100 protein-coding genes and 1 riboswitch (2 of these 101 cut by a window edge) are annotated in these 115343 nt (G+C 43.6%); of the genes, 51 read left to right on the forward strand and 49 right to left on the reverse strand.

The window, feature by feature from the left end; translation table 11 throughout:
- A protein-coding gene (locus tag OW495_RS02660; RefSeq protein ID WP_102282261.1) for an anaerobic sulfatase maturase crosses the window boundary here: on the reverse strand, positions 1-957 show its 5' portion. The gene continues 363 nt to the left of window position 1, outside the view; only the first 957 of its 1320 coding nucleotides appear in the window; its start codon is at positions 955-957; its stop codon lies beyond the left edge, outside the window.
- Positions 958-1039: 82 nt separating this feature from the next.
- Entirely contained in the window at positions 1040-2557 is a 1518-nt protein-coding gene (locus OW495_RS02665; RefSeq protein ID WP_102512694.1) for an arylsulfatase, read from the reverse strand.
- 138 nt (positions 2558-2695) lie between these two features.
- Here OW495_RS02665 and OW495_RS02670 point away from each other — a divergent pair, with 138 nt between their 5' ends.
- Complete coding sequence (locus OW495_RS02670; RefSeq protein ID WP_102282259.1) at positions 2696-3553, forward strand: LysR family transcriptional regulator; 858 nt, start codon at positions 2696-2698, stop codon at positions 3551-3553.
- Here OW495_RS02670 and OW495_RS02675 read toward each other — a convergent pair.
- Positions 3543-5930, reverse strand: coding sequence for a tetratricopeptide repeat protein (locus tag OW495_RS02675; protein ID WP_102512695.1), 2388 nt, complete (start codon positions 5928-5930; stop codon positions 3543-3545). The two genes, OW495_RS02670 and OW495_RS02675, sit on opposite strands and share 11 nt — an antisense overlap.
- A gap of 191 nt (positions 5931-6121) precedes the next feature.
- Positions 6122-7669 carry an arylsulfatase gene (locus tag OW495_RS02680; RefSeq protein WP_029222847.1) on the reverse strand — a complete coding sequence of 516 codons (1548 nt, stop codon included), beginning with the start codon at positions 7667-7669 and terminating at the stop codon, positions 6122-6124.
- Positions 7670-8015: 346 nt separating this feature from the next.
- On the opposite strand from OW495_RS02680, the gene OW495_RS02685 reads away from it, so the two are divergent.
- The 4 genes from OW495_RS02685 to OW495_RS02700 all read left to right on the forward strand — a co-directional run bounded on the left by OW495_RS02685 (position 8016) and on the right by OW495_RS02700 (position 14227).
- On the forward strand, positions 8016-9578 hold the full coding sequence (locus tag OW495_RS02685; protein ID WP_099166670.1) for an arylsulfatase: 1563 nt from the start codon (positions 8016-8018) through the stop codon (positions 9576-9578).
- 307 nt (positions 9579-9885) lie between these two features.
- On the forward strand, positions 9886-10980 hold the full coding sequence (locus OW495_RS02690) for a cytochrome c peroxidase (RefSeq protein ID WP_102512696.1): 1095 nt from the start codon (positions 9886-9888) through the stop codon (positions 10978-10980).
- Complete coding sequence (locus OW495_RS02695) at positions 10973-13393, forward strand: ATP-binding protein (protein ID WP_102512697.1); 2421 nt, start codon at positions 10973-10975, stop codon at positions 13391-13393. Before OW495_RS02690 ends, OW495_RS02695 begins: the two co-directional genes overlap by 8 nt.
- Before the next feature lie 180 nt (positions 13394-13573).
- Positions 13574-14227, forward strand: a complete 654-nt coding sequence (locus OW495_RS02700; protein WP_020477300.1) for a DUF2057 family protein — start codon at positions 13574-13576, stop codon at positions 14225-14227.
- 94 nt (positions 14228-14321) lie between these two features.
- Here OW495_RS02700 and OW495_RS02705 read toward each other — a convergent pair whose 3' ends face one another.
- The 3 genes from OW495_RS02705 to OW495_RS02715 all read right to left on the reverse strand — a co-directional run bounded on the left by OW495_RS02705 (position 14322) and on the right by OW495_RS02715 (position 16725).
- Positions 14322-14474, reverse strand: coding sequence for a hypothetical protein (locus OW495_RS02705; protein WP_198599763.1), 153 nt, complete (start codon positions 14472-14474; stop codon positions 14322-14324).
- A 173-nt stretch (positions 14475-14647) separates the two neighbouring features.
- Positions 14648-15367, reverse strand: coding sequence for a Crp/Fnr family transcriptional regulator (locus OW495_RS02710; RefSeq protein ID WP_102512698.1), 720 nt, complete (start codon positions 15365-15367; stop codon positions 14648-14650).
- A gap of 338 nt (positions 15368-15705) precedes the next feature.
- Positions 15706-16725, reverse strand: coding sequence for an adenosine deaminase (locus OW495_RS02715; RefSeq protein WP_102512699.1), 1020 nt, complete (start codon positions 16723-16725; stop codon positions 15706-15708).
- Positions 16726-16813: 88 nt separating this feature from the next.
- Positions 16814-16913: riboswitch (purine riboswitch) on the reverse strand.
- A gap of 146 nt (positions 16914-17059) precedes the next feature.
- On the opposite strand from OW495_RS02715, the gene OW495_RS02720 reads away from it, so the two are divergent.
- The gene (locus OW495_RS02720; protein WP_102294549.1) at positions 17060-17842 is read left to right on the forward strand and encodes a LuxR C-terminal-related transcriptional regulator; all 783 of its coding nucleotides are present in this window, start codon (positions 17060-17062) and stop codon (positions 17840-17842) included.
- Positions 17843-17974: 132 nt separating this feature from the next.
- Here OW495_RS02720 and OW495_RS02725 read toward each other — a convergent pair whose 3' ends face one another.
- Together OW495_RS02725 and OW495_RS02730 are read right to left on the reverse strand one after the other, a co-directional pair.
- Positions 17975-18469: a GNAT family N-acetyltransferase gene (locus OW495_RS02725; protein WP_289884832.1), complete on the reverse strand. Its 495-nt coding sequence runs from the start codon at positions 18467-18469 to the stop codon at positions 17975-17977.
- Positions 18470-18633: 164 nt separating this feature from the next.
- The gene (locus OW495_RS02730) at positions 18634-19626 is read right to left on the reverse strand and encodes a DUF2860 family protein (RefSeq protein WP_289884833.1); all 993 of its coding nucleotides are present in this window, start codon (positions 19624-19626) and stop codon (positions 18634-18636) included.
- A 204-nt stretch (positions 19627-19830) separates the two neighbouring features.
- Here OW495_RS02730 and OW495_RS02735 point away from each other — a divergent pair, with 204 nt between their 5' ends.
- Complete coding sequence (locus OW495_RS02735; protein WP_289884834.1) at positions 19831-20328, forward strand: fasciclin domain-containing protein; 498 nt, start codon at positions 19831-19833, stop codon at positions 20326-20328.
- Between the two features lie 119 nt (positions 20329-20447).
- Here the strand turns inward: OW495_RS02735 and OW495_RS02740 are convergent, their stop codons facing one another.
- The 7 genes from OW495_RS02740 to OW495_RS02770 form a co-directional block, all read right to left on the reverse strand.
- Positions 20448-20744, reverse strand: coding sequence for a hypothetical protein (locus tag OW495_RS02740; RefSeq protein WP_289885193.1), 297 nt, complete (start codon positions 20742-20744; stop codon positions 20448-20450).
- A 128-nt stretch (positions 20745-20872) separates the two neighbouring features.
- Positions 20873-21130: a hypothetical protein gene (locus OW495_RS02745; protein ID WP_065112907.1), complete on the reverse strand. Its 258-nt coding sequence runs from the start codon at positions 21128-21130 to the stop codon at positions 20873-20875.
- A gap of 161 nt (positions 21131-21291) precedes the next feature.
- The gene (locus OW495_RS02750; RefSeq protein ID WP_102276793.1) at positions 21292-21759 is read right to left on the reverse strand and encodes a GNAT family N-acetyltransferase; all 468 of its coding nucleotides are present in this window, start codon (positions 21757-21759) and stop codon (positions 21292-21294) included.
- Positions 21760-21812: 53 nt separating this feature from the next.
- A complete protein-coding gene (locus OW495_RS02755; protein WP_289884835.1) occupies positions 21813-22127 on the reverse strand; it encodes a cupin domain-containing protein in 315 nt (104 codons plus the stop codon).
- 107 nt (positions 22128-22234) lie between these two features.
- A complete protein-coding gene (locus tag OW495_RS02760) occupies positions 22235-22738 on the reverse strand; it encodes a YgjV family protein (RefSeq protein WP_289884836.1) in 504 nt (167 codons plus the stop codon).
- A gap of 91 nt (positions 22739-22829) precedes the next feature.
- Complete coding sequence (locus OW495_RS02765; protein WP_289884837.1) at positions 22830-23630, reverse strand: PhzF family phenazine biosynthesis protein; 801 nt, start codon at positions 23628-23630, stop codon at positions 22830-22832.
- A gap of 341 nt (positions 23631-23971) precedes the next feature.
- Positions 23972-24622, reverse strand: coding sequence for a LysE family transporter (locus tag OW495_RS02770; protein WP_017111930.1), 651 nt, complete (start codon positions 24620-24622; stop codon positions 23972-23974).
- 388 nt (positions 24623-25010) lie between these two features.
- On the opposite strand from OW495_RS02770, the gene OW495_RS02775 reads away from it, so the two are divergent.
- Both OW495_RS02775 and OW495_RS02780 read left to right on the forward strand, forming a co-directional pair.
- Positions 25011-26042, forward strand: a complete 1032-nt coding sequence (locus OW495_RS02775; RefSeq protein ID WP_289884838.1) for a spermidine/putrescine ABC transporter substrate-binding protein — start codon at positions 25011-25013, stop codon at positions 26040-26042.
- A gap of 3 nt (positions 26043-26045) precedes the next feature.
- The gene (locus OW495_RS02780) at positions 26046-28478 is read left to right on the forward strand and encodes a bifunctional diguanylate cyclase/phosphodiesterase (RefSeq protein ID WP_102361059.1); all 2433 of its coding nucleotides are present in this window, start codon (positions 26046-26048) and stop codon (positions 28476-28478) included.
- 341 nt (positions 28479-28819) lie between these two features.
- Here OW495_RS02780 and OW495_RS02785 read toward each other — a convergent pair whose 3' ends face one another.
- Positions 28820-29845: a diguanylate cyclase gene (locus OW495_RS02785; RefSeq protein ID WP_102282245.1), complete on the reverse strand. Its 1026-nt coding sequence runs from the start codon at positions 29843-29845 to the stop codon at positions 28820-28822.
- 9 nt (positions 29846-29854) lie between these two features.
- Positions 29855-30310 carry a hypothetical protein gene (locus OW495_RS02790; RefSeq protein ID WP_102361058.1) on the reverse strand — a complete coding sequence of 152 codons (456 nt, stop codon included), beginning with the start codon at positions 30308-30310 and terminating at the stop codon, positions 29855-29857.
- 356 nt (positions 30311-30666) lie between these two features.
- Between OW495_RS02790 and OW495_RS02795 the strand changes: the two genes are divergently transcribed.
- The 6 genes from OW495_RS02795 to OW495_RS02820 all read left to right on the forward strand — a co-directional run bounded on the left by OW495_RS02795 (position 30667) and on the right by OW495_RS02820 (position 36271).
- Positions 30667-31062, forward strand: a complete 396-nt coding sequence (locus OW495_RS02795; RefSeq protein WP_065679409.1) for a cytochrome c — start codon at positions 30667-30669, stop codon at positions 31060-31062.
- A 15-nt stretch (positions 31063-31077) separates the two neighbouring features.
- A complete protein-coding gene (ccoN, locus tag OW495_RS02800) occupies positions 31078-32502 on the forward strand; it encodes a cytochrome-c oxidase, cbb3-type subunit I (RefSeq protein ID WP_099166663.1) in 1425 nt (474 codons plus the stop codon).
- Positions 32503-33117, forward strand: coding sequence for a cbb3-type cytochrome c oxidase subunit II (locus tag OW495_RS02805; protein ID WP_017098968.1), 615 nt, complete (start codon positions 32503-32505; stop codon positions 33115-33117). It abuts the gene before it with no gap.
- Positions 33114-35270: a cytochrome c gene (locus tag OW495_RS02810; RefSeq protein WP_102512709.1), complete on the forward strand. Its 2157-nt coding sequence runs from the start codon at positions 33114-33116 to the stop codon at positions 35268-35270. The genes OW495_RS02805 and OW495_RS02810 overlap by 4 nt, the downstream gene beginning before the upstream one ends.
- Positions 35271-35566: 296 nt before the next feature.
- Positions 35567-35791: a PAS factor family protein gene (locus tag OW495_RS02815; RefSeq protein WP_017111922.1), complete on the forward strand. Its 225-nt coding sequence runs from the start codon at positions 35567-35569 to the stop codon at positions 35789-35791.
- 297 nt (positions 35792-36088) lie between these two features.
- Positions 36089-36271 carry a hypothetical protein gene (locus OW495_RS02820; protein ID WP_004730424.1) on the forward strand — a complete coding sequence of 61 codons (183 nt, stop codon included), beginning with the start codon at positions 36089-36091 and terminating at the stop codon, positions 36269-36271.
- Positions 36272-36473: 202 nt separating this feature from the next.
- Here the strand turns inward: OW495_RS02820 and OW495_RS02825 are convergent, their stop codons facing one another.
- The 7 genes from OW495_RS02825 to OW495_RS02855 form a co-directional block, all read right to left on the reverse strand.
- A complete protein-coding gene (locus OW495_RS02825) occupies positions 36474-37766 on the reverse strand; it encodes an alpha/beta fold hydrolase (protein WP_289884860.1) in 1293 nt (430 codons plus the stop codon).
- Positions 37767-38153: 387 nt separating this feature from the next.
- Positions 38154-38891 (reverse strand): DUF3726 domain-containing protein, encoded by a 738-nt coding sequence (locus tag OW495_RS02830; RefSeq protein ID WP_065105497.1) that lies wholly within the window; start codon positions 38889-38891, stop codon positions 38154-38156.
- Positions 38888-40690 carry a hypothetical protein gene (locus OW495_RS02835; protein ID WP_289884864.1) on the reverse strand — a complete coding sequence of 601 codons (1803 nt, stop codon included), beginning with the start codon at positions 40688-40690 and terminating at the stop codon, positions 38888-38890. The genes OW495_RS02830 and OW495_RS02835 overlap by 4 nt, the downstream gene beginning before the upstream one ends.
- Positions 40691-40961: 271 nt before the next feature.
- Entirely contained in the window at positions 40962-42557 is a 1596-nt protein-coding gene (locus tag OW495_RS02840) for a BCCT family transporter (RefSeq protein ID WP_017111918.1), read from the reverse strand.
- 231 nt (positions 42558-42788) lie between these two features.
- The gene (locus OW495_RS02845) at positions 42789-43784 is read right to left on the reverse strand and encodes a membrane dipeptidase (protein ID WP_029222845.1); all 996 of its coding nucleotides are present in this window, start codon (positions 43782-43784) and stop codon (positions 42789-42791) included.
- Between the two features lie 210 nt (positions 43785-43994).
- Positions 43995-45455, reverse strand: coding sequence for an aldehyde dehydrogenase family protein (locus tag OW495_RS02850; protein WP_004730413.1), 1461 nt, complete (start codon positions 45453-45455; stop codon positions 43995-43997).
- A gap of 189 nt (positions 45456-45644) precedes the next feature.
- Complete coding sequence (locus OW495_RS02855; protein WP_004730412.1) at positions 45645-46043, reverse strand: RidA family protein; 399 nt, start codon at positions 46041-46043, stop codon at positions 45645-45647.
- Between the two features lie 157 nt (positions 46044-46200).
- On the opposite strand from OW495_RS02855, the gene OW495_RS02860 reads away from it, so the two are divergent.
- The 10 genes from OW495_RS02860 to OW495_RS02905 all read left to right on the forward strand — a co-directional run bounded on the left by OW495_RS02860 (position 46201) and on the right by OW495_RS02905 (position 54791).
- The gene (locus tag OW495_RS02860) at positions 46201-47082 is read left to right on the forward strand and encodes a LysR family transcriptional regulator (RefSeq protein WP_017099346.1); all 882 of its coding nucleotides are present in this window, start codon (positions 46201-46203) and stop codon (positions 47080-47082) included.
- Between the two features lie 811 nt (positions 47083-47893).
- Positions 47894-48295, forward strand: a complete 402-nt coding sequence (locus OW495_RS02865) for a hypothetical protein (RefSeq protein WP_004730409.1) — start codon at positions 47894-47896, stop codon at positions 48293-48295.
- Between the two features lies 1 nt (position 48296).
- Positions 48297-49067 (forward strand): F0F1 ATP synthase subunit A, encoded by a 771-nt coding sequence (gene atpB / locus OW495_RS02870; protein WP_076670020.1) that lies wholly within the window; start codon positions 48297-48299, stop codon positions 49065-49067.
- A gap of 45 nt (positions 49068-49112) precedes the next feature.
- The gene (gene atpE / locus OW495_RS02875; protein WP_004730405.1) at positions 49113-49349 is read left to right on the forward strand and encodes a F0F1 ATP synthase subunit C; all 237 of its coding nucleotides are present in this window, start codon (positions 49113-49115) and stop codon (positions 49347-49349) included.
- 54 nt (positions 49350-49403) lie between these two features.
- Complete coding sequence (locus OW495_RS02880) at positions 49404-49874, forward strand: F0F1 ATP synthase subunit B (RefSeq protein ID WP_004730401.1); 471 nt, start codon at positions 49404-49406, stop codon at positions 49872-49874.
- An 11-nt stretch (positions 49875-49885) separates the two neighbouring features.
- Positions 49886-50437 (forward strand): F0F1 ATP synthase subunit delta, encoded by a 552-nt coding sequence (locus OW495_RS02885; RefSeq protein ID WP_009844933.1) that lies wholly within the window; start codon positions 49886-49888, stop codon positions 50435-50437.
- A 9-nt stretch (positions 50438-50446) separates the two neighbouring features.
- Positions 50447-51988, forward strand: a complete 1542-nt coding sequence (atpA, locus tag OW495_RS02890; RefSeq protein WP_289884874.1) for a F0F1 ATP synthase subunit alpha — start codon at positions 50447-50449, stop codon at positions 51986-51988.
- Between the two features lie 45 nt (positions 51989-52033).
- Positions 52034-52903 (forward strand): F0F1 ATP synthase subunit gamma, encoded by an 870-nt coding sequence (atpG, locus tag OW495_RS02895; protein ID WP_289884875.1) that lies wholly within the window; start codon positions 52034-52036, stop codon positions 52901-52903.
- A 44-nt stretch (positions 52904-52947) separates the two neighbouring features.
- Entirely contained in the window at positions 52948-54333 is a 1386-nt protein-coding gene (gene atpD, locus OW495_RS02900; RefSeq protein ID WP_019820615.1) for a F0F1 ATP synthase subunit beta, read from the forward strand.
- A gap of 14 nt (positions 54334-54347) precedes the next feature.
- On the forward strand, positions 54348-54791 hold the full coding sequence (locus tag OW495_RS02905) for a F0F1 ATP synthase subunit epsilon (RefSeq protein WP_289884877.1): 444 nt from the start codon (positions 54348-54350) through the stop codon (positions 54789-54791).
- A 172-nt stretch (positions 54792-54963) separates the two neighbouring features.
- Here OW495_RS02905 and OW495_RS02910 read toward each other — a convergent pair whose 3' ends face one another.
- Positions 54964-55926 carry a nitrilase family protein gene (locus OW495_RS02910; RefSeq protein WP_289884878.1) on the reverse strand — a complete coding sequence of 321 codons (963 nt, stop codon included), beginning with the start codon at positions 55924-55926 and terminating at the stop codon, positions 54964-54966.
- Between the two features lie 106 nt (positions 55927-56032).
- On the opposite strand from OW495_RS02910, the gene OW495_RS02915 reads away from it, so the two are divergent.
- On the forward strand, positions 56033-56920 hold the full coding sequence (locus OW495_RS02915) for a LysR family transcriptional regulator (RefSeq protein WP_289884880.1): 888 nt from the start codon (positions 56033-56035) through the stop codon (positions 56918-56920).
- Positions 56921-57018: 98 nt separating this feature from the next.
- Here OW495_RS02915 and OW495_RS02920 read toward each other — a convergent pair whose 3' ends face one another.
- The 4 genes from OW495_RS02920 to hisD form a co-directional block, all read right to left on the reverse strand.
- Entirely contained in the window at positions 57019-57735 is a 717-nt protein-coding gene (locus tag OW495_RS02920; RefSeq protein WP_289884882.1) for an alpha/beta hydrolase, read from the reverse strand.
- An 8-nt stretch (positions 57736-57743) separates the two neighbouring features.
- Complete coding sequence (locus OW495_RS02925; RefSeq protein WP_289884884.1) at positions 57744-58739, reverse strand: cupin domain-containing protein; 996 nt, start codon at positions 58737-58739, stop codon at positions 57744-57746.
- A gap of 90 nt (positions 58740-58829) precedes the next feature.
- Entirely contained in the window at positions 58830-59564 is a 735-nt protein-coding gene (locus OW495_RS02930; RefSeq protein ID WP_289884886.1) for an SDR family oxidoreductase, read from the reverse strand.
- 1 nt (position 59565) lies between these two features.
- Complete coding sequence (gene hisD, locus OW495_RS02935; protein WP_289884887.1) at positions 59566-60858, reverse strand: histidinol dehydrogenase; 1293 nt, start codon at positions 60856-60858, stop codon at positions 59566-59568.
- 324 nt (positions 60859-61182) lie between these two features.
- Here hisD and OW495_RS02940 point away from each other — a divergent pair, with 324 nt between their 5' ends.
- The 6 genes from OW495_RS02940 to OW495_RS02965 all read left to right on the forward strand — a co-directional run bounded on the left by OW495_RS02940 (position 61183) and on the right by OW495_RS02965 (position 67576).
- On the forward strand, positions 61183-61932 hold the full coding sequence (locus OW495_RS02940) for an aldolase/citrate lyase family protein (protein WP_076670002.1): 750 nt from the start codon (positions 61183-61185) through the stop codon (positions 61930-61932).
- 139 nt (positions 61933-62071) lie between these two features.
- Positions 62072-63037: a substrate-binding domain-containing protein gene (locus OW495_RS02945; protein WP_065105487.1), complete on the forward strand. Its 966-nt coding sequence runs from the start codon at positions 62072-62074 to the stop codon at positions 63035-63037.
- 110 nt (positions 63038-63147) lie between these two features.
- Positions 63148-63339 (forward strand): TRAP transporter large permease subunit, encoded by a 192-nt coding sequence (locus OW495_RS02950; RefSeq protein ID WP_241902028.1) that lies wholly within the window; start codon positions 63148-63150, stop codon positions 63337-63339.
- 523 nt (positions 63340-63862) lie between these two features.
- Positions 63863-64837 carry an ester cyclase gene (locus OW495_RS02955; protein WP_104211148.1) on the forward strand — a complete coding sequence of 325 codons (975 nt, stop codon included), beginning with the start codon at positions 63863-63865 and terminating at the stop codon, positions 64835-64837.
- Between the two features lie 17 nt (positions 64838-64854).
- Positions 64855-65850, forward strand: coding sequence for an ester cyclase (locus OW495_RS02960; protein ID WP_102311695.1), 996 nt, complete (start codon positions 64855-64857; stop codon positions 65848-65850).
- Positions 65843-67576, forward strand: a complete 1734-nt coding sequence (locus OW495_RS02965; RefSeq protein ID WP_289884896.1) for a sodium/solute symporter — start codon at positions 65843-65845, stop codon at positions 67574-67576. Before OW495_RS02960 ends, OW495_RS02965 begins: the two co-directional genes overlap by 8 nt.
- A 157-nt stretch (positions 67577-67733) precedes the next feature.
- Here the strand turns inward: OW495_RS02965 and OW495_RS02970 are convergent, their stop codons facing one another.
- From OW495_RS02970 to OW495_RS02985, 4 genes are all read right to left on the reverse strand, one after another.
- A complete protein-coding gene (locus tag OW495_RS02970) occupies positions 67734-68282 on the reverse strand; it encodes an RNA-binding S4 domain-containing protein (RefSeq protein WP_286301303.1) in 549 nt (182 codons plus the stop codon).
- 213 nt (positions 68283-68495) lie between these two features.
- Entirely contained in the window at positions 68496-69170 is a 675-nt protein-coding gene (locus tag OW495_RS02975) for a DUF1868 domain-containing protein (protein ID WP_289884897.1), read from the reverse strand.
- Positions 69171-69191: 21 nt separating this feature from the next.
- Positions 69192-70316, reverse strand: a complete 1125-nt coding sequence (locus OW495_RS02980) for an ROK family protein (protein WP_065112877.1) — start codon at positions 70314-70316, stop codon at positions 69192-69194.
- Between the two features lie 62 nt (positions 70317-70378).
- Positions 70379-71206: a glycerophosphodiester phosphodiesterase family protein gene (locus OW495_RS02985; protein WP_248384070.1), complete on the reverse strand. Its 828-nt coding sequence runs from the start codon at positions 71204-71206 to the stop codon at positions 70379-70381.
- 241 nt (positions 71207-71447) lie between these two features.
- Here OW495_RS02985 and OW495_RS02990 point away from each other — a divergent pair, with 241 nt between their 5' ends.
- From OW495_RS02990 to OW495_RS03005, 4 genes are read left to right on the forward strand one after another with little or no spacing between them, the layout of a single operon-like run.
- Positions 71448-72518: an ABC transporter ATP-binding protein gene (locus tag OW495_RS02990; RefSeq protein ID WP_289884907.1), complete on the forward strand. Its 1071-nt coding sequence runs from the start codon at positions 71448-71450 to the stop codon at positions 72516-72518.
- Positions 72515-73384 carry an ABC transporter permease gene (locus OW495_RS02995; RefSeq protein ID WP_172379162.1) on the forward strand — a complete coding sequence of 290 codons (870 nt, stop codon included), beginning with the start codon at positions 72515-72517 and terminating at the stop codon, positions 73382-73384. The genes OW495_RS02990 and OW495_RS02995 overlap by 4 nt, the downstream gene beginning before the upstream one ends.
- Complete coding sequence (locus OW495_RS03000; protein ID WP_172379163.1) at positions 73381-74226, forward strand: ABC transporter permease; 846 nt, start codon at positions 73381-73383, stop codon at positions 74224-74226. The genes OW495_RS02995 and OW495_RS03000 overlap by 4 nt, the downstream gene beginning before the upstream one ends.
- A gap of 15 nt (positions 74227-74241) precedes the next feature.
- Positions 74242-75339 carry an extracellular solute-binding protein gene (locus OW495_RS03005; protein WP_102282224.1) on the forward strand — a complete coding sequence of 366 codons (1098 nt, stop codon included), beginning with the start codon at positions 74242-74244 and terminating at the stop codon, positions 75337-75339.
- Positions 75340-75451: 112 nt separating this feature from the next.
- On the opposite strand, the gene yejF is transcribed toward OW495_RS03005, so the two are convergent.
- From yejF to OW495_RS03025, 4 genes are read right to left on the reverse strand one after another with little or no spacing between them, the layout of a single operon-like run.
- Positions 75452-77065 carry a microcin C ABC transporter ATP-binding protein YejF gene (gene yejF, locus OW495_RS03010; protein WP_289884913.1) on the reverse strand — a complete coding sequence of 538 codons (1614 nt, stop codon included), beginning with the start codon at positions 77063-77065 and terminating at the stop codon, positions 75452-75454.
- Positions 77066-77074: 9 nt separating this feature from the next.
- Positions 77075-78097, reverse strand: a complete 1023-nt coding sequence (locus tag OW495_RS03015; RefSeq protein WP_004730360.1) for an ABC transporter permease — start codon at positions 78095-78097, stop codon at positions 77075-77077.
- A gap of 31 nt (positions 78098-78128) precedes the next feature.
- The gene (locus tag OW495_RS03020; RefSeq protein ID WP_004730359.1) at positions 78129-79217 is read right to left on the reverse strand and encodes a microcin C ABC transporter permease YejB; all 1089 of its coding nucleotides are present in this window, start codon (positions 79215-79217) and stop codon (positions 78129-78131) included.
- A gap of 12 nt (positions 79218-79229) precedes the next feature.
- A complete protein-coding gene (locus tag OW495_RS03025; protein WP_050649352.1) occupies positions 79230-81125 on the reverse strand; it encodes an extracellular solute-binding protein in 1896 nt (631 codons plus the stop codon).
- A gap of 403 nt (positions 81126-81528) precedes the next feature.
- Between OW495_RS03025 and OW495_RS03030 the strand changes: the two genes are divergently transcribed.
- A complete protein-coding gene (locus OW495_RS03030) occupies positions 81529-82572 on the forward strand; it encodes an endonuclease/exonuclease/phosphatase family protein (RefSeq protein WP_289884916.1) in 1044 nt (347 codons plus the stop codon).
- 164 nt (positions 82573-82736) lie between these two features.
- Here the strand turns inward: OW495_RS03030 and OW495_RS03035 are convergent, their stop codons facing one another.
- Entirely contained in the window at positions 82737-84182 is a 1446-nt protein-coding gene (locus tag OW495_RS03035) for a hypothetical protein (protein ID WP_289884917.1), read from the reverse strand.
- A gap of 282 nt (positions 84183-84464) precedes the next feature.
- Positions 84465-85094 carry a porin family protein gene (locus OW495_RS03040; protein WP_289884918.1) on the reverse strand — a complete coding sequence of 210 codons (630 nt, stop codon included), beginning with the start codon at positions 85092-85094 and terminating at the stop codon, positions 84465-84467.
- A 409-nt stretch (positions 85095-85503) separates the two neighbouring features.
- Here OW495_RS03040 and OW495_RS03045 point away from each other — a divergent pair, with 409 nt between their 5' ends.
- From OW495_RS03045 to OW495_RS03075, 7 genes are all read left to right on the forward strand, one after another.
- Positions 85504-85842, forward strand: a complete 339-nt coding sequence (locus OW495_RS03045; protein WP_289884919.1) for a winged helix-turn-helix domain-containing protein — start codon at positions 85504-85506, stop codon at positions 85840-85842.
- A 290-nt stretch (positions 85843-86132) separates the two neighbouring features.
- Positions 86133-86552, forward strand: a complete 420-nt coding sequence (gene rbsD, locus OW495_RS03050; protein WP_017060853.1) for a D-ribose pyranase — start codon at positions 86133-86135, stop codon at positions 86550-86552.
- A gap of 89 nt (positions 86553-86641) precedes the next feature.
- Positions 86642-88147, forward strand: coding sequence for a ribose ABC transporter ATP-binding protein RbsA (gene rbsA / locus OW495_RS03055; RefSeq protein WP_102257613.1), 1506 nt, complete (start codon positions 86642-86644; stop codon positions 88145-88147).
- Entirely contained in the window at positions 88144-89130 is a 987-nt protein-coding gene (gene rbsC, locus OW495_RS03060; RefSeq protein WP_017082395.1) for a ribose ABC transporter permease, read from the forward strand. The genes rbsA and rbsC overlap by 4 nt, the downstream gene beginning before the upstream one ends.
- Before the next feature lie 127 nt (positions 89131-89257).
- Complete coding sequence (gene rbsB / locus OW495_RS03065) at positions 89258-90136, forward strand: ribose ABC transporter substrate-binding protein RbsB (RefSeq protein ID WP_289884929.1); 879 nt, start codon at positions 89258-89260, stop codon at positions 90134-90136.
- A 213-nt stretch (positions 90137-90349) separates the two neighbouring features.
- The gene (rbsK, locus tag OW495_RS03070; RefSeq protein WP_017064747.1) at positions 90350-91294 is read left to right on the forward strand and encodes a ribokinase; all 945 of its coding nucleotides are present in this window, start codon (positions 90350-90352) and stop codon (positions 91292-91294) included.
- 152 nt (positions 91295-91446) lie between these two features.
- Positions 91447-92448: a substrate-binding domain-containing protein gene (locus tag OW495_RS03075; RefSeq protein WP_289884930.1), complete on the forward strand. Its 1002-nt coding sequence runs from the start codon at positions 91447-91449 to the stop codon at positions 92446-92448.
- 122 nt (positions 92449-92570) lie between these two features.
- Here the strand turns inward: OW495_RS03075 and OW495_RS03080 are convergent, their stop codons facing one another.
- The 3 genes from OW495_RS03080 to OW495_RS03090 form a co-directional block, all read right to left on the reverse strand.
- Complete coding sequence (locus OW495_RS03080) at positions 92571-93362, reverse strand: carbon-nitrogen hydrolase family protein (protein WP_289885194.1); 792 nt, start codon at positions 93360-93362, stop codon at positions 92571-92573.
- Between the two features lie 131 nt (positions 93363-93493).
- Positions 93494-93916: a lysozyme inhibitor LprI family protein gene (locus tag OW495_RS03085; RefSeq protein ID WP_289884931.1), complete on the reverse strand. Its 423-nt coding sequence runs from the start codon at positions 93914-93916 to the stop codon at positions 93494-93496.
- 38 nt (positions 93917-93954) lie between these two features.
- Positions 93955-94617 (reverse strand): hypothetical protein, encoded by a 663-nt coding sequence (locus tag OW495_RS03090; protein ID WP_198593845.1) that lies wholly within the window; start codon positions 94615-94617, stop codon positions 93955-93957.
- Positions 94618-94913: 296 nt separating this feature from the next.
- Here OW495_RS03090 and OW495_RS03095 point away from each other — a divergent pair, with 296 nt between their 5' ends.
- The 3 genes from OW495_RS03095 to OW495_RS03105 all read left to right on the forward strand — a co-directional run bounded on the left by OW495_RS03095 (position 94914) and on the right by OW495_RS03105 (position 99740).
- The gene (locus OW495_RS03095) at positions 94914-96491 is read left to right on the forward strand and encodes an EAL domain-containing protein (protein ID WP_289884935.1); all 1578 of its coding nucleotides are present in this window, start codon (positions 94914-94916) and stop codon (positions 96489-96491) included.
- A gap of 191 nt (positions 96492-96682) precedes the next feature.
- A complete protein-coding gene (locus tag OW495_RS03100; RefSeq protein ID WP_289884938.1) occupies positions 96683-99136 on the forward strand; it encodes a CHASE3 domain-containing protein in 2454 nt (817 codons plus the stop codon).
- Positions 99137-99341: 205 nt separating this feature from the next.
- Positions 99342-99740 carry a hypothetical protein gene (locus tag OW495_RS03105; RefSeq protein ID WP_289884939.1) on the forward strand — a complete coding sequence of 133 codons (399 nt, stop codon included), beginning with the start codon at positions 99342-99344 and terminating at the stop codon, positions 99738-99740.
- Between the two features lie 59 nt (positions 99741-99799).
- On the opposite strand, the gene OW495_RS03110 is transcribed toward OW495_RS03105, so the two are convergent.
- From OW495_RS03110 to OW495_RS03135, 6 genes are all read right to left on the reverse strand, one after another.
- A complete protein-coding gene (locus OW495_RS03110) occupies positions 99800-100966 on the reverse strand; it encodes a PD-(D/E)XK nuclease family protein (protein ID WP_289884948.1) in 1167 nt (388 codons plus the stop codon).
- A 158-nt stretch (positions 100967-101124) separates the two neighbouring features.
- On the reverse strand, positions 101125-102501 hold the full coding sequence (locus tag OW495_RS03115) for a hypothetical protein (protein ID WP_229634669.1): 1377 nt from the start codon (positions 102499-102501) through the stop codon (positions 101125-101127).
- A gap of 154 nt (positions 102502-102655) precedes the next feature.
- Positions 102656-104026 (reverse strand): hypothetical protein, encoded by a 1371-nt coding sequence (locus OW495_RS03120; RefSeq protein ID WP_229634670.1) that lies wholly within the window; start codon positions 104024-104026, stop codon positions 102656-102658.
- 139 nt (positions 104027-104165) lie between these two features.
- On the reverse strand, positions 104166-104858 hold the full coding sequence (locus OW495_RS03125) for a hypothetical protein (protein WP_229634671.1): 693 nt from the start codon (positions 104856-104858) through the stop codon (positions 104166-104168).
- Between the two features lie 139 nt (positions 104859-104997).
- Positions 104998-105609: a hypothetical protein gene (locus OW495_RS03130; RefSeq protein ID WP_289884951.1), complete on the reverse strand. Its 612-nt coding sequence runs from the start codon at positions 105607-105609 to the stop codon at positions 104998-105000.
- A gap of 346 nt (positions 105610-105955) precedes the next feature.
- A complete protein-coding gene (locus tag OW495_RS03135) occupies positions 105956-108553 on the reverse strand; it encodes a nitrate reductase (RefSeq protein ID WP_289884952.1) in 2598 nt (865 codons plus the stop codon).
- Positions 108554-109025: 472 nt separating this feature from the next.
- On the opposite strand from OW495_RS03135, the gene nirB reads away from it, so the two are divergent.
- The 4 genes from nirB to OW495_RS03155 all read left to right on the forward strand — a co-directional run.
- A complete protein-coding gene (nirB, locus tag OW495_RS03140) occupies positions 109026-111608 on the forward strand; it encodes a nitrite reductase large subunit NirB (protein WP_289884953.1) in 2583 nt (860 codons plus the stop codon).
- 139 nt (positions 111609-111747) lie between these two features.
- A complete protein-coding gene (nirD, locus tag OW495_RS03145; RefSeq protein ID WP_289884955.1) occupies positions 111748-112092 on the forward strand; it encodes a nitrite reductase small subunit NirD in 345 nt (114 codons plus the stop codon).
- Positions 112093-112234: 142 nt separating this feature from the next.
- The gene (locus tag OW495_RS03150; protein WP_289884957.1) at positions 112235-113704 is read left to right on the forward strand and encodes a NarK family nitrate/nitrite MFS transporter; all 1470 of its coding nucleotides are present in this window, start codon (positions 112235-112237) and stop codon (positions 113702-113704) included.
- Positions 113705-113848: 144 nt separating this feature from the next.
- Positions 113849-115343, forward strand: partial view of a bifunctional protein-serine/threonine kinase/phosphatase gene (locus tag OW495_RS03155; protein ID WP_289884960.1) — the 5' portion only. The gene runs 296 nt beyond the window's last position; 1495 of the gene's 1791 nt are visible here — the first part of the coding sequence; its start codon is at positions 113849-113851; the stop codon falls past the right edge of the window.

Here is a 115343-nt window from a genome sequence, read left to right on the forward strand (position 1 = left end):
ACCTTTTCCGCAGAATTCAGCCGTAACACATAGTTGCGCAGGCATTCCCATGACTTGCGCCACTGCGGTTTCAAACAAGTTAACTAACACTCGGCCAAAATCGTTATTTACCCATTCATTGAAAACTACGACAAGGAATTTCCCCCATTCTGATGCATCAACCGACCAATCGGTAACAACCGACATTAGGTTTCCTGGTTTAGCGAGTTCTGAACCAACGCCAGGTTGCATGTTCTCTTTCCAAAAGTGCGGCGCGATTTTCTCAAAAGAACGAGGCTCAACACACGGAGAAAACTGTATATACGTTACGCCAAGTTCTCGTGTGAGAAACCGGTAAACTTCTAATGGATATTGCGAATTAAAACGGTTCACTGTGACTAACGCGTTAAAAGGCACCTTATATTCTTTCATCAAATTAACTGCTTGTATCACACGTTTAAATGTGGGTTTTCCACTTCGTGTCTTGCGGTATTTATCATGAATAAATTCGGGGCCATCAATCGAAAGACCAACTAGAAAGCTATGTTCGACCAAAAACTCACACCAATCTTTATTCAACAATAACCCATTGGTTTGTAAATCGTTCTCGATCCTCATTCCCGTTATCGCGTGCTTTCTTTGAAGTTCAACGATCTTTTTAAAGTAATCCAAGCCCAATAACGTTGGTTCTCCACCTTGCCATGAAAACACCACTTCTTCACCATCGTGGCTTTCGATATAACTCTTTATAAATGCCTCAAGTGTCGCATCATCCATCTTTGGCTGTTTGCTTTGGTTGAGCAATTCGTCCTTGTGCAAATAGAAGCAGTATTGGCAATCGATGTTGCATTTTGCTCCACCCGGTTTAGCCATAACGTGAAAACGTCTATCGACATGGTTATTGCCGTCGTTTGGAAATGCGGTTTTTAATGGCGTTAGATCCATTTGAGTCGTGTGGATGTGAGTTTGTTTTTTCATAGAGAACTATCTCGAAAGCAGATAAAGAAGCAGCGCCCTAATAATCTTATTTGAACGAATTAAGGCACTGTTAATAAATGAATTATTTAGGGACGAACGAGCCTGGAGCCATTCGTGGTGGGTAATCTTCAAATGTATCCATGACCTGTTTCACTTTTTCTACCGCAGGCATCATCAAGAAACTACGTTCGTACATCCAACGATCGTAGCCCATTCCCGTGTCACCACGTTCAAATGGGTCAATACTCAAATCGTAAAATTGAGGAACACGAAGCTTAGTGAACGGTTTTTTCCAAATATCTAATCCAGTTTCATTTTCTTGAATAGCGAAGTGGTATTTGTACTTACCATAACGAAGTGCGAGTAAATCACCATCGTCGCTCCAATAGACAAATTCGTTACGTGCAGACTCATCTGTTTTTCCTGTTAAATAAGGGAGTTGGTTATATCCATCAAGGTGAACGTTGTAGGTTATACCTCCGACTTTCTTACCTTCAAGCAACTCTTCTTTCACATTGCTGTTGCCCGCGGCAGCAACTAACGTTGGTAGAAAATCTTCTAGAGAAACGATGCCATTAAACGTACTGCCTTTTTCGATCTGTTCTGGCCACTTTATCAATGCAGGAACACGGAATCCGCCTTCCCAACCAGTATTTTTCTCACTTCGGAATGGAGTCATGCCAGCATCTGGCCATAGATTGATCATCGGTCCGTTATCGGTGGTGTAAACAACAATCGTATTATCGTCGACTCCAAGCTCTTTGATTTTATCTAACAGATGGCCAATTTGGTCATCGTGTTGCTTCACTCCGTCTGCATAAAAACCCGCGCCAGTTTTACCTTTGTACTCTTCAGGAACATGAGTGAAGTTGTGCATACGAGTGGTATTGAACCAAGTGAAGAACGGTTTATCAGATTTAACTTGCTTCTCGATAAACTGCTCTGTTGCTTCTAAAAATTCATCGTCTATGGTTTCCATGCGCTTACGAGTCAAAGGTCCAGTATCTTCTACCTTGCCGTCTGCATAAGAATGAATTACTCCACGAGGCCCAAACTTTTTCTTGAATTCAGGGTCTTGCGGATAATCATCATTCTCAGGCTCCTCCTCTGCATTTAAGTGATAGAGGTTTCCAAAGAACTCTTCAAAACCATGTTTTGTAGGCAAGTGAGCGTCTCGGTCGCCTAGGTGGTTTTTGCCAAACTGGCCTGTCGCATAACCTAGATCTCGCAATAACGTCGCAATAGTAGGATCTTTCTCTGAAATCCCTTCTTTGGCTCCCGGTAACCCAACTTTAGTAAGGCCTGTTCGTTTCGGCATTTGACCAGTGATAAATGCAGAACGTCCAGCAGTAGAGCTTTGTTGTGCATAAAAATTGGTAAATTTGGCTCCGTCTTTTGCGATGCTATCGATATTAGGAGTGCTGTAAGCCAACATTCCACCATTGTAAGTACTTAAATTCCAATACCCTACATCATCACCAAATATGACGAGGATATTGGGCTGTTCTGCAGAATAGGCCGTGCCAGAAGCTGCACCAAGTGCGAGCGTACAAGCGTTTAAAATAAGTTTCTTGTGAGTTTTTTTATCGTTTTTTTGCATTATAAGCTCCATAAAAACGTCGGGCTAAAGTTCGGTTTGGGTCAAAATACCAAGACTCAATTACGATAAACCTTGCTCAATAACGGATAAATAGAGTTAAAATACGTTGAAGTATAAATTTAGTTTATGGGTTAAAGAATGGATCTAAATCTAATTCAAACATTTTTAGTCGTGGCGGAATATCACTCTTACACCAAAGCAGCCGATTATTTAGGACTGACGCAACCCGCCGTCAGCGCCTCGATAAAACGGTTAGAACAAGTAGTAGGAAAACAGCTATTCATTAAACAAGGACGCGGAATTCAACCAACTTCAACTGCGTACCAGTTAATGCCTCAATTTCGTCAAGCTGTAAGCATTATCGATAACGCAATCAGTGAACGTACCTCCTTTCAAGTCGGATGTTCAGAGACTTTGCTTCATAGCTTGAGTCCCATAAGCAACGTGACATTTCATGAATCGCCACCAGAAAAATATGTGCTTTTTGAACAAATTCGCCAACAAAAAATGGACCTTATTATTGACACAATTATTACTAAAGATTCAGCTTTTGTTATCGAAGATGCATACGACGAGCCAGCCATGATTATTTGTCGTCAAGAGCACCCTCGAATCCAAGGTTCGTTGAATAAAGATGAGTTTTACAAAGAGAGTCACTGTATTTTTTCAGGTAAATGGAATAACACCACAGGTTTCGAGCAGCTGGCAAAAGAGCCATTACGAGAACGGCATGTAGAGCTGGTTACCTCTTCTCTTGCCGGAATGGCAATGTATGTAGCACAAAGGGATTGTTTGGGGGTAGTGGCTCGCTCGTTTGCGATGAAGTGGAGTAAAGCACTCAAGTTGCAAGTTCTTGAGTGCCCTGTTGCTGTTGATCGCATCCCATATAAGTTTGTTTACCATAAGCGAGATGAGAAAAATCCAGCCCACCAGCAATTACGAGAGCAAATCAAGAATCAACTTGAATTTGCTCACGCCACACCTATCAATTTATAGAAGATTTTAATTGCGCTATTGCCTCCGGTGGTGCCACTTTGCTCAATGACGAAACACATTGATCAAACGCTTTGGGTACGCCGGGTTGTTGGTAATTTCGCGCTAAGATTTCACACTGGGCATACAGGTGCTGTGGGTTACGGCTAAATTGGTAAGCCTTGTGCAGTGATTTACTTGCCGCAAGCACATCGGATTTCTCCAAAGCCAATCCGTACACATACCAATATTGTGGGTCGGTTTGCGCAGTTTCAGCGGCTTGTTTAAGGTAATCGGTTGCTTGGTCGTAATCTTTCACACGAAGCAGAGATAACCCTGCGCTGTACGGCAATACACTCGATTTCGGCTGAGCTTTAATACCTTGCTTCAATGTCGACAGCGCTTTTGCTTCGTTACCTTGCGCTCGATACAAATCAGCTAAGTTGGCATAGCTGTTCTCGAAGTAAGGCTCAATGTCGATAGCACCTAGATAAAACTCAATCGCTTTGTCGTGCTGACCTAAATCGCGGTAAACATTACCTAGGTTCGTACGTCCAAACCCTCTGTCGGCATTAAATTGTTGTATCTCAATGTACCCTTGCAATGCAGGTTTGATTTGATCTTTCTGTAGAGGGTTCATTTCTCCCCAGTTACGCACCAACGCACCTGCGGTTTCTGAGCGAATCGACAATACAGGGTCTTTCAATAGTGGCTCTAGAATCTGCCAACGATCAGTAAACGGAAAACCTGAGGAACCTTGCACAACGCCTAAACGGATCATCTCATCGTCGTGTTTCACTGCTCTTGCCAATGAAATAAGCGTGTTCTTACCCGTGTTGCCACCCAAGCGTTCTAAGCTTGATGCTCGAATGATGTTGCTTAAACTTGAATCCTGAGCTGAATATGCCAGTGCATCTTCTGCTCCTCTGTGCCCTATTGAATCCGCGTAAAAGGCGACAGCAAAATGTTGTTGGTTGCGATACTTAGAATCTGGGAACCATTTACCGATTTGTTTATCAGCCCACTGATCTGTTTGATCTTCGTGACAACTGCTACAGACGTTCGGTGTTTTAATATGTTGGCTGATATCAGGGCGTGGGATATGCCAACTGTGGTCACGCCTTGGGTCAACTTCCATGTACGTCGTTTCTGGCATGTGACAAGTGGTACATTGTGAAGCCTCAGTATTCGCTTCATGGAATGTGTGCTTTTCAGGCGTGTATTCAGAGGCCATGTGACATTGACTACACACAGCTTCTTCCGCAATTTTTAGTTCAGCGGTATGGGGATCGTGACAGTTAGTACAAGTAACGCCTTTCTCTGCCATCACCGATTGTAAGAAAGAGCCGTAAACGTAGTCTTCATCGTAGATTTGACCATCATTGTGATAAAGCTCAGGGGTTATCAAGCTTAGGCGATATTTATCAAAGAATGACCCGTTAACATGGTCGCCTGTTTCATTTAGCTGAGTGCGTCGGCTGTGGCACTGAGCACAGGTTTGAACTTGATTGGTATGGATGATGTCTTTTGGTTGTAGGGTTGAGTTGCCCTCTTGATAGATCCACTCTTTTACTGACTTCGACAAGTCGCGATCAAACCCATAATGCGCCGAGACTGGAGCATCCTTACCACCGTTAGCTTTTGCTAGCTGGGCTTGTTCAACGTGCTCGCTTGCAGGGCCATGACACGCTTCACAACCAACATTAATCTCGGACCAAGTGGTGTTGTAAGTATTGCTTGCACTGTCGTAGTTCTTTTCTAGGTTTGTTGAATGGCAGTCTGCACACATGAAGTTCCAGTTCTGGCCACTGTTGGTCCAGTAAAACTCATCGGTGTTGGTGGTATCAGGGTAAAGGTGAAACCAGCGTTGGCCACCTTCGTCCTCGGTGCGAGAGTCCCAAGCGAAAGGAATCAACTGTACGCGTCCGTCTTCAAACTCAACCATGTACTGTTGCAGAGGTTCAAAGGCGAAGGTATAGCTGATTTTGTAATCTTTGAATTGGCCGTCCGGCCCTTCGATGTTGACCCAAAACTCTTCTCCCTTACGAAAAAAACGGTTGGGCTTTCCTTTATGAGTCACGGTTTGATCGTTGAAATCACCCAAAACGGACTCATCAGTCGCGTGTTTCATCGCCATATCATGATGAGAGCCTTGCCACGCTTCCACTTCTTCGCTGTGACAGTCAACGCATGCTTCAGAACCGACATACGTAGCCTTGGGAGAGCTGGCATCTAAAGTTCCTGAACCAATAAGCGTAGCTTCAGTGGTCGTTGGAGCTTGTTCATTCGCATACACATTGACACTGAGTGTCGACAACATAGGTAAAGACAACATTGCGGATAATACTGCAACTCGCTGGTGTTTCAATCCGTTCACTAGTGAGCACAACCATGCAGACATAACATTCCTTGTTTTTATACATCCTTATGCTTAATAAGGTAGACGTAAAAACAATGAAATTACAATTATTTAGTGGCAGTGGGCTCGATAGTTGTGATTCATATTCACGACTGATATCTACTCATCGATATGCTCATAAAAAAAGAGCTCCTAGGAGCTCTTTCGTGTTATCAGTTTAGCTAAGCAATAGTTTACTTATTATGGTTCTCTTGAAGTTTCTCCATAACCTGATCCAAGCTAAAGCTCGCTGCTTTTTGACGTGGTGGATATTCAGCAAAGGTTTCTAAGAACTTGCCAACATACGCTTGTGCAGGTACGAACATATAAGCATGGTCTAACAACCAGTCATAGTAAGTATTCGATGTGATATCTGCGTTTTCGTATGGGTCCATACGGAGGTTAAACAGCTTAGGAAGACGTAAAGTTACAAACGGTTCTGCCCAGATTTGCATGGTACCCGTTGCACGCTGCTCCATGAACACCGCTTTCCATTGATTGTAACGAAGTGCCGCAAGGTCACCGTCATCGGTAAAGTAGAAGATCTCCGAACGACGGCCTTTCTCTTCTTCACCGGTTAGGTAAGGAAGGAAGTTGTAACCATCTAGGTGCACTTTAAACGTTTTATCACCCGCAGTATGGCCTTTCAGTAGTTTCTCTTTGATCTGATCATCACCAGCAGCTGCAACGAAGGTTGGCATCCAGTCCATGTGGTGCATGATTTCATTTGAAACACTGCCCGGTTCAATCTTTCCTGGCCAACGAACCATTGCTGGTACACGGTATGCGCCTTCCCAGTTGGTGTTTTTCTCACCACGGAACGGCGTTGTACCGGCATCAGGCCAAGAGTTCATGTGTGGACCGTTGTCCGTTGAGTAGAAAACAATCGTGTTGTCTTTGATTCCCAACTCATCCACTTGCTTCAATAGTTGGCCAACGTGTCGATCGTGCTCAACCATACCATCGGCGTAGTTACTGATGCCGGTTACGCCTTTGCTATCTGGCTGCACGTGCGTTCTAAAGTGCATTCTTGTCGCGTTCCACCAAACGAAGAATGGTTTGTCCGCTTTCACTGCGCGATCCATGAAATCAAGTGCCGCGTCTAGTGTTTCTTCATCAACCGTTTCCATACGCTTACGCGTTAGTGGGCCGGTATCTTCAATCTTGCCATCGGCGAATGATTTGATCACACCACGAGGGCCAAATTTCTTACGAAACTCTGGATCAGTTGGGTAATCTTCATTCTCCGGTTCTTCTTCAGCATTCAGGTGGTAAAGGTTGCCAAAAAATTCGTCAAACCCGTGAGCTGTTGGTAGGAATTCATCTTTATCGCCAAGGTGGTTTTTACCAAATTGACCTGTCATGTAACCCATAGGTTTAAGCATTTCTGCAATCGTTGCATCCTCCGCTTGCAAACCAATGTCTGCTCCTGGAAGGCCTACTTTACTTAAACCCGTTCTAAGAACACTTTGACCCGTGATGAACGTTGAGCGACCTGCGGTACAAGACTGCTCAGCGTAATAATCGGTAAACATCATGCCTTCTTTGGCGATGCTATCAATATTTGGAGTGCGATAGCCCATTAAGCCAAATGTGTACGCACTCACATTGGATTGACCAATATCGTCTCCCCAAATGACCAATATATTTGGCTTTTCTGCTGCAAAAGTGGCGCTAGACGCGGCCATCATTGCTGTACCCAAAATCGCTAATCGACGTTTAGCGCCATACTTCGCTGTCATAGAAACCTCTTCGTAAGTTATTTGCATCCTGCCCTACAACGTATAGTTCATTTTTTGCGCATACGCGAGATTACCTAAGCTATTAATCTTTTTGTCATTTTTATTGAGATATGGATACAGAAGTCATCGATAAGATTTACGGCATCAAACATGATAAGGATCACACATGCAAACTAAGGGGTTATTCTAGTAACACACTGGAACTGATATGAATCAATAGGTTAACTAGACATCATAACGATTGGTTATAAGCACTATAAAAGGACGGAACGGAATTTTGGGAATAACATTTGCTCATCGATGCGTTGCTCTAACGCATTAATCTTAAAAGTGAATCGGAGTCCTTATGGGTACTAAAATTAATAAACTAGCATTAGGTGTTGGCTTATTAGCAGCTTCTTCAGCGGCAACAGCAGCAGAAAAACCAAACATTCTTGCTATCTGGGGTGATGACATTGGTGTATTCAACATCAGTGCATACAACAACGGTATGATGGGTTACGAAACACCTAACATCGACCGTATTGCTAACGAAGGCGCACTATTTACTGACCACTACGGTCAACAATCGTGTACTGCTGGCCGTGCTGCATTCCTAACCGGTCAAGAACCTTTCCGTACAGGTCTACTGACTATCGGTATGCCGGGCTCTGACCACGGTATCCCTGATTGGGCTCCAACTATCGCAGACCTTCTTAAAGAACAGGGCTACATGACAGCTCAGTTCGGTAAAAACCACATGGGTGATCAAGATAAGCATCTTCCAACGAACCACGGTTTCGACCAGTTCTTTGGTAACCTTTATCACCTAAATGCGGAAGAAGAGCCGGAAACATACTACTACCCTAAAGACCCAGAGTTCCGTAAGAACTTTGGCCCTCGTGGTGTAATCAAGTCGACTTCGGACGGTAAGATTGAAGATACAGGCCCTATGACGCGTAAGCGTATGGAGCACGCGGATGAAGAGTTCCTAGAAGAATCTTTAGCATTCATGGAAAAAGCGGTGAAAGCTGACAAACCATTCTTCATCTGGCACAACACGACTCGTATGCACGTGTGGACTCGTCTACAAGAGAAGTATCAAGGTAAATCTGGTATCAGCATCTACGCAGACGGCATGCTAGAGCACGATGACCAAGTCGGTATCCTTCTAGACAAGCTTGATGAGCTTAAGATCGCAGACAACACCATCGTAATCTACTCTACCGATAACGGTGCAGAGACAGTATCTTGGCCTGATGGTGGTGCAACTTACTTCCACGGTGAAAAAGGTACAACTTACGAAGGCGGTATGCGCGTTCCTCAGTTAGTTCGCTGGCCTGGCACTATCAAACCGGGAACTAAGATCAACGACATCATGAGCCACCAAGACTGGATCCCGACTCTTCTAGCAGCCGCTGGTGATGATAAAGTGGTTGAGAAACTGGCTTCTGATAAAGGGGCGACTTACAACGGCAAAAATTGGCGTGTGCACCTAGATGGTTACAACTTCCTACCTTACTTCGAAGGTAAAGAAGAAAAAGGCCCTCGTGACAGCATGCTTTACTTCTCTGCAAACGCTGAGTTAAACGCGGTACGTTGGAATGACTTCAAGATCTCATTCGCAGTTATGGACGGTAACATCACAAACGCCGTGCGTTTCCAACCAAACTGGCCTCAAGTTGTACACCTACGTGCTGACCCATTCGAAAAAGCACCACATGAATCTGGCATGTACCTACGTTGGATGGCAGACAATATGTGGCTATTCGTACCAGTAGGCGGCAAAGTACAAGAGTTCATGAACACGCTACCTGACTACCCAATGCAGAACAGCCAAGTACTGAACCCTGGTAACTTCAACCAGAATGCTTACATGCTTCAAGGTAAACTTAAGCAACTAGAAGCAGCCGCTGCACAAGCTAAATAATTATTAGCTAGCGCTGATAAAAGTAAGACAAAGCCGTGATAGCTCAACCGCTACCACGGCTTTTCTGTCTTTTGTCCTTCAAGCAATTGGAGCAGCCAAGTACTTGTAACGATCAACTTACCTAACAACCCTAAGTACCAAGCCTTAGGCTCCTCTTTTAAAACCCTTTCTAGCAAACGAAGTTCTATTTCTTGGGCTTGCAACATTTCCATTGTGAAACTAGGTTTATATTAAGAACGCGTAATATGAGTAGGCTCAGACGGATTTTGAGTCAATAAATGATCGGAATTGAGATGGAACTTACGTTATGAGAACGCCATATTTTGCAGGAATAAGTATAACTGTCCTTTGCGTTTTAATCGCCATACTGGTCTATAACGCCTCCCCTTCAGACATGCACGCTTTATTTGAACCCATTGAGAATCAACGTCATGAAAGCGACCACAATGACGCACATTCTTCAGCCCACATCTCCACTTCAGATGCACAAGACACGAAACCGGCGGTATTTTCAGACCAAAAAATATTCCCTATTCCTCACTCGCCCGAAATAGATCATGAATTGGCTAAAATAGGTTGGGCACTATTTAAAGACCCGAATTTGTCGTCCAATCGCAGTGTCAGCTGTGAAAGCTGTCATAGTTTACAAACTAACGGTGCTGAAGTGATTCCTGTGTCTATCGGCGTCAATGGAGCGGGGATGCGAAATTCACTCACCGTTTTTAACACTGTCTTTAACTATCGATTCTTTTGGGATGGTCGGGTGAACAACCTTGCTGACCAAATCGACGGCCCTGTACACAACGTCGATGAAATGGATTCCAATTGGGAACTCATTACCAATTACGTATCCCAATCGGACGACTACATCAATATGTTCCAAGCAGAACAGCTAGCTATTGAAACTGCATCAATAAAGTTAGCGTTGATTGAATTCATGCAGGGGTTAACCACCCCAGATGCGCCATTTGACCAATATTTACGGGGGGATATAAATGCCCTTTCCGACTCCGCACAACGGGGGTGGGAAACCTTTCAAAATGAGGGCTGTATCCGTTGTCATCAAGGCACCAATATTGGCGGGGGTATGGTGATGCGATTTGGATATTTTGGATTATCAAAAACAGGTTCCGAACGAAGTGAAGATCAAGGTCGCTTTATGTTTACCGCTCAACCACAAGACAAGCACTTATTCCGTGTTGCTAGCCTTAGAAACGTCGCAATCACAGCACCCTACTTTCACGATGGACAAACCGCTACGCTAGAAGAAGCGATTAAGATTATGGGAGAGAGCCAGTTAGGAAAAACATTTGAAGACCAAACCATTAGCGACATCAAAACCTTTCTAGAAACCCTCACCGGTGACCGCCCTCAAATACTAGTGGAGTTTGAAAATGAATAAAATCAGACTCATCTTTTTACTGTTTATCTCGCTATTTGTGGGCTTAGTCAGCTTTATCATGCTGACCTATTTTGAGCATGAGAAAGTCACTAAATATGGTGAATCTGTCCGTGAGCTCGGACATGAAGTACTAGAAATGCGCGATCAGATAACCAATGCGGCTCTCGCGGGGATCTCGAACCCTTATCAAATAACGGCAAATTTAGTCGCCCTAGAAAAAGAACTGCAATTGCTCAAAGGTAGCTATCAAGGTACTAATATCCACTCAGTGTTCTTTCGAGACTTACAAACCCCGGAATTACTTGAGCGTTTCCACACCGCTTCTATAGCTAACGTGGATACGCTAGACAACCTCGTCGGATTGAGTGTTGCCCGTCAATTCATTCTGCAATCCCTAACTCTACAACTCACAGAAACTGGCTCAAGAAATGGCTCACACAATATTGACGCGATCTCATCATCAAACATAAATATTCAAAGTGAGCTACTCGCTAGCGTGCTGTTTGCAGGCACACAGATTCAACATCAGGGCATAAACTCAGACTTGGCCAACCTGTCGAAAACGTTTACTGAGCTTAATGAGCAACAGAGCCAACTGCTATCACGAGTGCTTTCGGTCCATAGCATGGAATACCTTGAGCAGATTGAACATCAATTTACCGATGTTCAAGACCAGCTTAAAAGCATCATCGTTAAACTCATCATCACATTGGCGCTACTCACCTTTGCCTTCTCATTCACCCTCTTTATCCTGCGCGTCTTTGAATTAAAGCGAAACAACCTCTCTTATCAAGAAGCCGCAGACAAAGCGGAAAAAGCCAACGAAGCCAAGTCATTATTCCTTGCCACCATGAGCCATGAATTACGAACGCCAATGAATGGCGTGTTAGGTATCGCCCAGATCATCAAAGAAGATTCACAAAGCGCCGACACTCGCCAACAAGCACAAATCATCATCGATTCAGGTCAACACCTCGTTACCATATTGAATGACATTCTCGATTTTTCTAAGGTTGAACAAGGAAAAATGGAGCTTGAATACAGCCCATTCTCAGTCAAAGACGTGGTTACACACCTTGATAAAACATTGACACCACTTGCCACTGACAAAGGCCTCGATTTTGTCATCAAGGACAGCATCCCTGCCAATGTTCAGTTGGTGGGAGACCCTGCACGTACCCGTCAGATTTTATTTAATTTGGCAGGTAATGCAGTCAAATTTACTGAGTCAGGCAAGGTCGAAGTGGAGTTTTTGATTGCACCGACAACCCCGCCAAGCGTGAATATATTGGTGACTGACACTGGTATTGGCATTGCAGAAGACAAGATCGACCATATATTCACAGCCTTTGAACAAGCCGAGCTTTCAACGACACGTAAATTTGGCGGAACAGGGTTAGGACTGTCGATTGTGAAACAATTAGTCGAACTGATGGGCGGAAGCATTGTAGTCACTAGCCAACTGAATGCCGGTACTCAATTCGCTATCTCTTTGCCGTTAGAAATGCACGAACTAGAAGAGAAAATCGTTGTTCAAACACCAATCCGAACCCATCAGACTCTCGATAACTTCTCAGTGTTATTAGTCGAAGACAACAAGATTAACGCGATGGTGATCAGAAAGTTCTGTGAATCTATCAACTTAACGGTTGAGAACGCTTACGATGGTTTACAGGCTTTAGACAAACTAGCCTCAAACCAATATGACTTAATCATCATGGACAACCACATGCCGAACATGAGCGGTATTGAGGCGATTCAAAAAATCCGCAACGAGCTCAAGCTAACTACCGTGGTTTTCGCCTGTACAGCCGATGTATTTAAAGAAGCGCACGATGAATTTATTCTGTCAGGGGCTGATTTCGTACTCACCAAACCATTGCAGAAAAACAGCTTACAAAACGCCATTAATGAGTTTCATCACCAATTTGAGGTTAACCGACATAACTCGGCTAATGTACACAACCGTCCAAACAAAGATGAAAGCAATATCACCATATTGACACGTCTGCCGAAGAACAAGTTACCACTCACAGAAGAAGAGGTTTCGCGCAGTCTATTGCTGACTAGCGGTAAGATGGAAACAGGTGAGAAACTCGAATGCTTGACCTCTCTCGTCGAGGAGTTAGAGAACGAAATTGACGAATTGATAGAGTTATTTTCTAGCGCCAGACCGGATGATCTCTGCAGAACCTTAAATGCAGTCAGAGCGATTGCATCAAGGTTTGAGATGACAGAGGTACTTGAGCTTGCAGTTTCCGCAGAACAGGTAACCGAGCATCACACAATGCCTGAGGCCGAATTACTTCAGCAACTGATCAATCGATTGATGGTTAACAGCCACCAAGCCACACGCTTAATACAAAAACTCAATCAGCAAGCTAATACAACGGGAAATGAGGCATCGAAATAATACGGGGGGCGATAACGATTAGCGACATTGTATATCGCGTTATTAAGCACGGTTTATGCTTTCAAGTTTTATCCTTACGTTAAGTTTCGGTGAATTTTACCAAATAGAGACTCGGTAACTTGAAATACTTCGTCCTGCGTGAGATCGTGACTTACTCTAACCATAAACAACTGTATGATTATGAAGACAATCCAAAGCATTGCCCTACTTACTGCTATTGTTGCTGCACCAGCAGTATTAGCTGACGTTGAAATCCAAGTTCCATCAAGTGTTGATATCCTAGCGGTAAACGAAGCTAAGCCTGACCTAGATGGCAGCTTATTTTCTTCTCATAAAACGCTAACCGTTCCTGATGGTCAAAACCAAATCGTATTCCAATATCAACTTGCTTTTGATAAAGGTAACGACCGTGAGTTTGTTGATAGCGACGCTATTATTGCGACTTTTAGCGCTGCTGACGCCGCATTAACATTCGACATGCCTAAATACCGCAATACCGCTGAAGCGAAGAAAGGCTTTGATAACCTAGATTGGAAATTGGTTGATGAAAACCAAAATGCAATCAGTGTTAAGCAAGACAAACTAATGAAAGATGGGATGCAGATTGGTCGCAAGTTCCCTCAAGAAGCGAAAGAATACAACCAAAAAGGTGGCATTGCTGCGTTAGCTATGGGTACAGCAGCTGGCGCAACGGCAGCGGTTGTTCAACCTGTAACACTACCAGCAAAGATTGATGCCAACGCTGCTAACACGGCCGAAGAAATGCTCTACTTCTGGTACGACAAAGCAGACGCTGAAACTAAGCAAAAATTCAAAGATTACGTGAACAAGTAACCTTACTTGTGTCACTTAAAAAGAAAAGAAGCTGGCATATTGCCAGCTTCTTTTTTATCTCAACATTCATTATTAATCTAAAGCAAACGCAAGACTAATCGATTGATATTGCTTCACCATTTACTCTAGCAGGCCAACCCAACTGTTTGTATTCGACAGCCAACACATACGCACAACGACTTGAGATCGTTGTCTTAATCCAGTCACCTATCCCACACACTTTGTATTCCAATACGGCCATTTTCATAACTACATTACTCACTAAATTTAAATTTTATAAATATCAGGCGTAAGTTATCGATATTAGTGAGCTATGTATGTTCCCAAAAGAACACAAGACCATGATTTACTCATAAAGAGGGACTTAGAACGCCAAAACATCTCGATAACGAAATGTTGTTAATCAAATGAAAATCAACACTATTGTGGCTTCATTTTCGCCATAGGGTCACGAATCATCAAATTCATTGGAGAAATACGCTCATATAAGCCCTCAACATCCGAGATAAACACCTTGCCCCGCTGAATTTTCACCATGCCTAATTGCTCAATTCCCTTTAATACTTCGTTTAATCTAGGCCTGGATATACCAGTTATGGTGCTCAGTTGGCTTTGTGAAATATTGATACTGAGTGTTGCACCTGCAATATTGGTTTGGCGAGCCGCCAATTCTAACAATACATAAATCGTTTTTTGTTCTTTCTCATGAATAGACGATAAGAAAGCTTGAATCCAAATAGATTGGGCTTTAGCGCCACTATGAAGAAGCCATTTAAATACCATGCACTTTTTTTCAGCGAGCTCTAATATCTTGTCTGAAGGGAAAAGTACCATTGTGATGGGCTCAACCTCTTCAGCTATAGCAAAAAGGTTATAGTCAACATGAACCGACAGCGCACCGATCCAATCGCCTTTACCTACGACCCCACCCGACAGACTTTTCAAATTCTCAGTTGAAAAGCAGATACCAGCCGAACCGGTAAGAATATAAAAAACCCCCGGGAGATTTTGGAATTTTTTCGTAATCTCAAGGCTATGTATACCCGTTTTTAAAACGGCTATTTCGAGCAGACTGTCTATAAAGTCTTGCGGCAAATCACAAGGCCACTGAATTTGTTCACCGATTATTGGGTCTAACAACGATTTATACCTCCTTCGAAAATATCTATACAACGTTAACGCTATACATCTACATCTACATCTACATCTACATCTACATCTACATCTACATCTTCTTTAAATGTAGTACATCATTACGAAGGCAATATGATTTATATCTAAATAAAATCATATATCTTAGTAGCTTAACTCATAGACTTAGTTCGCGAGTGGTGCGCAACCCGAAATAAAAACGACCAACAGTGGCTGGTCGTTTGGTGGTTCTAAATGACGGGATCACTAAAAGCTATAAGCTATAAGCTATAAGCCATAAGCTACCTTTTAGTGATCTACCTGTTAGTAAACGAGTCTATTCAGTATTAACGACACAGTTCACCGGCTTGCTCAAGATACGCTTGAACCGCATCTCGGTACTGCTGCTTCAACGACTCTTCGATAAAGCTCGCTTCGATAGCATTCAAAGTAAACTGCGCCAACTCTTGCTCCGTCGTCTCATGAGCTTGGCTCACTGCATTAAAGTTATCCGACATGTAGCCACCAAAGTACGCTGGATCATCTGAGTTAATTGTAACGGCAACACCTTTTCTCAACAGATCAACAATGTTGTGGTCCTCCATTACAGCGAATACTCGCAGTTTGATGTTAGACAATGGACACACGGTCAGCGGCATTTTGGTCTCAATCAATTCGGCAATCAAAGCGTCATCAGTCATACACTGCACACCATGATCAACACGACTCACACTGAGCATCTCAATCGCATCGACGATGTTTTGAGCTGGCCCTTCTTCCCCTGCATGAGCCACAGTCAAAAAGCCCGCCTGTTTGGCTTGCTGGAATACGCGCTGAAACTTCTCTGGTGGGTGTCCTAACTCTGAAGAATCTAGTCCAACACCAATAATTTTATCTTGGTGCTTTAGCACGTCGGCGAACGTTTGAATCGAGCTCTCTTCAGACAGATGACGCAAGAAACAGGCAATAATTTGCGAGGTAATACCCAGCTCTTTTTGACCTTGTTCGAGCGCACGATGAATACCGTTAATTACCGTGTCGAATGCAATACCACGATCAGTATGTGTCTGAGGATCAAAGAAGATTTCGGTGTGAATGACATTATCGGCTTTACAGCGCTCTAAGTACGCCCATGTTAGGTCATAGAAGTCTTGTTCAGTGCGCAGCGCATCAGCACCTTGATAATAGATATCGAGAAATGACTGCAAATCATCAAATTCGTATGCGCGTCTTAATTGCTCTGGGGATGAATAAGGCAGGTCGATGCCGTTACGTTGAGCGAGTCGGAAAAGCAACTCAGGTTCGAGTGAGCCTTCAATGTGTAAATGCAGCTCTACTTTTGGAAGCCCTTCAATAAATGCGTTCATATTTCACCTACTATGGATTTTAGGTGTGCACTTACTCTGAATAATAGACAAGATGTTTTTGAACGCCATTACAAAGAGTAAGAACACAATTGTGATCTAAACCCTTCGTAATCAGCACTTTGCGGGAGCTGGTAGAGACCCCCAAACCATATCATTGGGGTTATACGAAGCAAACGGTTGCTACTATACACAGTTAAATCGTAATTTCACTAACCAATTACTCAATAAATTCGAGGCGCAGGACCTAGTTTATTCAGAACAACATTCGACTCTTTGGTTGACACGCTTTGGTTATTACCGCTATTTTTGTCTTAAACAACCAATGACGGTCAATATGAAAGATAACCAATTCGATAGCTTTGAAGATCTGCTTTCCCACCAAACCAACATTTTGACCGCTTGCCAACCCAAAGATTTCGATAGCACTTTTGCCTTGCTGGCAAGAGAAGCGTTAACTTGGTTTAAACTCGACAGGCTTACCCTCTTTCCAAACTCTATGATTCTTTTGGACACAGGCAAGAGTATCTCTGTATCCAAATCAGATACTCCACCGCTTGAAATGGAACGCTTTCTAAAAGGTAATTATCTTGATTATCTTAAGCTTTTGCGTTCAAAAAAGTGTTGGCAGTTATTCCCTGAAGAAACCCTCAAAAGCCACAAGGTCGACCCATTACGTGTACTTTATGAAGAAGGTGCAAATTGGCATGGGATTGTGAGCCTTTCGTTATTTGGACAACAATGGGGCGCTATCGGTTTCTCACGCTTCAACCGTTACGACACACCGATTGAAACGACGGACATGACACGAATCAAGCTGCTCAGTGACATTTGGCTCTGCTTTTGGCAGCACTCTAAAATGACGCGCAGTGTCACCAGCGACGAAGCCGACAACATCAACGAAAGTGAAAAGCTACTGTTGCTGACCAAAAAGCAATGTACGGTTCTGACTCAATTAGCACAGGGTTATACTGCTAAGCAATGTGCGGAGATCCTGTTTCTAAGCCCACGAACAATTGAATCCCACAAATACCGCATGCTAGATATTCTCGAACTCGAGAATCACACTGAACTGATTCAATTTGCGCTGCGTAACGGTTTTGGGATCGACAACAATTAGTGCTCTCATTATAAAAAAGCCCCAAACAACGAACTGTTTAGGGCTTTGTTCAACCGATATTACCGATATTACCGATATTACCGATATTACCGATATTATTTTGCCTGTTAAATCCAGACGAGTCGCTCACGATCAAAGGCAGTCTGGTCGAATTCGGGACATCAACAACATATCGATGTATTTCCCGTTTTTGAACGTGCTCAGCCTTTTGGTGCCTTCTAGTTCAAAACCCACGCCTTTATACAAAGCAATCGCACCGTGATTATCGGCATGAACCTCTAACTCAAGGCGAACGAGGTTTAGCCAGTTATCAGCTTGATTGATCGCTTCTTGCATTAATGCCTTACCGACCCCTTTGCCATGCATATCTGGATTAATCGCTATCGCAAGTCCAGCGCAATGTCTGTCTCTCACCTTAATGGTCATGAATAAAGTAATGTGGCCGACGACCTTGCCAGAAACCTCCGCAACTAAAGTGAAATGGTCTGAGTGACCAAACAGTCGCTCCACTTGATCAGAGCTAAGAAAAGGCTTTTGTGAGGTATTCTCTAATACTGACGAGTGTCGATAAATATCAAAAATATCTTGGTTATCGGTGGGTTCAAGATGTCTAATTTGTATTTCCAAAGCGCTTCCTTATTATCTGATCTTAGATGTAAACTATTTTTCATATTACGGATAGCAACGAGCACCTACAACCTTAAAGGCGGTAAGTGCTCAAAATAACTAAACAAATAATAAAGCGAAAACAGAACCCAAGTTCTAGCGAGTGCTTCGGCTATGTGTAACCGTTAAAATTTATAGTCGACACCAACGCTCGCGAGTACTTGTTCGGAGTTATAGAAGTCGATATTGGAATCAATCGTTCTTAGGCCAAGTAAGGTGATAAACGACCAATCTTCATAGCCCATCAAGCCACCAAATTCATACGCTAAAAAGGCGCCGTATTCGTTCTCTTCACGCGCTTTGCCATAAATCGGATTTGCTTCATCGTACTGACGATCACTAGCATCTAACGTGACAACAAAACCATGACGACCGATTCTCTTCGCGTAATTCAGTTCAATACCGTAACTGTCAAAGCTGAGTGCACCGCCCTCTGCATCTGAATTGAAATACACCATAGATGGGACGAATACGCCAGCTTGGTTAGGTAAGATGAAGGGGTACCCTGCTTTGGCGTACACATAGGTTCTTTCCCTATCCAATAGCCTCACTTCTTCGTCAGTCAAACCTAATTTATCTTGAGTACCAGATAGCTCATCATCAACGTCAGATTGACCAATTGCGAAATCCGTTCGGAAGGCGGTTCCGCCGATGTTGGTCAGTTGGAGTCGCCCAACATTACCTTTTACATCCGTTTCATTTCGATTAACGCCTACTGCATAAGGATCCGCCCAAGCCTTACCAGAGATAAGTGTTGGCAAGACAGAAACGTCTAATATGGTGCCGCCTGAGAGTTGATGTCGATAACCAATCTCAAAGGCGATGGTACCCGTCGCAATATCCTCTCGCGTCGTACCTGCGTAAACTTGATGAGTCAGGGATTCACCAAAGGTGTATTGAACGGTTCCAAGAAAGCCGAGTAACCCCTGATTTTCACTATTCCCTTCCATAGTAAGACTTGCTTGATTCGAATCTTGTTCAGTACTCAAATTACTGCTATCCGAGTAAAAACCGGCCAAAACACTGAAGTTACCGCTGAAGCCTTCACTTGGAGCAAGGCCACTATAAGCAGGCATTGAAGCAAATGCCGAAAACACAACTGGTAAAACGAACCTCATATTCACATCCATGATTTGAATAATCACTCGCTAACTATAACTACATAAATGGAATTATAACAAGTATTTAACTATGAGGATGAGTTTCGTCTGGTGACTTCGACAACCGTAGCAAGTGGCTTAAGACTACAATAAGTTGATCTATCGCTTTTAAGCTTTCGTAATACATCTCGGAAATAACAGACAAACTCAAAGGACTACAATATGTTAAATCATTTAAGTAAGACTCTGTCAGTACTAATTGCAACGTTGCTTTTTACAGCTTTTGCTCACGCTAACCACCACGAAATGAAGAAAGACATCGTTGATGTCGCTGCGGAAAATGGCTCTTTCACAACTTTAGTGGCGGCGATAAAAGCGGCAGGCTTGGTAGACACGCTGAAAGGTGATGGTCCGTTCACTGTATTTGCGCCCACTGATGAAGCTTTCGCTGCATTGCCAGAGGGAACGGTCGAAATGTTGTTGAAGCCGGAAAACAAAGACAAGCTAGTCGCTATACTCACCTACCATGTGGTTCCAGGGAAAATAATGGCGGCTGAAGTAATGAAGCTGAGCAGTGCAGAAACAGTGCAAGGTGAGGCTGTAATGGTAGCAATTGACGACGGAAATGTAATAATCAATACGGCTAAGGTCGTGATCCCAGACGTTAAAGCGAGCAACGGTGTAATTCATGTCATTGATGCGGTTTTACTACCTAAGTAATCAAGCCATTTGACAGAAAATCAAAATTCTTCAAGGGTGTGACAAGTTCACACCCTTCTTATATTTCTCTACCTAGTCAATATCAGCATCAAACGCTACTGTTAGGACTTCATCTGTTGCTACAAAAATAAGCGTCCAAACACCAGAAACGCCGCCATAGACACCACCTTGGTGAAAACCACTACCCAGATACAATCACCAATGCTGGAATGCGTCGCCTTTCCGAGCAAGAATACAAACAGAATAAGCCCTAGAACCCAGCCCACTGTTGGAATCAATGACACCAAAGCAACGATAACAGCAATACTAAGCAGGGATTTAAAGTCAGCCACGACGAAAGACATTTTTGACGCGATATACATGCAACATGCTGTGATTAATGCGTCCATCACAAATGCTAAAGCTTCTATTCCCACTTCATTTCCTCTAACCAAACAATCGAGGTCAATATTATCGGTCACGCTATGAATTTTCATTGTAGAAAGACAATTACCGAAGCAATAACTGTAACAAAATTGAGACTTTCGTTGTTTTAGATAGAGACCTATTTTTCTTTGCTGTCGAACCCTTTAACTAACGCACCAGCGCGCGCTTTGTTGGCTTCTTGATAGGTACTGAACGCGTCATCGTACTTTCCTCCGAACAAACAAAGAAAAGAATTAATGACGAATGAAAAGAATGAGATGACGACGACAAAGAGAGGAAACAGACCCGAGACCCCGGCATCTAAGGCTAGAACCCCAACACCAAAGGACAACATCGACACTAATGTATATAGTTTAGACCGACTCACATGACTCATGAACAACACTCCTTGTATTCACTCAATGTTTAGATTAGACAAATTACCTTGCACACAATTTGAACTCATCGACAATATCAATAGATCGGAAAAAGTTATCCTTAAAAAGGTTTATTAATATTTCAAAGTAGGTCTCGATCTTCTAAAGAACGCTCGCCCACTTATTCGACCACCTTCTCCATCACGTAGTTGGTGAGTTTTACGCCACGCATCTCAACTTCCTGCTCATTGACGACCGTAAAGCCAAGGTGCTCATAGAAAGGTCTGGCGGTAATGCTCACCTCTGAAAAGTATCGAGAGACACCACGCACGGAACCGATTTGGAATACATGCTCCATCAAAGCTCTCCCAACCCCCTTCCCTTGATATTCATGATGACAGAAGAAGTGATCAATCAAGCCGTTTGGTTGTAGGTCAGTATAACCAACAACGCGGCCGTCCAACTCCGCTACAAAGGGTTGTATGCGATGCAGGCACTTTTGCCAAAGCTCAGAGTCAAAATCACTTGGCGCCCAAGCCTCAACTTGTTCTTGAGAATAGTCACGAACGTTAATATTTCGGACGGTATGGAAATAGATCTCCCATAACGCTTTGTTATCATTAGGTTGGTAATTTCGAATTCTAACCACCACGTACCCCTTTCATGTATTGCTGATTGCCTATCCACGACTTGATAGCAATACTAACGATAAAACACAGCTAGCCAAATAGTCACGACGTCTCTATCCGTTCCAACAACCTTGTGCTTTTCTCTCGCGGCAATATTGATGTAATCCCCTTTAGACAAGGTAACGACACGTCCGTCTTCGAACTCAATAACACCTTGTCCCTCTAGAATCATAACCCATTCGTTTTCATCTTGGTCATACCAACCTTGTTCTGGAGAACTGTGCCCATGAGATAATATTCTTTCAATTCGCACATTCTCAGTAGTAATGATGTCGTTGAAGATTTCGTTGGGTATTGACGAAGGCACATCCGAGTAGATATTTGACATCGCTCTCTCCTAATCCTTGTTAGATGAATATGGTGCATTGCTTTATCGTTTTATCGTTTTATCGTTTTATCTAAAGCCTAGCTTCCTAAGAGCCTACGCTATAAGCCCTAAGCCACAGCACTCTTTCTAAAATAGAATCGGTAGTAGCCCACTAAGTTACTGCAGATAAACAGCGCTTCCATCAGAACCGCTGTTGGCGAGCCAACTAAGTAATTGTGAACCAACCAAAAGCTAGTCCCTATGATCATCAGTTCTCTTAATCGACGGTCATCTTTATTAAACGCCGCAAACGTTTGAAACATCGAAGCACAACAACTTAAGACACTGATCAGCCCTGAGTAAGTAAAGGCTGTCGCAACCAGCGACATGGAACAGAACAAATATTTAAATTTGGGTGACGTAGAAAACACGCTCGCCAAATATCGAATGGTCGCGATGATCATCAAACTTGCCGCCGTCCATTGCTCGAGCAAAATGAAATGGCTAGAGATAAGAACACCCGCAAAAAACAAGCATGTGACGATTTTCTTCCTTTCCTTAAATTGGAATGACAACAAATCGAAACAAATAGCGATCGCGACGAGTACTTGAGACAGATAAAAGGCTGACACGATTATTCCTTAAGTAGTGACCTAGCAGATTTAAATTATGACGTTTCCGTTCTAAATAACGACATTACTGTTTTATGAATGATATTGAAGTTTAGACTTTTAAGGTACCACTGATTACGGTGGTTGCAGACCCTATTAATTTTATACGACCGTTCGGCAATAGTTCTGTCGATACATACCCACCGCGGCGCGACGCTTGGTAAGCATTGAAATGCGCTTTATTTAGTTTCTCTGACCAGTATTGTGTGAGAGCGCAATGCGCAGAACCCGTAACGGGATCTTCGTTGACACCCACCCACGGCGCAAAATAGCGCGAAATAAAATCAAGTTCAGAGTTCGACGATAATGCCGTCACAACGACGCCTCGACCTTTAATATGCTTTAAAGCATCAAAGTTTGGTGCTAAATCTAATAAAACTTGTTCGCTGACAACCTCAATAAACTGCTTGGTATCGAACTCACTGTATGACACGACTTGGTCTTCACACAGCCCTAAATATTCCAGCAAATCTTTATTAGCATCCAATCCAAGATCAAGCACAGTACTTGGGAAGTCGAGCTCGATTGTGGAGTCACAAACCGTGGCAGATAGCTCCCCAGAAAGTGTATCAAACGTCACAATCTCACCCACATTGACTAACCCTCTTTCCTTCATCACATGTACTGTTGCCAACGTACCGTGACCGCATAATTTGACTTCAACTTCTGGTGTGAACCATTTCAACGTCATCGTATTGAGGGCTAAGAATGCCGTTTCTGATACTGCCATCTCTTCAGCAATCGAATACATCAACGACTCTTCTAAAGGTTCTTGTGAAATACAAACCCCAGCAGGGTTTCCTTTAAAAGCTTGTGTTGTAAACGAGTCCACTTGATATATATCTAAAACCACAACGGCTCCTAATGCTGAAACATATAATCTTGACTGCCACAATAAGTACAAATGCTCCGTGCTACAAGGAGTTAGCCGCAGCTTATCCGAGATATCACGTAACGATCAGAAAAAGGGAACTACAGATGATAAGAACCTTAGATACGAATATGTTGAAATTGCCAAAATTGTAATGGTTTAGACACGAGGAAAGGTTCTAGCCGTGAAGACTAGTAGATACTGAAAATTAAGAGGAGAAGCGATATGCATAAACATTATCGTGGCGGATACGCTGGGCATCGCGCCACTGGCTTAATCGATAGACCATTACATCTAAATCAGAACTTAGCCTGTTAACAAGGTTACTGACGCACCAATGCCGACTTAACAATCGTTAACCCTAAAAGACCAAGCATTACCCCTGTCACCTTATCAATGTAATAGGCAGCGCGCGTAAACTCTCGTCGAACTTTAGGTGCAGATAAAAGGAAGATAATCGCGGCATCCCACACAAACACAACCACTGTCATCCAAATGCCTAACCCTAATTTAAACATGAAACCCACCTCATTATTCAGTACAACCGTGAATAAGCTCAAATAGAACAACAGGTTTTTAGGATTAAGGATTCCCGATAGAAAACCCGTAACAAATTCTTTAAGAAAAGTGGTTTGAATGGAGACACCTTCTTCGACAACATCGATATTACTGTAATTACATTTTTTCGCTCTTATCGCTTGAACAGCAAGGTACACCAGAAACAAACCGCCAATAATTTTTAAAGCGATCATCACTGAAACCGAAGCTGCCAAAATAGAACCGACCCCAATAAGACACAAACCAATATAAACCGCATTCGCACTGGCAATACCAAATGCAACACCCAACGCTTTTTTGCCTTTATTTCGAACCGCACTCTTCACCACGATGACAAAATCTGGACCGGGGCTTAACAACGCTAAAAAATGAGCAATCGCCACGGTAACAAAAATTCCGACTAAACCGGCATCCATAAACCAACGTCCTTATTGTAAAATTTAATGCATTATTATTGCATAAATACAATAAAAATGTTCGAGTGGTTAAACGTTAATATACCCATACCAAAACAATCAGACCGACTACTCATTTTCATCCATACAGACTCAAATGAAATCAACCTTAGGGCTTTGAGTCCTTCGATAAATGTTTATATGTTTCGATAACGAAAGCTAAGTACTCCGCTGATTTTTGCTTAGTGATCTTGTGCACAGAACTGATTTGTCGTTCCAATTGGTTTGCAAAAAGTTGGTATTTGCATGCAATGCATGAAGTTGAAGTAAAATTAGAGGCCTAAATTTGAACTATGTCGCAAAATTTAGGCTACGATTTAGTTAGTCACGGTACGAAAGGAATCGGTCAGTGAAGACATTCAATGTTTTAGTTGTTGCGTCATCATCCTTTTTAACTGGCACAGTGTTTAGCCAACAAAACGATATTTATATCTACAATTGGGATGAATTTTTATCCGACAGTGTGATTACCCAATTAAGCGATACCTATGATATTTCGTTGAAACAACAATATTTCTCTGATGAGTCTATTAGGGATGAAGTGTTACTGAGCGAACGTCGAGGCGCATTTGAGCTAGTGATTATAGAAAGTGTAAAGCTCAATGCGTTAGCCAAGCAGAACCTATTTCATAATCTAAGTGAAATACAACAATCCATTGCAGGTAACATTGATTCAAGATGGGTTGATGGATGTGGCGAATATGGCATCCCCTACGCTTGGGGTACATCGGGCATTTTATACCGCAGTGATAAAGTCAACACGCCAACTTCTTGGACAACCATTCTCGAACCTGATTCAAAGAATAGTGGCCGCATAAGTATGTACTACGAACCAACGGATTTGGTGAGTACCGCATTACTCGCTAATCAATTTGATCCCTTCACCAACAACGAGCAAGAACTTCGCGTCGCCTACAAAACTCTACAAGCTCAAAAGCCTCATCTTGAAAGCAGTGAATACGTCATCGATTATATTCACCAACCCGAACGTCTCGCTAACATCGACCTCGCCTACGGGTATTCCGGAGACAGTTATGCGTTGAATGATGCCGACCCTGATGCATCTTGGGCTTACATCGTTCCTCAAGAAGGCACTACGTTATGGTTAGAGTGCATTGCTGCTATCAATAATGGAGAATTATCTCCACAAGCAAAAACCATTCTCTCATTCCTATCACAACCCGATATCGCCGCTCAAAATGCGATGGACTCATGGTTTGCGACACCAAGCTCAAAAGCAAAAGCGCTGACTTCTCAAGAGTATCAAAATGATCCTGAGCTTTTCCCTAGCAAAGAGGTATTAGAACGCAGTTATCTGTATCAGCAACTCGAACCCAATAGCATTCAAATTCGTAACCGTATTGTCGACAGTTTGAGATAATTAATGCCTGTATTAAAGAAGCTTTATTTTGTGCTCATTCCCACGCTATTGTTCGTTTTTACAATTGGTGGGATGGTTACCTATAACTTAGCCTCTAACCACGCTAAACACATGTACTTAGATGAAGTGCAATCCGACGTAAATACTGCGCTAGTGGCGGCTGAGTACGAACAACTTGGTTTATCTTTGTTAGTAAAAGATATTGGTTCGTCACTACAGTTCTTGCGATATATTCAAACCCCAGGTGACTACACCACCCTATCTCTATTAGAGAAAAGAGTGCTTCGAGTCTTAAATCAAAGTCACGTTAATCAATTTGGTCAACGTAATATTTATGTCGTTGACCCCAAGTTCACTCTCACACTCTCGACATTACGAGCTGACCCTTTCGAAGGCTTAAAGATCCCTGACAACATCTACGAGAAAGTCTTCGATATCTATACCTCTCTGATTAATAAGAACGACTTATCCCAAGAAGGTTTCTCTTATATCTCAGTGAGTGGTGAGCTCAGATACGCCTACGTCGCAGCCATCGATCCTTACTTACTCCCCCAAGACAAACGCGCAAACGAAAGCTTAAACCGATACATATTGATTGCAGATGGTCCGTTGAAACAACTGTCTAACTTGCTTATAAAATACAACGATGATGACAATATGCAGCTTCTGATTGAACCTTCATCAGATACTGAACACATCGAAAACACTCAGTTCGTTATCAAGTCGTTTGAACAAACCAAAGACAGCATTAAAGTTGAGATGAACAGTCGTCACTTCCTCGCTCAAGTTAATATTCGCGAAAAGAAATTCAATCAGGAAAAATCCATTATCGCTCAGCAGACCTTGCTTGGTGGCTTGACGACACTATTCACTATTATGCTCATCGTACACATGGTCGTACGGTATCAATTAGTGCGTCCACTCAAAGACTTGTTGCACGAAATCTCCATTGGCGGACTCAAACTCAGATATTTTAAACGCTCATCCGGACAAAGTGAGATCGACGGACTTAAGAACGCCTACATTGACTCACTAACGGAATTGAAATTCGAAGCCGAATTCGATCAATTAACCAAATTAGCGAACCGACGCTCATTTATTCGACACCTCGATGTACGTATAAAAAGCTCAATGAGCCCACACTGTTACTTGGTTTGCTGGGACATTATCGACTTTCGTAAAATCAATGATTTATACGGTGCAAAGGTGGGTGACAATGTACTCGTTAGTCTAGCCAAAACACTAAGAGAAACCTTGCAGAATCAACAATCCTCTTTCGGCTTTAGTTGCAGCGACTATTCAATCGCAAGGCTGGGAGGAAACCAATTCATTGCCATATTGGAAATGGGTGAACACCAATCAATAAACGATGAAATTGAGAACATTAACAACACCCTAACGGGGACAACATTCCTTGATTACTACGGTTTCAGGCTCTCGATTGCCACTGGTGTTTTGCCGGTCGACACTCCGAAATTTCAAGAAATATGGCACCGATGTATTGATGAGATGTTGATTAATGCTAAGGATCATAGCGACGGAGATAGCCGGATTGTTTACGGCGAAGAACTACTTCATTCACTTGAAAGGCATGATGTTATCGAGAAAAGGCTATTAGAGTGCTGCGCAAGTGATAACTTTGAACTTCGCTTTATGCCTATTTTCAATGCTAAGACACTTCAGATTGACGGAGCAGAATGTCTGATTCGCTGCCCTGCTCTATTTGATATAAAGGCTGGGCCGGATGAGTTCATTCCAGCCGCAGAGAAAAGTAATTTAATATCCAAACTCGACATGTGGGTGATTAGTACCGCAATCAAAAGCTATAAAGAGCTCTCAGAGATTCACCAATACAAAGGCACCTTGTCCATTAACATCTCAGCGATGGAGCTCTACAACCGTAACTTTGCCGATAATATTAGAAAGGTACTCGAACGTTATCAAGTTCCTCCTGGCAACATCATTATAGAAATTACCGAAACCAGTTACGTTAAAAGCAGCAAACTTACCGTGCAGACCATTGAGAGTATCCGAGGCCTAGGTTTAAAAGTGTCTCTCGACGACTTCGGTACGGGTTACACGGCGTTTAACCAACTTCTTCATTACCCCGTCGATGAACTTAAAATTGATAAGAGCTTTATCGATAATATCGTCGACGACAAAGCTGACCGCAAGATGGTCGAGTCTATGGTTAACTTAGGGCACTCTTGTGACACCTTCGTTGTTGGCGAAGGTGTCGAATCTCTCGAACAGTATCATCACCTTCGAAAAGCCAACTGCGACCTGATACAAGGGTATTTCTTTAGCCAACCACTGACTTATATTGAGTTCATTGAATTTGTCCGTGACCATAATCCACAAGCCATCCTAGACCAGCAATCGCTGTTAGAACCAAGCTCTAACGAAAGGATTGTGGCACTTAATCAGAAACAGTAGTCGTATTTCGAAAAGCATGACTACTGAATAACCACAACCAAACTGCCTCTCTTTAATCATCTAAATAAACCTCGGCAATGAGCACAGACTCACCCAGAAAGATTCAAATAACAATACCTACAGACAAACCCAAATAAACAAAGGAAGCCCCCCTCTGATCATAAGGCAACATATTAACGAGGGTAACAAGCTAGTAAGTTAGTTGATAAGCTAGTGGACTTAGCTTGGCCAGTTTTACTTGACCACTACACAGCTTCATTAAAGCGTCTAACGTAGAAATAGGCCAGTAAGATGAGGTATCAGTAAGGAGGGATAGAAACGAGACTAAACCTTATAGAAGCTTAGCCTTGCATCGAAGTCAGTAGCTCCATCATGTCTTTGGAACTTATGTTTTTCTTATGTCTCACTACGGCGTCTATCATCAACTCTAAGTTACCTGCCGAAATGTAATCACTGAGCACATCGTTGAATTTTTCCTGAATTTCATCACTCGCGTACAAATGATCTGGAATGAAGAATAAGAACTGGCTTCCACTGCTGCGGAATGAAATGGTGCTTTCAGGGATCTTGGCGGTGAGGGATTTGGCAGCCGAACTCACCACGAGATCACCATATTCAAGTCCATATTTTTGGTTAATTTCACTCAAGTTTCTGATGCGTACGAAGTAAAGGTCAAAGTTGTTGTCTTTCGGATAGTTGTTTTTGACGAACTTCATCAATGACACTCGATTTCGAAAGCCTGTGATGAAATCAGTTGAGTAGAGCTTTCTTTTAACAGAGAAATCCACATAGAAAATAGCCCCCGTCATCAGCAAAATCACAGCTAGGAATAGACTACTGATTTGATGCACCATGACTAACTTATCAACCATCGAGGTGTTTTCTTCAATTACCGGGCTTTGTAAGCGAAACTTGTCGTTAATGAAGTCTACAAGTGTGTGATAACAAATATCGACCTTTTTTTGCAGCGATTCTTTAGGTAGTACACCTTGGTTAACTAATTTAATGGAGGATTCCAAGCTCTTAAACTTATCAAATTCTGTGGTGAAATAAGGTTTAAAGTTCGCTGATTTAATGAAATTAGAAGACTCAGTGCTGTTAATCAATATATCAAAACGACTCCAAGTAATATCGTACGCTAACCATAATTCATCATAATCGATGGTGTCAGAGCGACTGACCATCAAGAAGTTAGCGTATTCTTTTACTAACTGAAAAACGAACCACGTGGCTTCATTTTGTCGGTTCGAAAAACTCTTATTGATGTCGTTAATGCGCGTGACGCTGTAGATATTTACGGTAAGCACCACCGCCGCTAAAGATAACACGACAATTTTAATGGCAGCCAATGACAGCAGCTTTTTCATAGTAATCCCTTACAAATGAATATCTCGTATCTGCCAAATCATCTTGGCATGGAAGTCTGTGTTATCAATGTCTGGAGTCGAAGAAAGCGGATAGATCAACCAATATGGACCTTTGTCCCTAACCGACATAAATTGGCCATTTTGTTTAATCGCAATGATCGGTTGGTAGTCGTAGAAGTCTTCTTTGGGAACTGCGATTTTGTAGTCGTTCAATGCAACAAAAGTGACTTGCGATGAGATAGGCAAGTCCATGGTTTCGAGTATAGTTTGCAAGGTTACACCGCTATAAACCAACTCTCCATCAACCCACGGTAACGTCGTCGTTATTTCTTTTTGAGGAAGCAATAACAGCTGTTCTCTACTTAATTGATGTTTTTGCCCTAAGTGGTCGAATACGGTGAGTTCTGATGCCGCGAAAATAGAAAATGAACACAATGAAAGTACAAACAGAAGTGCAGTTCTCATTTTAAACTCCATTTTAAAAGGTCACTAAATTGAGTCTAGTTCATATTCGTCATTTAATTGGTGTAAGTCGTTCGCTAATTTTAGTCCCCCTTCCACGTTTCTCCTATATTCCATGAAATCCCGTAACCCTCGGTTTACCGTGCTATTAGCGCTGCTCGATTTAAATAAAAACAGCTTTTTTGTGGTTGATAAGTAATCCAATTCCCGTGATGAATACGTAGTGACCGATAAAATTGACAATAAAAATGAGTAACTGAGTAGCGAGAACGCTTATGCATGCATAACCTTTACACCAAGGTGAGTGTTTTCTGAGGTTCATCAAGCACTCGCTCTTTTCTTCAATAAGGGAATACGTAATGAGATTAAATAAGCAAAAGTTTAACCCCATAACCGCACTTTCCATTCTGCTAATGACGGCTGTCATGAATCCAGTTTACGCGGAATCTAACGACGAGCAGTTCGAGTTAGGAAAACAAAAAGCCAAGGTGTGTATGACTTGTCATGGCGTTGATGGTATCTCAACTCAAGATCCCTACCCGAACCTTCGTGGTCAAAAAGTGGGTTATCTCATCTCTTCATTGAAAGATTACCAGACTCGAGAAAGAACCAGTGGTTTGGCGATTCTCATGCAGCAACAAGCCGACACACTTTCAGATCAAGACATCCGAGATATCTCCTACTTCTATTCAATGCTCGGCAAGGAATCAAGTTCAGTTAGCGACTCAAAAACAGACAGCAATTCAAAACTGTAGGCAAGGAGCCTTGTTATGGAACAAGTGACAACGCAGTACAGCATCAAGGTCGTGAGATACTTTATCATCGCCTCTTTAATCTGGGCGATTGTGGGTATGATCATCGGCGTGATCCTCGCTGCTCAATTGTATTGGCCTGTGCTCAATTTCGATTCTCAATATTTCCAATTTGGTCGTCTTCGCCCTCTGCATACCTCAGGCGTTATTTATGGGTTTGTAGTGAACATTTTAATGGGGACTTCACTCTATATTGCCCAACGAACTGGCCATTGTGAGTTGTTCAATAAAAGCCTGTCGTGGATGGTCTTTTGGGGATGGCAATTTATTCTACTGCTCGCGGTCATCTCCTTGCCTGGGGGCCACACCAGCTCAAAAGAGTATGCGGAGCTTGAATGGCCAATCGACTTAATGATTGTACTGGTGTGGGTGCTCTATGCAGTGTTGTTCTTTGGCACCCTTGCTAAGCGGAAAGTGAGCCATATCTTCGTGGCTAACTGGTTTTTTGCTGCTTTCATTATCGTTGTTGCCATGATTTTCATTGTGAACAATCTTGCGATGCCGGTCTCGGCCATGAAGTCCTACTCTGTATTCGCAGGTGCTCAAGATGCGATTGTTCAATGGTGGTGGGGACATAATGCCGTTGGTTTCTTACTGACCGCTGGTGTGATCGGTATGAATTACTATTTCATACCCAAAGCAGCGGACCGACCAATCTACTCGTACCGCTTGTCTGTCATCCATTTCTGGGGCTTGGTCGGCTTTTACACGTGGGCCGGAACGCACCACCTAGTCTACTCTTCCGTTCCCATCTGGATTCAGAACATCGGAATCGTGATGTCATTGATCCTGTGGCTCCCTTCCTGGGCTGGTGCTTTCAATAGCGCAATGACCCTTCTACAAAACAAAGAAAAGCTGAAGTCCGACTACATTCTTTTATTCTTTTTCTCAGCGATTCTTTACTACTGCTTGGCAACATTCGAAGGCCCGCTACTTGCTATTCGCTGGTTCAACATGGTGGCACACAACACCGAATGGATAATCGGCCACGTACATTCCGCAGCACTCGGGTGGGTGGGAATGTCAGGGATAGCGGTTTTTTACTATTTCATTCCGCGCTTATGGGGCCAAACCGATCTTTGGTCACGACGACTGATTAAGTGGCACTTCTGGCTTGCTCATGCTGGCGTCGCCATTTATGCGATTGCGCTTTGGGTCGCGGGTATAGGTGAAGGTTATATGTGGCTCGCTCAAAATGAAAATGGCGAACTGATATATAGCTTTGTAGAGGCTATGGACTTTAAAGCACCTTGGTTGTTCTTACGATTCTTTGGTGGTGCACTGTTTGTTCTGGGTTTATTCCTAATGGCATTTAACTTATTTAAAACCGTTCGTATGCCAGTAGTACATAACGCTAAACACGCCGTTAATGAGGGAGCTTAAATGATGAGTAAAGACTTTACACATTCAATCGTCATTTTAATTTTGACCACTGTTGTCGTCGCTTCCTTCTCTCTGTTGGTTTGGGTCGTGCCTAGTATTGTCCGTGGAGACGACATTGCCAAAGGCAGCTTAGCGATGCCGCTCACACCTCTTGAGTTAGCAGGACGAGACATCTACATCAGTGAAGGCTGTCATGTGTGTCACACACAAATGGTTCGTCCTCTAGAGCCTGAAGTGAAACGTAATGGTCGTCCGAACAAAGAAGCAGACGACATCTATGAGTTTCCTAACTTGTGGGGCTCCAAGCGTACGGGTCCGGACCTCACTAACTTAGGAAGAAAATATTCTGACCAGTGGCATGCTATTCACTTAATTGACCCTCGAAAAGTCGTACCGACATCCATCATGCCCGCCTACCCTTGGTTATTTGAACAGACTCTGTCAGGCGACGACATAAGCGACAAAATGGAAACCCTCCGCATACTTGGCGTTCCTTATACTGACCAAGAAATAGGTGACGCCCGATTACAAGTAAGAGGAAAAACCAAAGGTGAAGCTCTGATCCGCTATCTACAAAGCCTTGGTAAAGATACGTCACAGGAGGTATCACAATGAGTGCATTTTGGAATCTATGGGCGGTAATTTTAACCTTAATCTTCTTCGTTCTTATGGTGTCTGTTGTTGTTAAATATTGGCGTAGCAATCATCAAGCCGATCAAGACCACACCCTTGGCACTTTTGATGGGATTGAAGAAAAGGATGCGCCACCGCCAAAACTACTCTTTGTTAGCTATGCTATTGCCTTTCTATTGTCTGCTGGTTATTTGGTGCTCTACCCCGGGCTTGGTGAATGGGAAGGGTTAGTCGATTGGAAGCAAAGTGACGACAAACTCAGCTCACCCAGCACAACGTTAAACGAGCAATTCTCTCAAACAACGGAGACAACCCTCGAAGGATTGTCTGGCATACCCGAAATAGTGAACAGCGGACAAATCTTGTTCCAAACTCACTGCGCGGCTTGTCATCGTGACAACGCTCAAGGTCAGAAACACTTCCCTAACCTTATTGACCAAGAATGGCTATATGGTGGTAGTGATGAAGCGATCATTCATTCGATCGCCCAAGGTCGAAATGGCGCGATGCCGGGTTGGAGCGAGATAATGCGCCCCGATGAAGTGGCTAAGGTTTCTTACTACTTAGCTTCGCTCAACCAACGCCATACTGATGTTCCAGAAGTAAAAGTTAAAGTCGGCAAAGAGCTCTTTGCAAAATATTGTTCATCTTGTCACGCCGATGGTTCTATCGCGAACCCGGCGATCGGCGTCCCTGATCTTTCAGATGATATCTGGCTGCACGGAGGGAGTATTGAAGAGATACAACACACTATCAACAAAGGCTTGAACAACCTGATGCCTGCGTTTGATAAACAGCTTTCGGAAAACGAGATACTTGCACTGGGTGCTTACATTCGACATGCGGGCTCAGAGCAACAGCAAAGACTCGCGAACCTAGAAGCTCAGTCTGTTGAACGTGGTGAATACCTCGCTTATGCCGGTGACTGTGTCGCTTGTCATAGTGCAGAAGGTGGCGAACCTTTTGCTGGTGGGCTTCCTTTTGTGACCCCTTTCGGCACCGTCTATTCAACCAATATTACGCCGCACACAACGGAAGGTATTGGTACTTATGACTTTGATGATTTCCGAGCCGCGTTAGTTGCAGGTAAAGGTAAGAACGGTTACCTGTACCCTGCAATGCCTTACACTTCTTATCAACACCTCACCGACCAAGACATGGTCGATTTGTGGGAATACATGCAGTCAATCACCGCGGTGCCTCGCCGCAATGACGACAACAGCATGATGTTTCCATCGAATATACGTCTAGGTCTGCTCGGGTGGAACATTGTGTTCATGGATACCGACCCAATTGACTATCAAGTGCCTGAAGAACTTAAATCGGAAGTCGAAAACGTTGAGAAATGGCAACAAGGGAAATATTGGGTTGCTGGTCTTGGACACTGCTCTGAGTGCCATACCCCGCGAAACATTGCTCAAGCTCTGATACCTGAACGTATTTTCCAAGGTAACTTGATTGACGGCTGGAATGCGCCCGATATCACGGCCAACGAGCTGTATGTCGATGGTTGGGATGAAGCGACACTGACCGATTTCTTACACACGGGTCACTCAGACAAAGGGACTGCCTTTGCCGGCATGGCTGACGTAGTGAAAAACAGCCTAAGCTTGATGACACGTGAAGATATCGAGTCGATGTCCTATTACCTACTCAGTGGTGACATCAACAACACCATCAGTAGTGACGCGGTTCCGTTGCAGCCTAAAGGGTTTGATGAAGACTCTTACGCGACTGACATTTACACCACGTATCGCCAGACATGTGGAGCCTGTCATGGTGACGATGGTAAGGGACGTGACCCTATCGCCCCTACTCTGTTGAACAACGGTATCATCATGCACAGCGATCCATTCAACACCATCGCGGTAACCGTGCGTGGCCTACAACCCACCTATCTCGACAAAGACAGAAACTTCATGCCAATGGCAAGCTTTGAAGATGTGCTGTCGGATCAAAGGTTGGCTGAGTTGATCACCTTCGTGCGATTGCACCTTGGAGATAGAGAGGAACCAGTAACGGCAGAGCACGTTCGAGAGGTAAGAGAAACGCTTGAAGCTGCAGGTTACGCAGGAGGGTTACACACCACACCTGAAATGTACGAAAGTCGAGATAAGAACATCAACATTCGTTAGTCGACAAACAGACCATGCAGGAGGTCAAATTCAGGCCTCCTGCTTTTTATTAATAGAGCAGTTTTTAATAGAACGGTCTCCAATACAACTTTGCTTGAGTACAGACGAGCTTTGATACAACCGTGTTTTTGATATTCTAACCACACCCAATCTCGACACTTTGCCCACCAAACATTTTAACTAACTGATTACATAATAAAGTCAATTCACACATAATGAGATCGATATCCCAGAACAAAGATGTGACTAAGTGCATAATCTTCATTATTTTATAAAGATGTACTAAGGGACCGTCTATGGATACAACAACTCTCATCTACGATACATTGGAAGGGTTATCGAGCGCAGAGCCTCAACAGCACGCTCAAATTCGCCAAAATCTATACAACCAATTAGATTTATCATTTGAGAAGCAGTTAGCCTTGTATTCAAATGTCCTAGGACCAGCCAGTGCAGGCCGTTTAACCGACCTTGAAAGTGCGGTCACTTCCGCATGTAAGATTGTTGGTTTGAAGAAATAACCAGCCTTGATACTCAGTATCTCTTTCTAAAAAAATAAAACGCTGCGAATCCGCAGCGTTTTTTGTTTTCCCACCGCAAGTACTTCCATACATAGACCTAACTCCCAGCTTCTAATTTTTGCTTCCTAGCAGCCAAACCGTATTGATAACGGTTCTCGATAAGTCCAATTCGCTCTGTTTTTCAAGTTACACGCATTCTCATTTGGTTAATCTTATGTTCCATTTTTAACAGGTGTGCAACCTCAACAATAGCGCTAATGTTAGTAGCACGTTAACCACACACCGGATGGAAGAATCATGAGAGTACTTATTGAATATACACAAACAGGCAAATATCGTGATCATGCGTGGGAAGCACTAACTATTCGTTCGAAAGGCGAAATTCAAGCTGTGACTCCCTCTTATGCGGCTCAACTTATCGAACAGAACCGCGCCAGCTTATCGACTACTGAAAATCAAGATATCGTCATCCAACCATAATGAGTTTAGGAACTATCCCTCCCGGTTCTTAAACTCTCTGTTTTACTCGCTTTAGTAATCAATACGATACTGAGTAAAACAGAGTTTGATGACATAAAAAAAACGCTGCACGGATGCAGCGTTTTCTTGTTTCTAGCGTATCTTATTTCTAACGTAGATATAGATAGCCTCTAGCGTACATAGCTTTACGTAGACAGTTTGACTATTTTGGCAGGTTCTCTAACGCTTCGACCATCGTCATTAATTTATCTACAATTCGTTCGCCATCGACTCTCAAGCCATTGTGTTCATACTCGTTAGTGATCCACGCCTTTGAGTTTGGAATGTTCGCCAGCGTTTCACGGCTGTAATCCAGCTCTACGTACATGTCATCCGCGTAAACTGCGCATGCCATTGGAACCGCATTCTTACTCAGCTGCTCTGCGTTGTACAAAGTGCCCCAGTCCGACTTCTCGGCCAACATGTTTGCCGCTTCACGTAATGGCTTCAGCGTTTCTAGTTGGTCGAACATCCATGGGTACACCATTTCTCCGGTAAACCAGAACTCGCTACCCGATTGGTAGTTAAAGTGTGGGTACTGCTCGCGTACTCGGTGTGCAGACCAGTTAGACGCTGCACCTTGGCAGTAAATCGATTCATGCAAAATCGCGTAAATTGGGTTCGTTAGGTAGCCCTGCTCTTGCTGCATTTGATTCAGGAAGCTGTAGCTCAACTGCTTGTTACCGTTCACTTCAACAAACGCACTCTCCAGTGTGAAGTACATAGGAAGGTTTGCTTCACCGCCGCCAAGGTTAATACCAATCAACTGGAACTGTTCAACAGTAAATACCTGACCGTTTGGCAGTCTCACATCATTGTTAAGCAGGTAATCAGAGATCTCACGACACATAGCTTGTGCTTGTGGGAACTGAGCAAAAAAGGCTCTGTTTTTGTCTTCTACACGCTTGTAAGTCGCACGATAAACATCGTCAGCTTCTCGCTCAATAGAAGGAATGCCGCCCGTCACATAACAACGCTGCAAGCTCTGTGGGAACAGCGACAAATAGCTCAGTGTACAGAAGCCACCAAAGCTTTGGCCAATCGTCGACCATTGTTTAACACCGAACTGCTCACGAATCGCTTCCGCGTCACGAACGATGTTATCTGCTCTGAAATGCGTTAAGTACTCGACTTGTTGCTCTGGAGACAGATGGGCCAACGTTTCATGGCTGATCACCGTACTGTTGCCTGTCCCACGTTGGTCTAGAAGCAGAACACGATAGTTTTGTAATGCACGCTTTAGCCAACCTGATTGACCGCTTACTCGTGGAGATGGAAAGCCTGGGCCGCCCTGAAAGTAGATAAGCCACGGCAGTTCTTGCGCATCTTTAGCAAGATCAACCAGCTCACGTGCGAAGACTTGGATCTGTTGTCCATCTTTGGCTTGATAGTCGAGTGGCAACTCAAAAGAGTGCTGACGATACAGGGTGGTTCCATCAATAAAGTTAGCTTGCACGCTTCATTCCTTTTTATCTGATTCTAAAGTCATCGGTACGAATAAAAACGGCGCCCTTTGGCACCTTTCAGTTAGCAAGATACGCATAGTAGCTTGTAAATGAAACCGTTTGTTTAACATGAATGTGAAAGTGCTTCGTTTAATTGTTCAATTACCTCTCAACGGGTAACAACGTGTGTCAAAACAGTCAGTTTAGAATAGGTAGATCCAGCGAGAGATCAAAAGAATGAGGTAAAGCAAACCCAAAGCGTGAGGCAAATAAAAAGAGCTTAACGAGGTGAGGATTCGTTAAGCTCTTTGGTTTTATCTGTGTTGATAAACTAACCGGCTTACTCGCTGTTAATCTATCGAACCTGTTAGTTCTAATGAACCTAATAAATCTAACGACTACGAAGCCGTTAATTCACCTGCACCTTGAGTCGAGCGTTCGCTACTCTGGACTAGGATTGCGGTAGCGGTCTCTTTCAGTGCCGCCCACTCCCCATCATCAACCTCAATGCCATCGTTCCACGCTTTCTCTTGAGTTTTAAAAAGCGCTTCTGATTCAATGTGCGTTTGGTAGCCATCTGACAAACGTTCGATATCGAAATCCTGGACGGAAAGTTCGATGGTCATATTGTGGATATGTTCGTACGATGCCAGTGGCAAATCTGATAAAAACAGTTCTGGAGCAACGCAACCACGATTAAGAACATACAAAGTGCTCTTAGGGTTAGAGCCGTTATCCCAACGTGCCATGCACGCAATACCTTTCGCTGCCAGTTTTACAAGCTCGCTGTACGCCAACCAACGGTTGTGGCAGTTATTTAGCTCAATTCTCAGCGTCTTTTTACCGACCATTTTTTCAATGGCGTAATCCATAACCACAGGAAGGTGACACGCTAAGCTCGCCTTGTGCAAGTCGACTTCAACTGTGTTATCGCTGCGCACTTGAATGTCTACAGGGCAATCGTCTTCTAGCCCCATAAAGTTGCTCGCATTGTTAAAATGACGAACACCATCCAAACCCACCATTTGTAAATCTGCCACCATGTTCGCTATCACATCAGCTTCACCACATGTACGACGCATACCCAAAAAGGCTTTATTGACGGCCGCTACCAGTTCATTGTGAGAAACGATCATAACGATTTACCTCCATGTTGAGCGTTGATATGTGTAGTAGCTTTTTGTGAGTCAGCGAGCTCTGCTTCACTTGGTAATATTGGGAACACCCATTCGTCCTGATGAATTTCATCAAGCAGTGGCGCTCCTTGGAAAAACGTCACTCGTACCCAGCGATCTGAGCGAGGATCAAACTTAGTCGCACCAAACATCGCTAGCTTGCAACGCAGTAAGTGCATTGGCGGCGAATCTTGGTGCAGCACATTCATTTGAATGTCGCCCATTGCTTTATTGCCTAGCGTCCATACACGGCGTGCAATTGCACGATGCTGTGGCTGCTTAACAAGGAACTCAGCTAATGAAAGCTCCGGCGCGAATTGCAATAAAGCATGGTACAAACGATAAGCTTGACGGCCGATATCCAACGGCAGTTCACGCTCTTCACCCAACTCTTCGCCTCGAACTCCGAGCCTTGGCTCTTCTTTGTCTTGAGAGCGATACCAGAACCAGTAGTTGTTTTCTGCTTTAGTAAAGTCGGTCGTGATCGCCCAACGGTACTTTTCTTCTAGTACAACCAGAAGGTCTTGAATCTTTTTGCCGCTAGGAAGCGACAGTGTTTCGCTGCAATTCATTTGCTCTTGATGGGCGTCCACTAATTCTGGGTACAATTCCATCAAGCATGAGATAAGGATTTCTTGGGCTTCCATACTCATTTGCTTAGATTGCTCGACTAACTGCGCCCATGTATCACACTGGCTGACAGACGTTTCTAGCGATTGCTCTGTTGCTTTCAAATCATCAACAGCGGCTTTGTTCAGCTCTTGCTGTGTTTCATTGATGGTAACGACTTGTTCTAAATGACAAATCGCTTTTTTAACTAATGTACGTAGTGGCTCGATCAACGCCGTGTCAGTCTGACTCGCTAACACTTCAGCTAATGCATGCTCACGGGTCGTCATCCACTGATCGACAATACTTGGGTGGTTAATCAGGTATGGCGCCATGCCTAAACCTGTCGCATTACCAACACCTAAGTAGCGTTGTAATCCACGATGTAAAGAAATCGCTTGTTCGCCGCCCTGTTGCTCGGCTAGGTAATGAACCCAATCTAGGCTGAACTCACGCAGCATATAAACCGCACACATTTGCGCGCTAAACGACTGATTGAAATCTTCATTTTTCTCTAAGATTTTAAAGTCAGCGATGCCAAATTTGCCATTACCATAAACGGCAGTGGTTCGCAGGATGTAACCTACTTCAGCCAGTTCTTTGGGTGTTGGTTGAACACCTTTAGCCAAGTGACTAACGATATGTTCAAACACACGTACACTTTTGTTTGCACGCGCTAAAACAAGCACATTGTTAGGATTACGGCCAGCTTCTTGAAGCGGTACATTCGCGCGAAGTCTTTCAAGTAGGGTGACATCAACATCACCAAGAACAAGCGCAAACGTTACGTCCCACTTTTCAGCTATTACACGGTCATTTCGTTCGTCATCTGCAATTTCATCGCAAAAAACAACCAAATGATAAACATGGTTTGGCGTCGCTAGCTTATAGATAACATGACCAAAACCCTGAGCGTCTAATTGCCACTCATGTTTCGTCACTTTCCACTCTTGCTGCGCCATTTTACGAATCAGAGTTCTTACAAAGCTGATGCGTGTTTGGTGCATCGCACCTAGCCTTTCCGGTGCCATGACGACTGTTGCGTCACGTAATGCTGATTCAGTGTAGGTAGAACGATGTGCATCCATTTTGCTCACCACCTTATAGTTATAGGATTTTGCTAGCCATTCAGAACCGATCGTTGCCGTCATTTGAAGCATTCGTTGTTACAGTATGCTGGTTAGCTTTCACGTTATGTGGGGCAAGCGAGCTCACCCCTTATTATTTGTCCTGACTAGATCGATTGACCTAAATACTTTGCCGTCCGGTGTATTTTCACCAGTTCGGGTTTTCTGTTCCTTTCGGAATTTTTGCATCAGCCTTCTTTCAAAGGCTGATTTGTTCTTATTTAATCAATTTCTTGCAGTCTCTTTTTTACAGAGATCTTGCCTTACAGAGCCCTTTTCTTTAAAAAACCAGCTCTTAAAAACCCTGTTCTTTTGCCATCTTGATTGCGATTTGAGGCGCATTCCAGAGCGATGGCAGTAAGATTAAGGACACCGGTACCGCTGTGATAACAATGAACGATTGCAGCGCTGAAATACCGCCAGAACCTAGGGAAATCAGAATTAACGCTGTTACCCCCATCATCACACCCCAGAAAGTACGAATAATTGCATTCGGTTCTGTCTCACCACTGATAACAACACTGATGGTGTAAGTCATCGAGTCACCGGTCGTTACGATGAAGATCGTGGTTAAGATCAAGAACAGAATAGAGATAAGCATCGGCATAGGTAGCTGCTGAGTTACCGCCAGTAGCGCGCCTGGTAAGTTGAAGCCTTCGAACGCTTTACTTACGCTGCCTGGATCTGCAATTTCGAACGCAAGACCAGAACCACCAACAATCGTGAACCAGAAACAAGTTACAAACGGTGCGATAAGGCTAATGGTTGATACCAATTGGCGAATACTACGACCGCGTGAAATACGAGCGATGAAGATTGCCATCATTGGACCGTAACCCAAGAACCAACCCCAGAAGAACACTGTCCACCAGCTTAACCAACCTTCATCACCACGGTATGTTGCCATTGGGATGAAGTTATCTATCATGCTGCCTACACCTTGAATGTAGCCATTGAAGATGAAGTTCGTTGGACCGAAGATAAGGATGTAAACCATCAATGCCATTGCTAAAATTACGTTGTAACGGCTTAGCATTTGCATTCCGCGATTAAGACCACTTAATGCCGACAATGTGTAAAGCACGATAGCGAACAAGATAATGATTAGCTGAGTTGTGAAGCCATCTGGAATACCAAACAGTTCATTCAGAGCGTAGCTGACTTGCAAGCCCAAGAAGCCGATCGGACCGATAGTACCCGCCGCTACAGCGACAATACAACATGCATCAATCAGTGCGCCGGTATGGCCTTTCAGTGCTCTTTCGCCCAAAACTGGGTAAAGCAAAATACGAGGTTTAAGAGGCAAGCCTTTATCGTAGTGAAGGTGCATAACCACGATAGACGTTAAGCTGCCCACAATTGCCCATGCGAGGAAACCCCAGTGCATGAATGATTGTGATAAAGCATTCACCGCACCTTGTTGTGCGTTTTCTTGTGCGCCATACAACGGTGGTGGGTTAACGTAGTGTGCGATAGGCTCTGCTGCTGCCCAAAATACACCGCCGCCCGCAAGTAGCGTACAGAAGATGATCGCCATCCAACGGAAGCCATCCATTTCAGGTTTCGCGATGCCGCCTAGGATAACCTTGCCTGTTCGCCCTGCCGCCAGGCCAAGACCAATAAGAAAAGTCAGAAGAAGAAGCATTTGCCAATAAGGGCCGAACACTTTTACAGACCATGCAAAGCCCGTGTTTACTAGGGTAGAGAGTAGCTCCCCGTCAAACAAAGCAAGCGTTACGAACAGAGCGATAAAACCGCCGCTGTACCAAAGTGCTGGGTTAGTTAGTCCTAATTTGTCTGAAGTGGATTCAGACTGAGGTTTTTTGCTTGCTGTGTTTGCTTGACCCGCATTTACGTTTGAAGATTTCACGCTATTGGTTAAATCAGACATACTCTGACTCCAGAGGTTTCTTTGCAGCTGTCATTTTAATGATGACTACAAGAGGTGTATTTAACACCTGCCCTATTGTTTTTTGTGTTGGGCAGGCTAATCCATGTTTGGGTTACCGCGTTGCGAAATAGACCGTTGTTCCTTTTGAATAGTTAAATTGGTGACAACAGCACTTCTAAATGAACGTTTATTAGAAGGCTGCTAATTCGATGATTGCTAGTGAAAAAAACCTTAACCCTTGCTTTGAGGCTCTAGGCCATCTTTCAAGAAGTTAAACCAGTTTTCTCCCAAGACTTGCCCAGCTTCAGACTCGCTGAAACCATGACGCATCAATCCGTTATAAATATTTTCCATACCCGCACTACCACAGAACCAAGGCAACGCATCTGGCCAACCTGAGTTGTTCGCAGAGCCTTCGCCGTAGTCCATTGCTTTAGACCAACGACCATTTCTCATCCATTCAAGAACGGCTTGAGGTTGGTTTAAGCATAGGTCACTACCAATACCTAGGTGTTCTACGCCAACCATGTCAGCGGTAGTCGCAACCATTTGGCAGAAATCTTCCAACGTACATTGGCTGCCATTTGGTAGGTGGAATGGGTACAAGCTGAATCCGATTAGGCCACCGCGTGCGGTTAGGGCTTTAATCACATCATTTGATTTGTTTCGTAGTGCATCATGAGCAAACGTTGGGTTCGCATGGCTGATACAAATAGGACGAGAGGACAGGTCAATCGCCTCAAGCGTTGAACGCTCGGCACTGTGAGACATATCGATGATCATGCCCACTCGGTTCATCTCTTCGATTGCTTGCTTACCAAAGCGCGTGATGCCTGTGTCGTTCTTTTCGTAGCAACCCGTCGCCAATAAGCTTTGGTTGTTGTAAGTAAGCTGCATGATCAAAAGACCTTGCTGACGCATTACTTCGATAAGACCAATCTCATCATCGATTGGAGAACAGTTTTGAGCACCTAGAAAAATGCCGACTTTGCCTGTCGCTTTTGCAGTTTCCACATCAGCCATTGAATGAATCGGCATGATAATGTCTGCATTCTGCTCGAATCTTAAGTTCCATTCTGCAAAGCGAGATAAGGTTTCACGAGCTGTCTCGTGGTAAACCGCGGTAGCGTGAACTGCTGTAATGCCGCTCGCCTTTAGTGTTTGGAAATATTCTCTGTTCCAATTGCAGTATTGCAATCCATCTATAACAATCCGTTGCTGGTACATAACCACTCCTATTGAAAGCTCAGTGTTCTAGCTCGGTTTTGAAAACACGCTCAAATAACATGTTTTCAAAAATGGGTTAAATCACTTATCTAATTTCGTTTGCTGCTTTGGTTGGGATGTTGGCCTGACTCTGTGAATCAGGCCAATTCGATAGCTGGATAGCTTGGGAATTAATATCCTCAGCTATCCAATTCTTATATAGAAAGTTGATTAGTAAGGACGCTGGTAAGCTGTCTTCACTACTGTGTAGAACTCTTTCGCGTACTGACCTTGCTCACGAGGACCAAAGCTAGACTCTTTGCGACCACCAAACGGAACGTGGTAATCCGTGCCTGCTGTTGGTAGGTTCACCATCACACAACCTGTTTGCGCTTGTTGCTTGAACATTGCGCTAGTACGTAGGCTTTGAGTAATGATGCCGCCCGTTAGACCAAAGCGAGTATCGTTTGTTGTCGCGATAGCTTCTTCTAGGTCAGCGACACGAATCACGCTTGCCATTGGTGCAAACACTTCTTCTTGGTTCACTTCCCAATCGTTCTTAGTATTCAAGAACAGCGTTGGAGACATGTAGAAACCTTCATGTTTCATGCTTAGGCGTTCGCCACCAAATGCTAGCTCACCTCCGCTTTGACGTGCTTTCTCAACCCAACCTAGGTTTGCTTCAAGTTGGTTACCATCGACAACAGGGCCCATGAATACGCCGTCTTCTAGTGCGTGACCCACTTTAAGCTCGCTCATACGCTTGATCAGTGCTTCAACGTATTGGTCGTGAATGCCATCCATAACCACTAGACGAGAAGATGCTGTACATTTTTGACCCGCACCAGAGAACGAACCTGCGATAGTCGCATCAACAGCTGTTTGGATATCAGCATCATCAGCAACCACAAGTGCGTTCTTACTGCCCATTTCTAGTTGGCAACGAACGAAGTTTGGCGCTGTAGCAGCTGCAACCTTACGACCTGTATCAACAGAACCAGTAAAGCTCACACCGTTCACTTCTTTAGAGTTGATCAGTGCATCACCTACTTTCGAACCGCTACCTAGAACAAGGTTGAACGTGCCTGCTGGCATGCCTTGGCGGTGGATAATTTCAGTTAACGCAACCGCACTTGCTGGTGTTAGGTTTGCTGGTTTCCAGATAACGCTGTTACCGAAAGCAAGCGCTGGAGCGATTTTCCAAGCAGCAGTCGCGGTCGGGAAGTTCCAAGGAGAGATGATGCCGATAACACCCACCGCTTCACGAGTCACTTCTACAGAAACGCCTGGGCGTACTGATTCTGCGTTGTCGCCAATTTGACGAAGCACTTCAGCCGCAAAGTACTGGAAGAACTGACCTGCACGGTAAATTTCGCCACGACCTTCAGCAAAAGGCTTACCTTCTTCACGAGAAAGCAACGTACCTAGCTCATCACAACGTGCAATCAGCTCATCACCAATCGCTTGAAGTACTGCTTGCTTACGTTCAATCGGCGTTTTTTCCCACTCTGGTTGAGCGTGCTTCGCCGCTGAAATCGCCTGTTGAACTTGGTCAGCACTTGCTTGTGCAAAGTTACCGATGTTTTCAGAAATATCTGATGGGTTAATGTTCGCAACGGTACTTACACCCGCTTGCCATTCGCCGCCAATGTAAAGTGCGTTTTCTGCTTGAACATTCTGTAATTGAGTCATCATTCTGTCCTTGTAACGGTTAGGTTGCGTTTGAGCCTGGCAACCATCTGATTAATGAATAAAACGTTAATTTATATAATAAATAACGTTTAAATCTTGTATCTAAAACTGAACCAAGACGCTTGTATCAATAAAGATCTTTACAGACAAATAGCTTTAATCCGCAAATTGCCTCAGTTCACAGTATCTTTATTCAGGTTGAGAGGCTGATGCGTAAACCACGAACTCAACCAACATTTCTTCTCTTGCTAACCCTGCAACGACGACCGCAGCACGGTTTGGATAAGGTGCATTGAAGTATTCTCCGTATACGCTGTTTACCGTTTTTAGATATTCACGGTCTGTCACGTAAATCAGAACTTGCAGCACTGAATCCATAGATTCGCCTGCACACTCCAACGTATGAACAAGGTTGTTAAAAGTCTGACGCGTTTGCGCTTCGATACCGCCTTCTACTACTGCGCCAGTTTCATCAATTGGAATCTGCGCTGTGTATAGAGTGCCGTTATTAACGATCGCCCACTCTAGTGGTGCTTTTGAAGCGAAAAGCTCGGTTTTTACTGGGTGTTTTTTAGTTTGTGCGTTCACGATTCTATCCAACTTTGTAACAACTATGTTTCAAGATGGTTAAATACTGCACCTTGACGACTGATAAATCTAACGGTAAATTTTGTGCATTTGATAAATAAAATCTATCACCTTTCAAAAAGTAAGGTATAGCAAGGGCTAGAGAAGGATCAGTGCCATGAGTATTAAGCTACAACAGTTAAAACATTTTGTTTTAGTGGTCGAAGAAGGCGGATTTCGAGCGGCATCTCACCGAGCAAATCGCTCGCAAGCAGCACTTTCTACGTCGATAAAAGAGCTAGAAAAAATACTTGGTCAGCCACTGTTTGAAACAGGCAACAAATCAACCCTGACACCTTTCGGGGAAATATGCCTGCCAAAAATCATTCAATTCCTGAATGTTTACAAAGCTTTAGACAATGACCTACGCGCAGCCGCGGCAGGACAACAAGGAAGAGTTCGAATAGCAAGCGTGCCATCAGTAGCGGCAAAATTAATCCCTAGTGTTTTAGGGGCTTTTTGTGAGCAGTACCCGAATGTTGAGGTAAGCTTAATTGATGATAATGCGGCGGGTGTAGAAGCAAGATTACTGTCTGGAGAGGTAGACGTTGCCCTCGGAAATAGCTCCCATTTAGAAGAAGAAAGCATCGACTTCACGCCTTTACTTTCCGATCCTATTGGTGTGGTCTGCCTCAAAGACAACCCTATCGCCTCTCAACGAGAGGGAATAGAATGGCAAACTTTGTTAAAACAACCCTTCATTCGCAACGGGACTTGTACCCTACTTGACCCAACACCTGCACGAATGCTCAGCGAACAAGCTTTATATTCAGTAGAGAACATTACTTCGTTGTTTTCGGTCTTAGAACTCGGGATAGGCGTGACCACGCTACCTAAACTGGCTTTCCCAACCAATGAAACCCGCTTGGTGTGGATTCCGTTGATTGACCCGCCTTTACAGCGTCAAATCGGTATTTTCAGATTGTCTGATCGTACGATCTCGCCACAAGCGCAGGCTTTCCATGATTTATGCATTCAATATCTAAGTTATGAAGACTAATAGAGGGACATGATTGAGTTTGTTTGCTTAAAAGCGGTTGTTAGAGCAACACATCAAGAAATTCCAGCTCGAATCTCCAGACTTTTGACCTTTCTATCTTGGGCTTAGTGCCCTAACCCTCAGATTTTTGCCCTATCTTCAGCTCCTTACATCCATGTGAGGAGCTGAATTTCATCCATCATATTCATCTTAAACACCGATTTACCCGTTTCGAATCGCTTGAAAGACGTTAAGAATGAAGTCGTGACAAACTATTTTGAAAAATAATCACTTCCAGATAGAGAACGCCGTATAGATAAATCACTCAATGCACGAAGGCTTTCATCGCTGACTAAAACTGGCTTTATTCCCTTGTAGAATGGTACTCAGTAATCAACTTATAAATGACGCTAAGTGTTTGAATATACGTAATTGATAAGATCGTAACTTGTCAAATTGACGTCTAAAATTTTCATACAAAAACACCCCTTTCTGCTGAAAATAAAGCATTTAAAATTTTCATGAATAAAGTTATTCAACTATTACTTTCATAAATGAAAAACACTCATTTCAAAAATGGAATTATTGATGTCGATTTTTGTCGTTTTGATCACATAATTTTAGGCGTAGTTTATATTTTGTCGGAACGATAGCGAATTAGATTTTATCGTTTAATTTCGTCAGGAGATATAAAGCCAGAAAGATTATTTCTTTGTTAACAAGTAAAGGTTTATTAACAAGTCAAATTGCTATTAACAAGTAAGTGCTAGTAACAAAACATATTCAAACTGTGTTTTATATTAACTTACACTGTTAAATATAGGGTTTTATTATGAGGCTTAATGGGATAAGTAGCGACATCCTTGTTGCTGCTAAAAGAGTTGTTCTCTGCCAAATAGTATTAGCCGTCGGTGTAGTTTTATATGAAGTGTTTTTTGGTAATAAAGTAGATATGGAGTCTTCAGCTTTGGGTGTCGTAATCGCGATGTTACCACCGCTGTTTGGTTTTATATATGCAAGCCTAAAGGTGCACAAGAATCCTAATTATAGTTTACGTGACTTAATGCAAATGAGTCGTGTCGTGAAAATAACCTATACGTTCTTAATGTTTATCTTGGCATTCCAGTTTTTTAAATTGGATAACCCAGTAATATTATACGCGTATATTTTCACAATGATTGGGTACTTCTTAACACCATTTATTACTGCCTCTACAAGATCGGAGTACGTGTAGTATGGATCAAGTCACTACCGCTCACGAATACATAGAGCATCACTTAACCTTCTTAACTACAGGTGATGGTTTCTGGGCGTTCAACATTGACTCAATGTTGATATCTTGGATTACGGGATTATTGTTTATTGGAGCTTTTCGATATGTAGTGACCAAGGGCACTAGCGGTGTTCCAGGTCGTTTTCAATGTTTTATCGAGCTTATCTTTGATTTCGTTAACAACCTAGTCAAAGAGATTTTCCAAGCGGAGGATAAATTAATAGGGCCACTGGCATTAACCACTTTTGTTTGGGTGTTGTTAATGAATGCAGTCGACCTATTACCAATTGATTTAATACCAGGGTTAACTCGTGTAATGGGTTTAGAACACTTTAGAGATCTACCGACAGCGGATGTAAATATCCCAATGTCGATGGCACTCGGTGTGTTTATTCTACTGTTAACTTATACGTTGAAAAATAAAGGTTTGAAAGGCTTTATCAAAGAGCTCACTACTCAGCCATTTGATAACCCTCTTTTATATCCTGTTAACTTCGTTCTTGAATTAATAACATTAATTTCAAAGCCAATATCACTAGGCTTACGATTATTCGGAAATATGTATGCAGGCGAGATGATATTCATCCTTATCGCACTAATGCCTTGGTGGATGCAATGGGCACTCAGTGTTCCATGGGCCTTATTCCACATATTAATCGTATTCTTGCAAGCATTTATATTTATGGTACTGACCGTTGTTTATTTAGCAATGGCAACAGAAGAACACCATTAATTAATAACTAAAAATTAACTAACAAATTATTTATCGGAGATACAAATGGATATCGTAAGCGCAGTTTTATATGTAGCAGGTGCATTACTGATCGGTTTAGGTGCAGCGGGTGCAGCATCTGGTATTGGTAACTTAGCAGGTAAATACCTTGAAGGTGTTGCTCGTCAACCAGATCTTACTCCAATGCTTCGTACTCAATTCTTCATCATGATGGGCCTTGTGGATGCTGTACCGATGATCGGTGTTGGTATCGGTCTATACATCATCTTTGCCGTTGCTTAATTAAAAGCTTTGAAAAGATCGATTTGTAAATAATCAAGATTTAGTGAGGAAGGTATGAATTTAAATGCCAGCATGTTTGGTCAAGCAATCTCATTCGTGATTTTTGTTTGGCTATGCATGAAATATGTATGGCCCCCTCTCACCGCGATGTTAGACGAGCGCCAAAAAGAAATCGCTGATGGTTTACGCCACTCAGAGAATGCAGCGAAAGAGCTAGAACTAGCAAAATCAAATGGCGCACAACTCGTCGCAGATGCGAAAAAAAATGTGACCGAACTGATTGAGCAAGGCAAAAAACGCCGCAACGAAATCATCACCTTAGCTCACCAAGAAGGTGAGCAAGAAAAAGCGCGCATCTTAGAGCAAGGTAGAGCTGAGCTAGAAGGCGAACGTCAAAAGTTACGCCGTGAACTTCAGGCGGATATGGCAGACGCTGTTATTCAAAGTGCACAGAAATTGATCAGCAAAAACCTAGATTCTGAAACGAACCGAGCGTTAGTTGATCAAATGATAAGCGAACTCTAAACGGAGGCAATATGTCAGATTACACCAATATTGCTCATCCCTACGCTAAAGCATCGTTCGACTTTGCTTTAGGTGAAAACAAGTTACAAGAGTGGCACTCAATGCTGTCCATTCTTGTGACGGTAGCGGAAGAAGAAACGATCGCTAAGCAGATTTCATCAGCAGAAGGTGTTCACACACAGCAATCTGAAGAACTGGTCAATCTCATCATTCACGTATGCCAAGGACTTGTTGATGACCACGTCATTAATCTCATTAAAGTCTTGGCTGAGAATGGCCGTCTTGCAGTGATCAGAGACTTGTTTAACTTGTTCAGCGACCTAAAGGACGAACATGAACGTGTAATCCCTGTCACTGTCACCAGTTCAGAATTGCTTACACAAGATCAAGTTACATCACTCACTGCTGCACTTGAGAAGAAATTAGAGCGTCAGGTTGAAATGGAACAGGTTATTGATGACTCGCTGGTTGGCGGGATCGTAATCAAGGCGGGTGAAACCGTCATCGATGGTTCTTTGAACACATCAATTAACCGTTTGGCTCATCAACTTCACGCGAGATAGGTAACAATTATGCAATTAAATTCAAATGAAATCAGCGGCCTGATTAAAGATCGCATCTCGAAATTTAATGTGAGCACCGAAGCTCGCAACGAAGGCACTATCGTATCGGTTCGTGATGGCATCATCACAATCAATGGCCTTGCTGATGTTATGCAAGGTGAGATGATTGAGCTACCAGGTGGCAAATACGCACTCGCACTTAACCTCGATACCCATTCAGTAGGTGCGGTGGTTATGGGCCCCTACACTGACCTCTCTGAAGGTATGAAAGTGAAAGGTACAGGTCGTATCTTAGAAGTACCTGTAGGTAACGGACTTCTTGGCCGTGTCGTGAACACATTAGGCGAGCCAATCGATGGCAAAGGCCCAGTGAGTTGTGACCGACTCGACCCTGTAGAAGTGATTGCACCCGGTGTAATCGAACGTAAGTCTGTTGATCAACCTATTCAAACTGGCTACAAAGCGGTTGATACCATGGTGCCAATCGGTCGTGGTCAACGTGAACTTATCATCGGTGACCGTCAAACGGGTAAAACAGCGTTAGCTATCGATGCGATCATCAATCAGAAAGATTCTGGCATCAAATGTGTTTATGTGGCGATTGGCCAAAAAGCCTCCACTATCGCTAACGTGGTTCGTAAACTCGAAGACCACGATGCGCTAAAAAACACCATCGTAGTCGTGGCGTCAGCATCAGAGTCTGCAGCGCTTCAATACCTAGCCCCTTATGCGGGTTGCACCATGGGTGAATACTTCCGTGACCGCGGTGAAGATGCGCTGATCATCTATGATGACCTATCAAAACAAGCCGTTGCTTACCGTCAAATCTCATTGCTATTGAAACGCCCACCGGGTCGTGAAGCCTTCCCTGGCGACGTATTCTACCTTCACTCACGCCTACTAGAACGTGCAGCACGAGTGAATGCAGAGTATGTAGAGAAGTTCACTAACGGTGAAGTGAAAGGCCAAACAGGCTCATTAACGGCGCTTCCGATCATTGAAACTCAAGCGGGTGACGTATCAGCGTTTGTACCAACCAACGTAATCTCAATCACCGACGGTCAGGTTTTCCTTCAAACCCAACTATTCAACTCAGGCTTACGCCCTGCAGTAGACCCAGGTATCTCGGTATCTCGTGTGGGTGGTGCGGCGCAATGCAAGATCATCAAGAAACTGTCTGGTGGTATCCGTACTTCACTAGCTCAATACCGCGAGCTGGCGGCCTTTGCTCAGTTCTCTTCTGACTTAGATGAGATGACGCGCAAACAGCTAGACCACGGTGAGCGTGTTACCGAACTAATGAAGCAAAAACAATACTCTCCAATGTCAGTTGCTGAGCAAGCAACGGTTATCTACGCGGCAGAGAAAGGCTACTTGATCGGTGTTGAGCTAAGCAACATTGCCCGTTTTGAAGAAGAGCTGATTGCTTACGCCAAAGGTCAAAACCCTGCGTTGTTCGAAAAAATCAACGCGACAGGCGATTACAACGACGAAATAGATGGCGCTCTTAAAGAGATCCTAGAAGGTTTTGTTGGGATGAAAGCTTGGTAGTGCTCCGGTTTGTTAGCTGGAAATCAAAACAAATAGGAGCAGGTTATGGCAAGTACTAAAGAAATTCGCACCAAGATAGCCAGTGTTAGTAACACTCAGAAAATCACCAGTGCAATGGAAATGGTTGCAGCAAGTAAGATGCGCAAAGTTCAAGACAACATGACGCAAACGCGGCCTTACGCCGAGAACATGCGAAAAGTTATCTCTCATGTTGCATCGGGTTCACTGGAGTACCAGCACCCTTACCTGCAACAACGTGAACCTAAGCGTGTCGCTTACATCATTATCTCGTCCGATAGAGGCTTGTGTGGTGGCTTGAACTCAAACTTGTTCAAGAAAGTGTTAGAAGAAATGGAGCAATGGCGCACCAAGGGAGTCGAGGTAGAAACAACCTTAGTGGGATCTAAGGCTATCTCGTTCTTCCAACGCGGCGGCAACGTTATTGCACAAACGTCAGGTCTTGGCGATACCCCTAAGTTAGAAGACATCTTAGGTACGGTGAACGCGATGCTCGGGCATTACGACGAAGGCAAGATCGATAGCTTGTATCTCGTTTACAACCAGTTCATCAACACCATGGTTCAAGCGCCAACGACCTTGCAGTTGCTCCCCCACCCTTCGGATTCTGAGGAAGGTGGTGAGCCTAAAAAAGCGCGTCGTTGGGACTACATCTATGAGCAAGCACCCAAAGACATACTCTCAGAACTGTTACATCGATACATCGAATCGCAAGTGTATCAAGGCATTGTTGAGAGCATTGCCTGTGAGCAAGCAGCCCGAATGGTCGCTATGAAAGCGGCGACTGATAACGCAGGCCAACTCATTGATGACTTGCAGTTGGTCTACAACAAGGCGCGTCAGGCTGCCATTACCCAAGAGCTGAGTGAAATAGTCTCAGGTGCCCAAGCTGTCTAGGGCTAGAAAAGACTGGGGCAAGAACAGAATTTGAGGATTTAAGAATGAGTGTTGGAAAAATAGTTAAAGTAATCGGCGCGGTGGTTGACGTCGAGTTCAGCGGCGGCAACAGCCCACGCGTTTATGATGCATTGAAAGTGACTAGCGACGAAGCAAGCTCGTTAGTATTGGAAGTACAGCAACAACTGGGTAGCAATATCGTTCGTTGTATTGCAATGGGTACTTCAGATGGCTTACGTCGTGGCCTAACGGTTGAAAACACAGGCTCTCCAATCACGGTTCCTGTGGGTGAAGAAACGCTAGGTCGTATCATGAACGTGCTTGGTCAACCTATCGATGAGTGTGGTGAAATCGGTCAGAAAGAAAACTACGAGATTCACCGTGAAGCCCCTTCTTATGAAGAACAAGCAAACAGCACTGAGCTTCTAGAAACAGGCGTTAAGGTTATCGACCTTATCTGTCCATTCGCTAAGGGTGGTAAAATTGGTCTGTTCGGTGGTGCCGGCGTAGGTAAAACCGTCAACATGATGGAGCTTATCAATAACATCGCTAAAGCCCACTCAGGTCTTTCTGTATTTACCGGTGTTGGTGAGCGTACTCGTGAAGGTAACGACTTCTACTACGAGATGAAAGAAGCGGGTGTACTAGACAAAGTAGCCATGGTTTACGGCCAAATGAACGAGCCACCGGGAAACCGTCTACGTGTAGCACTTACAGGCCTTACTATGGCTGAGCGCTTCCGTGATGAAGGTCGTGACGTACTGTTGTTCATTGATAACATTTATCGTTACACGCTTGCCGGGACTGAAGTATCAGCTCTGCTAGGTCGTATGCCTTCAGCAGTAGGTTACCAACCAACACTAGCTGAAGAGATGGGTGTGCTTCAAGAGCGTATCACTTCGACTAGACAAGGCTCTATCACGTCTATCCAAGCGGTATACGTACCTGCGGATGACTTGACCGATCCATCACCAGCAACAACCTTTGCTCACTTAGATGCGACCGTTGTACTGTCTCGTAATATCGCGGCATTGGGCCTCTATCCTGCGATTGATCCATTGGATTCAACCTCTCGCCAATTGGACCCGCTTGTGGTTGGTCAAGAGCACTATGACATTGCACAAAAAGTACAAACAACGCTGCAACGCTACAAAGAGCTAAAAGACATCATCGCGATTCTTGGTATGGATGAGCTTTCAACTGAAGACAAACAGACCGTATCTCGCGCTCGTAAGATTGAACGTTTCTTAACTCAGCCTTACCACGTAGCCGAAGTGTTTACCGGTCAGAAAGGTGTCTTTGTACCGCTAAGCGAAACACTAAGAGGCTTTAAAGGCCTGTTAAGCGGTGAATATGACGATATCCCAGAGCAAGCGTTCTTGTACTGTGGCTCTATCGACGAAGTGCTTAACAAAGCAAAATCACTCTAAGAGGTAGGTGCACCATGGCTATCGGAATTACAGATAATACATTTCAACTTAATATTGTAAGTGCGGAAGGTACGCTGTTTTCAGGTCCAGCGTATGCCCTAGCCGTTTCTGGCGCTGATGGTGAACTGGGGATTCGCCCCGGTCACTCCCCGCTTCTAAGTAAGATCAAACCGGGCGTAACCGTGTTTGTTACAGACCCTAAATCAGAAGGCCAAGTGCTGTATGTCTCTGGTGGGATGCTGGAAGTTCAGCCGGATGTGGTAACGTTGTTAGCCGACACGGCCTTGCACGGCCAAGATATTGACCGCGCTCGCGCAGAAGAAGCGAAATATGCCGCTCTAGAGAACATCAACAAGGGCAACATAGACATTAACTTTGCACAAGCTCAGCTAGAATTGGCGAAAGCCGTTGCTCAGTTACGTGCATCAGAGCTGACTTCTTCTCACACAAGACACTGAGAATAGAACTTAGATGCTTAGTGCTTATGGCTTAGTGCTTGATGTGTAAATAGTCTACCCACTTAAACATGATTTAAGTGGGTAGACTACATCAGGAGCCCTCACTTCTCTTTCAACTTCCCCACCCTTTTAACCGCTACTAATACATCCTTTTTCACCCGTGCTTACAACATTACTTCTCTGCAAAACGCGCTTGGTGCGGGTCAAGTTCATGACCAAGAGGCTGTGTCAGCGAATGGTAAAGCTCAGGCTTACGACCTCGAATCCAACGTCTCCCAGTACACATGTCTAACTCTTCGGCTTTTAACTCCGCGATCACCATGTCGTCATCAACGCTGTCCGTCTCGGTGATGACTTCACCATAAGGGCTTAAGATCATCGCATTGCCTGTTCTCACTTCATCCATATCAACACCGACACCATTACTGAACACCACAAACAGGCCGTTATCGTGCGCTCTTGCAGGCAGCCAACGCATTAGCCACTCGCGACCATTCTTGCCCTGCATTTCAGCACGAATCACTTCTGGGTTTTCATCTCGGTTAAACCATAAATCTGGGTCAATTCGCTTCATCGCATTGGGGCTACGTGACTGACAACCGCCCGTTTGGTGTGGTGCAATCAATATATCAGCCCCTTTCAAAGCAGTGATTCGGACGTTCTCGACCAAGTTGTTATCCCAACAAATCAAGATACCGACTTTACAACCATGAGGCGTATCGAACACCGTGTATTGGTCGCCGCTACTCATATATGGGCTCACAAAGGTGTGCAGTTTGCGGTGCTTTTGTACCTCACCATTAGGCATCACGAACACATAAGTGTTGTATAACTCGCCATCCACACCCTGCTCTATCAAGCCTGCGCCAACGCTGATTCCAAACTGTGTTGCCAGTGCAATCAACTGTTGCGTGGATTCACCGTTCGGCACAGGTTCCGCTAGTGCTTCTATCTCGTCTCGCGACAAAGCAGACACATGCCAGTAGCCAGTGATGCACATCTCTGGGAAACTGATGATGTCCACGCCACTCTCCGCCGCTTGTCGAACATATTGCTCTATCACAGATAGGTTATACGCCTTGTCACCCGCATGGTGATTGAATTGAACCGACGCTACTTTGATGTCTTTCTTCATGAGTCGTCCTCGAATTTCGCTTTATTTGATTTGGTATGAACTCAGTATAAAAAATCGATTCAATTCCATATAATGAAAGATATTCTTAGTTCAATGAGCATTTGGAATGGAATTTGATTTACTCAAGGCATTCTGTCAGTTGGCTAAATCGGGCAATTACCGTTTGGCGTCAGAACAGCTATACATTACTCAATCGGCCCTCACTAAAAAGATTCAACGACTTGAATCCAACATTGGGGCGTCTCTGTTTTCTCGTGGCAGGAACGGCGCAGAGCTGACGCACGCAGGCAAAACATTACTGGCAGAAGCCCAACGTTTGGTTCATTCAATGCAGGCGTTTGAGCAGCTTTCAGGCTCTGTGGTGAAAGGAACTCAGGGACATTTGAACATAGGCTTTGGCGTGTCCACTTATCATGAAGCGCCCAAGCTGATTGCGGCTTATAAACAGCAATACCCAGACGTTCATGTCACTTTAAATGACACACCGTCTAAGCAGCAGACCGACGAGTTATTGAGCCATGATCTCGATATCAGCTTCAATCGGATACCTAACTCTTTGGGTTTAGAAAGTCTAACCCTATTCAATGATTCGCTTGTGATTGCGGTACACAAAGACCTTCTCAAACAAGCGCCAAGTAAAAATCACGTCGTCTCTGAGTTATCGAAATGGCCTTATCTAAAATTGGCGCAGCACCGTGGCCCTGGGTTAGACAGACAGATTCAACAATATTGCCTTGCCAATAAAATCGACTTATCAAAGACGCAAGAAGCCGATGACATTCTCACCCTGCTTGCCTTGGTTTCTGCCAATATCGGCTTCACCATTGTACCTAGCAGTGCTCAGTTCATTAGCAATACCGATGTGGAATTCATTACTTTAGAAGGTGAATACGCCACCTGGCCAGTGGGATTGATATGGAATGGGAAGAGTGAAAATCCACTCAGGGATCGATTTGTGGAGTTTGTAGCGAATCAGGTTGAAAGCGACTCATAAATGAACAAAGGCTCTTCATGTTTAGGTGCAGTGGCAAACGCACTTTATATTGCGCGCTAAACATGAAAAACCGAATTCTGTCGTTAGCTATAAAAGAATCACAGCTGACTGGCTTCGATCCAGCTACAAATATGACGAGCGACAACCTTAGGCTGTTCCATTGTCGATAGGTGACCACAATCAGGAATGACATGGAGTGATACCTGCTTGATGTGTTTTGCCATTAACAGGTGATTATCGATTGGGCATAACAGGTCATCTTTGCCAGTAATGATCAGCGTCGGAACCTGAATATCGGCCAATAATGGTCTAGCATCAGGACGAGTCGCCAACGCCTGAGCGTGAGCCTCAAACCTTTCCATGCCGATGTTAGTCGCCATTTGAGTAATTCGTTGAGTCAGTTCTTGATTCACTAACTGGTTAGGATGGATAATAAGTGGCATCAAAATATCAGGTGTTATCGACTCAAACTCCCCAGCTTTTGCTTTGTCGACTAAAGCGTTCCTTTTCTCCGACACCTCTGGCTTTTCATCAGCGGCATTGGTGTCCATTAAAATTAAGCCTTTCACGCGTTCTGGAGCCTGTCTAAAGACTTCAAACGCGAGGATTCCCCCCATAGATAAACCACCGAGAACGAAACTTTCAGGTGCATTATCTAGGACTTTATTCGCTAAGGCTTGCATGGATGTTTGCGTTCCTAAGTCACAAGTAAAAGGAGCCACCCAGTCGGGCAGCTCTTTATTGACGTCTTGAAACAACGCTTCATCACATAACAAACCAGGTAGCCATAACAGTGGTACTTCTGGTTTCATCATTCGTTATCCTACAAAGCTTGTGGCTGGTCAGAACCAAGAACGACGTAAGTAAAGCTAGTCCCACGTAGGTTTTCAAGGCTGTATGACGCGCCATCTGGAACGCTAAACACATCACCGGTGGTCAGGACGACTTGTGCTTGCTCGCCGTCTTGAACGATGTTTAACAAGGTGTCACCTTCAAAGTTAATCAGCACCTGCTTCTCACTGCGTTTATGTACTGGAATGCTCGCACCTTCAGTCAGTTCATAAGCCATGATACTCACGTCATCTACACTTTTAACTTGGAAGTCATAGCCAGATGATGGGTGTCCTGTTAATGCAAACTGCTTAACACCCGGCTTATCAAAATCACCAGACACTTCTCGGTAATCTTTTTTCAGCGCAACAAACGGCATCATCTGCTCAGCCGTGTAAGTATCAAATTGGCTCAACTCTTCTTCTGTTAACAGTGGCATCAGATCAGATTGATTTGGAACGGCATCACCGTCAATGGTATCAACCAATGTGCCGTCTGCTTTCAGGTATAAACCGTAACCTTGGCTATCGGTAATCACACTCGGGTGCCAAACCACGCCACCACCGGAATTATCACCACCTAACACAGAATACATAAAGCCGTAATCGCGCCCTACCACCTCAAAACCTCTGAAAAGGTTAGTAGGAATAGAGATAACATCACCATGTGACAACACAGCTTCATTTTCACCTTCATTGCCCCAATAAAATCTGAATTGACCTTTGAAGGCAACGAACAGTTCTGCGGTATGGTGTGAATGCAGAGAGTTTTTGATACCCGGAGGCTGCCCTGCTGCACCGATGTTAAAACCAGCCGTTTCACGAATATGAACATGCTGACGACTGCTTTCCGCGACTCCGGCACCAATAATGCAGAAGTTATCTTTTAGATCGCTGCCAGGAGTGCGCGCATCGATGAATGCACTCGTACCAGGAATCAGTTCCATGTAGCGGACTAAATTGTTATTAATTTTATGTTGTAGGGTCATTCTAAATTCCTTTTTACCTAACCTACGCTCTAGTCAATTCCCCCCAAAGCGCTGATGTTAGGTGCGTAAGCCGCGAACCGCAGCTTTACATTAATTACCTAACGGCCTGCCACCATCGACTGCAATGGTATTGCCGGTTGAAAATGTCAGTAGTTCTGCTGCTGCATAAACGGCATTCGCAACCTCTAGATCACTCGCCAATCGTTTTAGCGGTGTTGATTGCTCTTGCGCGTTACGCCACTCGTCATCGAGACCTTTGACAAATTCGGTGTCCACTAGGCCTGGAGCCACTGCAAGTACTCGAATATCAGGAGACAAGGCACGCGCTAAAGATCGCGTCATATTCTCAACTGCAGACTTACTCGCGCAGTAAGCCACGTTACTGCCCATTGCCGTTTGTGCCGCAATTGAAGTGATGTTCACCACGCAACCTTTAGCGCTACGTAGTAAAGGTTCGAATGCACGTACCATTGAGAATGGAGCTCGCACGTTTACACGGAAGATTTTATCTATCAGCTCATCATTGAGTGACTCTAAATCACTGTGCGCGACAAACTTGGTCATACCAGCACAGTTCACTAACAAGTCTAAAGAAGTTGACGACTCTTTCACTTGTTCGGCTAATGCACCAATTGCGGAACTGTCTTCAACATTCAGTTGATACATAGCGTGGCCTGAGCCTTCCAAGGTATTTAAGATCGTTTGAGCTACGCTTTCGTTGCTGTTGTAGGTAAGCACAACACGGTAGCCAGATTGCGCTAGCTTGTGACATATGGCAGCACCAATGCCGCCACTGCCGCCTGTAACTAAGGCGAGTTTCGTCATGTTATGCCTCTACCAATTTTTCTTTGTAACGACGAACACGAATATCGGCTTGCTCTTTATGACCAGCGAAACCTTCTAATGCACATAAGCGAGAGCAGTATTCACCGACTTTCAACGACGCTGATTCCGTTACACGCTGGTAAGTACACGTTTTAATGAATTTACCGACCCAAAGACCGCCCGTGTAACGCGCTGCTTTATTCGTTGGCAAAGTGTGGTTAGTGCCGATGCATTTATCACCGTAAGAAACATTAGTCTCACGACCTAAGAACAACGCACCGTAGTTCGTCATGTTGTCTAAGAAGTACTTAGGATCTTTTGTCATAACTTGTACGTGCTCAGAGGCAAGATCATCGGCCACTTCAACCATCTCTTCATAGCTGTCACACAGGATAACTTGTCCGTAATTTTCCCAAGCCTTACCTGCAATTTCAGCAGTAGGAAGAATAGTCAGCTGACGCTCAACTTCTTTTACCGTCTCTTCTGCAAATGTTTCACTGTTCGTCAAAAGAACAGCTGGAGAGTTATAACCGTGCTCAGCCTGACCCAATAGATCCGCTGCGGCTAATTCAGGGTCACAACCTTCTTTATCAGCAATAACCAATGTTTCTGTTGGACCAGCAAACAAATCGATACCAACACGACCGAACAGTTGGCGTTTTGCTTCTGCAACAAAAGCATTACCTGGACCAACAATCATGTCGACAGGGGCAATCGTTTCGGTACCAAGAGCCATCGCCCCAACCGCTTGAACGCCACCGAAGCAGTAAATTTCGTCTGCACCCGCCATCGCCATAGCGGCAACAATCGCTACATTTGGTTGACCATTAAAAGGAGGAGCGCAAGCAATAACGCGTTTCACACCAGCGACTTTTGCAGTAAGAACACTCATGTGCGCAGAGGCTACCAATGGGTATTTACCACCTGGGATGTAACAACCAACGCTGTTTACCGGAACATTTTTGTGTCCTAGTACCACACCTGGCATCGTTTCAACTTCAACATCGTGCATTGAGTCACGTTGGATCTGTGCAAAGTTACGTACTTGTGTTTGTGCGAATTCAATATCGTGCTTAGTTGATTCATCCAATGCGTCAACACATGCCTGAATTTGCTCATCGGTTAAACGAAACTGCTCAGGAGACCAGTTATCAAATTTCTCTGAAAGTTCACGAACTGCACTGTCACCTTTCTTTTCGATGTCAGAAAGAATGTTCTCAACCGTTTGACGTACTTGCGCGTTGTTTGATGCCGATGCTTCTTCAGTGATGCCGTGTTTTAGAATGCGAGCCATGCGTAATTCTCCTTGTGGCGTATGCCGAGTTTTTGTTAATTGCTATTAATTTCAGAGGTTATTTTTTGTTTTTGTATACTTTTGGATACGAATGCAAAATAAACATAAACATTTTTTTAACACTTGGCAAATCACTATTTAACATGAACGAATAATTACTAAGCTACTGTTTTAATAAACTAAAATCATAAAAATAGACTAAATAACGACATGGTATGTTTGAAAAACAATCAATTAATGCCATATTGATCACATTGTTTTTACTCTTTTTTTACAACAACACATGTTAAGTTTTGCATACCTTTGCAATGGAGAGTAAAACAAATGGAAAACTTCAAAGACATACTGAAAAACACAGACCGACTCGGAACGTTCGTAAAAACACCCCATCCACACATCATTGAGGTGCTTGCATTAGCTGAGCTGCCTTTCGTTGTTTTGGATGCTGAGCACGCACCGTTTGATCGTTCATCATTGGATAGCTGTATTCTTGCCGCTCGAGCCAATCAACTGCCCTGCATAGTTCGGGTTCAAGATAGCCAGCCATCAACCTTATTGAATGCTTTAGATTGTGGTGCGACGGGCATTCAAATCCCTCACGTGTGCAGTGCTGAACAAGCTGAGAAGCTAGTAAAGATGTCTCATTACGGGGAAGGAGGACGCGGCTATGCTGGTTCGAGTCGCGCTGCGAAATACGCAACGAAACCAATGGCTAACCACCTAAAAGACAGTAAGAACAACACAGTGGTGATCGCCCAAATTGAAGACCCAGAAGGCGTAATCAATGCCGATACCATTGCCGCTGTTGACGGTGTCGATGCCCTGTTCATCGGCCAAGTAGACTTAGCCGTATCTTATGGCGCTGAGAGCGTAAATGACGAATGTGTTCGAGAAGCGAGCATAAAAATAATCAAAGCAGGTCAACAAGTTAACAAACCTGTCGGTATGTTTGTTGCGAATGCTCAAGCGGCTCGCAACTGGAAAGAGCTTGGAGTCAGTTTCTTTTGTGTGGGCTCTGAACACAAAATGATCATTGATGGCTTTCGAAATGAGCAAAGCGTCATGAATTCATAAATTTTCGTTGTGATTTCAAATGTTACACGTATTGTAATTATCAAACCGAGCTCATTTAGTATCGTGCTGCGCTTGGATTTATCGCGATATAAGGAGATTCCCCATAAAAGCGAAAGTTACCTCTATTGATGTCGCCAAAATGCTCGGCGTTTCTCAATCTACCGTTTCTAGGGCATTTAGCCCAACCGCAAGTATTAGCGAAAAGAAACGCAAAATGGTTATGGATGCTGCAACCAAACTTGGTTACACACCGAATGCCATCGCTCGTGGGCTCATTTCCAATCGCTCAGGATTGGTCGCAATCGCACTTGATAGCGAGTCGAACCCAATGTACGACTTGCAATCGCGTGCACTTGCGATGGAAATCCAAAAGCGTGGCGGTCAAGTTGTTCTTTGTCCTATCGACAAAGATGACTTAGATCTCGCCATCTCACGAGCGATTGAGTACCAAGTTGATGGTTTGATCATCGCCACCAGCCGACTGACTTCACGTGCGTTTGCACAATGTGAGAAGTTTGGCGTTCACTTGAGCCTAATTAACCGATATACCGAAGGCATCAATGCGAATAGCGCAGGCTTAGATAACCAAAAAGCAGGCATGCAAGCCGCAGACTACTTACTTGATAAAGGCTATAAACAATTAGCTTATGTGAGTGGCGATGCCGGATCGATGACTAGTGACAAGCGTTGGTTAGGCTTTGCTGAAACCGTGAAAGCACGTGAGGCAGCGTCACCTATCTTCATCAATTCCAAGTACAGTTTTGAAGCAGGATTAGAAGCGGCCAAAGAGTTGATAGAACACACGTCAAAACCTGACGCAGTCTTCTGTGCCAATGATATCCTCGCGATGGGCGTCATGGATGGCCTAAGACAATTGGGCTTTAGTATTCCTGGGGACTTTGCTGTTATGGGTGTCGACGATATCCCAATGGCATCATGGCCTAGCTATGATCTCACCACCATCGCGCAACCAATCGATAAGATTGTTCAAAGTGCCGTAGAAGACTTAATGCAACGTATCAATGAAAACATGGACGCGGAAGGTACATACCTATTAGAACCTGGCATCATTATCGAACGCGGTAGTACTGCACTTAGCCAATAAATCCTTTCTCGTTACACCAATAAAATCCGCTGTGATTGGTGTGCTATACGGATTGTTTTTCGGCATGTTTGTCTACATAGAGTTGGATTCCAAAAAAAATCGTGATGATAGTGAATCTAGCCATCGGGTTTGTTACCCCCCCACTCGGCGCCAACTTATTTATGGCCAGTCAGGTGGGTAACGTGCCGATTGAATCCTTGTCTCGGACGATTTTAGGTTGGATTGGTACCATGCTCGCCGCTTTGATGATCATTACCTTTATTCCAGCGATATCACTGTACCTTCCAGAGTTATTGTCTTAAGCGCTCTCATGAACAAAGCCACTTGATATTCACCTTTGAGTGGCTTTTTCAATCCAACCATCCCCAAACTTATTGTTGCATGCGAACCCATTTTTAATTAAACAAATCCAAACAAAAAATTAACAAACTGAGTAGAATTCCATCGTATAAGAATCATTACTCTAAATTCCCTCTCGTGATCACTTCGATATAGCAAATCGTCACAGAGCATTCTCTGATTTAATACCCACCTCGCCACATCACATAAAATCACAATAAATCACAATAAATACAAGAACTTATGTGGATTTACGTTACATTTAAACCTAATCATCTTGTTCATACACACTCGATAAACAGTGAACCATCACTCAATTATCTTACAGAGAACCGTATTTTGAGAGTTGTTAAAAAACAGATCTAACCCACAATAAAGAAACATATACAAAACACTCAATTGACATAATAGTAACAAAAAGCAATATTGGATACGTAACCAAAAATAACCCAATAACTAATTTTATGACGCATCAGGAGATGATTAATGGCTATGGTTGGCTTTGATTCTAAATGGCAAGATTTTCCAGACTACATATTAGGTATCACTAAAGAAATTTGGGAAGATCGAGGTCTGAGTACTCTACATAACTATTACTCACCTGACATTATCGTCCGTACACCACTCTCCATCACAAAGGGAAACGAAAAAGTCATCAGCGCGACCATGGGCACGCTAGCTGAGTTCCCGAACCGAACCTTATTAGGTGAAGACGTTATTTGGTCAGGGACTCCTGAGCAAGGCATGCTTTCATCACATCGAATCATTTCAACAGCCACTCACACTAATGATGGTGTATTTGGTAAAGCTACGAACAAAACACTTAAGTTTCGAATTATCGCAGACTGCCATGCCATCAATAACCAAATCAATGACGAGTGGATGATCCGAGACATTGCTGCAATCTCAAACCAACTAGGTATGACGTCAAAAGAGTACGCTCGTCAACAAATCGAAATAGAGGGTGGCGTTGAACAATGCCCATACCCTTTCACTCCCCAAGTCGACATACAAGGCCCTTACCTTGGCGTGGGTAACGACAATGAATACGGTCAGCGCTATGAAGACATACTGCGACGTGCAATGAGTGCTGAGTTCTCAGTAATACCAAAGGAATATGACCGAGCTTGTATCGGTGAATACACGGGTGGTCAAACTGCGCTCTCTCATAATGAGATAGACCAGTTTTGGATGTCACTACGCTCTTCCTTTCCGAACGCTGAGTTCAAAATTCACCACCGTATTGGTCGCAATGACGAAATGATGTCCCCACGTGCTGCTATTCGTTGGTCGCTACAAGGCAAGCATGAAGGTTACGGCATGTTTGGAAAGCCTACAGGAAAAGACGTCTACATCATGGGAATCAGCCATGCAGAGTTTGGGCCTTGGGGTCTACGCAGAGAGTTTACTCTACTTGATGAAAGTGCTGTCTGGAAACAGATTTTAATCCAAATCGGTTAACCATATAAGGAAGTATTATGTTGAACAGCTTGATAGAAAATTTCTACAAAACCTATTTTAACGCTCACTCTTCAGAACGGACTCAAGTCGCCCACGAGATGCTAAATGCTGACGTTAAATGGTGTGTCGCTCATCCGATTAACGACGTCTCTGGTGTCGATGAGACTGAGCAAGCGTTTCTATTACCGCTAATAAACTCGCTACCTGATGTTGAACGACGCCCTTCAATCATTATGCAAGGTGAATACGAAGGCCGCACTTGGGTAAACTCTACGGGTTATTTTGTCGGCACATTTGCACAACCGTTATTTGGTATTCCAGCAACAGGAAAAACGCTCTACTTGCGCTACACCGAAATGGTTTGCACCCAAGATGGTCAAATTATTGAATCCTATCTAATCCCTGATTTTATTGATGCAATGAGCCAAGCTGGCGTTAATCCGTTACGCAAAAGCCTAGGTCATACTGGATTAATCCCTACCCCAGCAACTCAAGACGGAATACAGACAGGTAGCATCGCAGCGGAAGAGAGTGAGAAAAGCCAAAAGCTAGTACTAGACATGCTGGCTTGCTTGGGTCGATTTGACGGCAAGCGTCTTGATTCAATGGATCTAGAAAACTACTGGCATGACGACTTTATGTGGTACGGACCTGCTGCGATCGGTACGACACGTGGTATCCAAGGTTTCCGAGACCACCATCAAGGACCGTTTGTATTTGCCTTCCCTGATCGAAGTGTCGATATAGAGCTCAATATTTTGTCCAAAAATGACTACGTATCCACAGGTGGTTGGCCACACATGCACGGTACGCATACTGGCACCAGTGGCTGGTTAGGATTAGCACCTACAGGCAAGCACATCGAGCTTCGCGTTATGGATATCTGGCGACGAGAAGGCGAATTACTCAAAGAAAACTGGGTCGCTATCGATATAGCACACATATTGAAACAGCTTGGTTACGATCTGTTTGAGCAAATGGAAGAACAATTAAAAGGACGTGAGCATGTATGAGTTTGGAGCTTTAAACTGGACAATTCTCGGTACTTATATCGTCCTTACTTTAGTTATGGGTGCACTAGTTGGTAGACGTGTTACTTCCGCTAACCAATTTGCATTAGGCGATAGAAATATTCCATGGTGGGCCATCGGTATTTCCGTTGTGTGTACCTATGTTAGTGCAATGTCTTTCTTGGGTGGGCCGGCTTGGTCTTATAAAGAAGGCTTGTCGGTGATCGCTATCCACCTAAACTACCCTTTGGTGATTTTCTTTATCGTTGCTGTGTTTATGCCGTTTTTCTACAACAACGGCCTCACTTCAATTTATGAATATCAAGAACGACGCTTTGGTAAAGCCTCGCGTATCACTCTGTCTTTGATTTTCTTAATTAAACAGGCGATAAGCTCAGCAGCGGTCTTGTATGCGACCTCATTAATCCTCGAGTTCATTACCGGTATCGATGTTACTTACTGCATCGTCATTGTCACTGTTATCGCGCTGATCTATACCGTAATGGGGGGAATTGCCGCCGTTATTTGGACAGATGTCATTCAAGCGGTCATTTTGTTTCTTGGGGCATTCATCATTATCGAAGCCGTTTGGAATGGCATGCCACAACCAATGACCGAAGTGATGCAAGATCTAAAGTCACAAGGCATGACGAATGCATTACAAACTAATTTAGATTTAAGCCAAGTTACCACCGTATGGGCTGGCGTTATCGCAATGACGATGTTCCACACTACTGTGTATGGCGGTAACCAAATGATGGTTCAACGCTGTATGGCGGCTAAAAGTATGGGTGATGCGAAAAAAGCGATGCTAATGATGGGTTATGTTGCTTTCTTCATCTACTTCGTATTCATTCTATTAGGCGTGTTATTCAACGCTTATTACGATGGTAAAGAGTTTGAAAATGGCAACACCATTATCCTGCACTATGCTAGCGAATATGGTATGCCAGGGCTGATGGGGATTATCGCTGCGGCTATTCTTGCAGCAAGTATGTCAAGCCTAGATTCCGCCTTTAACTCTATGGCTACCGTCTCTGTGACTGACTTCTATAAACGCTTTTATAAGAAAAATGAGTCAGAGGAACATTACCTCAAAGCATCGCGTTTCTTCACGGTTATGTGGGCGTTATGTATTATCATTCCAGCCTTCATGTTTGCGACCAGCACCGGCTCAGTTTTAGAAATATTAAGTAAAGCGGGTTCATATTTTGTGGGTGCAAACTTCTGTATGTTCGTTCTTGGCTTCTACTCTAAACATATTACAGAAAAGGGACTATTAATTGGTGTCGCTGCAGGCTTCGTGGCGATTTGGTATGTAGCGGTAGCGACTGATATTGCTTGGCCTTGGTACTGTGTTATCGGCGTCTTAGTTAATGCTATTGTCGCGTACGCAGCAAGCTTACTGCTAACCGGAAAACAGACAAAAATGCACCTCTACACAATCAAAGGTCAACAAGCAGAGTACGCGCGTTTGAACAAACCGATCAAAGAAGACGGTTGGTATGTTGTTCCGGGTAAAGTCGATGCACCTTGTTGGGGACTACTCGTGATGTTTGTATTCTCGCTCGTTCTACTGTGGGGGATTAACGAGTTCATTGAGAACGCACCGATTTTGATTAACTTTATCCGTATCTGCTCTGTCATTGTTGCGGCAAGTGTCATCGGTTATATGATTTACTCATTCAAGCGATCTAAGACGTCAAATGAAGTAGAACAAACCAGCTAGAGTTATCCTCAAATTAAACTAGCTCCAACAAAAAAGGCTCACTAGATAGTGAGCCTTTTGATATCTGCTTAACGCAAAGCCGAGGTTTAACGTTGCTTGGTTTTCAAATGAATAGTTCTAAAAGAATAGTCTTAGAGCAGTAGTTTAGAACTATAACTTAGAAGAATTCAATCGAGTTACGGCCGCTTTTGTCATCACGTTGTGGCTTAGGCGTATCCGCTTTCTTTTTCGGTTTGTTTTCTTTCTTCTTCTCTTTTTTCTCTTTCTTTGGTTCAGCCGTTGCGCTTAGCATTTCTGCTTTGCTTTTCTTAGATTCTTTCTTCTTAGAATCCTTTTTAGACTGACCTTTCTTCGCCTTATTATCTTTTTTAGGCGCGTCTTTCTTTTTCGGCTTTTCTGATTCTTCTTGTACTGGCTGATCACACACCACTACATAGTACTCTTGGTTGAATTCAAAGAAATCACCATCGTACATTTTACGACGTTTACGAGTTTCTAATTCACCATTTACCGCTACGTAGCCTTCAGAGATGATGTGTTTAGCTTCACCGCCACCACTCACTAAGTTAGCAATTTTAAACACTTTGTAGAGCTCGATTGGCTGTGATGAAACATCGATACCAATTGCTTCAATCTCAATCTCTTCGCCTTCTTCTCCAAGCTCTTGGCCTTCGTAGTCAGCGTCTTCGTAATGTTCTTGGTCCATGGTGACCTCTACCTAAATATGTACTTCTGAAATATTGGGCGCAGTGTAATCTTAAAACAAGTAAATGACCATGCCCGATTAATGTATACAGTCTTATATTGTAAGTGCTTTCAGCCCACCAATTACACTCAAAAACAAAAAAGCTCATGTGCAGTATTAACGGCGCATGAGCTCAAATCAGATAATGATCTTAGGGATCATATAAACCTAAAGCTAAGATAGACTGATAACAGGAGTAAATTTAAACATATCTTGGAAGGTACAAAACTCCACAGGGCCATGCGTCAAAAAGCCAAACGATTGAGCTAGACGCTCACCAACGCGCTTCGCTGTCTGCTGTAGTTCAATCTTATCTTGCTCTTCCAATTCTATCACGCGGTAGCTCAAGGTAATATGAAAGTGATAGTCATCGAAATCAGGTACGTTAATACCTGTGGCGGCTTTTAGCGCTTCACGACACTGCTTCAGAGCTTGAGTAGACTGATCGTTAGCCGGTTTAATACGAATCGCAGTACCGCCAATCGGGCAGTTGTAAACGTAGTCATACATCATTTCAAAACCGCCTTGTGCACCTACTTGGCTTGCTTCAGTCGCGAACAAGTCGGTTGTTTCCGAAAGATCTGCGGCTAGGTCTAGTTTCGATGTCCACTTATGCGCTTCACGAATTTGATCGCAAACCCCTTCAAATACCGTCATGTGCATACTTGAAATCGGCAAGAAAGAAAATTTATCACCACAATTCATCGACTTAAGTTGGTCTTGCGCCCAACGTAATTCGTCAATCAAAGGCAACGATTGATCAAGGTGACAAATAAAAGTGTTGCCAGGGAATGTTCTTACGCTTCCATCTTCATGGAACTTAACACCCACACTTGGTGCATATTTCATAACAATTATCCGATGTTTTTATTAAATACCTAGCGTGCGAAATACTGGGAACATGCATGCCCCATAGGTATTTAGCGACGATCCAATTTTTGAAGGAGAGAATTGAGCCATTGCATATGAGCGTTCAGCTTCTTCCCAAACCTTATCTAATGCGACTTCATCAATAATGGCTTGGCTGATATGTTGAGGGCAAGAACCACCAATTACTATACAATCTGGGTCGAACCAACCTAAAGTGACAACTAACATAGGCTTAAGCTGAGCAGCGGCAAAACGCACCCATTTTGATACCACAGGGTTATCTAACCCCGGAATATCTTCAGGACCATCCACTTCCAGTCCTGATGCCGCCAGTTGATCCAATAAGCCACGAATAGTAGGCTTATTTTCTTCGCCAAGCAGGTTGAAGTATGTGCCGATTTCACCCGCATTATGCCGACTGCCTCGGTAAAGTTTGCGGTTGATGATCGCACCGCCCCCCACACCATGACCTAACTCAAACAGCACCATGTTTTTTACTTCTGGCCACTGACCAGAATAAAACTCACCTACAACAGCAACATTACAGTCATTATCGATCCAGACTGGCCATTCAAATACGTCACCAAAGATGCTTGCTAAATCGACCCCTCGCCAATGTCCCATCTGAATAATAGTACGAATCGACTTACCATCACCTTCAGAAGGCCCAGGCATAGAAACACCAATCCCCAAGATGCGTGCATTTTGGATTTTATGTTTATCAACCAATACGTCTATTTGAGCCTTAATGTTCTTAAGTACATCTATAATTGGCGCATCTTCGGCGTAATCGATGGTTTCAGTATCAATCACTTCACCGCAGAAGTTTGCCAAAGCGACTTCAATTCGGTGAATATGGAAAGCGATACCAAATGAAAATGCTGCGTATGGGTTCAACTGCAACGGAATGATGGGTTGGCCACGACCGACTTTTTCTCTTGGTCCTTCTTTAATCATGTTCATTGCCAGTAACTCTTTAGAAATACTGGTCACAGAGCCACTACGCAAACCTGTTTTTTCAACAATTTTTGCGCGTGGTACCGAGCTATGCTGTCGACAAACCGCCAGTAATTTCTTCTGTCCTGGTGTTAATTCTAGTTGTAATGGTTTTATCGGCGTCAACATGTTCGGTGGTTCTCTATCTAATGGTTTTAGTTTTACTTTTTAACTCTAGGAAATGTAAGCGATTAAATCGCATCCATACCGGACTCTTGTACTAACTCTTTCAACATATCAATATCGTCATGGCTAATCATATCAACGAGTCCAAACCTCAACCATTGAATAATTTCACTATGTGCATCGTAGCCATAATATTGGTTAAGCCATTGTGTCGGTTTCATATTTTTATCTTTATTCGGTAAATACAAACGCGTGGTCAAACCCGATTTTTTGTACTCTTCCAACACCGCTTGAGTCGTATATGGGTATTCAACACAAACTGCAGAAGCATTCGATTCAAGCACTGCATTTAACTGGTTTTGGTAGTGCGCAAGCGTTACAACTTGTAATTGAATATTTGGCAAACGCTGTTTCACAAGGTTAACTAAGGTATGGTCAAAGCCTAGCAATTGGATATGCGCAAGAGCATTGGGTGTTTGTTCTATCAAAGCAGTAAACTGCTCAGCAAATCGGTAATGGTTACGCCTCTGTTTTGCCTCAACAATCAACCCAAGTTGATGTTTAACCGCCCATTCAAGCACTTCACTAAATGTGGAGATTGACGTGTTTTCAAATGACGGGTGAAACCAGCTACCGAAATCCAACGCTTCTAGCTCAGATAACGTCATTTGCTCGACATATCCACTTCCATTAGACGTACGGTCGACACTTGGATCATGAATAACGACCAACTCTTCATCCGCAGTCATAGCAATATCAATTTCTATACAGCTGGTACTACGCTCTACAGCACTTATAAAAGCAGGCATAGTATTTTCTGGGCAGCGAATACAGTCACCTCTGTGACTATTTACAAGAATCTGCCCTTTTTTCGCCACATCAAAAGTAAACATAAATCGCCACCAATTAAACTACCCCAAAAAGTTTAATACAGAATACAGAGCAATTCAGCTTTATGTCAACCTAGAAATACACACCAAAAACCAGAAATAAAAACAGCTAGAAAACAATGACTTATTAAACTTTCCGTGATCGAAGAATGATTTCTGTGCGAAAAATATCGATCGTTAATAAAACTGAAATAAACTGTAAATAATCTAACTCGAAATTTAAACTTTTAAAAAAAGGTTAATCATGGCAATTTTGGAACTTCGTTCTGTGACGAAAACTTATGGTGACTTTTACGCATCAAAAGAGATCTCATTCTCTGTAGAACAAGGCGAGTTTGTCACTCTACTTGGACCAAGTGGTTGCGGTAAAACAACATTGCTGAAAATGATTGGCGGATTTCAAACACCTACATCTGGAGAAATCCTGATGAACGACCGTGTTGTGAACCAGATCCCGCCAGAAAAACGTGAAACAGCAATGTGCTTTCAATCTTATGCGTTGTTTCCACATTTAAGTGTTTCTCACAATATCTGCTTCGGCATGGTTCAGCAGAAGATCGACAAGAACGAACAAAAACGCCGTTTAGCAGAGATTTTGTCTCAGGTTGGTCTGATTGAACACAAAGACAAATTGCCAGCACAATTATCAGGTGGTCAACAGCAGCGAGTCGCTCTAGCTCGTGCAATGGTGACTCGCCCTGACATCATCCTATTTGATGAACCTTTATCTAACCTTGATGCAAAAATGCGTGAGGGGGTACGTTTCGAAATTAAAGAACTGCAACGCCAGCACAACCTAACATCTATCTATGTCACACATGACCAAGCTGAAGCGCTAGCGATGAGTGACAGAATTGTCGTGCTTAACGGCGGCAACATAGAACAGATTGGCACACCTGAAGACATTTACTATCGTCCAGCTAACCGTTTTGTTGCCGACTTCATCGGTGCTGCAAATATCCACCAAGCCTATGTAGAACAAACTTCGGAAGACAACCAATACCGCGTGAGTTGTAACATGGGTGAATTTGTCGTTGAATCATCAGAAAAACCACAAGCCAATGAAGTTTTTGTTTGCTGGCGCCCTGAAGATGCAGAAATTTGTAAAAAGGATGAAGCCAATAGCTTTGAAGTTAAAGTCGAATCATCAGCTTTCCAAGGTAATAACCTAGATGTGTTTGGATGGGTAGGTACCGAGATTCCTCAGAAAATTCGCTTACAACTGAATGGTCGAGTTTCTGCTCAAAAAGGTGAAACTATTCATGTAAAACTGCCTGAATTTGGAATTCGCTTCCTAGAGGGAGTAAGCGCATGAATCTCAAACCCTACTTATTGCTGATTCCGGGAGTTGGCACCATTGCCTTACTCATGGGAAGCGCGCTCTATGTGGTGGTCGCGCAAAGCTTTGGTATGTTCAGTGTAATGGGCGAAACCAATGCAACTCTTGAATATTGGCAAGCGACTCTAAGCGACCCAATTTTATGGCGCTCAGTAACTTACTCGCTAAGAACTTCAGTACTCGGTACATTAGGCGCTGTCATACTGGCCTACCCTATTGCACTTTGGTTACACAAACCTATCCCGGGTAAACCTGCCATTATCGGTGTTCTCCGTGCTCCTATGTTTGTCCCGGGGCTTGTTGCTGCGTTCTTATTAATGAACGTGATTGCTTACCACGGTATTTTCAACGAATCATTATTGGCATTAGGCATTATTGATAAGCCCATGCGTATGTCTAACGATAAGTTCGGTTGGAGCATTGTAGTGCTACAAGTTTGGAAAAACTTACCGTTTGCCCTAATCCTGATCAGTGGTTCAATTGCCAGCATTCGTGGAGATCTAATGGACGCTGCTCTAGACCTCGGCGCGACTCGCTGGGCAAGATTCTGTCAGGTGATTTTTCCGTTAACAATTCCAGCATTACAGGCTGCATCTATTCTGATTTTCATTGGCGCACTTGGTGATTTCTCGTTTGCTTCCGTAGCAGGTTCTCGCAGCAGCTACTCACTGGCTATGTTAATGAACATTACCGCAACCCAATATTACGAATGGGAGAACTCAGCAGTGATCGCTATGGTCATCATGCTTCTCGCAGGCTTCTCCGCTGTCGTTCTTACTTTACTAACTCAACCATTTCTTACACGTAAAAGCGTTGTTGTTGATATGGAGAAAGCATCATGAGTCGCCTACGCAACTTAACGAATACCCAATGGGTTATGTTGATCTCAATTAGCTTCTTTGTGCTAGTGAATTTTCTTTGGCTGGGTGTGCCATTTGCTATGGCTATCATTTGGTCCCTAGTCGATCCAAACCACCCATGGAGTTACCCAGACTTATTCCCACAAGTTCTCTCTTTTGGACGTTGGGTTGAAGTGTGGGAAAACACTTCCCTACCAGAAGCACTACGCAACAGCTATTCGGTTGCGCCAGCGGTAGCTATTTTGACCATCACTTTAGCAATGCCGACAGCCTATGCCTTTGGTCGCATGGAGTTTCGTGGCAAAAAGCTTGCTGAAATGGTGTCACTGCTGCCGATGGTTATGCCTTCAATGATCTTGGCTGTCTTTTTCAGTGCCATGCTCCTTGAACTAGGTCTAACTGATCCATACGTAAACATTGTCATTGCGCATACAGTACTGGCTCTGCCTTACGCAATTCGTATTTTGTCAGCAGGCTTTAAAGCCATTCCACAAGATTTGATTGATGCCTGTTCAGACATGGGAGCTGGTAAAATTGGTACTTTCAAACACGCATTCTTGCCGATGCTAAAACCAAGCTTACTTGCATCATCAATCTTCTGCTTGGTAATCAGTATTGAGGAGTTCAACATGTCTTACGTACTGGGTGCCCCTGACTTTATTACCGTTCCAACAATCTTATATTCGTTTTTGGGGTACTCATTTATCAGACCTGATGCTGCCGTTGTATCACTGATTCTAGTCATTCCAAATGTACTACTAATGTTACTAATTGAACGTTTATTGAAAGGAAATTACTTGTCTCAATCGACGGGTAAAGCTTAATTTCGTGAGGATACAATGAAAAAAACTCTACTAGCAGCACTACTTAGCACCACAGCATTTTCTAGTTTTGCATACGATGTAAATACAATGACGTGGGATGAAATTGAATCTAAGGCAAAAGAAGAAGGCTCGGTGACTTTCTCTGTATGGTACCTACAACCAGGTTGGAGAAAGTTCGTCAAAAGCTTTGAAGAAGAGACTGGCATTAAAGTTCGTATCCCAGAAGGTACTCACGATGGTAACCGTAACAAGCTTCAAGCTGAAAGCCGTCGTGATAAAGGCTCAATGGATGTCGTAGCACTTGGCCCAACAGCGTTGAACACATTCAAACTAGAAAACACGCTGTTAAGCTTAAATAAGCTTCCAGAAATTCAAAAGCTGAACCAGTCGGCAGAAGGGATTAACTCTAAAGGCTATGGCGTCACGTTCTGGGGTAACCAAACCGGTCTAGCTTACGATCCTAGCCGTATCAAAGAGTCTGATTTACCACAGACCTTTGAAGAGATGGAAAGCTACATCAAAAGCAACCCAATGGCATTTGGTGTCAACGATCCAAACGGTGGTGGTGCAGGTCAGCGCTTTATCGAATCCAGCATCCGTCACGTATCGGGTGATTTTGACATGACGAACAAACTAGATAAAAAAGTCGTGAAATCTTGGGCTCAAACTTGGGATTGGTTTGAAGCTAACGAAGAAGACATGCTTATCACAGCATCCAACGCAGATAGCCTAACTCGTATTAATGACGGCGAAATTACATTAGCACCGGCATGGGAAGACCACTTAGCTGGTTTACAAAAACGAGGCGCAATCACAGATCGCATTAAGTTCTATATCCCTGAATTTGGCATGTCTGGCGGTGGTAACTTTGTCACTGTAGCGAAAAACAGCCAGCATCAAGCCGCATCACTCGTCTTTATCAATTGGTTGACGTCAGCAGACACACAAACAGCATTGAACGCGGAGTTTGGCACTGCGCCACAACACCCAGATGCAGACTCTTCTAAGGCGCTGATCTCACAAGATATGCGCAACAACTCAACCGAACCGTTTAACTCTGAGTACAGTGCTTATCTGAAGAAGCAATTCACTCGTAATGTACTAATGCGTTAAATTTAGATATTTCGATGCAATGGCTTAGCCTTTACCAGTAATTAAAACTAAAAAAGAACGATACGCTAAGTATCGTTCTTTTTTATTACGTATTGTACAAACATGAATAAAGTTAGTTTATGTTAGATAGCGAAACTAACTGCTGCGTATATTCATGCTTGGGGTCACTAAACAGTATCTCTGTATCCCCTTTCTCAACCACCTCGCCTGCTTTCATCACAATGGTGTAGTGACATAAGGATTTCACTACATTCAAATCATGGCTGATAAACAAATAGGTTAAGCCATACTTTTCTTGGAGTGACTTCAGCAAATCCAGTACTTGAGCTTGAACGGTTCTATCTAATGACGATGTCGGTTCATCGAGCAAGATAAACTCTGGCTTAAGAATCAGAGCACGTGCAATAGCAATACGCTGCCTTTGTCCGCCAGAAAATTCGTTGGGGTAACGGTGGCGAGTTTCAGGGTCTAGATCGACCTCTTTCATAACGTCACAGATGCGTTGGTCTAGTTCAGTATCATCCAATTGCTGATGAACCAACAAACCTTCGCCAATCACTTGCGCGACCGACATTCTTGGGTTCAATGCCGAGAATGGGTCTTGAAAGACCACTTGCATACGGCTACGAAACGGCAGCATCTGTTGGCGGTTTAATCCTTGAAGCTGTTCGCTCGAATAAGTAATCGAACCTTCACTCTCCACCAGCTTGAAAATCGCCATACCGGTTGTTGATTTACCCGAACCACTCTCACCGACTAGGCCGATGGAGTGCCCTTTCTTCAAGGTGAACTCCATATCCGTGACGGCTTTAACATGCGAAATAGTACGCTTGAATAAGCCACCAGTAATCGGGAACCAAACACGCAGTTGGTCAACATTGAGCAAAGGTTTGCTTTCTGGTGATACAGGAACAGGCAAACCTTTTGGATCGGAATTGATGAGCTTTTGAGTGTAAGGGTGAGCGGGCGCGTTAAACAGAGTTTTGCAGTCGTTGCTTTCCACAAGACGACCGTCTTTCATTACCGCGACTCTGTCGGCAATTTTACGAACGATACTCAAATCATGGGTGATGAAAAGCATCGCCATACCGAGCTCTTGTTGCAGGTCTTTCAACAAATCCAAAATCTGTGCTTGTACCGAAACATCCAAAGCTGTTGTGGGTTCATCAGCAATAAGCAGCTCTGGCTCGTTAATTAGAGCCATTGCAATCATTACACGCTGACGCTCTCCACCAGACAACTCATGTGGGTAAGCTGAAATCTTTTGCTCTGGGTAGCGAATGCCCACCTTGGATAACCATTCTATCGCCAAGGCTTGCGCTTTATTGGTTCGCATACCTCGGTGAATAGAAAGAGTTTCAACCAGCTGCTTACCGACTCGATGAAGCGGATTAAGCGAAACCATAGGCTCTTGGAAGATCATACCGATACGGCCACCACGAATCCCACGCAGCTGTCTTTCAGAACAACTCAGAATATCGGTGCCAGAGAAATTGATCTTACCGTTTAAGTAATGAGATGAGCCTTTTGGTAACAGCTTTAAAATAGAGTTAGCCGTGACCGATTTACCGGAACCACTCTCACCCACCAGCGCGAGCGTTTCACCTTTGTATATTTCTAGAGAGACATCTTGTGTCACTTGTTCTATCGAGTTTTTTCGCCCGAAACCGACAGATAGTTTATCTATGGTCAAAACCGGAGAAGCAGGCGTTGTATTTGAAGTCATAACCTATCCTTACTTCTGTTGATGCGGGTCGAAGGCATCACGTACCGCTTCACCAACGAAGACAAGTAACGTAAGCATCAGTGAAAGCACGACGAAAGCAGAGATACCGAGCCAAGGCGCTTGTAAGTTAGCTTTACCTTGCGCCAATAGCTCACCTAATGAAGGTGAGCCCGCAGGAAGACCAAAGCCCAAGAAATCTAACGACGTTAATGTGGTGACCGACCCAGAAAGAATGAACGGCATCATGGTTAACGAAGCAACCATCGCGTTGGGTAGCATATGGCGAAGCATAATGCGTTTGTCATCAACACCCATGGCTTGGGCGGCTCTTACGTAGTCAAAGTTTCGACAGCGTAAGAATTCCGCACGCACGATACCCACCAAACTCATCCAACTGAACAGCACCATAATCCCTAACAACCACCAGAAATTAGGCTCAATGAAGCTCGACAGAATGATCAGTAAGAACAGGGTCGGCATACCAGACCACACTTCAATGAAGCGTTGTCCGAATAGATCAACCCAGCCACCGTAGTAGCCTTGGGTTGCCCCAACGACGACACCTACCACACTCGATACAATCGTCAGAATAAAACCGAATAGAACCGAAATACGGAACCCATAAATGATACGCGCCAATACATCTCGCCCTTTATCATCGGTCCCTAACCAGTTCACTGAATCAGGTTCCGATGGCACCGCGCCTGAAATATCGAAGTTTATCGTGTCGTAACTAAACGGAATGATTGGCCACACGATGTAACCGCTGTCTTCAATGAGTTCGATAACATACGGGTCTTTGTAATCCGCTTCGGTTTCAAACTCGCCGCCAAATTCAGTCTCGGCATACTCATTAATGACAGGTACAAACCACTGATTATCATAAGAAACCAATAAAGGCTTATCGTTGGCAATGATCTCAGCGAACAGACTCAGTCCAAACAAGATGGTAAATATCCAAAGGGAGATAAAACCACGCTTGTTTGCTTTAAAACGTAACCAACGAGCTTCAGCTAAAGGGTTGTTAAACATTTATTATCAATACCTTGTTATTCGTTCGCCATTAACGCGCTTCAAAATCAATTCGAGGATCAACCCAGGTATACGTCAGGTCGGAGATAATGCTCAGCACCAAGCCAAGCAAGGTCATGATATAGAGAGAGCTGAACACCACGGGATAGTCACGTTGAATGGTTGATTCAAAACCAAGCAGACCAATGCCTTCGAGTGAAAACATCACTTCAATCAACATAGAACCCGTGAAGAAAATACTAATAAATGCGCTTGGGAAACCCGCAATAATAATCAACATCGCATTACGGAAAACGTGCTTGTAGAGAATACTGCTCTCGTCCAAGCCTTTCGCTCGCGCCGTCACCACATATTGCTTATTGATTTCATCAAGGAAGGAGTTTTTGGTCAGCATGCTGAGTGTTGCAAAGCCACCGATGACCATAGCAAAAATAGGCAAAGCTAAGTGCCAGAAGTAGTCGCCAATTTGCTGATACCAATTAAGCTGATCAAAGTTACTCGACACCAAACCTCGCAATGGGAACCAACTGAAGTAGTTACCACTCGCGAACAAAATAATCAGGATAATCGCAAACAAGAAGCCCGGAACGGCATAGCCGACAATCACGACCGCGCTCGACCAAATATCGAAGCGAGAACCGTGATGTATCGCCTTCATGATGCCTAAGGGTATCGAAATCACATAGATAATTAACGTACTCCAGAGCCCTAAGGAAATGGAGACGGGCAGCCGCTCGATGATCAAATCAATAACGTTGCCGCCCTTAAACAAGCTTTCACCGAAGTTAAAGGTCGCGTAATTCTTCAACATATCAAAGTAGCGAACATGAATCGGCTTATCAAAACCAAACTGCTTTTTGATCTCTTCAACCACTTCAGGATCAAGCCCACGAGAGCCTTTATAGCCACTGGCAGACGCTTGGTCACTTTCGCTTAAATCAACTTCTTGTCCACCACCAGAAAAGCGCTCCATGATGCCAGAGTTATGCCCTTCTAATTGAGCAACGGCTTGTTCTACCGGACCTCCAGGGGCAATCTGGATGATGAAAAAGTTGATGGTGATGATCGCCCACAGCGTGGGGATCACCAACAATAAACGCCGAAATATATACGCGGCCATGCTAACTAACTCCTAGCGACGTTTTTCAGGAAGCAGAGCTGCCTTCTCTTCTGAAATCCACCATGTATCGATACCTAAATCGTATTTAGGCAATACATCTGGACGCTCAAACTTGTCCCACATTGCTACGCGATATTCGCCAACGTGCCATTGCGGGATATTGTAGAAATTCCACTGCAATACTCGGTCCAGTGAACGACCTAGAGTAAGAAGCTTTTCAGGATGCTGTTGGTTACGCGCAATTTCTTCTGTTAACGCGTCAACAACTGGATCGATAACACCTGCAGTATTGTAAGTAGAATCAATGTAGTTAGAGTTCCAAACGATCATTAAGTTCGGGCTAGGATAAGGGTTTGCGGAAAATGACGACGAAACCATGTCGAAATCACGATCACGTAAGCGCTTGATGTACTGAGTGGTATCGATGGTACGAATCTTCATCTCGATACCCATGCGCTTAAGGTTCTTTTGAACCGGCGTTGCGATACGTTCCGTGGTTGGGCTGTAAATCAGCAACTCAAATGACATCGGTTTGCCCGTCTTTTCGTTGGTCATTACTTTGTCTTTCAGCACCCAACCCGCCTCTTTCAATAGTTTGAAAGCCGTGCGCATCTGGCTACGAATACGACCGCTACCATCGGTGACGGGTGGTTGGAATTCTTCGGTGAAAACTCGCGGTGGAATCTGATCTTTGTATTGAGACAACAGCTCAACTTCAGCTTCGCTTGGTAAGCCTTTCGCTTCGTAGTCGGTATTTTGGAAGTAGCTACGAGTACGTTTGTACTGACCGTAGAACATGTTCTTGTTCATCCACTCAAAGTCCATCGCGTAGGTTAACGCTTCACGAACTTTAGGATCAGAGAACACTGGAGATTGAATGTTGAAGACGAAACCTTGTGTTGTTTCAGGCTTCTCGTGGTTGATCTCTTCTTTAATGATGTAGCCTTTATCGAAGTTCGCGCCTGTGTAGGAGTTGGCCCAGAACTTAGCCGAGTTCTCGGTTCGAAGATCGAACTCCCCAGCTTTAAAGGCTTCTAGCATTACGGTGTCATCACGATAGTAATCGTATTGCACCTGCTTGAAGTTATTACGACCAACGTTAACGGGTAGGTCTGCTGCCCAATAGTTTTCATCTAAACCATAGGTAACACTTTGGCCCGATTTGTAGCTGATGATCTTATAAGGACCACTACCGACTGGTGGCTCACTTAGAGGCTCAGACAGCTTTCTGTCTTTCCAAAAATGTTTCGGTAATACACGAGTGCTTTGCGCAAAACTGAACAGTTTTTCGCGGTTTGGACTGTTCATTTCAATACGAACAACCAAATCAGAGACCGCTTTTACTGACTTAATTTCTTTGTAATACACACGATACTGAGGCACGCCCTCGGTTGAGAACTTGTCAAAAGTGAAGGCAACATCATGCGCAGTGATAGGCTCGCCATCTTGGAATTTAGCGTTTGGGTTGATGTCGATTTCCATCCACGTGAAATCACTGGCGTAGCGAACCTTTGAAGCAATCAATGGATAGTACGCATCAATCTCGTCACTCGGAGAAAACATCAAGGTATCGTAAATCTCTCCGGTATAACTTGCAGCAACGCCGCGGGAACCGAATCGATTAAAGCTATCGTACGTACCTATGCTGCCATAGGTCACTTTGCCCTGCTTTGGCGCATCAGGATTAACGTAATCGAAGTGAGTAAAATCGGCTGGATATTTTGCTTCACCAAAACCAACCAGTTGTGTGGTTTCAATAACGGTGACAGCAGGAGTTGATTGGGTATCAGAAGCGTAAGTAACGGAGGGTTGTAAAGCAATAAGCGGCAACATGATTGCACATGACTTCAAATTAAACCTGAAAAACTGAGTGCGTTGCGAGGCTTTGCGTCGAAAAACTGTTCCCATTTGACTCTCCCTTCAAATGTCATGAATTCTATATTCAAGTTGATTTATCGGCTTTGAATGCATGCCGTTAAATCAAGTATAGGTTCAAATCTAACATCATGTAATAACTAATAAAACCATCAGCACTCTATCTCTGACGGTTTATTTACAATTAACTCGTCACCGCTCGAAGTTATTGGATGCAGTGAGCTTTGATTGCTTTGATTGAGTTGATTAGCTTGGTGACGTTAGAAAGCACGGGGTAAGGCAGAAGCACTATGATTGCTCTAGCCTGAATGGCACAAGCCTCCACGGCTTAGATTCCTTTGGTTGGCTTCTAAAGTGAAATTTAGGCTCTAAATAATCAACAAACTATACTTTTAGTGGAGTATCCTTGCAGCCTAGGTCTAAATGGAATGACACTTTGAACAAACCAAACCAAATAACATTCGCAACGTTCAACCTTCTGAACTATCTCGAGCCACCGAATGCTTATTATGATTTTGAGAACATCTACAGCTTCGAAGAATGGCAGAAGAAGCAACATTGGATGGCTGAAGCGATTCGCTCATTAGATTGCGATGTGATTGGCTTCCAAGAGATATTTAGCCCGCAATCTTTAGAGCAATTGATGCGCGAGCTAGGTTATCCATACTTTGCAGTGGTCGATAGCGCCAACGTTGAAGATGATTACCTCTACACCTCACCAGTCGTTGGGATAGCTTCCCGTTACCCGATTGACAACGTGCAGCCTGTTACACCAGATTCGAAGTTACTGACAGCATTCAACCTTGGCGACAAATTCTCATTCAACAGAACACCTGTTCACGCGACGATTACGTTACCCCATTTAGGTTCAACCGACTGTTATGTGGTGCACTTCAAATCACAACGTCCGACAGAGCCAAAAGCAGAATCTGTCGATGCGGATAACACTCAGCAAGGTGCAAAACCACAAAGTGACACGCTCACTCGTTTTCACCAAGAACAGCTTGGCTCTTGGCTATCAAGTGTCCAACGCGGTCTAGAAGCTCAGATGCTGCATCAATACATCACCAACCAACGCTACCAAACCGAGCAACCTGTTGTGTTGATGGGTGACTTTAATAAGCCACTGTTTAATGATGAGTTTAAAGGGCTGTTGAGTTACGCAATCAACCGAGACGAAAACAGCAAGCATTGGCTTTCCCACTTCCGCTTAAAAGACAGCTGGGATATTTATCATCAATTGCATGAACAAGACTTGCTTGAACAGCGTAAACCAACCCATTACTACGGCGCTTCTGGGTCTGTACTGGATTACATTTTGATGTCGAACGAATTCGATTGTCAGAACTCTTCAAGTTTGATGGAATTGTCTGATTACACCGTGGTCGATCATCACCTCATCAATCCTAGTTTTGAACACGATCAATTCAGTACTGACCATGCCATCGTTTCTGTAACCGCTCATATTCGTGAAGCTTAACTGCCTGATTCAGGTTCGCTTTTAAACAGGCGTCTTACCTAATCCGAACATGTACAAACGCAAGCTGTAACAGACAGAAAAAAACCGCAGTCAAAAACTGCGGCTTTCCACTTTAGCCAAACGGGTTGAGCCAACCGACGCCCCATTTAGAACCGATTAACCATTTAGAATGGAGTTTTTCTTTTGGGCCTATTATCTGACTGTTCATAATGATGAATGGTTTCTGATTTTTGCATTGACTTAATAAAAACAGCACCCTCATCCAAATCAAACTTTTCCATTATATTTGCTTCAGGGTCAAACGTGAATCGGTTTTCGTGATAAGCAAATGTAAATTTTTCATTTGAAACCATAATACTATTTACATCAGTCCTTTGTTCAATATTATACTTACGTAATGATAGTACCCTATGACCATCATTTACATAGTCACCAGAATCATCTAAATAATTTACTGTAAATTTAATTCCATTATTTTTCACCGTGCCATTATTTTCTAAGTAAGAGTTTTCAAAACAGTAAACATTACTATTATTTCGCTTTACTATCCCAACAGGATCATCTGCATACATATAGGTTTCTTCGAAACCACTGCAAAAGTTACTCATTTCAACTAGAGGGATGTTCTTCCCTTTGTATTCTTTGTAATACCCTAAATTTCCTGCGTTTTGAGTTCTTATATCTTGCTTTATTTTGTTAAAAAAAACATGACCTTCACTGTAACTTATAACCTTTGACTCAGTATCACCGAATACGGTAATCCAAACCCAAGGTTCATATTCTTCACTATCAATATTAAACCTTACAATTGGTTTCATGTGATAAACCTGAGAAAAACCTTTTCGTTCAGGCTTTGAAGTATCATAAAGCTCGCAGTTTTTTAAAATGTAATTACCATATATATCTGACTGAATACCATAATCAATAGGATGACATTTGAAGTCGTCTGTCATAGCTAAAATAACGTTACCATCATCTACAGCAAGAAGACTAGCACCTTTCCCATCAGATTTAATCTTAACTTTTTCATCCAAAGTCATTACGTTGAGATCAGAATTATGGCTAATATAAGCAATGTGCTTACCATCTGTTCTGTAACTACTTAGAACATCTTCCTCATTAATAGAATATCTTTTTCCATCTTTTACGTAGTAAAATTTTTCATCACCAAGAATAACTACTGCATCTCCAACGAGGTTAACCTGATAGTACTCAACTAGCGAAGAAGCTGTATCTAGTTCATATGTCACACGATCGCCATTATTGTTGTAAGTAATCATATTTCTCATTTTATAATCATCGTTACTATAAACTGATGACAAGAAAATATTTTCAGATACCACATTTATGGATCGAACGTAACCATTAAGACCATCAAATATTTCCAACTTGCTTGAATCAATATTGTCTATTGAGTTTGAAATATGATGATAACCATAATCGTTAATTCTAAATACGCTATTTTCATCAACATTTGAAACTAAGGATGCGACCTTTAGAGCATTATCGTCTAATGTTTTTTTGTTTTCCTTTTTGGGTTTATCGTCCCCGCTACCACCACAACCAGATATGATTAATGCTGCTAAGACCGTTAATACTATTTTTTTCACTTGAAACATTCCTAGAAATAAAACAAATTCATATCAATTAAATTTATTGATTGACTTATATTTTCGGTTTTATATCGTTGATTCAAAAACTTCAATTGACTGTCTTGGATCACCACATCACCACCCTAAGCTTCGAGCACGGGCTATTCAATACTGATCATGCAGTTGTGAGGACACACGAAGACAGTCTGTTTAATAAGACGTAGCTAACGTTAGATACAATAAAGCCGCTAGAAGAATCGCGGCTAGCCGAATTATCAGCCGTTGCTCATTCCAATGGGACTAAAAGTGGTAAGTACCAGCAACAAAGAAAGAACCAAGCGTCATAGAGTATGTTTGTTCGTCGAAATGTTTAAAGTCAAAAATATCAGACTCATAACCAACACGGAAACTGATTCCCTCAACAACTCTTGGGGTATATTCAACACCTAAGCCAATACGAAGCGCTTCTCCAGAGTCATTAACCTTAGGTAACTCTTTGTCCAAAATTTTGGCGACTAAACGTGCAGACTCAGCATATTCATGATCGAGTTCGATGTAGCTTAAGCCAATAATACCGTATGGTCGGATCCCATTGTTAAACGTGTACCCAATGTTACCCGACAAACTGTACGCTTTCGGCGACCAAGTCATCACTGTATGACCATCAGATTTGGTCTTTACATCACCGTAGTTTGTATACTGCAATTCAAGAGAAACAATTCTATTGAACTTATAGCCTGCAATAAGGTGGTAAGTATTGTCATCCGCTTTCATTGAAGTTGGGGTTGAGCGGTGATCATACATTCCGCCATCATCAATATCAGCGGAACCAACGCCACCACCAAAGTAATAACCTCGCTCGCCAGAAACCGCCAGATTGCTAAAGCATGCAAACATCACCGCGATGCTTAGAATAAATTTGTTGTTCATTACTGCTTGACCTTAATTAGTGCAAATCAAAATTGTTGCAACTTCCCTGCTACACAATCTTGTTAGAGTTATCCGACACCCCGTCGAATTCGCCAGCAGGTTAAGCTCACCGAAAACAAAAAAATAAATAAAAATATAATCAATTTGTAATTTCAAACAACAGAATCAGTAAAAACCAAATAAACACATGAATAATAAGGAAATAAAAACCATCCATTTCGAGAAGAAATCCTCTCGCCGATTTTCAAACCATCCCATTTTTAGATTTTATTGGCGCGGACTTACGCATGCTTACTTTCAACAGTGACGTTTTTTTGCATAATCCGCGCGCTTTGATCATTCACACACTTAGATAGCAGCACAACCATATTCAATCTCTACCATTTACAATAAGACGAACAACAACACAATGAACCAGACCATAGACCTCAACGGCTTAATCATTGATACCGACTCTCGAACCATTACTAATCAGCAGGGAAACAAAATCACTTTGCGCCCTCACCTTTTAGCAGTGCTCTGTTTATTGCTAGAAAATGCAGGAAGACCCATTTCGAGAGAACACATCATTGATATCTGCTGGGGCGGTCAACTCTCCTCTCCCCACATTCTGGCCAACGTCGTTTATAACCTACGTAACGTCTTTGCACGTTTGAGAGTTCCGCACATCCAGATAATTACCATCAACAAGTTTGGTTACGCGTTATCGGTTGAACCCACCCAAGAGAATTGGGGGAGTATCAATTAAGGCAAACGACATGAAGAGAACGCCCTTAACACTCCCCTTGTAACCTTACTTCTGTGGACGATTGAAACACGCACTATGAGCTAGTTTCATTCGTGTTTATGCAACTAATCGAGGTGACTAAGATCACCAAAAAACGCCCCATCGAAACGTTTCGATGATCATTATCACACTCTAAAACAATCAAACGTGCAAATGATAAATCAGACACTATTATCACTATCGAAACGTTTCGATGGCTTTTCTTGAGTTGTTCTCAACCCATCAAGCGTTATTTTTCGATAGGTCGTGATATGAAAAAAAGTACTCTAATAAACTCTGAACTCTCTTACCTAGTGGCGACTCTTGGCCACACAGATGAAATCACGATTTGTGACGCGGGCCTGCCAATTCCAGACCACGTAACTCGTATTGATCTTGCTTTGACTCACGGTGTCCCAAGCTTTCAGCAAACGGTAAAAACCATGCTGGATGAATCTCAAATCGAAGGCGTTGTGATTGCAGAAGAGTTTGCGAAAGTAAGCCCAGAACACCACGCTGCGCTGATTGATTTAATCAAGACTGAAGAAGCACGTTGTGGCAAATCGCTTTCGATTACTTACATCACTCATGAAGAATTCAAGCAGCGAACGCATGAAAGCCGTGCTGTGATTCGCACAGGTGAATGCACACCATACGCAAATGTTATTTTCCAAGCTGGCGTAACGTTTTAGCTCATGCGAAACGCAACGACAGTCCAGCGTCATTGCTGAAAAAAGATAGACACAACCAAATACAACTGGCCCCGAGTAAAGGAACCGACATGACTCAAGCCATTTTAGAACTTAGCTCAATTGAGAAGGCCTTCCCTGGTGTGAAAGCACTGGATAAGGCAAGCCTCAACGTTTATCCAGGACGCGTAATGGCGCTAATGGGTGAAAACGGTGCGGGTAAATCAACGCTTATGAAAGTGCTTACAGGTATCTACCACTTGGATGGCGGCACTATCGCCTACCAAGGAAAACCTGCTGCATTTAAAGGGCCACGTGATTCTCAACAAGCAGGCATTAGCATCATTCACCAAGAACTGAATCTAATTCCTGAGTTGACCATTGCCGAGAACATCTTCTTAGGTCGTGAAATCACCGGCACCATGGGTCGCATCTTGTGGAACGAGATGTACCAAGAAGCAGACAAGTTACTTAAACGCCTTAACGTGAAACACAGCTCGAAAACGCCTCTAGGTCAGTTGAGCCTTGGTGAGCAGCAAATGGTAGAGATCGCGAAAGCCCTATCGTTTGAATCTAAGGTCATCATCATGGATGAACCAACCGATGCGCTAACCGATACCGAAACTGAGTCGCTATTTAAGGTGATTAACGAGCTGCGCGATGAAGGCTGTGGCATTGTTTACATCTCTCACCGTTTGAAAGAGATCTTCGAGATTTGTGATGACATCACTGTGCTGCGTGACGGTAAGTTCATTGGTCAGTGTGAAGTAAAATACACCGACGAAGATGGCCTAATCGAAATGATGGTTGGTCGTAAGCTAGACGAACAATATCCACGTATCGGCCAGAGCCACGGTGAAACTTGTCTTGAAGTGATTGGCCTGACAGGTTCTGGTGTTCACGATGTGAGCTTTACGCTAAAACGCGGTGAAATCCTGGGTGTATCTGGCCTAATGGGTGCTGGCCGAACTGAGCTGATGAAAGTGATTTACGGTGCCCTTCCAAGTGAGCGCGGCGTCATCAACCTAGAAAACAAAACCATCAACCCGGTAAGCCCGAAAGACGGCTTGGCCAATGGCATTGCTTACATCTCTGAAGACCGAAAAGGCGATGGCTTAGTGCTTGGGCTTTCTGTTAAAGAGAACATGTCGTTATGTTCACTTGACCTACTAACAAAGAGCGGTCAAATCCAACATAAAGACGAAGTGATTGCAGTAGATGACTTCATCAAGCTATTCAACATCAAAACCCCGACTCGCGAGCAAATCATTGGCAACCTTTCTGGTGGTAACCAACAGAAAGTGGCTATCGCTAAGGGCTTGATGACCAAACCAAAAGTACTGATTCTCGACGAGCCAACGCGTGGTGTCGATGTCGGTGCTAAGAAAGAGATTTACCAACTCATTAATAAATTTAAAGCCGACGGCATGAGCATCATCTTAGTCTCATCTGAAATGCCAGAAGTATTAGGAATGAGTGACCGCATCATGGTGATGCATGAAGGCCGTGTAAGCGGTGAATTTGATGCGAAAGAAGCAAACCAAGAATTATTACTGGCGTGTGCGGTCGGTAAAAAGATCAACGAGGACGCAGCATGAGTACTAAAACCATGAGCAAAACAACTGAAGCTCCAAAGAAAAAACCGTTAATCAGCAAAGAGTGGCTGATTGATCAAAAGTCATTGATTGCTTTGATCTTCCTGATTGTTGTCGTTTCTTTCTTAAACCCGAACTTCTTTACTGTCGACAACATCCTAAACATTCTGCGCCAAACCTCGGTTAACGCAATTATCGCTGTAGGTATGACGCTGGTTATCTTAACCGCGGGTATCGACTTGAGTGTTGGTTCTGTACTGGCACTTTGTGGTGCATTCGCAGCCAGCATGATTGGTATGGAAATCCCAGTGATGATCGCCGTGCCAACAGCTCTAGTAGCCGGTGCAGCATTAGGTGCTATCAGTGGCGTGATTATCGCCAAGGGTAAGGTTCAAGCCTTCATCGCAACGCTTGTAACCATGACTCTATTGCGCGGCGTGACCATGGTTTACACCGATGGTCGTCCTATCTCGACTGGTTTTACTGACACAGCAGACGCATTCGCTTGGTTCGGTACAGGCTACGCAATGGGCATCCCAGTTCCAGTATGGATCATGGTCGTGGTATTCGCAGCGGTATGGTACCTACTGAACCACACCCGCTTTGGTCGCTACGTTTACGCATTGGGTGGCAACGAATCAGCAACTCGCCTATCAGGCATCGACGTAGACAAAGTAAAAATCGGCGTTTACGCAATCTGTGGTCTGTTAGCAGCAGTTGCGGGCATCATCGTGGCATCTCGCTTGTCATCAGCTCAACCAACCGCAGGTATGGGTTATGAGCTAGACGCCATTGCAGCCGTAGTTCTTGGTGGCACAAGCTTAGCCGGCGGTCGTGGTCGTATCATGGGCACATTGATTGGTGCATTGATTATCGGCTTCCTAAACAACGCCCTAAACCTATTAGACGTATCTTCTTACTACCAGATGATTGCAAAAGCAGTGGTTATTCTTCTGGCGGTATTGGTCGACAACAAAAACAAATAAAACCTATTCACATTCTAGGTTAATACAAGTAACACCCTGTTTTACCTTAAAATATTAGAATCTATAAATAATGTAACTACGAGCTAGGACTCACCTCCTAGCTCACCCTACACAAAGGACTTACACCATGAAAAAATTAGCGACTCTTATTTCTGCTGCTCTTCTTTCTACAACGGTATCTGTGTCTGCACAGGCGCAAGATACAATGGCAATCGTTCTGTCTACATTGAACAACCCATTCTTCGTAACCATGAAAGATGGCGCAGAAGCGAAAGCGGAAGAGCTAGGCTACAAGCTTATCGTTCTTGATTCTCAAAACGACCCAAGCAAAGAGCTTTCGAACATTGAAGATCTAACCATTCGTGGTGTTAAAGCAATCCTGATTAACCCAACGGATTCTGACGCTGTGTCTAACGCGATTCGTATTGCTAACCGCTCAGACATCCCTGTACTAACGCTAGACCGTGGTGCAAGCCGTGGTGACGTAGTGAGCCACATCGCTTCTGATAACGTAATCGGCGGCGAAATGGCAGGCCACTTCATCATGGAAAAAGTGGGCGAAAAAGCGAAAGTAATCCAACTTGAAGGTATCGCTGGTACTTCAGCTGCTCGTGAACGAGGTGAAGGCTTCATGAACGCAGTAAACGGCAGCGACCTTGAGCTTCTAGCAAGCCAACCTGCTGATTTCGACCGTACTAAAGGTTTGAATGTAATGGAAAACTTGCTTGCGGCTAACCCAGACGTACAAGCAGTATTCGCTCAAAACGATGAAATGGCTCTAGGTGCTCTTCGCGCAGTTCAAGCTTCCGGTAAAGAAGTGATGATCGTTGGCTTTGATGGTACAGAAGACGGCATCGCAGCAGTTAACCGCGGCCTACTTGGCGCAACGGTTGCACAACAGCCTGACCTAATCGGTTCTCTAGGTATCGAAATGGCAGACAAAGTACTGAAAGGCGAAGCAGTAGACGAGTACGTACCAGTACCTCTAAAAATCATCGCTAAGTAATCGTTACTAAGTAACGCGATATAAAGCAGGGGTCCCCTATCCCCTGCTTTGCTTAGCTCATTAGCTCACTGACTTAACATAAAAACAAAACCCGATAGTGCATCGCTGTTTCTCATAAGCCGTCTAATAAGGCGAGCAATCAACGTAATGTGAATTAACGTAATGAGAAAGACCCATGCATTTTCAAATACGATATATCATAAGGCTCGTATCATGACTCAACTGATTGTTTTAGGTAGCGTTAACGCTGACCACGTACTGCAAGTTCCTTCGTTCCCTCGTCCGGGTGAAACCTTGATTGGCGGTAACTATCAGGTCATCCCTGGCGGTAAAGGCGCAAACCAAGCCGTAGCGGCAGCAAGATTAAACGCAGATATCGGCTTTATTGCCTGTGTCGGTGACGACCCATTTGGCATCAATATTCGTCAAGATTTTGCTAAAGATGGTATCAACATCGACGGTGTGATCGTTGCAGACAATACGCCTACTGGTATCGCGATGATCCAAGTATCCGCAACAGGCGAAAACAGTATTTGTCTTTCTGCGGAAGCCAACGACAAGCTGACTTGCGATCAAATCGAGCCGCACTTAGAAAAGATTCGCGGCGCTAAATACCTGCTGACTCAGCTTGAAACGCCAATTGAAGGCATTGAATACGCAGCAAAAGTAGCAAAAGAGAGTGGCACGCAAGTGATTCTTAACCCAGCTCCTGCTCGTCCATTATCGGATTCACTGCTTGCTTGTGTTGACGTGATTACACCGAACGAAACTGAAGCAGAAGTGCTGACAGGCATTACCGTGACGGACAATGCATCTGCTCACCAGGCTGCGTTAGCTCTGCATGCTAAAGGCATCGAAACAGTAATGATCACCCTTGGCGCGAAAGGCGTTTGGGTGAGTCATCGCGGTCAAGGCAATGAAGCCAGCGAAGGTGAATTAATCGCAGGTTTCCGTGTTGAAGCAACAGATACAACTGCCGCAGGTGACACCTTTAACGGCGCGTTGGTGACAGGCTTGCTTGAAGATATGCCACTTGAGCGTGCGATTAAATTTGCCCACGCTGCTGCTGCTATCTCTGTGACTCGCTTTGGTGCTCAAACCTCTATTCCAAGCCGTGCTGAAACCGATGCGTTTTTGGCAGAGCAACTGTCTGCTTAGCTTGATACCTATTTTAAGGCTTAACTCCTGAGCTAAACCGTGGTCAATGGATGTTAGCCTTCAAATTCGGTAACAACAAATAACAAGCATAAGCCCCTGTTTTCAGGCAGAATATCGCCCAACGTGGAAGGTTATTCCCACAAGGATTTTTTATGGCAACAATGAAAGACATCGCACGGCTCGCAAAGGTTTCGACTTCTACCGTGAGCCACGTGATCAACAAATCACGCTTTGTCAGTGAAGAGATTGCTGAGCGTGTTAACAGTGCGGCTAAAGAACTCAACTATGCGCCTTCTGCATTGGCTCGCAGCTTGAAAATGAAGCAAACCAAAACCTTGGGAATGCTAGTGACCACATCCACCAACCCATTTTTTGGTGAAGTGGTAAAAGGCGTTGAACGTCGTTGCTACGAAAAAGGCTACAACCTCATCTTGTGTAACACCGAAGGCGACAGCGAACGCATGAAATCATCTATCGATACCTTGCTGCAGAAGCGTGTCGATGGCCTAATGCTGATGTGTTCAACCCTTGAGGGCGAGCACATTGATGTATTTGAACGCTACCCAGAATTACCTATCGTTGTGATGGACTGGGGCCCAATGTTGTTCGCCAGCGACAAGATCCAAGATAACTCGCACCAAGGTGGTTACATGGCAACCAAGCACTTGATCGATAACGGCCACTCTCAAATTGGTTGCATCACTGGCCCACTGCACCGCAACCAAGCCTCTTCTCGTTATCAAGGCTTCAAGCAAGCGATGGAAGAAGCAAAGCTTGAGATCAACCCTAAGTGGATTGTTGAATCAAACTTCGAATGCGATGGCGGTTTTGACTCTTACCAAACCTTAAAAGCGCGTGGCGAGATGCCATCGGCACTGTTTGTTAGCAATGACATGATGGCAATGGGTGTGATTCACGCTGCGGCTCAAGATGGCACATCGATTCCAAACGATCTTTCGATCATTGGTTACGATGACATCCACTTATCTAAATACATGACCCCAGCTTTGAGCACTATCCACCAGCCAAAACACCGTTTAGGTAAAGCGGCCGTAGATACTCTATTGAATCGACTCAAAACGCCTGATGCGTATCCGCAGGTTGTTGAGTTAGAGCCAACGTTAGTTGAACGAAGCAGCGTAAAAGCGATTTAGTGCTTCTTTCTACAAATCTACACAACTGTTCCAAACAACAGATTGAAGAAACAACCCAAACAACAAAGGGCAAGGTTATCTAACCTTGCCCTTTTCGACTCTATTGCGTTTCACTTGTCTTGTTAACGATTCAACGCAGACGCTATCTGCTGTATTTCGTCTAACACATCAACACCATTGTATTGAGGCGCGATAGACAAGTCTTGAATATTGATCGTTTCAACAGACTGATGCTCACTGAGTTGAAGCATTAAGTCTCCCTTCGGTGAATAAGTTCTGCTGCCACCACAATATGTTGCGGTAAAGGCATCAACCACATCTTGCCCAACGCGATTACACGTTACGATATGGCACCCTTCTTCTAACGCTCTTGCTTGTGCAATGGCAAAGCTATGATGGCCACCAAAATTCGCAGGATGGAGAACAACGTCTATCGATTGATACGCTCTCATGATCTCTGGGAACCAAATATCAAAGCAAATCGCGACACCGAACTTCAAGCCTTTGTATTCAAAAGTAAGAAGTTCACTTCCTCTCGAAAAGTACTCTTTGTCGAATTTCGTTTGACTGACTTTTCTGTATTTATGAAGCAAACCTGAACCATCAACCACCACAACGCTGTTGTAATGCTGACCATTATCTTCCTCAGCGACACCCGCAACGATTAACGTCTGATGTTTCGCGGCAAGAGCAGTTAACGAATCAATGGTCGGGCTGTTATTGAAGTCTTCACACAGTTCATGAATTTCTGCGGCATCGTTAAAGATATATCCAGTAGAGAACAGTTCAGGCAGCAACGTGATATCACCCACTGCCGTCTCGGCTTCTAAAAGCTCAGAGACTCGCGAGAGGTTCATTTGTTTGTTTTTGTATTCAACTTCAAGCTGAACGAGGGTGACGCTGACATTATCCAAAATCGAATCCTTACTGGGTAACACTTCAAACTTGATACTAAGAACGACAGGGTAAGATAATCCTCTATCGCTTGCTGACTCAGGCGCCAATGGTTGAAGCAAACGCACACTCTCATTAGCACTCAGTTCATCTACTTCATCAGCTTGGGCTCTGGCAGAACTGGTGGTGTGCTGTCCATGTAGGTTAAGAAGTTTTCCCACACCTCATGCGTTCTTTGCTTAGTCAGCTTAGTTTTGCAAGAAAGCGCCATAAGACCTCGAATTGAACCATCACGCCATTGGGTATACACCGAGTCACAATGTGCCGTCATGTAAGCTTGCCAACTGTCTTGAGCCATCTTGATTGAGCTAACCAACTCCGCATCATAAGCATTGTGTTCAAAGCTCGCTTCAAGATATTGTTCAAGTTCCACTTGTGCAGTTTCCAACTCAATCGACGCACAGTGATTGATCTCTATGGTATTCATTGCATTCTCGCAATCGACAACATCATCGGATGCTGATGCAAGCAAAGGTAAACACGTTAATAACACGACCGTTAAAGCCTTTTTCATTATTTTTCCCTAATTCAAAAGCACATATATGCGCCCTATTAATGCCAAGCGTTACGAATCTTAACGGCATAAGACGCCAATTGTTGATAACTGCGTTTAGGATTATGTCCAAAAACCACAAGAGCATACAACCACAGAACAAGAAGCACGGAAAACAAACCTGACTGGAAACCATCTAGGTACAACTCCGGTAGCAAGTCGACTACCTTTTGATAGTTCACAATTGAAATTGTTGTTTTACTGCTAATCAACTCATACGTTACATTTATTGGGCTGACTATGGCCCAAACTAAAAACCACGACATGCCTGCGACAGGCACTAAACTCAGTAGCGGCTTAAGTTGTTTAATTGGAAAAATGAAATACAAAAGCATAATCAAATATAGAACGGCTAAAAATAAGCTCCATGCGTGAACACTGACTTCAAAAATCCGATAACGCTCATCGAGATACATGACTAACACTACCGCCCCCAATACACCAAGCGATAATAATTTTCCCACATACCTCGTTTTAGAAAACCTAATCAGTACATAACCAATCACAAGAAGGAAGCACGAAAGCCAAGCTAACACTTCTGGTTTGGTCTCAAAAAGACGAGGTGTTGCGGAATTAGACAAAATAAGGATCGCGTAAGTAGGAGCAATCAACAAATAGGCGATGAACACACGCAGCAACATCCAAATCATATTTTTTATCATTATGCTCAAATCTATCCACTCGCATTACTTCAAAAATTACAGTTCTCTATTTGATGATAAAAAACCGACAACAATCCGCTTCATCAAAAAACGCAAAAGTACTGAACAAAAAAACGACACACTCAACCTTGGAAGCATATCTAACGTTCTGATTTTTATAGTAAGACGATAAAACACTCTATTTCAATAAATAACACGTGCGCACATTCACACTATTTATGCATTGCCTTGCATCGCTATCGTTAAATTTATAAATTAACTTGAATGCTCACCCAATCGGTAACGCTTCTCCAACTATGGATATCAAGTACCAACATTTTGCCAAGACTTCGTTCTACTTTGCCATCTCTTTCTTTTTTTCTATGGCATTGCTTATCCCTTTTACACCGTCTCACTACCAGAATTTAACCGAAGACACATCGAGGCTCGTCGAAACAAGGCTTGAGAGCATCCAATCAAGGTTCGACCTTTTTTTATCAGGCATCACACCGAGCCACACTTGCGATTCAATGGTTAGACAGCTTCGCCAAACTGTATTTGATGCCGATTGGGTAAAAGAAGCCGCGGTATTCAACAAAGACGACCGTTTTTACTGCTCGACTACCGATGGCGAAGTCTCGTTTCGCCTCTACAGCACCATCAGACAAAGACTCAATGACGACCCTAACTTAACAACCTTGTCGTATTCAAATTCAGCGATCACTCAAGTGCAATCCATCATGCTTATGTTCTCGAATAAGGACGATGCAGGAGTGAGCCTGATGATTCCGCCACACTTCATCTATGACACTGTAGAGACGAACCTTAACAACCATGGAATTCAGGCCAAAGTTGAGGTGATCAAGAGAGATATCCACCCATCTGATATCGATCCGTCCATCGCCAAAGTACGGATACAATCGAACATCTACCCACTCACCATCACGTCATACATTGGGTATCAGTATTATTGGAACTTCATGTTGAGCTATTTGTGGTTTGGCTTTTTGATGGCCGGAATTACGACCATTATTCTCCTTTCTATCAAACATAAAAAACAGAGCCAACGTAGCTTAGAGTACTCGCTGTCTAGCGCACTCAAAAACAAACACCTACATGTTCACATGCAACCTATCGTCAACCGAAACACAACCGAAATCGTAGGCTGTGAATCGCTGCTCAGGTGGAACGACCCAATTGAAGGCAATGTATCCCCTGCAATCTTCATTCCTTTGGCAGAAAGCTTGGGGTTGATTGAAGACCTAACCTACTTTGTGTTGCGTGAAGTGTTAGACACATTGAAAAATCATCGCGAACTGTTTGAGTCAAAATACATCAGCGTCAATATCAGCCGAAACGTTGTCTCCAACAGTAACTTCGCCAACAAGGTCATTAGCATCTATAAGAAGAACCCGGACATTCTTAAGCAAGTCGTTTTTGAAGTGACAGAAGATGGCGAGTGCTCTGATGCGGATATGGTCAAAATCAAAAACAACTTAACCAAGCTTGCAGATTTAGGCGTGAGAGTGGCGATTGATGACTTTGGTACTGGCTACGCAGGTTTAGATTTTGTGAGACAGTTTCCGTTCAGCATTCTCAAGATCGACCGTGTGTTTGTGAAAAACATTTCGGACGAATCGAGCCTTGGTATCCCCTTACTCGAATCAATGCTTCAGTTGTCACGCACTCTAGGCATGCAAGTAATCGTTGAAGGGGTTGAGTACGAATCCCAAGTGAACATCTTGTCTAAACTGGGCGTTGACTATATCCAAGGCTTCTATTTTTATAAGCCAATGCCGATCAACCTGACGATAAGCTTGCTTAGGCAGCAATATGTAGATTCTAGCCATCATCAAGAGTCATCGCCGTCTAAAACAGTATTAGAGCAACCCTAATCGAGTCGATTTCATCAGTTAATCTTGATGTTTGCCCTACTCCTCAAGTAAATAGAGCTAGAGCACTGTTTTTAGTGCCCTAGCTCTACTTTTAGTTATCTACCTTACCCAACCGCACTCTATGCATTTGTACACCTAACAATCTAACCTACAATAACAATAGGTCCTTAGTGTGTGGAATACGTGTCTCTATGTTTGCGAGTTGGTTTGATGATATATCCCTACAACGAAAGCTATTAGTCAGTTTTTTCACCCCTATTGCGCTAATGGTCCTAGTTTCGTTCTCTGTCCATCAAAACACCCAATCAATGGTCGAAGATAACCACTGGGTAGTTCATACGCACAAAGCCATTGCACGAGCTCAAGAGCTTCTTAACCTAGCGATTGATATGGAAACAGGCCAACGTGGATACCTGATTACTGGTGATCCTGTGTTTTTGGAGCCTTACCACCTTGCGCTTGATGTTTGGAATCAGAAAGTGAATACACTGAGCAGTCAAATCAGTGACAACCCGAGCCAAGTTGAACGACTCAATCGCATCGATGCTCTTCACGAAGCGTGGTTAACAGAAGCCGGAGAAAAAGAAATCGCTCAACGCAGTCTCGTTGGTAATAGCAACACCACAATGCAGAATGTTATAGAGCTGACGCAGAAACAAACCGGAAAGAAAATCATTGATGAGATTCGTAGCGAGATAGCCGAATTCATAGAAATTGAACAGACACTCATTCAGGTTCGAGTCGAAAAATCGGACAAATCCGCCAATCAAACCACTTATGTGCTGATTCTAGGGACACTTTTTTCAACGTTTATTTCACTGATCGTAGCCGTATGGTCATCAAATCGCATTAAAAAACGTATTCACCTACTTCTTAACGCTGCGAATCAGGTAGCGGCAGGACATTTAAAACAAGTCGCCTCGACGCTTAACCAGAGCCCTATCCAAACGGGGACGGATGAAGTTGCTCAGCTAACCCAGAGTTTCCATAAGATGGCGACCAACCTGGTTAAAAGTGACAATCAGATGCAAGCGTCGAATCAAGCGCTGATCACTGAACGTAAAAAAGCCGAAGCGGCAGCCAAAGCTAAAAGCGAATTCCTTTCAACCATGAGCCACGAAATACGCACGCCAATGAATGGCGTGCTGGGCATATCTCAAATCATCGCAGCGCAAACTAAAGAGTCATCAACCAAAGAGAACATCGATATCATCCTTGATTCTGGTCAGCATCTCATGACCATACTCAATGACATTCTCGACTTCTCTAAAGTCGAAGAGAATAAGCTCGAACTAGAAATCGCTCCGTTCAATTTTAATCAAGTCATTCATCCCGTCAGCGGTGCAATCAAACCTTTGGCCGATGAAAAAAGCATCCGTTTGATCGTCGAAAACGAAATCCCTGAAAATATAGCGCTCATTGGTGATTGCGCGAGACTTCGCCAAATCTTGTTCAATCTGGGTGGAAACGCGACCAAATTCACCAACGAAGGGCATGTTCTGATTCAATCGGCACTCAACAAACAAGAAAGCCGACTGCTTCTCACTGTTACCGATACCGGGATCGGCATTCCGAAAGATAAGCACCAACACGTCTTTAATTCTTTTGAACAGGCAGACACATCGACGACGAGGAAGTTTGGCGGTACAGGGCTCGGGCTCGCTATCGTAAAGAACTTGGTCGAATTGATGGACGGTCAAATCACCCTGAACAGCGCTGTAGGGCTTGGCACTAAATTCCAAGTGTCATTACCTATCAAGTGGCAGGAAAGCCAAGCAGCACACACTGCCCCGAACTTAATCAGCACAACAGAACCTTCCAAGAACCCACTGAATGTTCTACTTGTCGAAGACAACCGCATTAACGCCATTGTTGCCAAAGGATTCTGTGAAAACCTTGGATACAATGTCGAGCTGGCTGAAAATGGAAGAATCGCAACCGAATACCTAAAAACCGCTGAATATGACCTGATTTTAATGGACAACCACATGCCCGAAATGAATGGCGTTGAGGCAACTCAATATATCAGGCAACAGCTTGGCTTAGAGACTCTGATCTTTGCTTACACTGCCGATGTTTTCCGTGAAGCTCATGACAGTTTCATTGAAGCGGGTGCAGACCATATTTTAACTAAGCCCTTGCAACAAGAGAGCTTCTTCGATGCGTTGCAACAGTTTTCGACGCGCTTACCTCAACACCCCAAAAGCGACCAAACTGCTTGCCAAACAAGTAACGTCATAGAGCTACACCGAGAACCCATTGAAAAGCTTCGACTGACAGAAGAGGAGATAAGCCATTCTGATGTCATTCAGTCGTTCAAGGAGAGTCACGACCGTTTAATCATACTCTTAGAGTCAACAACCGTAGAGTTTGAACAATCCATCGACCAACTTATCAAATTCTATATGACCAAAGATCTAGCCTCGTTGAGCCAAACTCTACACTCGATTAAAGGGATGGCACTCAACCTAGGGCTTAGCATCTTATCTAATCAAGCCCTGACTCTAGAGACACAAACAAAGAACCAACAACTGCCCGATATCGAGCAACTACAGAAGCTGATCAACCGCATCTTGGTCAACGAGCATCAAGCGCAGAGAATGATCATTGCCTACGCTCCGCAATTACCTAATCGAACAGGCTAAGTGTGCGAGAGTAATCAACACCACCTTTCTATTAACGGATAATCCTGCCCAAGTCACCATTAACGCTATCCAGTTAGTTACCAATCAATCGGACATTCCTTGTTACATAAGGCACTAAAAAACAACGAAAGAAAATGTGAAGACGATGGGTCTCCTTGGAGGGACATTTAAATCATCGCATCGTTGAGTGCATAAAAGGAATATCATGGAAAAGACACTTCAAACCAAACTGGCGACAAGCCTACTGCTGCTGAGAGTCGGAATTTTTATCGTCTTCTTGTTCTGGGGCTTGGATAAGATTCTGGTACCAGAGCACGCTACAAAGGTGCTGTCTGGCTTTTACGGTATCAACATCTCGGACAACGCAATAATGGCTATGGGTGTCGCTCAGCTCGGCTTTTTAGGCGCGTTCGTCGTCGGTATGTGGAAGAAGTACACCTACGGTGCCATTTTAGTCCTGCATGCAGGTTCAACTTTCGCCTCTTTTGGAAAATACATGGACCCGTTCAATAACCTACTGTTCTTCGCCTCTTGGCCAATGCTCGCAGCCTGTGTCGCACTCTTCTTACTACGCGACTACGACACTTACAGCGTTGCTAACTAATACAAAGGGCGCCAGTTGGCGCCCTGTTTGGTTAGCTTGATTATTAAATGCTTTTTAGGTCACTGTAATGCACTATTAATTTCTTCTATATGTGCACTCAACTTATTTAATACCGTATTAACGTCTTCCTTAGAGATGCTGTTACCGTCAGAGTTAACCATACGCTCTTTATCTAAGTTGAAGTTTGACGAAACATAATACTTATCTTGCCACGCCTTCACTTGCATATTTGGATAGCAGCCTAGTTTTTGACTTATATATTTTGCCGACTCTCTGAGTTCTCCAGAAACATATGGAAAAACACCTAACCAATTGTGCTTATAAAGCTTAACCATTACCCCTTGAGGCCATGATTTAAGGCGAACATCCAAATCGTAAGCAACAACATACTTACTGCTTTCTTTGACTGTTTTGATTACTTCTATTTCAGACGAAATTTTCGAAAAGGCAGCATCTGTTTTGATCCGGGATTCTATGCCAAGAAAACTCTCTTCAACCTTTCTACGCTGACAATATTGATAAGCCCTCGTTATCTTAGCATAAGCATCCTCATGCTTATTGAAGATCTGCCAACATAGCTCATTAACTTCATTACTACCTGTCATATATGCCTCGATATGGCTGATAAACTGACTAATAAAATACTCTGCTGATTCATTACCTCTAGACTTAACAAGCTCAAGTTGGCTTGCAACTTGTCCATAAGACATACAATAAACAGGAACTCTTGAATTACGATTCAGTGTGGTTGGTTTTCGACCATTAGGGGATAGGTAAACCAACGCTAGTTTATGATTCGGATATCGAGTCAATATAATATCCTGATATCTAGCCACTTGTTCTGATTGCTCATTAGCCCATATTTTATTTTCTATCGCAATCACTAGCTTACTGGCTGGGTACTCAATAACCAAATCAATGTTTTCTAGTTCTCGGTAAACACGGACATTTTGATCTGTTGATGATCTTAGGACAGATAATGGGAGAGGCGAACCACTTTCAAGATGTAGGTTTACGATGCCTAAAGTGAAAGAATTTAGAAATGAATAATTCAATCCATGTACATATGATGGGTTAAGTAAAGCAGCTAAAATGTTTGAGTGAATAAGCTCCTTACTTCGTATCCCCATCATTTTGAACAAGTCAAAATTTGCGGAGTATGATCTTATCTTTGAAAACTCATTTGATAAGAACAAGCGCTCTACTGCTTCTAGTTCTTTATTCATATTGTTCTCCCAATTATGAGTGTGACCTAACGCAGCATTGAGGTATGAGGAACATTACCATTAAACTTAACCATGCCTTCGAAAGCACAAAACCCAACGATGGAATGAAAAATGCCAAGCATTGGGAATCACTCTTAAATACTTGTCAAATCTATTTTCTATCGCTTCATTTTCCAAAGGTAATAATAGTCTTCTTGCCGTATATCTCTGGTGATATCAGCCATGTTTAGGGTAGAAGTTACGCCGTCATAGGCTACTTTACCTAGCCCTAGAGCTTTAGCTGCCAACGCCATATCTCCTGATAACATCCCAGTATATGCACCAACACCTATCGCAGCACCAGCCCCTGCTAAAGTTACTAATGGCTTTTTGATTAAGTCTTTTGTTGCATTTTTTGTTATCGTTTCCAATGAGGACACACTTGGTTCAATTACGCCAGAATAAAGTTCACGCGCATCTTTTTCTGTAAAGCTTCCTTTCAAAGAAAATGCTTCTGAGACTGACTTATCCAATGCAGTTCGAAAACGAACAAATGCTTCTTGCTCCCTTTCCCTAAGTGTCAATAACGTCGAAACTGATACTTGCTCCGCATATGGAATAATAATGTCCCAGTGTTTTGAAAGTACATTATTAATATTGAGAACGACATCATCAACTTCTACTGACCTTAAAGCATTTATCTCGCTGACGCTGTGAGTCAATATAGAACCGCCTGTCAGTTTTGAAATTGACTTTTGATATACAGCTTCGGTAATTGATTCAGATGATATAGATTCGGCTAGGCCCAGTTTTTTCTTGTTGCCTGAACTTAAATATATACCGCCTTTTTCATGAACTTCTTTAATGACATATGGTGGTAATACTTGTTCTATTGCATCCTCTAAGTGGTAAGTACGAGTACCATGAGGAAAAACACTTTCATCACATTCACAATTGACATAGTAACCACCGTACTCATCATATGCTAGATAAGCATCTAATCTTGAATAAATGCTTGTCCGCAGTTTATTAATCGACTGATTAATACGCCCGGACGAACCTTTACCGAGAAAGTGATTGGAAAAGCAACCTAAGCAATAGCTGTTTGGCGTTGTGTAAGGCTGTGCGATACCTGCTTTCATAAGATCTTTTATTTTATACAATGCTGATATATCGGAGATCACTCGATAACGAAAATCAAAATCATCCTGTTTCGGCACATGTCCATATGAAGGAGAAAGGTCAGCCAAATAGTTATGAAATAATACATTATCTGCGAATAATGCTGAAAACTTGGAGAGCTCTTCAACCCTAGAGATCCTACAACTTTGTTCTAGACACTCATAAGGTGCTCCACTTAAACTATTAGAGGCACAAAAAATGCGCCCGCGCATTTTTCCTGAATCTGGCAAGCCCGCAGCTGTACTTGAGACCTCGTCATAAAGATCTAACAATTCAGCAAAAGGAAGTCTTTCAATAACATCGCTATTAACACCATCCATATCGATTAAGCCTTTTCGATACAATGGCTGCAAAATTTCTATTTCATCATACACTTGTTTATACCTTCAATTTCCACAAGTCTAACGCCTGCATAACACGTTTGCTACCATGCAGATTAAGCCCAAATTTACCACTTAACACGGTAAACTCAAAGAAACCTAGAATGCCGAATGTAGCAAATCGTGCTGATGCATTTGTTATACGTAGCTAACGCAAGACTTCTTCTCTCACTAAATTTTCTAGCTTACTAGCTTTAAAACCATGGAAGTCTAGGTGATAAATTAAGTCTCGGAACCTCACGCTAGAAGTTTCGTCGTTTTCTTTCATTGACTTAAATACTTCAATAATTTGTATTGCTAAGTCTTCATCTTTTGAAGCTTCGAGTAAAACAACAAGTGCGCATACATTTGAAAGTATAAAGTCGGTATTTACAGATGCAGCCGCGAGGTAAAATTTGTAATAGTTAATGGAAGACGCCACCTTTATCTTTTTTAATAAGATTAAGTCATTTAACCCACCAAAGGCGATTGATTCCTCAAATTCTGATAACTGATTTATTAGCTCAAAAGTACCTGAAGTAAGGAATAATTTAGTAGCTGACTCTCCATAATTTAAATTTCCATGAACAAACTTCCACTCTTCTTGATACAAATCTAAACCAATATGAGACGCAATTATTTTAGCGCTAAACACTCGCAAAAAGTCGACAGGATATAATTGATTAGAAGCAAGCGGGAAAAAAGGCTGCACAGGAAAAATTGCTTTATCGTAAAAAACTCGTCTACCGTGGGCTACAGAATTCCGAGCTTCAATTAAATTTTTTGTCCAATAAGAAGTTCGTTCATCAAGGAGACCATGAGATTTAAGTAAATAAGAAATCTTTGCGTAAACAGAAATTTCTTTATCAAGCACCGCTGATATTAGCTTTGCTTTTGCGACAGTTTCACTTTCTAATGCTGTACCTGATAAGGATAGAATATCTTCGTTATATTTACTGCAAAAAGTATCAATAAGGGCCCTCGACTCTCTTTGGAGTTTTTTAGACGACAAATCAGCAAGGAGCTCCAATACGTGAAAATACGCCAATGTCGCCTCATCATTGTAAAGAAAGCTATCTTCCGTTTCTTTTTCTAAATACCGAGCTTTACGCCAGCGATCTAGCAATGAAAAAATAAATTCTTTTTCGTGTTTATCTAACGAGGCAAGCGCACTCAAAAACGCTTCTAATTGAGAGCAACAATCGACACCACCTTGAATAAAGGTGCTATTTTGTGATTGTTTCCAATCATTGTCTACAATTTGTTTTCGAGAAGAAGGGCCAAAGACATCAAACGGTTCGTCAACTAAAAATGACATGATTCCTAAAGCACTTAAATAGTTTGCTCGAGTAAAAATTGGAGAATCAACTAGGGATTCATAATCTTTTACTTCGTATTCAATAGTCACTTTCAGCAGAGAGCAAGGTTGCTCTGACTCATTTATTCCGTTTACATTAACCACTGAGAAGTTATCAAAAGAAAATGATAGGTAAATGTCACTTTCGACAACAACATCATACTCAACAACACATTTTTTCATTCAGTACTCCAAATTTAATGCTACGTATAACGCCTGCATAACACGTTTGTTACTATGCAGATTAAGTCTAAATTTACCACTTACCTAAAGAAACCTAGAATGCCGAGTGTAGCAAATCGTGTTGATGCATTTGTTATATTTATATAGCCACAACAAACGCTTGCTTCTTAATATGAGATACAACTATATCAATAGTTTTTTCTACTAATAATATGAATTTATCAACTGTTTCAGATGACATAATAAAGAACTGCATTTCATCAGCGCTTAACTCTAAATCTGAAAATTCAGCAACAAATTCCCTTCTTTGCTTCTGAATAGCAGCTTCATTTTTCCCACTGAAACGTCCATTTTTGTGTGCAATTGAGTTTCGTAATTGTTGATACTTGCCAAATTTTGGTGTTATTCTTTCTATTTCAACTTTAGGTAAGCTAGATACCATTTTTAAATAATTAAATGCTTTCATGATATTCCCAGCACCGCTGACCTCATCAAAGGAAAACGGTATTCTTGCTGTAAATTTAAGTTCAGTACAAATTTGAGCCAATGTACTTTCTAAGACTGTATAAACCAAGACTATCGAGGAGTGATATAAATAACTAGAAATAGCTTTATGCTCCTTCTCATACATTTCTTGTAGCATGGTTTCTAAATCAGGGTTTTCTAATGAATCCGCATAAATTCTATCTGCTAGCTTTGCAGATCGTTCTTCAACAGACTCTTTAGAAAAATTCAAATACTCTTTCAGATATTTAATTTCAAAGTTAAAGCGTTCATGTAAATTATCGAGGCTAATTGAAACCTCTTGCGTGCTTTCTTTTTTTGTATACATTAATTCCAACTTTCCCTTAAATATAACGCCCGCTTAAGTGGTGAGTAACGCAATACGATGTTTCCGCATACCACATAAATCACTAAAACCAACGCATGGTAAAAATGCCACGCGTTGCGAATCCGTCTTAAAGCGTTTGTTAGAGCTTGTATTTTAAGTAGTACTTTTCAACTGCTTTTAGTTGTTCCTGACACTTTTCATCAAATTCTATTGGCGATACAAGCTCTTTAAATACGGCTAAATCAGGTACCTTATCAAAAGTATGACGACCAACTTTACTAGCAATTAGAGTTGTAAACTTAAACTCACCTGCACGTTCAATATTTCCAGCTAATTCAGAAATCATATCCCAAGCATGAATCCGTATGTATCTTTGTTTAGCTAAATCTAATTCTGAATCTTTTACGCCGATTTCAGACTCTAAGTTAATCAACTTATCAAATAAATCATGTTTTTTATTAATACCATCGCCATCAGACCACCGACCATCTTTTGTCATTAAATCAATACTGGTAATAAGAAGGGGCGTTGTTACTTGTTTCAAGTGGTCTATTGTAGCATTTGCTTCTGTTACAACATCTCTTAATTCAGCCTCAAATCCTGCACCTTTGAATTTGGAAAACTTATCAAGATTTGCAAAAGCCAAAAATACAGCACTCGCAGCAACTGCTATTCCCATCTCTGCTGCCATGCCTTTTAGTCCAAAGAGGAAAACAGATACGACTAGCAATAAACACCCAACAATATTCAAACTACACTCCTTAGCTGATTTTTGCGTAAGCTCTAACAGCTATATTAGACGGAATAATTCTGCATTTTGTCCCTGAAACAATTCTGTCTAGTAATCTAAACCATTCAGGCCAAGTCTAATAACTCATTTAATAACATCATCTTACCTACTTATCTTTGTATCAAACATGACGAAAAGCAGAAATTTTCCATATAGTTTCGGCAGAGTGCAGAAAACTCCCCAATATGTGAGTGAACCGTAATTCAGTCTATGAGTTGTCATAACTTAAGAGTCGTATTCTCAAACAAAAACGCCGACATGATTGTCGGCGTTTTTGCTATAGGTATGGATGAGCGAGAGGTAATAACTACTTCGCCAAGGCACTCAAAAACTCGGCTTCGAACTCTTCATCGGCTTCTCGGGTTATGCATTCCACCAGCCATTCGATGCTTTGATGGTCTAGCTTACTGTTCACCACAAAGGCTTGCTTTACACCAGACTGACCCAGCTTTGCAGAACCATAGTTCTTGAATGATTTGTTGCCGTGGTAATGGAGTGATTTGATCGCCTCCGCGTTGGGTTCTGGTAAAGCATCGAGTGTGTTGGCGAGCTGAATCACCAGCTCCATTGGGTTCTTAGATGATGAGATGCGATACAGAAAACCGCCCTCCACTCTTTGGCGAACCCAATAATCAAAGCCGCTGCAATCCATCACCTTGTCGCTGACCAGTGCGGCTTCACTGCGATAACCACACGACTCTACCACCACAGGGGTGTGTTTGAATTCTGGCTGACCAGAGGCGGCATCGGTATGAGGCAAGATCAGGTCGCATGGCTTGCTGTCTTTGGCAGTCGGGGCGTTCCAGTGGATAGGCATGAAGACTTGTTCGCGGCGCACCTCTTTGGTTACCACTAGGCGCGCTTGGCACTCCCCTTGTGCGCTGCGCACTTTCACCACTGGATTAATGATCGCATGGTTAAACGCATCTAGCCCAAATTCATCTAAGCCAAGCTCTGCAACGGTATCTGGATGCATGGCGACAAAGGGTTCTGGTGTATGTTTGCCTAAACCTGCGGCCAAGCCTGTACGGCTCATGGTGTGCCATTGGTCTCGGATTCGACCTGTGTTCATGATAAGTGGGAATTCAAGGCTGGTATCGGCAATGGGTTTGTCGTGCTCAACTGTAATAAACTGCGCTTTGCCAGATTCTGTAAAGAACTCGCCATTGGTGAACATGCGCTGCTCAATGATCTCTGGTTGATATTTTAGCACTGGCCATTGCTGTGGAGTGAGTTCGCCATAGCCTTTTTCATCCAATTGAGTGAGCCCTATTAAGCACAAGTCACGCGCTTTACCTGTTTCATTACCAAGCGCAGTCATCTCGCAATACTCTTTGAAAATCTCGCCTTCGTGGCGGTAATCAAACGGGTCTTTGAATCCCATTTTTTGCGCGACTTCTTTTAATATCCACCAATCAGGTTTGGCTTCCCCTGGGCTTGGTAATATACGGCGTTGGCGTGAGATTCGACGCTCAGAGTTGGTTACGGTGCCCGACTTCTCGCTCCACCCTTGCGCGGGCAGCACCACATCGGCCAAGCGAGTGGTTTCAGTATCAGCAATACAATCCGACACCACTACAAACGGGCACTTCTCTAGTGCGGCTTTGATTTTTTCACTGTCAGGCAGGCTCACGACTGGGTTGGTCGCCATGATCCACACTGCTTTGATTTTGCCTTCATTTATAGCATCAAACAGGTCAATTGCTTTTAAACCCGCATGTGTGGCTAAGTTGTCGGTTTGCCAGAATTCGCGCACCGTTTGGTGTGACTGCGGATCACCAAATTCGAAGTGCGCCGCTAAGGTATTGGCTAAACCGCCCACCTCACGCCCACCCATTGCGTTCGGCTGACCCGTTACAGAGAATGGCCCCATGCCCGGTTTACCAATTTTTCCGGTGGCTAAATGACAGTTAATAATGGCATTCACCTTGTCACACCCTTGTGTGGATTGGTTTACGCCTTGGGAATAGATGGTGAGCACTTTCTCGTTCGAAGCAAATAACTTGTAGAACTGTTCGAGTTGCTGCTCAGTAAGCCCTGTTAGCTCGGGAACACTTTTGTCGCACTTACTTGATTCGGTATAGCCTGACTCGGTATAACGGTAATGAGTTGCGGATCGAATGGCTTCCGTAAAACCTTGGGTGTGGTGTTCAATGTAGTCAGCATCTAGCTGGTCGTTGTCATCTAAGTAGGCTAGCAAACCATTGAACAGTGCCACATCAGAGCCTGACTCCAACGCCAAGTGCATGTCGGCAATTTCACAGGTGTCGGTATAACGAGGGTCAATGACGATTACTTTTAATGCAGGGTTGGCTTGTTTGGCGGCTCTTAATCTTTGGAATAGCACAGGGTGACACCAAGCGAGGTTTGAGCCAGTAATAACGACGACTTCTGCTTGTTCTAAATCTTCATAACAGACAGGTACTGTGTCTGCGCCAAATGCACGCTTATGCCCGACCACGGTTGAAGCCATACACAGCCTAGAATTACTGTCGATGTTGCCACTGCCGATGAAGCCTTTCATCAATTTATTGGCAACATAGTAGTCTTCGGTAAGCAGCTGACCAGAAACATAGAACGCAACCGAATCGGCCCCAAATTCTTCAATCGTTTGATTGAATTTGTCTGCAACCAACTGAGTGGCACTGTTCCAATCCAGATCTTGTTTTTGCTCATTCTGAATATGAGCAGGCTGTGTTAGGCGTCCTAAAGGCGTCACAGTATCACCAAGCGCAATCCCTTTAGTACATAGCTTTCCATAGTTTGATGGATGATCTTTATCACCACGTACTTCTAGTTTTCCTAACGATGTCGGTCTCGCTTCTATTCCACACCCTACACCACAATAAGCACAGGTTGATTTTATCCAGCCGCTGTTTGAATCGGTCATCCGTTTCTCGCTCAATTATCCATAATTGTAATAACTCAAACCAAGCAAATAGCACGCCACTTAATACCAGTCGACCGAATTGAAATATTTTCTATTAAAAACAACAATTTAATTAAATACAAAATATCAACCCCGAACAAAATCGGACTTAACCAAGATAGAAACTTAATTTTTGCACCATCTTGCGGAAAGTTGCACCACAAATGCTCATTTATATAAATCTAACAAAAATTTTACATACCACTTTAGGGGTAATTACGTGCCACCCTCAACTTTTAAAACATTGAAATATATAAGTTAAATTTTATTTAAATGAACAACCTGCAATCTGGCACCCTCCTTGCTCCACTAGAAACCAAGACTTAGAAAAAACATTTTTGTTTTTCTTGATGATTATGAATTGAGTGGAATCTCAACCCGGTATTCATCTGCTAACGACTAGAAATTAGATGCTAGTAATGGTGACGCCGAGAATAAGGAATGGATTATGAGCAAGAAGAAAATCGTCGTTGTGGGTAACGGCATGGTTGGACACAAATTTATCGACAACATCCTGCAATCAGACAGTGATGAGTTTGATATGATTACTTTTAGTGAAGAACCAAGGTTGGCCTACGACAGAGTTCAGCTAACTGCTTACTTCAAACGCGGAAATGCTGATGATTTGGCATTAACCAGCGAAGAGTATTACCAAAGCAATGGCGTCAATTACCTTCTCAACGCGAGAGTCGCTCAACTAGATACTGAAAATAAGTGCGTTGTGACTGAATCGGGACATACCGAAAGTTATGACACATTGATTCTGGCGACCGGTTCATTCCCTTTTGTTCCCCCTATTCCCGGAAACGACCAAGAACACTGCCACGTTTATCGCACCATCGAAGATCTAGACGCCATTGAACTATCTAGCAAAGGCAGCAAATCTGGCGTCGTTATTGGTGGTGGCCTGCTTGGCTTAGAAGCCGCAAACGCAGTCAAAAACCTTGGCTTGGAAACACATGTTGTTGAATTTGCACCTCGCCTAATGGCCGTTCAATTAGATGACGGTGGCGGTGCCCTACTGCGCAGAAAGATTGAAGACCTTGGCGTGCAAGTTCACACCGAGAAGGCAACCTCAGAAATAGTCGCGGGTGAGAACGCGCGCTACAGAATGAACTTCGCAGACGGCACCTATCTTGAAACCGATATGATCGTATTCTCTGCGGGTATTCGCCCTCAAGATGCCCTAGCTCGCAGCTCTGATATCGCCATTGGTGAACGTGGTGGCATCGTGATTAACGATCATTGCCAAACCAACATCGACAATGTGTATGCGATTGGTGAATGTGCCCTTTGGGACAACAAGATCTTCGGCTTAGTGGCACCCGGTTATTCCATGGCGAAAGTCGCGGCTTCGCATATCTTATCGGACGGAACGAGCGACGCTGCGTTTACTGGTGCCGACATGAGCACTAAGCTCAAACTGCTTGGTGTTGATGTAGCCAGTATTGGTGAAGTGCACGGCCAAACCGAAGGCGCTCAATCATATACCTATAACGATGAAATTGAACAAGTTTACAAACGCCTAATCATATCGGCTGATGGCAAGAAAATTGTCGGTGCGGTATTGGTGGGTGACGCCGAAGCTTACGGTTCGCTGCTGCAAATCAAACAAAATGACATGCCTCTTCCTGAAAACCCATCAGTACTGATTCTACCTAATGTCGCGGATGACTCAGGTTCGGCAATGGGTGTTGAAGCTCTGCCCGATAGCGCAGTGATTTGTTCATGTTTCGATGTGACCAAAGGCGACATTAAAGATGCAGTCTCTGCTGGCTGCACCACGATGGCTGCATTAAAAGAAACGACCAACGCTTCGACAGGTTGTGGCGGTTGTTCTGCTCTTGCCAAACAGGTTCTTGATAGCGAGCTGAGTAACCTAGGTGTCGAAGTTTCTAATGATATCTGTGAGCACTTTGCCTATTCTCGCCAAGAGCTTACCGACATCATCCGCGTAAACAAAATCAAGACCTTCGATGAGCTGTTAGATTCTCACGGAAACGGATTGGGCTGTACCGTGTGTAAGCCAGCAGTCGGTTCAATTTTGGCTTCGTACTGGAACGATTACATCCTCGAAGATCAACACATCGAACTGCAAGACACCAACGACATTTACCTCGGCAACATGCAGAAAGACGGCACCTACTCTGTGGTTCCGCGTATTGCTGGCGGTGAAATCACACCCGATAGACTAATCGTGCTTGGCGAAGTCGCTAAAGAGTTCGACCTTTATACCAAGATCACCGGTGGTCAGCGTGTCGATTTGTTTGGCGCACAACTTAATGAACTGCCAATCATCTGGAAAAAACTAATCGATGCTGGTTTTGAAACAGGCCATGCCTACGGTAAATCGGTACGTACCGTGAAATCGTGTGTGGGTAGCACTTGGTGTCGATACGGCGTCGACGACAGTGTTGGCTTAGCGATTCGACTTGAGAACCGCTACAAAGGCTTGCGTTCACCCCACAAGATCAAGTTTGCGGTTTCTGGCTGTACTCGTGAATGTGCAGAAGCGCAATCGAAAGACTTTGGCATTATCGCTACCGACAAAGGCTGGAACCTCTACATCTGTGGTAACGGCGGTATGCGCCCTCGCCACGGTGACCTTTTCGCGACCGACCTTGATGAAACCACTCTTCTGCAATACATCGACCGCATTTTGATGTTCTACACACGTACCGCAGATCGCCTACAGCGCACATCGGTATGGATGGAAAACCTTGAAGGCGGCATTGAATACCTCAAACAAGTCGTGATTGAAGACAAGCTCAATGTTGCTGAAGAACTTGAAGCCGATATCGCCCTCAACATCGAAAAATACCAGTGTGAATGGAAAACCACCATCGAAAACCCTGAAAAGATGAAACGCTTCCAGCACTACATCAATAGCGAAGAAATGGACACTAGCCTGTCATTCATCAAAGAACGAGAACAGCGTTTTCCTAAGCCGAGCTTGAGCTCTTCTTCTGATTCACAACGCGATGAAAAGCTAGCTAAGGCAGACCAAATCGAAGTAACGGAAGTTTCGTAAGCCGAATTGCTGGTGAGTGAATCAGTAACAACTCAACCCAATATCGATAGTCGACAGTGGCGCAGCCCAAGAAAACTGCGGTCGGCTATCACCCTAATTGAATTGATTATTAGTTTTATGTTTTGACTAGGAGAAAGTCATGAAAAATTGGACAACCGTATGCAGCACCCGCGACTTAACCCCAAACGGTGGTATTTGCGCCAAAGTAGACGATAACCAAGTGGCTATTTTTTACTGCAAGCGTAGCGACACGCTTTATGGACTCTCTAATTACGACCCTATCGGCAAGGCGAATGTGATGTCACGTGGTATCATTGGGTCATTAAGCGGTGAGCCTTACGTAGCCTCGCCCTTATACAAGCAGCATTACCACTTAGAAACTGGCGCGTGCCTTGAACAACCCGATCTCAAGCTCGTGAAATTTGAAGTTCGCAAGCAAGGAGAACAGGTTCAGGTTCTCGCACCGCTTGCTATCGCCAGTTAACTAAACGCCGACATCATCATGCGAACGCTTTATCAGCGTAAGCAATTTCGGCACAGGGTTTAGCCACATTAATGCGTTCGAATTTCGGAAGTAACGCACGAGCTAAAGCCGGGTAATTTTCCAGATTTAAAGGATTTAAACCATGGATAACACAAAATTTTTGCTGCTTTCATTTACGGGTAAGATGAAAACCTTACACCTAAGTTGGATGGCCTTTTTTATCACCTTTGTCGTGTGGTTCAACTTTGCCCCACTACTGCAAATGGTGAAAACCTCGCTTGGCCTTTCAACTGAGGAAATCAAAACACTCCTTATTCTCAACGTTGCATTGACCATTCCTGCACGTGTCGCGATTGGTATGTTAACCGACCGATACGGCCCAAGATTGGTCTACTCTTCGCTACTCGCGGTCTGTTCAATCCCTTGTTTTATGTTTGCTATGGCAGACTCTTTCATTCAAGCGGCAATTGCTCGTTTCCTATTAGGCTTTATCGGTGCAGGCTTCGTTGTCGGTATTCGTCTAGTGTCTGAGTGGTTCCCACACAATGAACTGGGTACAGCTGAAGGTATTTACGGCGGCTGGGGTAACTTCGGTTCAGCAGCGGCAGCATTCACGCTTCCAACTCTCGCTCTAGCATTTGGTGGTGAAGATGGTTGGCGTTATGCGGTCGGCATTACTGGCCTTATGAGCTTAGTGTTCTCGTTTATCTTCTACAAAAATGTAACGGATACACCAAAAGGTTCGACTTACTTCAAACCTGCTCAAGTAACGGCAATGGAAGTGACATCAAAGGGTGACTTTTTCTTCCTACTCATTATGAAGATCCCGATGTATGCCGCTTTAGCACTACTGACATGGAAGCTATCACCAAGCAACATCAACATGTTGTCTGACATGGCGGTTAACTCGGTTTACGCAGGTTTAGCCGCACTTTACGTGTACGAAGTGTCGCAAGTTTGGAAGGTAAATAAGAACGTATTCAAAGAAGAAGTGCCAGAGATTCACCAGTACAAATTCAAGCAAGTTGCTGTGTTGAACGTGTTGTATTTCGCGACATTTGGTTCTGAACTGGCTGTTGTTTCTATGCTGCCACTGTTCTTCTCTGAAACCTTTGAATTAACGCCGGTTCTTGCGGGTATGGTTGCATCGGCTTATGCCTTTATGAACCTAATGTCTCGCCCAGGTGGTGGTTGGATTTCAGACAAATTCGGTCGTAAACCAACACTGCTTATTCTAACGATTGGTCTTGCTGTGGGTTACTTCGCAATGGGTCAAGTAGACAGCACATGGCCAGTATGGCTAGCGGTTGTTGCTGCAATGGCGTGTTCTTTCTTCGTACAAGCCGGTGAAGGTGCGGTGTTTGCAACAGTACCTCTGATTAAACGTCGTATGACAGGTCAAATTGCAGGTATGACTGGTGCTTACGGTAACGTGGGTGCGGTGGTTTACCTCACGGTGCTTTCATTCGTAAGTTACCAAACCTTCTTCTTAGTGATTGCAGGAACAGCGGTACTAGGCTTCGTTACTCTGATGTTCATGGAAGAGCCTAACGGCCAAATCGCTGAAGTGAATGACGACGGTAGCGTGACCTTGATTAACGTATCGAGCTAACCACTCATTGAATCGGGAGTAGTACCGAGGTGTGTTTCACCACTTTGGTACTGCGTTCAAAGGCTCTGCATTCGCTAGAGCTTTTGTTCTTTCTCAGATGTGCTCTCAAGCAAATGAGAAGACAGCCAGTTAAGAAGACCACTTATGACAATTTCATTCAGCCAAGGGCAAGTCGTCACGCCGGAATCAAACAACCAGCTCACACTCAAGTTTGGTGGTTATTCGAATAAAGGCATACGTGATGAAAACCAAGATGCCATCATCGTAAAACACCCTAAGACTCGTGCAGAGCAAGAGCTAAAAGGCAGTGTTGCTTGTATAGCCGATGGCGCGAGTTGCAGTGAACACGGCCAGAAAGCCAGCCACACCAGCGTGATGCAGTTTATCGACGACTATTACGCCACGCCAAATAGCTGGAGCATTCAGCGTTCAGCGCAAAAAGTCCTAACCTCGCTCAACTCTTGGCTCTTCAACACGTCTGTTTCTAATATTCATCCCGCACAACAAGTGAACCACAATGCCCTCGTTTCGACGTTCAGCAGCGTTATATTAAAATCAAACACCGCACATATCTTCCACGTTGGCGACAGTCGTATTTACTTACTAAGAGATGGAGAATTACGCCAACTGACCCGTGACCACACTCGTAAGAACATGGGACAGAAACATTACCTAACGCGAGCTTTGGGTATGGATAACCAACTCAACGTTGACTATCAAACCCTGCCTATCAAGAAAGACGACTGCTTTATCCTGACCTCTGACGGCGTGCATGAATTTGTTGCTCCCAATACTTTCAAAGAACACATCGATAGACCTGAAGTGGATTTTGAATACGCAGCACAAACCATCTGTAACACCGCTTTAAGCCACAACAGTTCAGACAACGTGAGCTGCTTGATTGTGCAAGTCAGCCATCTACCTAAACCTTCGCTCATTGAGTTCCATGAAAAGCTGGCTAAACGTGCTATCCCACCCGCTTTAAAGCTCGGGCAAAGTATCGACAACTTTATGGTGCTTGAGGTGTTGTATGCAGGTTCAAGAAGCCATGTGTATCGTGTGATGCAGAAAGAGACACAAACCGAGTTCGTGTTAAAAGTCCCTTCCGTTCAATATCACGATAGCCCGTCGCAACTCCGAGCCTTCTTTAATGAACAATGGGCGGGGATCTTGCTGAACAATAAGAAGGTAATGAAGGTTTACCCGACGCCAGAACATTCGCAATTTTTATATCAAATCTGCGAATGGGTTGAAGGCATCACGCTAAGACAATGGATGTACGACAATCCAAAGCCGTCACTCAATGAAGTGCGCGAAATATTAGAAAAGATCACGCAAGGCATTCGCGTATTACAACGTGCCGACATGGTGCACCGAGATTTAAAGCCCGAGAACATCATGCTTCAACGTGATGGTGAGATAAAAATCATCGACCTCGGCGCTGTATTAGTGAGAGGACTTGAAGAAGGAGAGCTCGCAGATAAAGACGACACTCCATTAGGTGCGGTCAATTACATTGCACCAGAGACCATCAAACATAACACCGCGACTACAAGCTCTGATCTGTTCTCTATCGCTGTGATCGGCTATGAAATGCTAACCGGTGCATTGCCCTACTCTGAAATGACCGCACAATCGC

The organism is Vibrio sp. 14N.309.X.WAT.E.F5 (genome assembly GCF_030397615.1).
GTDB classification, from domain to species: Bacteria; Pseudomonadota; Gammaproteobacteria; order Enterobacterales; family Vibrionaceae; genus Vibrio; species Vibrio lentus.

Bases quoted from the DNA above. Each gene is read 5' to 3' on its own strand.
- OW495_RS02975 (WP_289884897.1), bottom strand. From the start codon at position 69,170: ATGAAATATGCACCAAGTGTGGGTGTTAAGTTCCATGAAGATGGAAGC.
- OW495_RS02985 (WP_248384070.1), bottom strand. From the start codon at position 71,206: ATGTTTACTTTTGATGTGGCGAAAAAAGGGCAGATTCTTGTAAATAGT.
- OW495_RS03020 (WP_004730359.1), bottom strand. From the start codon at position 79,217: ATGGCCGCGTATATATTTCGGCGTTTATTGTTGGTGATCCCCACGCTG.
- OW495_RS02885 (WP_009844933.1), top strand. From the start codon at position 49,886: ATGTCAGATTACACCAATATTGCTCATCCCTACGCTAAAGCATCGTTC.
- OW495_RS02720 (WP_102294549.1), top strand. From the start codon at position 17,060: ATGAAAGATAACCAATTCGATAGCTTTGAAGATCTGCTTTCCCACCAA.
- OW495_RS02970 (WP_286301303.1), bottom strand. From the start codon at position 68,282: ATGGACCAAGAACATTACGAAGACGCTGACTACGAAGGCCAAGAGCTT.
- OW495_RS02715 (WP_102512699.1), bottom strand. From the start codon at position 16,725: ATGAACGCATTTATTGAAGGGCTTCCAAAAGTAGAGCTGCATTTACAC.
- OW495_RS02665 (WP_102512694.1), bottom strand. From the start codon at position 2,557: ATGCAAAAAAACGATAAAAAAACTCACAAGAAACTTATTTTAAACGCT.
- OW495_RS02805 (WP_017098968.1), top strand. From the start codon at position 32,503: ATGATGAGTAAAGACTTTACACATTCAATCGTCATTTTAATTTTGACC.
- nirD (WP_289884955.1), top strand. From the start codon at position 111,748: ATGAAAAATTGGACAACCGTATGCAGCACCCGCGACTTAACCCCAAAC.
- OW495_RS02730 (WP_289884833.1), bottom strand. From the start codon at position 19,626: ATGAGGTTCGTTTTACCAGTTGTGTTTTCGGCATTTGCTTCAATGCCT.
- OW495_RS02700 (WP_020477300.1), top strand. From the start codon at position 13,574: ATGAAGACAATCCAAAGCATTGCCCTACTTACTGCTATTGTTGCTGCA.
- OW495_RS03150 (WP_289884957.1), top strand. From the start codon at position 112,235: ATGGATAACACAAAATTTTTGCTGCTTTCATTTACGGGTAAGATGAAA.
- OW495_RS03090 (WP_198593845.1), bottom strand. From the start codon at position 94,617: ATGATAAAAAATATGATTTGGATGTTGCTGCGTGTGTTCATCGCCTAT.
- OW495_RS02680 (WP_029222847.1), bottom strand. From the start codon at position 7,669: ATGACAGCGAAGTATGGCGCTAAACGTCGATTAGCGATTTTGGGTACA.
- OW495_RS02845 (WP_029222845.1), bottom strand. From the start codon at position 43,784: ATGTACCAGCAACGGATTGTTATAGATGGATTGCAATACTGCAATTGG.
- rbsD (WP_017060853.1), top strand. From the start codon at position 86,133: ATGAAAAAAAGTACTCTAATAAACTCTGAACTCTCTTACCTAGTGGCG.
- OW495_RS02675 (WP_102512695.1), bottom strand. From the start codon at position 5,930: ATGTCTGCATGGTTGTGCTCACTAGTGAACGGATTGAAACACCAGCGA.
- OW495_RS03095 (WP_289884935.1), top strand. From the start codon at position 94,914: ATGGATATCAAGTACCAACATTTTGCCAAGACTTCGTTCTACTTTGCC.
- OW495_RS02995 (WP_172379162.1), top strand. From the start codon at position 72,515: ATGAATCTCAAACCCTACTTATTGCTGATTCCGGGAGTTGGCACCATT.
- OW495_RS02905 (WP_289884877.1), top strand. From the start codon at position 54,348: ATGGCTATCGGAATTACAGATAATACATTTCAACTTAATATTGTAAGT.
- OW495_RS02920 (WP_289884882.1), bottom strand. From the start codon at position 57,735: ATGATGAAACCAGAAGTACCACTGTTATGGCTACCTGGTTTGTTATGT.
- OW495_RS02940 (WP_076670002.1), top strand. From the start codon at position 61,183: ATGGAAAACTTCAAAGACATACTGAAAAACACAGACCGACTCGGAACG.
- yejF (WP_289884913.1), bottom strand. From the start codon at position 77,065: ATGACTTCAAATACAACGCCTGCTTCTCCGGTTTTGACCATAGATAAA.
- atpA (WP_289884874.1), top strand. From the start codon at position 50,447: ATGCAATTAAATTCAAATGAAATCAGCGGCCTGATTAAAGATCGCATC.
- rbsC (WP_017082395.1), top strand. From the start codon at position 88,144: ATGAGTACTAAAACCATGAGCAAAACAACTGAAGCTCCAAAGAAAAAA.
- OW495_RS03015 (WP_004730360.1), bottom strand. From the start codon at position 78,097: ATGTTTAACAACCCTTTAGCTGAAGCTCGTTGGTTACGTTTTAAAGCA.
- OW495_RS02795 (WP_065679409.1), top strand. From the start codon at position 30,667: ATGAGATTAAATAAGCAAAAGTTTAACCCCATAACCGCACTTTCCATT.
- ccoN (WP_099166663.1), top strand. From the start codon at position 31,078: ATGGAACAAGTGACAACGCAGTACAGCATCAAGGTCGTGAGATACTTT.
- nirB (WP_289884953.1), top strand. From the start codon at position 109,026: ATGAGCAAGAAGAAAATCGTCGTTGTGGGTAACGGCATGGTTGGACAC.
- OW495_RS02860 (WP_017099346.1), top strand. From the start codon at position 46,201: ATGAGTATTAAGCTACAACAGTTAAAACATTTTGTTTTAGTGGTCGAA.
- OW495_RS03085 (WP_289884931.1), bottom strand. From the start codon at position 93,916: ATGAAAAAGGCTTTAACGGTCGTGTTATTAACGTGTTTACCTTTGCTT.
- OW495_RS02820 (WP_004730424.1), top strand. From the start codon at position 36,089: ATGAGAGTACTTATTGAATATACACAAACAGGCAAATATCGTGATCAT.
- atpB (WP_076670020.1), top strand. From the start codon at position 48,297: ATGGATCAAGTCACTACCGCTCACGAATACATAGAGCATCACTTAACC.
- rbsB (WP_289884929.1), top strand. From the start codon at position 89,258: ATGAAAAAATTAGCGACTCTTATTTCTGCTGCTCTTCTTTCTACAACG.
- OW495_RS02705 (WP_198599763.1), bottom strand. From the start codon at position 14,474: ATGAAAATGGCCGTATTGGAATACAAAGTGTGTGGGATAGGTGACTGG.
- OW495_RS02780 (WP_102361059.1), top strand. From the start codon at position 26,046: ATGCCTGTATTAAAGAAGCTTTATTTTGTGCTCATTCCCACGCTATTG.
- OW495_RS03025 (WP_050649352.1), bottom strand. From the start codon at position 81,125: ATGGGAACAGTTTTTCGACGCAAAGCCTCGCAACGCACTCAGTTTTTC.
- OW495_RS03045 (WP_289884919.1), top strand. From the start codon at position 85,504: ATGAACCAGACCATAGACCTCAACGGCTTAATCATTGATACCGACTCT.
- OW495_RS03005 (WP_102282224.1), top strand. From the start codon at position 74,242: ATGAAAAAAACTCTACTAGCAGCACTACTTAGCACCACAGCATTTTCT.
- OW495_RS02770 (WP_017111930.1), bottom strand. From the start codon at position 24,622: ATGGATGCCGGTTTAGTCGGAATTTTTGTTACCGTGGCGATTGCTCAT.
- OW495_RS02810 (WP_102512709.1), top strand. From the start codon at position 33,114: ATGAGTGCATTTTGGAATCTATGGGCGGTAATTTTAACCTTAATCTTC.
- OW495_RS02835 (WP_289884864.1), bottom strand. From the start codon at position 40,690: ATGACGGCAACGATCGGTTCTGAATGGCTAGCAAAATCCTATAACTAT.
- OW495_RS03105 (WP_289884939.1), top strand. From the start codon at position 99,342: ATGGAAAAGACACTTCAAACCAAACTGGCGACAAGCCTACTGCTGCTG.
- OW495_RS02910 (WP_289884878.1), bottom strand. From the start codon at position 55,926: ATGAAGAAAGACATCAAAGTAGCGTCGGTTCAATTCAATCACCATGCG.
- OW495_RS03100 (WP_289884938.1), top strand. From the start codon at position 96,683: ATGTTTGCGAGTTGGTTTGATGATATATCCCTACAACGAAAGCTATTA.
- OW495_RS02850 (WP_004730413.1), bottom strand. From the start codon at position 45,455: ATGACTCAATTACAGAATGTTCAAGCAGAAAACGCACTTTACATTGGC.
- OW495_RS03110 (WP_289884948.1), bottom strand. From the start codon at position 100,966: ATGAATAAAGAACTAGAAGCAGTAGAGCGCTTGTTCTTATCAAATGAG.
- hisD (WP_289884887.1), bottom strand. From the start codon at position 60,858: ATGGCTCGCATTCTAAAACACGGCATCACTGAAGAAGCATCGGCATCA.
- OW495_RS02755 (WP_289884835.1), bottom strand. From the start codon at position 22,127: ATGTCAAATATCTACTCGGATGTGCCTTCGTCAATACCCAACGAAATC.
- OW495_RS02965 (WP_289884896.1), top strand. From the start codon at position 65,843: ATGTATGAGTTTGGAGCTTTAAACTGGACAATTCTCGGTACTTATATC.
- OW495_RS02735 (WP_289884834.1), top strand. From the start codon at position 19,831: ATGTTAAATCATTTAAGTAAGACTCTGTCAGTACTAATTGCAACGTTG.
- atpE (WP_004730405.1), top strand. From the start codon at position 49,113: ATGGATATCGTAAGCGCAGTTTTATATGTAGCAGGTGCATTACTGATC.
- OW495_RS02745 (WP_065112907.1), bottom strand. From the start codon at position 21,130: ATGAGTCATGTGAGTCGGTCTAAACTATATACATTAGTGTCGATGTTG.
- OW495_RS03075 (WP_289884930.1), top strand. From the start codon at position 91,447: ATGGCAACAATGAAAGACATCGCACGGCTCGCAAAGGTTTCGACTTCT.
- OW495_RS03000 (WP_172379163.1), top strand. From the start codon at position 73,381: ATGAGTCGCCTACGCAACTTAACGAATACCCAATGGGTTATGTTGATC.
- OW495_RS02685 (WP_099166670.1), top strand. From the start codon at position 8,016: ATGGGTACTAAAATTAATAAACTAGCATTAGGTGTTGGCTTATTAGCA.
- atpD (WP_019820615.1), top strand. From the start codon at position 52,948: ATGAGTGTTGGAAAAATAGTTAAAGTAATCGGCGCGGTGGTTGACGTC.
- rbsA (WP_102257613.1), top strand. From the start codon at position 86,642: ATGACTCAAGCCATTTTAGAACTTAGCTCAATTGAGAAGGCCTTCCCT.
- OW495_RS02915 (WP_289884880.1), top strand. From the start codon at position 56,033: ATGGAATTTGATTTACTCAAGGCATTCTGTCAGTTGGCTAAATCGGGC.
- rbsK (WP_017064747.1), top strand. From the start codon at position 90,350: ATGACTCAACTGATTGTTTTAGGTAGCGTTAACGCTGACCACGTACTG.
- OW495_RS03040 (WP_289884918.1), bottom strand. From the start codon at position 85,094: ATGAACAACAAATTTATTCTAAGCATCGCGGTGATGTTTGCATGCTTT.
- OW495_RS02690 (WP_102512696.1), top strand. From the start codon at position 9,886: ATGAGAACGCCATATTTTGCAGGAATAAGTATAACTGTCCTTTGCGTT.
- OW495_RS02865 (WP_004730409.1), top strand. From the start codon at position 47,894: ATGAGGCTTAATGGGATAAGTAGCGACATCCTTGTTGCTGCTAAAAGA.
- OW495_RS02815 (WP_017111922.1), top strand. From the start codon at position 35,567: ATGGATACAACAACTCTCATCTACGATACATTGGAAGGGTTATCGAGC.
- OW495_RS03125 (WP_229634671.1), bottom strand. From the start codon at position 104,858: ATGTATACAAAAAAAGAAAGCACGCAAGAGGTTTCAATTAGCCTCGAT.
- OW495_RS02695 (WP_102512697.1), top strand. From the start codon at position 10,973: ATGAATAAAATCAGACTCATCTTTTTACTGTTTATCTCGCTATTTGTG.
- OW495_RS02790 (WP_102361058.1), bottom strand. From the start codon at position 30,310: ATGAGAACTGCACTTCTGTTTGTACTTTCATTGTGTTCATTTTCTATT.
- OW495_RS02840 (WP_017111918.1), bottom strand. From the start codon at position 42,557: ATGTCTGATTTAACCAATAGCGTGAAATCTTCAAACGTAAATGCGGGT.
- OW495_RS02925 (WP_289884884.1), bottom strand. From the start codon at position 58,739: ATGACCCTACAACATAAAATTAATAACAATTTAGTCCGCTACATGGAA.
- OW495_RS02990 (WP_289884907.1), top strand. From the start codon at position 71,448: ATGGCAATTTTGGAACTTCGTTCTGTGACGAAAACTTATGGTGACTTT.
- OW495_RS02785 (WP_102282245.1), bottom strand. From the start codon at position 29,845: ATGAAAAAGCTGCTGTCATTGGCTGCCATTAAAATTGTCGTGTTATCT.
- OW495_RS02670 (WP_102282259.1), top strand. From the start codon at position 2,696: ATGGATCTAAATCTAATTCAAACATTTTTAGTCGTGGCGGAATATCAC.
- atpG (WP_289884875.1), top strand. From the start codon at position 52,034: ATGGCAAGTACTAAAGAAATTCGCACCAAGATAGCCAGTGTTAGTAAC.
- OW495_RS02955 (WP_104211148.1), top strand. From the start codon at position 63,863: ATGGCTATGGTTGGCTTTGATTCTAAATGGCAAGATTTTCCAGACTAC.
- OW495_RS02830 (WP_065105497.1), bottom strand. From the start codon at position 38,891: ATGATCGTTTCTCACAATGAACTGGTAGCGGCCGTCAATAAAGCCTTT.
- OW495_RS02880 (WP_004730401.1), top strand. From the start codon at position 49,404: ATGAATTTAAATGCCAGCATGTTTGGTCAAGCAATCTCATTCGTGATT.
- OW495_RS02930 (WP_289884886.1), bottom strand. From the start codon at position 59,564: ATGACGAAACTCGCCTTAGTTACAGGCGGCAGTGGCGGCATTGGTGCT.
- OW495_RS03120 (WP_229634670.1), bottom strand. From the start codon at position 104,026: ATGAAAAAATGTGTTGTTGAGTATGATGTTGTTGTCGAAAGTGACATT.
- OW495_RS02980 (WP_065112877.1), bottom strand. From the start codon at position 70,316: ATGTTGACGCCGATAAAACCATTACAACTAGAATTAACACCAGGACAG.
- OW495_RS02945 (WP_065105487.1), top strand. From the start codon at position 62,072: ATGCTCGGCGTTTCTCAATCTACCGTTTCTAGGGCATTTAGCCCAACC.
- OW495_RS02960 (WP_102311695.1), top strand. From the start codon at position 64,855: ATGTTGAACAGCTTGATAGAAAATTTCTACAAAACCTATTTTAACGCT.